Here is a 115,343-nt window from a genome sequence, read left to right on the forward strand (position 1 = left end):
CCGCTAAACACGGGGGCTGCGCGGCGGACACGCCGACGTCACCGCAATGCCACGCCATTTTGCAGAACTTGACGCACACAACTGCAAAAAATCTCATCGCCTTGAACAATGCGCTGAGCGCGGAGCGGAGGAGTAAAGGTCGGGAATCCGCGACTGTGGTGGTGCCAATGTTGGCCAGAGCCGCCGAACTCGTTGGCAGCGAGCCGTTCCGCATTGGTAAGATCGACCGTAACGAGTCTTGTCGGTCTGTTTTCGAAGAGATTGTAAGAAGAGAGTGCGCCTGCCGGTCTACGATACGGTGGCGGGATGCTCCCGGATTTCGGGTTTGCTCGCTGCCGTCAGGTCATTTGCTTTCCGGACGGCGTACCAGTCGTACGCCAGGTCCGCCGCTGTTTTCTGGGATGAATTCGATACCGGCAACCTCCAACGCTTGGCGAATCGCTGCCATATTGTTTGGATGTGGAACCCTGGCGCCTCGCTCGAAATCGACCACCGTAGGCCGTGATACCTTGGCGGCGTCCGCCAGCTCGCGCTGACTTATTCCCAGCATCGCGCGAGCGCCCCGACACTGCGCGGCAGAAATTTTACTATAAGTCAAACGTTTATCTCTTGGGTTGACTTTTCACCGGTAACTTGTCAAATTGTCCCGGTTATGCGTGCGGCAAATTCGCGGCCGAACAGGATGTTTGCACCATCCCGCCCGGCCTGACCGCAACCCAAGCTGATTGGAGCTCGGATCATGGCTGATTCCGACAATACCACGACTCTGCCTTACGTCACCCGCAGGCGAGTGCTTGCGGGAACAGTCGTGGCCACCGCCGCGTGGACGCTCGAAGGCAACGCGTCCGCAAGCGGCGCCGGAAGCACGAATGTGCGTTCTGATCCTGCACTGGTGCTTTGGCGGGAATGGGAGACAGTCCACAAACAGACCGAGCGGCTTTGCCGCAGGCAGCAGCGCCTGGAGGCAATGCTTGTCGAGAGCATCGGCTTTCCCTGTGTGACCGTTCGCCTGGCCGAGGGTGAGCAAGTGACGGTCCATTCGATCGAGATGCTCGATGAAGTGCTCGGCAAAGCGCCAGATAAGGGGGCGGCTCTCCGCAATAAGGCCGAAGCTGATTTCGCGGCGCATCAGGCACGCTGGGATGCGGCTGCGGAGAAAACTGGCTACACCGCCGCCTTCAGGGCCGAGCGCGAGGCTGGCGAGAAAATGCAAGATCTGCTGCAAGCGTTCTCAGCGACTCCCGCCACCACTGTCCCCGGTGTGGCAGGCAAGCTCGATGCCGTATTGCGCGAGGGCGAGGCATGGGAGGAATGCTCCGAATTTCCTTGGCCGCAAATCCGTTCAGCGCTCAGCGACCTGGTGCGCATCGCCGAAAGCTTTGGTGCTGACCGGGTGCGGCGCCAAAGGATCGGTCATGACCAAGCTGAAACTCTCCGCCATTCCCGATGACCGTTCCGGTCAAGATCACGGTCGAGCTGCGCGACGCCGTTCATCCGCGATCTCGTCACCTATGCTGAATTGCTCGGCCGCGAGACCGGACAGATAGTTGCCGATCCGGCAGAGCTGATACGGCCGATGCTGACCTTGTTCACTACAAGACAGAGCCTTTCCCCGAGTCCGACGAACCCTGAAGCCGGGATGACTTTTCGGGTCATTGTGGTCGGACGGCAGTCAGGCGGAATACCTGTCGCGCAGGAATGCGATGAAGACCGTCAGGGCAGGATTGGCATTGTCCGGGCGCCAACGGGCAAAGCTGGAGATCTGGATCGGCTTGCCTCCGATCCGCAGCTTACGGCAGACGGCGCCATCAGGAACGCCGCCGGCGTCTCCCTCGTGGATCAGAGCGACACCGAGCCCATTTCCGACAAGGCGCAGAAGGATGCCCGCACTGACGTGATGTTCGACAATTGCGGGAAGCTGCACGCCATTTCCAACAGCGTCGGCGAGCAGAAATGCTTCGCCCTTACGCACGAGCAGCGTCTCTTGGCCCAATTCCGACCACTCGATTACGGGACGGCTTACGAGAGGATGATTCGGAGCGAGAACAACGGCTAGAGTATCCTTCCACAATTTCAATTCGAATGCGCCGCCAATGGATCGAGAGGAGGAAGTGACGGCAACGTCGACCTCCGCCCCGCCCAACATAGCCCGTGGTTCAGGGTGAGACCCTTCGATCAAGCTGATGGTCACATTTGGATGACATTGCCCGAACTCGATGACCGCATCCAGCGCTCGCCCGGCGAGGATGAGTCCGTTGGAGCCGATGGAAAGCCTTTGTTGTTCATCCTTGATCCCCGTCCTGGCCAGCGTCAGAGTATTGTCCAGTTCGAGTAGCACGGAGCGCAGACGACCCAGGAAACGCTCGCCGGCCGGGGTTGCGCCCACGCCGCGGGCATGGCGATGAAATATCCTCGTTCCCATCGCATATTCGAGATCGCGTATGCGCCGGCTGAGCGCGGAGTGATCGATACCGGCGCGCCGCGCCGCGCGCAGGAAGCTGCCCTCCTCGGCGACCACAAGCGCATAATTAAGTGTCGAGAGTTGAATGGAGCTCCGCATCTCTGCTCAGGTAAGTAGCGACGTTCGCAAGACGTTTGAGCGTTTTTGAGGACTGCGGCTATACCCAAATCTCAGTATTGACACCAGATGAGCTGTCCAACCCGTTCCTTTTAGATCACAGTCACAGACGGCAGGTGCTTGATCCGCTTCCACTGCTCCTTGGCCGGGGTTCCTGAGCAGCCATGGCGAAGTGCACTCTCGGTACGCTTCCGCAGGCTCTTAGTCCGGGCAAGGGCGAGTCTGCGGCACCCGTCGGGTTCGCCAGGCGTCTGACATACCTAGGCTCGGCGCGGGTCGACTTCTGCTTGGTGAACTGCGCAAAACCAGGATGCGACCTATAATCGCCGGATCACGGCATGAGGGAGGATTCGTGTCAGACGGCAGTCAGCGCGGCCGGCAAGGAATTCATCGGTCGCCGTCCGGCATCCCCCGTAGTCATTGTAATCGTCCAGGATCATGACGCCTCCTGGGCTCAACACCTCGAAGGTTCGCTCGAGACAGAACTTGACCGGATCGTGCCAATCGCAATCGACATGGGCCAACGCTATTCTGGTTTTCGGATCAAAATCTACCGTGTCTTCGAACAGGCCCTTGTGAAGGACGATCCTTTCGCCATCGACCGGGACGCCAAAACCCGTGAAGCTGGCACTCACCTTATCGAATAGGTTGCCTTGATACCCGTAATAGGTGTCACCGCCAATGCCTGTGGATCGTCCCGACCGGATGGTCTCGTAACGGGCCTTGGATTTTTCGTCGTCCTGTTCTGTCGGGCTCGGGATCATGCCAAACACATCGTAGCCGTGGAAATGACGGTCTCCGTCGAGTTCGGACGCAATGTAGATTGCCGAACCACCGAGTGCGATCCCGTATTCTATGAAATCGCCGGGTACCTTTTCACGCCCCAGCTGCCTGATCGCATCGCGAAGGCTGATAAACTTTGCGTCCGAAAGATACGTCAGCCGCGCGCGTTGCACCGAGCGGGCGACGGCAGGTACTCTAAGCCTGTTTGCATTCTTCAGTACGCGTTGGGTCACTCTCGACAACATCTTGTGGTCCCTCGAAGACGCAAACGCCGTGTCGCTCCAAGTTGAGCGCGGCAAACACTTAGCACAACCACCGACTATCTCAACCTCCCTGCGAGGGCGGACAGGAACTGCCATGGACAGCACGTTCAAGGGGCGCTGCGAAGCGCATTAGCGATCTCGACATTCCGCGCATTGGCGCGACGATCGGCGTCGGCGAGGACGAAGTTCACGCTTTCATGGATATCGAGGCGGCAGGGTCCGGTTTTGATTAGCGAGGGCCGGCCGAAGCTGCTGTTCGAGCCGCATGTCTTCCATCGCAACCTGTCCGGCGCCAAGCGTGCCGCCGCGGTGAAGGCCGGGCTCGCCTATGCCAAATGGGGCGCGAAGCCTTATCCGAAGGACAGCTATCCGCGCCTGGTCGCGGCCATGGCGATCGAAGAGGCGGCGGCGCTCAAGTCGGCATCATGGGGCCTGACGCAGATCTTGGGCGAGAACTTCAAGGCCGCCGGCTTCCCGTCCATCCAGGCCATGGTGCAGGCGTTCATGGATGACGAGGCGGCGCATCTCGAGGCGACGGTGAAGCTGCTTGTCGCCTGGAAGGTGGACGACGATCTCCGCGCGCATCGCTGGCCGGTTGTCGCCGAGACCTGGAACGGCCCCGGCTAGAAGAAGAACCGCTACGATTTCGAAGCTCGCCACGGCCTATCCCAAGTGGCAGAGGCTTCACGCACCGACGTCGAGAACGAGGCGCGCGCCCGCGCCATGGCGCTAATCGAACAGAGGAACCACGACATCCGGAAATCACCGATCTGGATGCTGCTCATCTGTCCGGTGAGCTCGGCGGTCGCTGGGTGCCAAACGAAGACCGCTGCGACTGAGGGCGCCGGCTTCTCGCTGCTGACACCAGCACCCGCGACACGCGACTTTATCATCAAGAACGGCCGGCCATTCGCCAATCAGGTGGCCGGCAATAACCGGACGTGCCAGCGCGCGCCGGCCTGCACGAAGTAAGGATGGCCGGCAGCATGCGCATCTGGCTTGGCCCGGTCCTGGTCACGATCAACAACGGTCGGACGTTGCCCGTCTTCGCCGACGCTTCGAAGCGGGCCGTCGTGCTGGTCTCCAGATCCCGACATGCCTGCGCAAGGTCGTGGTGAGCGCCAGCCCGAGATGAAGTCGATATCGTTGGCGCGGCACCAGTCGATGACCTGCGGACTGCAATAATAGCTGTCGGCCCGGATCAGGATCCGGGTGTTCGGCCAATTGCTCCGGATCGCCCGCACGAGGCGTCGCAGGTGGGGGCGGATTTCTGCCCCAGTCGGCCGCTTGTCCGATCGCAGGGTCGCGCTGGCGAAACGTCCCGCGCCATCGAACACCACGATCAGCTGGAAGCCGTATTCGTCGTAATGGGCATTGAACAGCCGCAATTGCTGGCTGCCATGCACGGCGTCAAAGGTGTCGTCAATGTCGAGCACGATCCGCTTTGGAGCCTGGCGGAAGGACCAGTTGCCGCACCCCGGGGCAAGTTCTCCAGCCGGCACATCGTCGACCGGGAGGCCAGATCCCGACCCGAAGGCAGCGCATCCTAGGCGATCTTTAAGATCGGATCGGAGCGCGGCCGGTTGGCGTCGTTGCCACCCTAATAACTGGCGGCAATCATCTTGCCGTAAAAAACCAAATCCTGCGTCATTTCAACGGCCTACACCAAATTCGCCAACCCCCATGAATTTTTCAGGGTAGACAGCAGCCTCAGGATTCACAAGCGCAATCTGAAGATTGCTTGACGGCCCGCCGCACTTCTTGTCCACATCAGAAATCAGCCTCTGGTCTCCTGAGCAGGCCGATCCGCGGCTGTTTACGAGGGCGGCAAATCCAGTTTAACAGCGAGATTGGCGGGGGAAATGGCGTTTTCGAAAATGGCGGCGAGAAGATGGCCCCCTGCTTTCGAAAGGTGTGTCTTGTCCTGGTATAAAATCTCGTCGCCCGCTTTCAACCGGCAATCACTTGGCCCGCACAACGCCGGCACGATCGGGATGAATTGAACCGAGCGCGGAAGCAGATCGGACAGGAACTTGTTGTCATTCCAGTGCGGTTCGGCCGGCATGGTCGAACAGGGCGCGTCGGCCGTTCCCATGAAATAGGCGCGGATCAGGCAGACTAGCACATCGGTCGGGGGTTCTGGCGCCGGTCCAACGACAGCGGTCTTGATGCCGCGTGCCGCCAGCCTGTCGGCGGTGCTTCGTATAGACGACGAAAAGTTGGCCCTGGAAACCTCCGGCGAGGGCCAGGTGCCATCCCTCGAAAGAAGGCTTCTGTCGCTTCTAGAATAGGTGTTCCACCGCCCGGCCAGGATCACGAGGGAGACGTTCGGGTCGTCAAGGATTGCCTTCAGCGCGGCCGAGTTGAAGGCCGGACAATCGGCCCGCATTGGGCTTGAAGGGAGCATCTGTAACTCGGGCAATGGTGCGCACCCGGCCTTTGTAATCTGCCTGACGCGCACACCTATCGCTTTGCCAGCCTCATCGAGGGATGACGCCAAATGTGCGGCGTGGGAATCGCCCCATAAAATGATCGTAGGTGACAGCGGGTCTTCGCTGCCGAGTATGCATTTGCTCCCGGCGGGAATAAGGGCACCGCGCATGAGGCACGGCGAAGCCTGAAACGTGGCTCTCTCTGCCATCATAGCCGCAACCGATGGGGCCATGGCTGGCCCTCTGTTTGGGAACCCTTGGCCTTTGATGATGACTAGGGATAGGCAGCAAGCAACCGCCATGGCGCTGGCAGCCGGGATGGCCCACCTCCAAATCGCCGTTTCCTGCTTCTGACGGAATGGGCGCTCCACAAACCGCCAGGAAAGAGTGGAGATGAGCAGTGCTGCAACAACGATGCTCACCCGCTCCGAGACAAACAGGTCCCGGTTTTTGTAGATCCCTAAGAAGACCAGCAGCGGCCAATGCCAAAGGTAAAGCGAGTAGGAAATCAGCCCGACGAAAGCGGCCGGAGAAACGGATAGCGCTCTCGAAACTGCGGTCTGATGGCGGATGCCGGCGGCGATCACAAGGGCGGCTCCAATGCAAGGGCCGAGTGCAGAGAGGCCGGGGAACGGCGTATCGCTGTCGATTATGAATAGCGAAGCGACAATGAGCGCAAGACCGGCGAGAGCGGCGATTTCGGCCGGTCTCCGCTCGAGCCGAGCGGCCATCGCTTTAACCGACGGCAGCGCGATGATCCCGCCAAGGAGCAGTTCCCACGCCCGCGTCGGGAGCATGTAGAACACGAAGGGCTGATCGACTGGAAGCCAATACTGGCCGGCGGCAATCGAGGCGACGCCGAGCGCTGAGACGATTATCAAAGCCCACGGCCTCAGCCATGCCATCAGGATCATTAGCACCAGCGGCCACAGCAGATAGAACTGCTCCTCGACCGCGAGCGACCACGTATGCAGAAGCGGGAGCGATCCGGCGGCTGCGGTGAAATAGTCCGTGTTTCGATAGAAAAAGATGTTCGCGCCGGACAGCGCAGCGGCAATCGCACTCTTGCTGAAGCTAGTGAATTCTCCCGGCGGCAGCACAAACCACGCCATCACAAAGCAGGCACCGAACATCGCGAACAGGGCCGGGAAAATCCGGCGAACGCGGCGATGGTAGAATTCTACCAGCGAAAATGTGTCGTTCTTGATCCGCTCGATTATGTCGGAAGTGATTAGAAACCCGGAGATGACAAAGAAAATATCGACTCCGATAAAGCCGCCGCTGATCGCAGAAAATCCGGCGTGGTAGAGGACAACAGGAACAACGGCCACGGCCCGCAGTCCGCTGATGTCGGGTCTATAATTCATGCTGCGTCCCCCTAGGGTCGCGGCAATCTAAACGTCTTCCGGGACGTCAAAGTCAACCCACAACTCAGAGGCTACCATGGACCTTTTATTCAAAGGCGCTGCCAAGCGCCCTCGATGATCCGATTTGCCACCGCTCAGCGCTCGGATCGGCGTCGGCGAGGACGAGATCCAAATGGTTGTCCAGGCAGATTGCCCTTCAGCGGCCGGCTTGAGCGGTACGACTGCGAGTACAAACGCAACGGTACCGCCAACCTGTTCGTCTTCCTGACGCGCACCGCTCCTGGCGCAAAGTCAAGGTCACCGAGCGACGCGCGGCACAAGACTTTGCCTACTGCATGCGCGACCTCCTCGATATCCATTACCCGAAGGCCGAACGCGTCAGGGTGGTGCTCGACAATCTGTCAACCCACTCGGCCGCTATGCTCTACCAGGCCAGGCCCGCTTCAGAGGCGCGACGCATCCTTCGACGGCTGGAATTCCACTACACGCCCAAACACGCCAGCTGGCTCAACATGGTCGAGATCAAAATTCGGCGTTCTGCGCGGCTAGTGCCTCGATCGTCGGATCGACAGCTACGATCGCCTCGTCGCAGAGACCGCTGCCTGGGAGCATCTGCGAAACACGAGCCGCGCCCGCACCAACTGGATGTTCTGTACCGACAACGCACGCCTTAAGATGGCCAAAGCCTAGCCCAAGCCGACTTCCAAAGAGTCATAACCTCTGTGCAGAGATACTAGCGTTTTGATGACGTTCGCGAGGTGCGCGTGCCGAGCACAGTACGTGACCGATCTTCGTACTGAGCGGATTCGTTGGTTCATTCACACACTTGGTCCCAAGTGCGAGACTTCGACTACCGCTCGAGGCTCTCGCCGTGATTGTAGGCGCCCCGCTCGACCCAAGGCCGGGCCCCACCGATACAATAGTCAAGGAGATGGTGGGATCCAAGCGACAGAGGCTCAACCATGCCAAAGCCCTCGGCCTCCACAGCCAGAAAGGTGGGGTTACAACAACCCCTATGGCACCCACGAAAAACGGTTAGGGCTCAAACCGTGAATGGCTCGAAGCTGGGCCGGACTTCGAAGCAACGCCTGAAGCCGTCCGCGCTCGCTTGACAGGTACCAAGCCACGTATCCGCGCGCCGGCCGAAACGCGACAGGTGACGTGATGGATCCCAAAACATTGTCGGCTGACGAACGTAGCGCCTTTCTTACCAACATCGAGATGAGATGTGAAAGCGTGGTCGAACACATCGCGCACATTCGGCGAGTTCACGAACACTGGCGCGCCGTTCGCGCTGATTACCCTATAGTCAATTGCGCGGGGGTGCTGCTCACAGTCCGCATCACCCGCCCCCGCGGGGGCACACGCAAAGGGCGCGCGGATGTCTGCGCCAAGCGACGGTTCCTATAGCAGGCGTGTGGATCGGCTTCGCCTCTTCACCGGCACGCCGATGTAATCCCGGGTAAACGTCAGCCCGAACGCGGTACCCACGTCCGAACATCAGGTGCTTGAACAAAGACGGAGCGGCGGACCGGCTCGAAGGTCCGCCGTCCTGGGTCGTTCAGATCACAAGGAATGAACCTGCCGTAAGCGACAGACCTGGGGAGAGAGTGGCGAACTGTATTTGAGCTGCGCCGCCGATCCCGTCACTGTCGAAAGAGAGCGCTCCGGTTGAACTGTTGTAGATGATATGATCGGAGCTGTCATGCGCAGCCGTGCCAGCAAAGAAAGCATCGGATGAAAGGCCGCCCAACTTAAGCCCGGCAAAAACGGCGTCGTCAAGCTGGATCTTGTCCTGGAGCTTGTTGAAGTCGGTGACCTTGTCGATATTGCCGGCTCCAAGAGCGCTGTTGAACACGAAGGCATCATTGCCTCCGTTACCGGTCAAGATGTCGGCACCGCCGCCACCGTTGATGATGTTCGCGCCGGTATTGCCTTGGACAGTCTGGGCAAAGGCGTTGCCGGTCAGGTTGATTGCAGACGTACCGGACGGATTGGTGGTGGCGAGGAGCTCGATCTGCGAGCCGGCCAACAGGGCGTGGCTCACCGAGGCGAGCACTTTGTCGGTACCGCCGCCCACTGCCTCAACCACCTTGTCAGCGGCATTGTCGACATAGTACGTGTCGTTGCCGCCACGGCCGGCCATCGTGTCGGCGCCGCCGCCACCATTAATGACGTTGGCGCCGGCATTGCCCTGGATGGTCTGGGCGAACTCATTACCGGTGAGGTTGATCGCCGTGCTGACGGAGGGGCTGGTGGTGGCGAGAAGCTCGATCTGCGAGCCCGCCGAAAGGGCATAGCTCGCCGATGCGAGCACTTTGTCAGTGCCGCCTCCCACTGCCTCGTTCACCCTGTCGCCGGTATTGTCGACATAGTAGGTGTCGTTGCCGCCATAGCCGGTCATGGTGTCAGCGCCACCGCGACCATTGATGACATTGGCACCGGCATTGCCCTGGATGGTTTGGCCAGACCCATTGCCGGTGAGGTTGATTGCCGTCGTCCCGGACGGGTTGGCGGTGGCGAGGAGCTCAATGTACGAGCCGGCCGACAGGACGTGACTCACCGAGGCGAGCACTTTGTCGTTGCCCCCGCCCACCGCCTCAATCGCCCTGTCGCCGGCATTGTCGACATAGTAGGTGTCGTTGCCACCATAGCCGCTCATCATGTCGGCGCCGCCGAGGCCGTTGATGACATTAGCGCCGGCATTGCCCTGGATGGTCTGGGCGAACGCATTGCCGGTCAGGTTGATCGCCGTCGTGCCGGACGGGCTGTTGGTGGCGAGAAGCTCGATCTCCGACCCGGCCGCAAGCGCATGACTTACTGACGCGAGCACTTTGTCCGTACCGCCGCCTGCTGCCTCAATCTCCTTATCGCGGACATCTTCGACATAATAGGTATCATTGCCGCCATAGCCGATCATCGTGTGGCCACCGGCGCCGTGGAACACATCGTCGCCGCTGGTGCCGTACAAGGTGTCGCTTGTGTCGACGGGAGGCGGTTCGGTCCCGGTGGTAGCGAGATTGTGCTCCCGGAAAACGGCCTGCAGTTCCGAAGAGCTCTCCAACGCTGTGTCGCCTCGCTGCGACCCCCAGGCGTATGCGTAGTCGAAGGCGGGTGACGGAACCAGCTTGGCCCAGTGCTCCATCATAATTTCCATCTGGGCGGCGGTGGGCACCACATATTTGCCACCCATGTCGGTGTTATACTCGCCACCTCCAAACGCCTGGTAGCCCGGAACGATCTGGCTCGTCGGGATGCCCGATGCCTGAGCGGCGGCGACGAATTTATCGATCATGTTGTAGTCGACCGGGCCATCCGTGCGGACGGGATAGACATCTATGCCGTAGTAATCGATACCCGTATTGGCGGGATTGTACGTGCCCCTAAAATCCGGATTCGCCGATGTCCCCAAGCTCATCATTGTGATGTAGGTCTTGGCGCCTGGAAAATGCTCATGGATCCAGTCGGATTCTGCCTTCAGATTTGCGGCAGAGGCGTAGGTGCCCCATTGGCCGGTGGGATCCGGCTCGTCAACCAAGAAGAACCCAAATACGTTCGGATTGCCGAGGAAAGGAGTAACCTTGTCGATAAAGGATTGGGTTACTCCGTTGGCCTCGTCGAGGTAGACCAAGCCTTTCATGCCCTCTGGCAGCTCGTTGACCTGGTCAACATATTGCACGCTAGCCAGATTGAATCCGGCTTTTGCAATGTCCGTGCCGGATCCGCCCGACGTGTAATGGAGAGTCGCCATCCATAATCCCTCATTTTGATTCGATAGCGCCCCGCGGATGCCTGCCTACTAGAAGGTGTATATTAGCGCCAAATCACATACCTGCACGCCCTGATAGAATGATTGATCGGCGGCAGGATTCTCACGTTGCGGCGAAAAATATACTTACGGATAGTCGACATTGTGCGATAAAAGAAAATTTAACTTCAGAGATGCCAACGTTGTTTTCCGAGAGATGCTTATTGATATTTCTGCGACATTCTACTTGTTGCTGACAGCACAAGACAACATGATCGCCGTCGTTAAAAAGAAATTGAATTTTATTAAAATTGGTTTGATAATTGCGCGCCGATTGCTACTAGAGAGGCGTTTAGGTGCTGACTTATCTGAAGGAAAGCGACAAAAATCCGATGTTTTGGATTATAAAAGTCTCAAACTGTAAGATCGAACGCCAAGCCGTGGCAGAAAAACTGCTTTTCTCCACAAGATGCATTTGACTGCCGGTCAATTGAGCCGACATTAAACTAAGATGCCGGCCGGATCGCGCTCTCTGCCGAAGACACCAATTTGTTGTGGACAGATACCGCAGATACCAGTCCGCGACCAAGGTGTCTGCAACTGAGATTGCGACTCGGGGGATCGTCAGAATTGGAGAACTGGCTGGGGCGCCAGGATTCGAACCTGGGAATGTCGGTACCAAAAACCGATGCCTTACCACTTGGCGACGCCCCAACAGCCGGAGCCTGCCCGCTGTGCGCGCGGCCTTATAGGACGAGCCGGGAGAAAGCTCAATGCCGACTATGCGCGACCGATCCACCAGTTTTGCAGTCGCTACTTTGAACGGATCTATTCACCCCATACCGCCATTTCATTGCCGGCCGGATCGACGAAGTGGAACCGCCTGCCGCCGGGGAATGAAAAGATCGGCTTGACGATGGTGCCGCCGGCATTTTCGACGGCGCTCAATGTTTCCTCCAGCCTTTCGGAATAGAGCACGGGCAGCGGCTTGGCCGGCGCATCTTGGCCATCCGCCTGAAAACCGCCGTCCAGCCCTTCGGCAAAAGCTGAATAGGTCGGCCCGTAATCGGTGAACGACCATGAGAAGGCCGCGCTGTAGAAAGCCTTCACGCTGTCCAGCGTTCCGCCCGTCGCCGGCATTTCCAGATAATCGAGCCTTCCGGTCATTCTCATCGCTCTACCTTTTGTTCTCGTTATGTTCTACAACAAAGCTTTCCAAAAAGCAAGTCTTTTCGGCGCCGCTTTTCCTTAATCGATTGTAGAGGCCGGCCGGCTTGGTCGATGCCTTGCCTTTCGCACTGCAGCATCATATCGCTCGATTTGCCAATATTTCCAATCTCCTGCAACCGGGGAGCAAGCATGACCAAATGGGTGTACACCTTTGGCGACGGCGCCGCGGAAGGCCGTGCCGGCGACCGCAATCTGCTCGGCGGCAAGGGCGCCAACCTTGCCGAAATGTGCAGCCTGGGCCTGCCGGTGCCACCGGGATTCACTATCACCACCGAGGTCTGCAACGCCTATTACGCCAACGGCCACGCGTATCCGGCCTCGCTGGAAGCGGATGTTGCGGTCGCCCTCGACCATATCGGCCGGCTGACCGGGCGCCACTTCGGCGATCCGTCGAAACTGCTTTTGGTGTCGGTGCGCTCCGGCGCCCGCGCTTCCATGCCCGGCATGATGGACACCGTGCTCAATCTCGGCCTGAACGATGAGACGGTCGAGGCACTTGCCGCCGATTCAGGCGATCCGCGCTTTGCCTATGACAGCTATCGCCGTTTCATCCAGATGTATTCCGACGTCGTCATGGGCCTCGACCATGAGGTCTTCGAGGAGATACTCGAAGACCAGAAGGGCGGCCTCGGCCATGAACTCGACACGGAGCTGACAGCCATAGAATGGCAAGGTGTAATCGCGCTCTACAAGGCCAAGGTCGAGGAGGAGCTCGGCAAGCCGTTTCCGCAGGATCCGAACGAGCAGCTGTGGGGCGCCATCGGCGCGGTGTTTTCCAGCTGGATGAACAACCGCGCGATCACCTACCGGCGCCTGCACGATATTCCCGCAAGCTGGGGCACGGCGGTCAATGTCCAGGCCATGGTCTTCGGCAATATGGGCGACACCTCGGCCACCGGCGTCGCCTTCACCCGCAATCCGTCGACCGGCGAAAAGCAGCTCTATGGCGAGTTCCTGGTCAATGCCCAGGGCGAGGATGTCGTTGCCGGCATCCGCACGCCGCAGAACATCACCGAGGCGGCGCGCATTGCCGCCGGCTCCGACAAGCCGTCGCTGCAGAAACTGATGCCGGACGCCTTCCAGGCTTTCGTCAGTATCTCCGACCGCCTGGAAAAACATTACCGCGACATGCAGGATCTCGAATTCACCATCGAGCGCGGCAAATTATGGATGCTGCAGACCAGGTCAGGCAAACGCACCGCCAAGGCGGCACTGAAGATTGCCGTCGACATGGCCAGGGACGGGCTGATTTCGAAGGAGGAGGCCGTCGCCCGCATTGATCCGGCCTCGCTCGACCAGTTGCTGCATCCGACGATCGATCCAAAAGCGGCGCGCGATATCATCGGCGTTGGCCTGCCGGCATCGCCAGGTGCTGCCACCGGCGAAATCGTGTTTTCCTCGAACGACGCCGAGGAGGCCAAGACACAAGGCCGCAAGGCGATCCTGGTGCGCATCGAGACCAGCCCCGAAGACATCCATGGCATGCATGCGGCCGAAGGCATACTGACGACGCGCGGCGGTATGACCAGCCACGCCGCTGTTGTGGCGCGCGGCATGGGCAAGCCTTGCGTTTCGGGCGCAGGCTCGCTGCGCGTCGACTACAAGGCCGGCACGCTGATGGCGATGGGATCGACGTTCCGCAAGGGCGATATCATCACCATCGACGGCGGCAACGGCCAGGTGCTGAAAGGCGCGGTACCGATGCTGCAGCCGGAACTCTCGGGCGATTTCGCCGCCATCATGGAATGGGCCGACGGCGCGCGCCGCATGAAGGTGCGCACCAATGCCGAGACGCCGCTGGATGCGCGCATGGCGCGGTCCTTCGGCGCCGAAGGCATCGGTCTTTGCCGCACCGAACACATGTTCTTCGACGGCGACCGCATTGTTGCTATGCGCGAGATGATCCTGGCCGATACGGAAAAGGATCGGCGAACGGCGCTGGCCAAGCTGTTGCCGATGCAGCGCTCGGATTTCCTCGAACTGTTCGAGATCATGGCCGGCCTGCCGGTAACGATCCGCCTGCTCGATCCGCCGCTGCACGAATTCCTGCCCAAAACGGAGGAGGAGGTGGCCGAGGTCGCCGCCGCCATGAACGTATCGCCGGACAAGCTCCGGCGGCGCACCGAAGCGCTGCACGAGTTCAATCCGATGCTCGGCCATCGCGGCTGCCGGCTTGCGGTTTCCTATCCCGAAATTGCCGAGATGCAGGCGCGCGCCATTTTCGAGGCGGCCGTCGAGGCCGGCAGGAAGGCCGGCGCGCTGGTGGTCCCCGAAATCATGGTGCCGCTGGTCGGGCTGGTGAAGGAGCTCGACTTCGTCAAGGCACGTATCGATGCGGTCGCCAAAAGCGTGATGGAGGAGACCGGTGTCAGGATCGACTATCTGACCGGCACGATGATCGAACTGCCGCGTGCCGCGATCCGCGCTCATGTCATCGCCGAGGCGGCCGAATTCTTCTCCTTCGGCACCAACGATTTGACCCAGACCACGTTCGGTATCTCGCGCGACGACGCGGCCTCGTTCCTCGAGACCTACCGGCAAAAAGGCATCATCGAGCAGGATCCGTTCGTGTCGCTCGACGTAGAGGGTGTCGGCGAGCTGGTGCGGATGGCGGCCGAAAAGGGCAGGGCAACGCGGCCCGACATCAAGCTCGGTATTTGCGGCGAGCATGGCGGCGACCCGGCCTCGATCCATTTCTGCGAAAAGGTCGGCCTCGACTACGTCTCGTGCTCGCCATACCGGGTGCCGATCGCCAGGCTGGCCGCCGCGCAAGCGGCGGTGCAGGCTGCAAAGAACGGCCGCGGATAGGAGTTGCAGTCCATCGGCATCTGACCTTACCGATTTGTAACTGAATTCACGCGAACGTGCGTCTGTCGGCTCCAAATCCCGACATCGTTTCTGCCCAGTTTCCGGCCCCCGAACCCGCCCCGGTGCCAGAAACAGATGTTGCAGAACCCGCCCACGCACGTCCGCTCGATTCTCATCCTCCAGACGAAATTCATCGGCGATCTTGTCCTCGCTTCCGCGCTCGCCAGAAACCTGCGCCTCCAATATCGAAAGGCCAGGATAGTGTTCCTTTGCGAGGCGAACTTTGCCAGTTTCCTGTTGGCTCATGGCATCGCCTCGGACGTGGTGGCGTTCCGGCGCGTACGGATGCGTGGCACCCCTGTGCAGCGTGGTCGCGAGCTTTACGCGATGGTGCGCGCTCTGCGCCGGTTCCGGTTTGACCTGACCATCGACCTGGCCGATTCCAAAACCTCACGCATCATCGTCAGGCTCGTCAACGCCAAGACCCGCGTCGGATATGATCCTCCCGAAAAACCGTTGCGCTGGCTGGAACGCCAGCCCGCCAACGTCCTAGCCAAGCCGTTTGGCTTTGGTGGCCAGCATTATCTCTACCGCTATCTTTCGCCGCTTGAGGCGCTTGGCGTGGAGTTGCGTGCGCCGGTCCCAGCGATTGAGCCGCTGCCGCTGGAGACCGCCAGGGCATTGGCGCTTCTCGACCGGCATCACCTCCGGCGTAACGCCTTCATAGCCGTTCATGCAGGAGCGAGCTTCCGGGGGCGGCAATGGCAGCCGGAACGTTTTGCGCTGGCGATCGACGAGATCTCGCGGCAGACCGGGTTGGACTTCCTGCTTGTCGGCGGCCCCGATGAACGGGCATCTGCCGAGCGCATCGTCGCCAAGGCCGCTTCGCCGGTCGTCAACGTGGTCGGGGCGCTGTCGCTGGCAACGCTGCTGGCGGTCCTCGGCCAGGCACGCCTGTTCCTGGGAAACGAGAGTGGCCCGATGCACATGGCCGCCGCCGCCGGAACGCCGGTTGTAGGCCTGTTCGGCCTGACCGACCCGGCCGTCTGGGGGCCTGTCGGCGTGCCCAGTGTTACGCCGCGGCCCTCCATGCCTTGCGAGTGCATAGCCAGGGACCTGTGCCGCCGGCCCGATCCGAGCAAGGCTTGCTGCGTCTGGCGACTCGAGGTCAAAGCGGTGGTCGACGCGGTGCTCGCGATCCTTTCACGTAAGGTTAAGGACGTGGAGCACGCATTGTGACCTCGCGCTTGCCAAAGGTCAGGCCGGCGGTCAAATGGCCGCTGCCGACGCTTTTGCAGGGGCATCGTCCCGATTTCCGCCTTGATGGCGGTCTTGGGGTCGCCGCTTCAACTTTGATCCGGCCGACCTGGAAATAATCGATGCGCCCGTTCCAAAAGTATTTTTGCGCCATTGCGATATCGCTGTGGGCTGTTTCTCCTGGCAACGCCCAGTTGCTCGTCGCACCGACGCTGCACATCAAGGCCGAGGCGGGCGGCGGCCGCGTCGCGCTGACGCTCGATGCGTGCGGCGGAAGGACCGACACACGGATTCTCTCGGCGCTGGTGGAAAACAAGATTCCTGCCACCATTTTCGTCACCGGCATCTGGCTGAAGCACAACGCCGCCGCCGTCGAGATCATGCGGGCGCATCCCGAACTGTTTGAATTGGAAAACCATGGTGGCCGCCACGTCCCGGCCGTCGACACGCCGCAAAAGATCTACGGCATTCGCAGTGCCGGCAGCCCGGAGGCCGTGCTGGCCGAGGTCGAATCGGGTGCTGCCGCTCTTGCCGTGACCGGCGAACCGGCGCCGAAATGGTTTCGCGGCGCAACCGCCGAATACAGCCCGTCGGCAATCGCGATGATACGCAAGCTTGGTTTCAAGATCGCCGGATTCTCAATCAACGGCGATGGCGGCTCATTGCTCGGCGCAAAAGAGACCGCCCGGCGCATTGCCGCGGCAAAGGAAGGCGACGTCATCATCGCTCACATCAACCAGCCGACCCATGCGGCCGGCGAAGGCGTGGTGCAGGGACTTCTGGCGCTGAAGGCCAAGGGCCTCACCTTCGTGCGTCTCGACGATGCCGACGGCGTCGGCGATGAAGGCACCACCGACTGATCAGTCGGGCGTGGCCTCGATGGTCACCTTGTTCGGATAGAACGCGCCGTGATCGCGAATGTCTGACATCTCGTCGAACGGCCGCTCATAGGCCCACATCGCATCCTCGCCGGCATCGCCGGCGGGCAGCACGCTCCAATAGCTGGCATCGCCCTTGTAGGGGCAATGGCTCGAGCGTTCGGTTTTGCCAAGCCGGTTGAAGTCGATGTCGTCGAACGGAATGTAGAAAACCGGAGGGTAGGGCGATTCGGTCAGCACTTTGACCTTGCTGGACGAAGCGATGACGACATCGCCGACGCGCACCGTCACGGTGCCCTTGTAAGGCTCGACGGTGATGACCTTGCCCGGATTCCGCTGAAAGCCTGGTGACGGGTTTGCGATCTGGTCCATGTCGGATCTCCTTGCCTAAACCCCAAGATGTGTCTGGCAAGAGCCTTGCGCAAGACCTGCCTGCCACCAGGCGGGCGTCCACGGGGGCAAGTCTCGCGCTTTCCTCCGATACCTCGCCTAGAATTAGGCGGCGGCCTGGAATGCGTCCATCAGCCCGGCATAGGCGGCGGCAATGCCGGCCACCGGGTTGGTGCTTTTCGAGGTGGTCTCGACCTTCAGCGCACCACCGCTGGTCGGCAAGGTGAGCAGCAGGAACTGTCGATTGCCGGCATCGCCGACCGATGCGGCGGCGACGTGCTGGGCTTCGCCCTCGTTCTCAACGCACATCTTGAACAAGAGTGTGCCGCCGACCGCCTCGAGAGCGCCGCCAACGACCTCGACGAATTCATCTTCGGAAACGGTTTTGGCGCCGGGAACCAGATCGGCCGGCGCCACATCGGTCGCCACCAGATCGGCCAGGCTTTCGGCAAGCGTATTTTCGAGGGCTTCGTCGTCGAGCTGCGCGTCCATGCGAACCTCTTTCATTCGCCAATCGCGCCCCACCTATTAATCAACGTTAACGCCGAGCATGGCCGGATTGTGGCGAATTCGGCCTCATTTGGCTCCAGGCACCGCTCCAGCCCCGGTCCTGGCTGGACAATCCGCCGGTTCGTCCCACAATGGCGAAAAACTAACGGGAGGAACAAAATGCTCGGGCTGATGCAGGAATGGCCGCTGCTTTGCCACAAGCTGATCGACAATGCCGAGAGGCAGCACGGCAGACGCGAGATCGTGTCGCGCTCGATCGAGGGGCCGATCGTGCGCAGCACATATGCCGAAATTCACCATCGTGCCCTGAAGGTCGCCGAGAGGCTCGAGCGTGACGGCTTCGGGCTTGGCGACCGCATCGCAACACTGGCCTGGAACACCGCGCGCCACATCGAGGCCTGGTATGGCATTATGGGTGTCGGCGCGATCTATCACACGCTTAACCCGCGGCTCTTTCCCGAGCAGATCACCTGGATCATGAACAATGCCGAGGATAAGGCGATCTTCGTCGACCTGAGCTTCCTGCCGCTGCTCGAAAAGATCGCCGGCGCGGTCAAATCGCTGAAGCAGGTTATCGTGCTGACCGACAAGGCGCATTTGCCGGAGACTGCGCTACCCAAGGTCGTCGCCTATGAAGAATGGCTTGCTGAAGCCGACGGCAACTTCGCCTGGAAGACATTCGATGAAAACACCGCCGCCGGCATGTGCTACACCTCGGGCACGACGGGCGACCCGAAGGGCGTCCTCTACAGCCATCGTTCGAACCTGCTGCACGCCATGATCGCCGCGATGCCCGACGCCATGGGCCTGTCGTCACGCGATACCATTTTGCCGGTCGTGCCGATGTTTCATGCCAACGCCTGGGGCCTTGCCCAGAGCGCGCCGATGATTGGCGCCAAACTGGTCATGCCCGGCTGCAAGATGGACGGCGCTTCGATCTACGAGCTGCTCGACACCGAGCAGGTGACCTTCAGCGCCGCCGTGCCGACGGTGTGGATGATGCTCCTCCAGCATCTGGAAGAGACCGGCAAGAAACTGCCCTATCTGCAGAAAGTCGTCATCGGCGGCTCGTCCTGTCCACGCGCGCTCACGACGAAGTTCCAGGACAGTTACGATGTCCAAGTCGTCCACGCCTGGGGCATGACCGAGATGTCGCCGCTCGGCACGCTGTGCACCCTGAAGCCGGATTACGCCGGGCTGAAGGGCGAGGCCCGCCTCGGCGTCCAGCAGAAGCAAGGCTTTACACCGTTCGGCATCGAAATGAAGGTGACGGACGACGCCGGCAACGAACTGCCATGGGACGGCAAGACCTTCGGCCGGCTCAAGGTCCGCGGGCCGGCCGTCGCGCGCGCCTATTATGGCGGCATCGGATCCGAACAGTTCGATCAAGACGGCTGGTTCGATACCGGTGACGTCGCGCATATCGACCCCGGAGGCTATATGCAGATCACCGACCGCGCCAAGGACGTGATCAAGTCGGGCGGCGAATGGATCTCGACCATCGAGCTCGAGAACCTCGCGGTCGGCCATCCCGATGTGGCGGAGGCCGCCGCCATCGGCATTCCGCATTCGAAATGGGGCGAGCGGCCTTTGCTCGTGGTCGTGCGCAAGCCGGGCAGGGAGCCGACCAAGACGGACATTCTCGCTTTCATGGACGGCAAGGTGGCGAAGTGGTGGATGCCGGACGACGTCGCTTTTGTCGGCGAAATTCCACACACCGCTGCCGGCAAGATCCAGAAGATTGCCTTGCGCCAGCAGTTCCGGGATTATCACCTGCCGACGGATTGACCGGAGATGCGGCGTCTTTGCGCCTTCAAGCCGCCGCTGAAAGGCACTATGCCTTTGTTCGGGTTGGGGCAGCGCGGAAAACAATGACGGGAATTCCCGAGCGACAAACGTCGAGGGCTGCCGGTTGGTCGCGGCGCGCCGGCGCGTTTTCGGCGATCCTGCTGCTGACAGCTCTCATCGGCCACCGCTATGACCTCGTCGAGACGCCCGCATTCCTGTGGGTGCTTTGCATTGTCGCCCTGCTGGCCGCATTTGCGCTTTTGTTCGGCGGGTTTGCCTTTGCGCGACTGTGGAATTTCGGCGATCGCGGCGGCCACGACCTGACCGTCGGCGCCTTGCTGGCGGTTCTGGTGCTCATCCCTTACGGCGTCGCGGCCTATTGGGCGGCGACCTATCCGCCGCTACGCGACATCTCGACGGATTTGGACGACCCACCGGTGCTCGATATTTCTACCCGGACAAAGGACATGAACGAGCTTTTGCCGCCGACGCCCGGCGAGCAGCGCCTGCAAATCGAAGCTTATCCGCTCGTTACCGGACGCAGCTACACCTTGCCTTTCGATCGCGTTCTGGAGGCGGTCAAAACCGTGCTCGATCGGCGCGGCTGGCAGCTCACGGCGCCGTTTCCCGACGCAGCAGGGCAAAGCGACGTGACGGTCGATGCGCTGGCCAAGAGCTTGCTGCTTGGCCTTCCCGCCGATGTTGCCATCCGCGTGACCGACGATGGTGATGTGGTCATCGTCGATATGCGCTCCGCCTCGCGTTACGGCCGCCATGACCTTGGCGACAATGCAGCGCGCATCACCGACTTCCTTGCCGAACTCGACCAGGAAGTCGCCGGCCAGGTGGGCGTGGCGCCGGCGGAATGATATCGGGAGGGTACTACTTTGCCGGCGAATAGATGCCGTCGATAGCCGGCGCGCCATCGGTGTGGACCAGGCCCTGCGCCACCAGGTCTTCCAGATGGGCAAGCACCGACAGGCCGGCCGCGCCATGCAGGCGCGGGTCGGTGTCTCGATAGATCACCTCCACCATGTCCTTGATTGCCCGGTCGCCGCTGTTGATCCGCTCCAGAATTGCCCGTTCGCGCAGTTTGCGATGCGTTTTCAATCCGCGCATGAAGTCGCGCGGCTCGGTCACCGGCCCGCCATGGCCGGGCAGCAGCAGCCGGTCGTCGCGTTCGATCAGCCGGTCGAGCGATGTCATGTAGTCCGCCATCGCGCCGTCCGGCGGCGCGACGATCGTGGTTGCCCACGCCATGACGTGGTCGGCCGAGAAAAGGAGGCCGGTTCCCTCCAGCGCGAAGGCTGCGTGGTTGGCGGTATGGCCGGGCGTCAGCACCGTCCGGATCGCCCAGCCGTCGCCGTCGATCACCATATCGTCGGGCAGCGCGATATCAGGAACAAAGTCGGTGTCGGCGCTGGCATCGAGCGGACTGACCTCGCCGGTACGCAACGGCCGCGCCGGACGATGTCGGCCTTCCGCCAGAACCGCCGCACCGGTATGCTGCTTCAGCCGCGCCGCCAGCGGCGAATGGTCGCGATGCGTGTGGCTGACGAAGATATGGCTGACCGGCCTGGTCCCGATCGCTTCGAGCAGTGTTCTAAGATGTGCCTCGTCATCCGGTCCGGGATCGATCACCGCCAGCGTCTCGCGTCCGACGATATAACTGTTGGTTCCGTGAAAGGTGAACGGGCTTGGGTTCCTGGCGGTGACGCGTTGAATATCAGGCGCAACGGCTACGCCCTGGCCGTAGGCCGGATCGAAGCGTGTATCGAATTTCAGCGCCATGCGAACGTCGCGACCTTTTTTGGGGCGAGGGCAAAACCGATTGCCGCATAGCACGGAAGCCAATATAGGAAAACGCAAGGCCGCGTTCGGCGGCAATCCGGAACGGGGAAGACCATGGCAATTGCAACGACGATGCGTCCGCTCATTTCTCTCGCTTTGCCCGAAAAAGGCACGGCCCGGCTGGCGGGACAGCTTTTGCTGGCGATCGCCGGAACGCTGCTGCTGATCTTGTCTGCCAAAACCAAGGTCATGCTCGGACCGGTCGATATCTCGATGCAGACGCTCGCCGTCTTGCTGATCGCTGCCGCATTCGGCATGCGCCTCGGCGTCGCAACGCTGCTTCTCTACATGGCTGAGGGCGCGTTGGGCCTTCCGGTCTTCCAGAGCACGCCCGAAAAGGGCATCGGCATCGCTTACATGCTCGGTTCGACCGGCGGTTATCTTGCCGGCTTCGTCGTCATGGCGGCGATCGTCGGCTGGGCTGCCGACCGTGGCTGGGATCGCCATCCGATCAAGCTCTTCAATGCCATGCTGGTGGCCGAGATCGTCATGATGGCAATGGGCTTTGCCTGGCTGGCGCTGTTGATCGGCCCGGAAAAGTCGTGGCAGTTCGGGGTGGTGCCCTTTATCGTCGGTGATCTGATCAAGGTTGCGCTGGCCGCGAGCCTGGTGCCGGCTGTCTGGTCGCTGTTGAAGCGTTCGTGAAGCCGGTCGAGCGGAACTGAAGTCAAAAACGGACCTGCACGTTGCATGGCTGTCACCATGTTATTGCCTGAACCCCCATGACACGATGGTAACCCGTTCTGCGCGATAACCTGTCGAATGGTTTTCATCGTAGTTGGTGTGGCCGTGCAGGATCTTTCTCGTTGGCGGCAGGCTTGTAGCGCGACGCCATGCAGCGAGCCCGTCACATTAGCTTCAAGTCGACGGACTAAGTACCAGAACCAACGGGCGATTCGTCACGACCAGCGGAACCAAGCACCTACTTATGGAAATAAATTGCTCGACATAGCATCTCAGCCAGCTGAAAAAGAAAGCGGCTCGATGATTATTTAGGCACAGCTAAATTTCTGGACAATGTGTAGGAAATTCTTAACCCAACCGCCTTGACTCTAGTGGCTTGGTTGCTTGCTGATATCCACACACTGTCGTAACCGTTGACCTGAGATCATGCCGCCGACTGCCGAAGGAGACACGTGAGTAGCGCGGAAAAAACAACGAGCAAGGCAACAACCCTCTCGTCGGAGCCGACCGCCGCGCCGGCAACCCGCTGGTACGCGGCCAGCGTCTTTCCCGGAAAGGAGCATGTCGCCGAACGGCATCTCCGGATCCAGGGATTCCAGCCCTTTGTGCCCCGCTGCGAGAAAACCGTGCGTCATGCCAGGCGGCTCGAAACCCGGTCGGCGGCCTATTTCCCGGGCTATATGTTCATCGCCCTTGACCTCGGACTGCAACGTTGGCGTTCGGTCAATGGAACATTCGGTGTGCGTTCCCTCGTTACGCAAGGCGACCGGCCTTTGCCGGTCCCCTCGGGTTTGGTCGAGCGTTTCATTGCATTGACCGGCAAGGATGGGCTGCTTGATTTCAGTGGAGGCCTCGCAGCCGGTGCCTCGGTCCGAATCCTTTCGGGCCCTCTCGCGGATACAATCGGTCGCCTTGACCGGCTCGATCCAGCTGGACGAGCCCGGGTTCTGGTGGCCATCATGAATGGCGAAATCCCTGTCGACCTGGATGCCAGGGATCTCGTAGCAATCGCGTAGCCGCAAACATCAAGGCGGCGTCGTGATGTAAATTGTTGTAGGATGCGCTCTCGGGTTTCACCCGGGAGTGCGGTAGCCGTCGTTCGGTGGGGAATAGGCGCTGTCTGGCGAGATCGTCTCGTCGGCGCTGATTGAGAGTACGCGGTATGCGAATAACAATGATTGGTGCCGGCTATGTGGGGCTCGTCTCGGGCGCCTGTTTCGCCGACTTTGGCCATCAGGTCTGCTGCGTCGACCGCGATGCGGAAAAGCTTGCCATGCTCAAACTCGGCAAGATACCGATCTACGAGCCGGGGCTTGACGACCTCGTCACCACCAACGCCGCGCAAGGCCGCTTGCGTTTCGACGACAATCTGGCGGATGCCGTTTCTCAATCGGATGTCGTCTTCATTGCCGTGGGCACGCCATCACGGCGTGGCGATGGCCATGCCGACCTGTCCTTCGTCTATGACGCGGCCGCCGAAGTTGGTCGCGCACTCAAGGGGTTTACGGTCGTGGTGACGAAATCGACCGTTCCCGTCGGTACCGGCGATGAGGTGGAACGGATCATCCGCGAGCAAAATCCCACAGCCGATTTTGCGGTGGTCTCCAATCCGGAATTTCTTCGCGAAGGATCGGCGATCGAGGACTTCAAGCGGCCCGACCGCATCATTGTCGGCACCGATGCCGAACGGGCCAAAGCCGTCATGGGCGAGATCTACCGCCCGCTCTCGCTAAATGTCGCGCCGATATTCTACACGAGCCGGCGTACGGCTGAGCTTACCAAATATGCCGGCAACGCGTTTCTGGCCATGAAGATCACCTTCATCAACGAAATAGCCGATCTCTGCGAGCGGTTGGGAGCCGATGTGCAGGACGTCGCCCGCGGCATCGGCATGGACAACCGCATCGGCGCAAAGTTTCTTCATGCCGGGCCGGGCTATGGCGGTTCCTGTTTCCCGAAAGATACGCTGGCACTGGTCAAGACCGCGCAGGACGCGGCAAGCCCCGTGCGGCTTATTGAAACGACGGTCTCGATAAATGACCAGCGCAAACGGGCGATGGCTCGCAAGGTGGTCGAGGCCTGCGGCGGCTCGGTTCGCGGCAAGACCATCGGTATCCTCGGCCTTACGTTCAAGCCGAACACCGACGATATGCGCGACGCCCCCTCATTGGCCATCATTCAGGCGCTTAAGGATGCCGGCGCCTCGATCAAGGCCTATGATCCGGTCGGCATGGAGCAGGCACGCAAGATGATCGAGGGCATTGAATTCGGAGAAAGCGCGTACGCGATAGCTGACGGCTCGCATGCGATCGTCATCGTCACCGAGTGGAACGCGTTTCGGTCGTTGGATCTGAAGCGGCTCCATGCACTCATGGCAACGCCGGTGATGGTCGATCTGCGAAACGTCTACCGCGGCGAGGACGTCGTGAAGCAAGGCATAGCCTATTCGAGCGTCGGGCGAGAGCAGCATCTTGCCAGGTGAACGTCCAGGTTTTCATGGGGCCCGATTCGCGGGATTCAAATTGATCGCCACCACCATCCATTTACCCAACAAACGGCATCTCCTGCTCCGGATGCGTTTTCAGCTGCTTGGCGGATTGACATTCGCGATTCTGCTACCGGCGCTGATCCGCCTATCGTTCGATCAGGAGGTAATCCGGTCACCGAACCTGCAGGTTACGATCTTTGCGGCGTTTATCGCTCACACGACAGGTTATTTCTTCTATAAGCGCATCGGCAATTTCCCGGGCGTTGCAGCGGCTGGCTACATCCTGCCAACCTTCGCCCTGACCTACGGCCTGGTGTTCGCGACGATCTTCTTCTTCAGGTTCGACTACAGCCGGTTCCAGGCCGCGGCGAGCTTCATTCAATCGACATTGTGGTATTTTGGTTTGAGCCTAGCCACGCGGCGGCTCGATGCACACCGGCTGGCGATAATTCCTGGCGGAGAGGTTAACAGGCTGGAGAGCATACCGGGCGTTAGCTGGCACAGGATTCTTTCGCCCGACACGGTCGTCGAGTACGCGAGCGGCGTGGTGGCCGACCTTCGAGCCGACCTTTCAGATGAGTGGGAGCGGTATATTGCCGACCGCGCGCTTTCGGGAACACCGGTCTATCACGTCAAGCAAATAAGCGAGTCGCTCACAGGCAGGGTAGAGATCGAGCATCTTTCTGAAAACACTCTAGGCTCCTTGAATCCAAACCAGGCTTACCTGAAAATAAAGCAGGCGATAGACTGGGCTGCTGCGTTGTTTATGCTTGTTGTTTTCTCGCCATTGCTGTTGTTCGTGGCGATTGCCGTAAAGATCGATTCGCCTGGACCGGCGCTATTTAGACAGAAGCGAATGGGCTACAGAGGGCATCCCTATGAGGTCTACAAGTTTCGAACGATGAAGCTCAGCGACACGGCTGTCGACGAGAAGGAAGCGGCCATCACGAAGGCCGGCGATACACGCATCACCCGTTTGGGGCAGTTCTTGAGAAAATCCAGGATCGACGAGTTGCCGCAGGCCTTCAACATCCTGCGCGGCGAGATGAGCTGGATCGGACCGCGGCCGGAAGCACTTGTACTGTCGAAATGGTACGAGGCGGAGCTGCCATTCTATCGCTACCGTCACATCGTGCGGCCTGGCATTACCGGATGGGCGCAAGTCAACCAGGGCCATGTTGCAGCCGTGGACGACGTCCTGGAAAAGCTTCACTACGACTTCTACTACATCAAGAATTTCTCCCCTTGGCTCGACGTGCTGATCGTGTTTCGTACCATCCGAACCATGCTGACGGGATTTGGCGCGCGTTGACAAGGCGGCAAAGATCGCTACTCGACGTAGCCAAGCCGCCGCTCAAGAGCTTCGCAGGATGGGGAATAGCCACCAACTTTTTTGAAAATGGGTATTTTTTGCAATGTCTAAAGTTACGCTGATCAGCGTTGAAAATACCGTCGTATCGATCTCGGAGAAAGCACAATGACTAGGAAGACCGCGCTCATTACCGGCATCACCGGCCAGGACGGCGCCTATCTGGCGGAACTTCTCTTGGCAAAGGGCTATGATGTCCACGGCATCAAGCGGCGGTCGTCGTCGTTCAATACGGGTCGTATCGATAATCTCTATCAGGATCCACATGAAAAGAATGTAAGACTGTCGCTGCACTATGGCGACATGACCGATGCCACCAACCTCATCCGCATCGTCCAGGAAGTGCAGCCAGACGAGATTTATAATCTCGCCGCACAATCGCATGTCCAGGTGAGCTTCGAGACCGCGGAATATACGGCGAACGCCGACGCGATCGGCACATTGCGTCTCCTCGAAGCCATCCGGCTGCTTGGCCTGACAAAAAAGACGCGTTTTTATCAGGCATCGACTTCCGAGCTCTACGGCAAGGTGCAGGAGATCCCGCAACGGGAGACGACGCCTTTCTATCCTCGGTCACCGTATGCGGCGGCAAAGATCTATGCCTACTGGATCACCGTGAATTACCGCGAAGCTTACGACATCCATGCTTCCAACGGCATACTGTTCAACCATGAGAGCCCGATGCGCGGCGAGACATTCGTTACCCGCAAGATCACGCGCGCGGCTGCCGCCATAAGCCTCGGCCTTCAGGACAAGCTCTATCTCGGCAATCTGTCGGCTGAACGGGATTGGGGACATGCCCGCGACTATGTCGAAGGCATGTGGAGAATTCTTCAGCATGAGGTGCCCGACGATTATGTCCTTGCAACTGGGGTCAAGAACTCGGTCCGCCGCTTTGTCGAGCTTGCGTTCAACGAAGTCGGGACCGAAATCCAGTGGGTTGGTTCCGGAATCGAAGAAAAAGGCATCGACGCGAAATCCGGTGCCGTTCTGGTCGAAGTGGATCCGCGCTATTTCAGACCGACCGAAGTTGAGCTTCTGATCGGCGATGCCTCGAAAGCGGAGCGCGTTCTCGGGTGGAAGGCAACAACGTCGCTGGCGACAATGGTCCAGGAAATGGTCCAGTCCGACCTTGAGACGGTAAAGCGGGAATCCGAACACCGGCGCCTTGACGAGGATCGCGTTCGCGTTGCGGCCCAGTAAGCAGCGTCGGACCGGATTGACATGAAGGTCTCGGTTCTGACGGTCTGCCGGAACTCGGCCGCGACCATCAAGCATACGATCGACAGCTTCTTTGCCCAGAACCATGCGGAAAAGGAACTGGTGGTGGTCGATGGCGGATCGTCGGACGAGACGCTGGCAATAGTCAGGTCCTACCCACAGGACGAGATCCGGCTGATCAGCGAACCCGACAGCGGAATGTATGATGCGCTCAACAAGGGGCTGCGCCTCTATACCGGTGACGCGGTGGGCGTGCTGAATTCAGATGATTGCTTTCATGACCTCACGGCGCTCGGACGCATCTCGGGCGGGCTCGAACAGGCTGATATAGTGCATGGCGACCTGGATTTTGTCGCAGACCATGTGAGCAAGCGGGTCGTGCGCCGGTGGCGTGCTGCTCCCAGGCCGGCCAAAGGTTTTCGCACCGGTTGGATGCCGGCCCATCCGACGTTCTACGTCAGGCGGAAAGTGGCGGAAGCGGTCGGCACGTTCGACCTCAGCCTCAAGGTGGCATCGGATTACGATTGGATGCTGAGAGCGGTCGAGCTCCATGGATTCGAATCCGTTACCACCAACCACGTCTTGGTGGACATGATGGTCGGTGGGGCCAGCACGCGGGGCCTTGGCTCCTATATCGGACACAACTTTGAGGCGTTGCGGTCGCGACGCCAATGGCTGCGCTCCGGTCCAATCGACTATGCGCTTGTTGCCAAGCCGGTGCGAAAGCTGGGGCAGTTCTTGTCCAAAGCGCAGCAAAACAACGGTTCCCTTGTGTGAAGGCAAGCCTTGGTTGAAGGTCCGTTTCCTTGATGGTCAAGCGCTTGACTGGAATCGGGCGCGACGCCTAGCGGACAATCGCGGAGACGTATATGGATCGAGTCCCCGCGACGTATTGACGATCATGTATCAACAACATTCCCAAGTGGCAGAAGCCTGACGATGAATGACCCGAAGAGCATTTTGGAGCCGATCGGAGGCTATGCCCTCGACCTCATTGCGAAACTGCGCAACCGACCGTTTGTCCCGCATTCGCTGACGAAGTTGCACAATATGAAAACCTGCAGAGACATGACGGGCGCCATGACTGCGGTGGAAATTGGTTCCTATAAAGGTGTTACGACAAAACGAATGTCTCTCCTGTTTAGGAACGTGATCTCAGTCGAAATTGACGAAGCACTGTACCTTCAAGCCAGCAAGCGCTGTGCAGGACGGAAAAATGTGGAATTGCTACTCGGTGACGGCGCCAAGCTGCTGCCTGAAATAGCCGCGCGGGTGAACAAGGCCCTTATCTTTCTGGATGGACACTTCAGCGGTGGCGAAACGGGACAGGGCGACGAGCCGGAGCCGGTGCTGAAGGAGCTCGATCTCATTGCCCCCTTCCTTTCAAATTTTCTGGCGGTTGTGGTCGATGATTTCCGACTCTTCGGCGTCGAGCCGGGATGGCCAATGAAGTCGGAAGTGATCCAAAAGCTGGAAATCCTGTTGCCGGAAACACAATGGAGACTTTTCGTCCTTAATGATCAGTTTTTGGCCGTCCGAAAGCTTGGCTAGATTGGCGTCCAACGACGAACTGACCAGAGGAGGCCCGTGGCATCTGCCGGTTCTTAGCCGTTGGGATGTGGGGGTCACCCGCTCACCCGGGCCGGGGCTAGGCAATCTTCTCTTTCCGATCGCTCGCGCGTTGATCGGGCAGAAGATTCACGGCGGTGTCTTCGTTCATCCGACTCTGAGACAGCTCAAGCTAGGAACGTTCCTCCGCCGTGAGCGGGACACGCGAACTTACGGCAGCGTGATACGCGGCCGCACGGGTGCTGAGTGGCGCGATTGGGCGCAAGCTCAGTGGTATCCGAAGGTCGACGAAGATGCCTATCGCGGCGAGATCGGTGTTGCGGTGCGCTATTCGGGCCTAAAGCGTTATTTCCACGACCTCACCGGCCATAGCGAAATCGTGTCGGCTTGGCTCGAGGATACGGTCCGCAGCGTCGGAGGCATTAACGACGCCTATGACATCGGGCTCCACATCCGACTCGGTGATTTCGCGCAGTCTGATAGCGCTCACGGGGGCAATAACGTCCGGTTGCCCTTGGATTGGTACCGCGCCGCACTCGCAGAAGCACGGCGGCTCCTTGGCACTGCGACGCCGCGAATTACGCTTTTCACGGATGGGAACGTGGACTTCGTCAATCGCGAATTGGGTATACAGGATCTTATGATTGATCCGAGCGGCAATGCGCTCACCGCGATGCATAACCTGTCACGGGCACGCGTGGTGATCGCTTCCCGCTCGACGTTTTCGATGTGGGCAGTCTATCTCGGTGGCATGCCGGCGATCTGGGACGGGAAATTTGACCTTCAGCGCAGCTTCCCGGAACGGTCTGGTCTCGACCATCGACTTTAAGGCGGTCGGTTAGGGAATATCCGCTGGCTTGTTTCGATAGGACAGTGAACTGGGCTAAAAATTTGCGTCTGATGATGAACCGAGGGCCATCTAAGGCCCCTATGGACCTCGGCGGATCCAGTGGAACCCGCCACCGGGTTCGTGGGCGCCATCTTCCTGTTCGGGCACTTGACTCTGGCAATTTTCTCGGCCTTTTCGGTGCCGTCGGGACGGCCACACTTCGATTATCGCCGTTGGGGCCATAACCTTCTTCAAGGAACTCGGACAAGCCATGTTCTCCGGTGCCATTTTGGGCCACTCCGGCCTTTGGGTGACGTTCTGCACGATCATAGGACTTTATGCCGCGCAGCAGAGCGAGCTCGGCAGATTGCGACAGATGACATATGGCTGGATGCTGGACCCCGTTCCACCGATCCGGGCTGGCAGCAGATATTCAAGACCAAAGTGAGATCAAGTCTTCCAACCTCCGCGGACGAAATCGTTGCGCGTGGCTTCGTAACCGTGGGCTCGCCCGGTGGGCACCGCGAATCCTATGTTGAGACATTATCTGGTATAACGGGACTCACGCGGCTGATCGAACCCCGCGGCATTTCGACATTGAGGACGCTTCTGGCCGCAGACGCAGTGCTGTTTGCCACTCTTGAGGACGATATTGCGTTCTTTTTTGCCGTAACCATTTTGCGCGCCGTCCTCGGTCGCCACACGGTCGCGATCTTCATGAGCCCGCGACGCTGCTTCACCACGGGCTTTAATTCCGTGGTGCGGCGCCACGCCTTTCGCTTCCTCAAGCGGCTACGCAGTGTGACCTTGCTCTCGATCCTGCCCTTCTATCTCGATCGACGGTTCGCGAGCGTGGCGGACGACTGGATTTACGATCCGCAGTTTTGGGATTTGGACAGCAGGATCGAGAACGCCGATTGGCCTGACAGCGCACTTGCGCAGGACGTGAAACAGAAGGCCCAAGGTCGCCCCATCCTCTTGTTTCTTGGCGGACCGTCCGTCATGAAAGGGTTTCCGTTCTTGGCCAAAATCTTGCAAGCTAAGCCTGCCATCACCGACCGGCTGATGATTGTCGTCGCCGGCAAAGTCCCGGAAGATCAGAAGCAGTTCGCAGGGCTGGTGAGTGAGGCTGGCGGCCTGGTGATCGATCGCTATCTGACTGATGACGAGGTTTTGTCTGCAAAGCTGTGCGCAACGTGTCTATGGGCCTGCTACGACCCGTCCTATGATTCTTCTTCCGGGCTGTTCGGCCGCGCCATGCAGCTTGGCAAACAAGCCATTGTCCGGCGAGGATCATACATTGACAGCATTGCATCGCACCTCAACTATCCGGCTCATCGTTGCGCATTCGGTGATATTGATGAGGGCGTGGCGGTTCTCATGGAAATCGGCGAAGCGGATGCGCCGCCGCAGCCCGACTGTATGGCAATGACATGCCGGGACCAATCGGTGGCACGTTTGCGTGCCGCACTTGCAAATCAATGACTTTGCCGAAGCAGCTGGCGGGAATGCCGAACCGCGCCGGTAATGGCCGAAACAAGAAATCCCAAGCTTAAAAGATGGAATATCATGGGTCCGCAGACTAAACAGGCTTTACGCGACATCGGCCGACGGTTTGGCCTGGACATCCGGCTGAACGGGCTGAATTCGCGCGATGACCTTCGTTTCATTCATTTCCTGCGCATGCACAGCATCGATACGGTTCTCGATGTAGGCGCCAATCGGGGGCAATTCGCCCAGCAGCTTTTCAAGAACGGGTTTGAGGGGCGTATCATCTCGTTCGAGCCGTTGCCCGACGAGCACGCACTCTTGCTCGAAGCGGCTGCGGCGTTCGGGGACCGATGGTCCGTCGCACCGCGTTTAGCAGTAGGCGACAAAGCGGGCAGGGCGAGCTTTTATGTTACGCAGGGCTCTGCCAGCAGCTCGCTGCTCGAGCCGCTCGGAGGCTTTGTTGAGTCGGCCCCGCAGGTCAAGGTGGACAGGCAGATCGAGGTCGAAACCCAGAGGCTCGACGCACTTTGGCCCAATCTTGGTCTGACCGATCGCAAGGTCTTCTTGAAGATCGACGTGCAGGGCAGCGAGGCCCTGGTTCTTGAGGGCGCGCGCGCCGTCCTGCCGCACGTTGAGGGCATTCTCGTCGAGCTTTCGCTGGTCGATCTTTATGCCGGGCAATCTTCGGGGATTGTGGTACAGCAGCGGATGGCCGAGCAGGGTTTCGGCCTATGGGACATCTGGATCGGATTCCGCAATCCGCAAACCTGTCGGCTCAACCAGATCGATGCGCTTTTCTTCCGCGACGCCGCTAGAGGTGAGGCTGCTCAGTGAAGATCGTTCAAATCGTCGGTTGCCCTCTCCATTCGGGAGCCGGCAGGGGTATACACGCCTTACAGGAAGCCCTTCTCGGGCGCGGGATCGACACGCGCATCATTGGTCGTGTCGAATCCGACCTGCCATCAGATATCAAAGCTGAAGCCGCCTCGTTTTTCGCGCGGCTTCCCGTCAGCCTGCGAAATCGCTTTAAGCGATGGCAGGTCAAACGCCGGTTCGGACCTCTGCCGATAAACTTTCAACCCATCGCTCACGGCCTCAGCCTCCACAAATGGCCCACCTACCGGGAGGCGGACCTGATACACATCCAGTTCGCCGGAGCAACGACCCTTGGGTCGCCGCTGTGGCGTGCGCTCCGGGCAGAGACGCGCCCTGTCGTGTGGACGCTACGCGACATGTGGCCGTTCACCGGTGGCTGCCACTTCTCGGGCCAGTGCGAGCGGTTTAGAGCAGGCTGCGGCTGTTGTCCCGAATTCGGCGGCGGCGCACTAGACGAAGATATCACAGCCCACGACCTAGCGTTCAAGGCGGCACATATCGGCAAGAACATTACTTTCGTTGCTATCAGTGACAGCATCGCCGAGAGGGCGCGGTCCAGCACCGTCCTGAAAGATCGCGATATCCGTGTCATTCCGAACTCTGTGATGCTGGATCGCTTCCTGCCAATTGCCAAGGCAGAGGCTCGGGCAGCACTGGGGCTTCCGAACGACAGAATTATTCTGGCCGCTGGAGCGCTCAATCTGGCGAATCCGCGCAAGGGCAGCGCAACGCTTGCCGCTTTGTTCGCGGCCTATCGTGGAGATCCGCGCCTGCATTTTGCGATCTTTGGACAAAACCTTGAGCAGCTTGTATCCCCGGTGCCGGAGAACTTCACGCAGTTCGGGCTCTTGGACGATGATGTTAAACTCAACAGGATATATGCGGCAGCTGACATCTATCTTATGCCGTCCCTGCAAGAGTCCTTCGGCAAAGTGACAGTTGAGGCGATGGCGTCGGGCACGCCGGTGATCGCCTATGATGGCACGCCGGCGGTGGACATGGTCCGAAACGGCGAAACCGGGTGGCTGGTAGCAAATGGGGACCATGCCAAGTTCCTGGACACCGTAAGACAGGCTTGCGCGCTTCCGAAAGGCGCCCTTGCCGAAATGGGGGAGCGCGCGCGCGCCGACGTTGTCGAGAACTTTTCGCTCGCTAGTGTCGCGGAACGACACATTGAACTTTATCGGGAACGTTTGAGGCAGCAAGTCAACGCAACGGGAAGCCGGGGAAGTCCGGTAAACTGATGGCATTGTCAAAAGACTCTGTGCTGTCCAATGAGCACCTGACGCGCAATCTCGGGAGACGCACGGCATCTGGAGGGATCATAGCCCTCTGCGGTCAAGCTTTGATTCTTCTCACTCAATTCGGCTACATGGCGCTGATGGCGCGTTTGCTCCAACCCGATGACTTCGGTCTGGTGGCCATGGCCGCGTCCGCTACTGCGTTTGTTGGAGTCTTCGCCGACTTGGGTCTGTCCATGGTGACCATCCAGCGCAAGGAGGTTGATCATGACACCGTCAGCGCGTTATTTTTCGTCAACCTTGGCGTCGGTTTCGCTCTCATGCCGCTGACGTGGCTCACAGCGCCGGTCGCAACTTGGCTTTTTAATGATCCTCGCGTTTTTCACCTTATCCTGGTTCTGGCGATCTCCATTCCGATCACTGCGGCCGGTGCGCAGCACAAGGCGCTGTTGATTCGCAACATGCATTGGATGGCACTGCAAGGCGTGAACCTTGGCAGTCTCTTGTGTGGATTTGCTGTCGGTATTGCAATGGCATGGGGCTGGGACTTCAAATACTGGTCGCTCGCTGCGGCGACGCTTACCACGGCCTTTGTTGGCACGGTTGGCCTGTGGACGCTGTCACCCTGGCGTCCGACCAAGGTCGCGAATTGGAAGAATGCACGATCGGCCATAAGTTTTGGGGTCCATTACAGTGGGTCTCAATTCACAAACTACATCAATCGCCAGTCCGACAACGTGCTTGTCGGTTGGAAATCCGGTCCCGGCGAACTCGGATTCTACACCCGCGCCTACTCACTGTTTATGTTGCCAATAACGCTCGTCAGTGGACCAATTGGCTCAGTTATCATTCCAATGCTGAGCCGACTGCAAACCCAACCCGACAAGTGGGCAAGAACCTATCTTAGCGCTATGCGGCTTACACTTATGATGAATGCAATATTGTGTATCCTCATCACGATCAATGCACAAGAAATTGTGGCGCTCGTTTATGGAGAAAACTGGTCAAGCTCCGGTACTATTTTGATGGTACTTTCCTTGTCTCTCATTACGAGTATTTCTGGTCAGTTTGGTGGCTGGGCGCTGATCTCTCTGGGTCGAGCCCGCGAGCTATTTGTATTTTCTATCTTCTCGTCGGCTATTCGCTTTGTGGCCTTCTTATTTGCTGTTCAATGGGGTGCCTCTGGAGTTGCTATCGCGTGGTCGATCACGTCTTGGGTGTTCACCCCAGTGCTTTGGCTTTATGCAACAAGAGATACAGAGCTGAGATTTGCGGACCTTGTGAAGGCGGCAGCGCCCTTCTTCTTTGCTTATATTGTGGTCGTCGCCTTGTTTCGCTTTCTTGGGAGCTCGATCGGCGTCTCATCTGACGTCTTGTCTCTGCTGGCCGGAGGCAACGTTGTGTTAAACTCGACTATCACGATTGTAATCTATGGAATTTTTGTTGTTGCTCCGTATCGTTTCGCCGGTCCAATGTTAGCGGACATGAGGCTCTTCCTGGAAAAAGACGTACACTCAGAGGGCTAAATCATTGAAAATAATCGTTGAAACCACGGTTTTTTTGAACGGCGGAGACGCCGCGATCCAACTCGCGACAAAACGCATTCTTACGACCGCGTTCGGAGACGATACAGAGATCGTTTTCGCGGATATGGACGCGCAAGTCGCCGAACGGTATTATCCGGGCAATGCCTTTATTGTTTTTCCTTCTGCGCGGATTCGGAAGAATATATTTGTTCGACTACTAAATAAATTAACTAAGGGCTGGTTGCAGGTCAATTTTGTTTATTCAATCTTGATTGCTATGATATTTTTGGAACGGCATTTGACATGGTTGAAGTACCCTGGGCATCGAGGCGCGGTTGCCCACGCCCTAAGGGAATACATCGCAGCAGATCTTATTATTTCGACAGGCGGCACGTACCTTTCAAAAAAACATCCGGGGTCCATTGCCCTTCGTCTGCCGGAATATGAGAGAGACATTTATCTTGGAAAGCCGCCCATTTTTTTCACGCAATCGATGGGTCCATTCGGCGATGGCGGCATCTTTCGCCGACTGGCGAGCGTTCTGAGAAAGAGCCCTCTCATACTCGTCAGAGATCGAAAATCCATGGCTTTTGCGAAAGAGCTTATCGGAGATACGGGTAACATTGAGACAGTGGCAGACAGCGTTTTCGTTCTGACGGATCAAGACAAAATCGAGAAACGGCGCGCGGCATCGCGGGTTGCGACGCCGGGACGGCGGCCGAGGATCGCCGTTTCCGTGCGACGGTGGACGGATTTCGGGGAACGAGACTCGGAGGTTGGCCGAGCGAAATACCACCAATCGGTAGCTCGAGCCGTTGTATGGCTCGTGGAGGAGGTTGGGGCCGAAGTGACATTTGTTTCGACCTGCCAGGGGATTCCAGAGTATCCTTTCAACGACTCAGACACCGCACGAGATGTCTGGATATATCTACCAGACCACGTTCGAAACAGCGTAGTCATCGATTCGCAGTTCAGGGACACTGAAACATTACTTCGCAAGATTGATGAATTCGATGGTGCCATTTGCACACGTATGCACATGTGTATTCTGTGTTTGTGTCAAGGCGTTCCAGTCTTGCCGATTTGTTACGAGAGGAAGACAGCAGATCTTTTTCGATCGCTTGATTTGGAGGAGTACGTTACGCTTATTGATAAGATTGATCCGAATTATTTTCGCAATCTCGTTGAGCGCTGGTGGAACAATCAGGACTTGATAGCAGAAAGATCCTGGCGGGGGACGATTGCGTTGCGTGACAGTGCTTTGTCCACCGTCGATATTCTCAAAAGCAGAGTTGCACCGGTGGAGTCGCGGCCGGAGGCGGTGCCCTCATGATTGTGGTCATTTCGCAATTCTTCAACACGCCTTCTGAGACATTTATCCGAGATCATGTTCGCCACCTTGCGCCCGGCAAGACCGTGCTCATCTGCCAGAATCCTGATGGCGCCGATCAGTTCGGTTATCCGGTTCTTTCCGGGATTCCGCGGCCGTCACGGCTTAGCCGGTTGCCTAGCCGCATTGCCATCCCGGCGCGCCAATGCTGGCGTGCCTATGTCCGTGAGGGACTCTGCAGGAGCGACGAGGACAGAGTTGTTCAATTTCTCAAGGCCCACAAAGCCGAGGCCGTCCTTGTTGAGTATCTTACGATAGGTGCATTGTTTGCTCCCGCTTGCCGCCGCGCCGGCGTGCGATTGTATGCCCATGCCCATGGGGCGGATTCGACCGTGATGCCTAGGAAGTACTTGTGGCGACGTCGCTACCGGCGTCTCTTCGCCAGTGCTGACGGCATCATCACGCCATCTCGTTTCATCGCCGACCGCCTGAGTCAAATCGGCTGTCCGAATGAGAAACTCCACGTCAGTCCATGCGGAGTTTTGCCCGAGCGCTTCACACTATCGAAGCGCCAAAGCGGTCGGCTGCTCTTCGTTGGGCGGTTTGTTGAAAAGAAATCACCGCACCTCGCGATCGAGGCGTTCGCCCGGATCGCTCCAAGGTTTCCCGAGGCGCGACTTGACTTCGTTGGGGATGGGCCTCTCATGGCGCGATGTAAGGCATTGGTAAGGCAGGAAAACCTGTCGGACCGTGTCGTCTTTCATGGCTATCGAAGCACAGAGTTTGTTCAGGGGATGATGCAGGACGCTGCAATCTTCGTGCAACATTCGGTGACGGCCCGCAATGGAGATATGGAAGGCCTGCCGGTATCGATCCTGGAGGCCATGGCAAGCGCACTTCCCGTTGTAGCGACACGTCACAGCGGCATTCCAGAAGCCGTTGTCGATGGTGAGACCGGCATACTTGTAGACGAGCACGATATCGAAAGCATGGCAAAGGCGTTGGCTAGTCTCTTGGCGGAGCCTCACCGTGCTGCCGAGATGGGGGATGCCGGGCGGCAGCGTGCACTGGATCATTTCACGCAACGGCATACGCGCGATCGGCTTCGACATGCCATGATGCTGCCGGCCATGACGGAACCTTTCGACTTCGCTGAGGGCCAGGTTCAATGAAGAATGCCGACCAGTGGAAGCCCACTAAGTTCGAACGGACCGATAAGGGTGTTTGGCGCTCGAATCGCAAGGAAGTACCGGCGCGGTCGCGCTTGATCGCCGACCGATTGGCGTCCGTCTATGCCGCTGCGATCGCTACTCATGCCAACGGCCGTCTCGCCGATCTGGGCTGTGGGGCCGTCCCGCTTTACGGGATCTACCGCGACTATGTCAGTGATGTGTTCTGCGTCGATTGGCCGGGCAGCACGCATGGTGCCGCCTACGTCGACCTATTCGCGGATCTCAACGAGCACTTGGTCTTGGAGCAAGGGAGTTTTGACACGATCATCGCCAGCGATGTTATCGAACATCTGCATACGCCGCAGGCCTTGTTCGACAGTGCAGCCCGGGCCTTGAGGCCTGGCGGTAAGCTGATACTCGGCGCGCCGTTTCTTTACTGGCTGCACGAGGTCCCCTACGATTATCATCGCTACACCCGCTTTGCATTGGAGCGGATGGCGGCAAAGGCTGGCTTAAGCACAATCGAGTTGTCATCCTACGGCGGCGTCACAGATGTTCTTTCCGATCTTGCCACGAAGGCGGTGTCAACTCGGCCCTGGATTGCCGATTCGGTCTATCGGCTCACCGCGCTGATGCGTGCATTGCCTCCTGTCAGGAAATTGGGGCTCGCGACTCGCGAGAGCATGCCGATGGGTTATCTTCTGGTAGCGGGAAAAGTGTCTGCCGCATCGCCTTCGGGGGAAGTCTAAATGCAGCGCGGCCACGACATGGCGGGACCGGACGGTGGCAATATGCGCTGTTTCAAAGCCATGGGAGCCGGGCTCTGCTAGTCTCCGACTCCGGCATCTACCCCGCGGCTATGCGCGACGGTGAAACCATTGCGATCTACACCATCATGACGCTGCGGAAGGCCAGTTGAACGGTGGAAGCTGGGACGAGATCGGTCGGGCCGGTCACCGCGTGCTTCGTGAAGAATACAGCAAGCAAAGACGATTTCAGCGGTTTCTCGAACTGGCATAGCGACCATTTAGCCGTTTTGCACCGTGGCTTTTGGGTGCGACGTGCGTTGGCTGCCGGGCACCGGCCCATTGTCTCGACTGGAAGAGACATGGTATCGATGTTGCTGTTTCAGAAGGTGGCGCCGTCGTTATGCATGTCAGCAAACCCATTCCGATCCACAAGGATTTGTGGGCCTGGAGCTTTGCCCTGGCGATTGCCGGCTATCCGTTAGTCGCAATCCTTTCATCTTTGACCGGAAGCGATGATGGAGTCCTTTCGATCGTCTTTCGCATTTTGGTAATTGGTCTCTGTGGGCTGTCGTTTTTGTTTTCGGATCGGCAAAAAGCATGGCGCTTCGGAAATATATGGTTGTTTTATTTTGTTGGACTTTACATGTTGAAGCTTGGCCTTGATGCCAACTCCGAGATCGGTAAGGCGCCGCTAGGTCTTGTATTTGCCCTGACCGCTTCGGTCGTGCCTTGTGCTTTTCTGGCCCTGTCAACGAACAGATGGTCGGAGATCAACGTGGCATGGGCCGTTTTTGCTATTGGAGCATTGACGGTGGCTGGTATCGTTGGGCTCCAGTATAGCGGATCCATTGCCGTGATGACCGACAACTCGGATCGGCTTTATCTCGAACGTTTGAATCCTATTTCCATAGGCCACGCCGGTCTGACCACACTTATCGCCTCATACACTCTGATAAGAATCCCACAAAGAAAGGTTCTTAAATTTGCGATTTTTTCTGGAACCGTGGCCGCGGCATTCACCATGTATCTGGCTGCCGCTCGCGGGCCGATTGTCGCCCTAGCATGTTGTATTATCTTGTTTCCGATGCTCCGTCCCAGATTCATGACCATGATCATGGGTTGGTTGTTTATCGCCGGCGTGGTATTGGTATTTGCGACCGCGGATATGACGCCGTTGCTCGACAAGTTCCATTTGTCAGCGACTGGAACTGCAGCAAACAATTCAACGACGGCGCGCTTGGAAGCAATTACATTATCGTGGGAACTGTTTCAGCAAAACCCGTTGCTGGGCTATGGGACGCAACTGCCTCTCTTCTCATATCCCCACAATATGTTCGTGGAGATCCTTCAAGACATGGGGCTTGTCGGCATGGCGATATTCGTCCCGGTTTTGGTGAAGATAGCAACGGGGATAAAGTTCTTGGCCGGCAGGCGCTTGGTGCTGCTGCCGCTTTTGACTACGCAAGCCTTCGTCGGAGCGCAATTTTCAGGGGCACTCTGGGGCTCGGCGTTCCTTTGGATTGTCGTTACTATCTTGATCTACCGCGTCAATGCCATGAGGTCATTTGACTTGCGGGCACATCGACGCGTGATGGAGCGCTCATATCCGCAGTTCGTCGCTCTCAGAGGCGCTAGATAAACTGGACGTATTCCGCCGCAAGGCAGATGCGTCGGACATGCAACGACCGTGTATAAGGCCTGCAATCCGTTGGTCCGCAGCTGTTGGTCCGCAGCTAAGGAGTTCGGTCAAGCTCGCTCAGGAATCTCAAGGTAGCTTGCCACCAGTCCGCTTTTTCATCCCATTTGGCTGGCCAATATGGCGAATTTCGGCCGATGGTGCCCCAGATCACGATCCCGTCAGCCAGCCTCCTGCAGGTGTCCAGTTCGGCATACCAGTAGTCGCCCGGCAGAAAAGCCAGGCTCTTATGAAACTGTGGCCACAGAAAGCAGTAGACCGGTTTTCCTTGCGAGATTCTTCGTGCTTCCTCGATGTTGGCTTGCGCATAGATGACCCAGGCGTCCTTGTCGCCATAGAACGTATAAAGGGAGGGGTAGAGCGCATCGACATAAGGGATTAGGGAGGACGCGATAGTGGTGTTTTGCTGCTTCCATTCGTCCCGTGCAGCAGCACCCTGATGGCCGATTGCTCTCCAATAGTCCCTGTATGGCAACATACTATAGAGGCCGATCTTGACGCTCGGGTCTGCCTTTCTGAAGGCGCCAAGCGTCTTCTGGTATTTCGCGATAGACGATGCTTGATCCGGGCCTATCAAGCGCCAGGTTTCGATGTCGATGGCGAGAAATTCGTTGCTCCTTGGCAATGCCAACGCTTTCTGCACTTGGCCGGCGTCGGGAACATCTGGTCCCAGAACGTGAGGGGACGCGATCGTAAGATGCTCGAAACCGAACGAGTGGAAGTCGGGCGGGCCTTCAACGAACGTCAGAGCCTCGAAAAGCTTGAATGGTGCGCGCGTCTGCGCCATCGCCGGCAATATGCCGGCCAGAAGGCACATCAAACAGAATACTGTCTTGAAAAACATGATGCCCAGTGTCCAGTATTGCCTACTGACGATTTTTTGCGCGGCCGAGATTCGCATGGTTAGGTTCCTCATAAGCAGCTAAACTTGACGAGTCAGGAAACCGTAGCGTAGCTGAACACCCAGAACAACGTCCTGACGGAAGCGTGATCGACGCGCTGCCGCAAGGGCGAGAGCAGCGCTTGTCACCCGAGGCCTGAAATTATTTGGCTGGAATGGTGGACGGGCCGAACATGCGAGTCTAACGACGCCCAAAGCCCTGTCGCGCGGAGCGGTGTAAAAGACTTTTGGCGGCTTGGTGATGTTACATTCGGGACGATCGACATGAAACGGCACATCACCATCGTCCAGCCTGCTATACCGAATTACCGGCGCGCTCTATTCGAGCGTATGGCGAACAAACTTGGATCAACCTTCGTTGTTTATGCATCGAATCAGCAGGAGCTAGGCGTTCTATCTGACGTTCTATCGGAAGAGGATAGGCCGAGTTGGCAGCGCGACTTGGGTCGCATGCGGCCGCTCCTGCTAGGGCTGGATTGGCAAGAAGGCGCAAGCTCGGTAGCGGTCAGGCGTGGCGATGTCCTGGTTATATGCGGTGCGCCTCGCAACCTCTCGACCCTTGTCCTGCTCTTCAAGGGGCTGTTGTCGGGCGCGCATACAATCTGGTGGGGGCACTATTGGAGTGCCACAAGCCGGTCGTGGGGCGCCGCAATCCGTTACGCCTTGATGCGTGTGCCAGATGCCATTGTGTTCTATACAGAACAAGAAGTCGATGAATATTATGCTGGCGGTGGCAATCGGAGGAAAAAGCCAGCATTTGGACTCAACAACGGTATTGAAACTGAGGAAATTGTCCGCCTTCGAGCAGTCTATTCGATAGCGCGTCGCCCGCGTGACCTTTTATTCATTGGTCGAATCACGCCGAAGGCGGAGCTCGACATTCTACTCGATGCGCTCTCCTTCCCCAGTTGTCAGGGTGTCACGTTGGATGTGATTGGAAGCGGACATGACGAGGCGCGCCTGCGCAAGCGATGTGCTGATATCGGTATAACCGATCGTGTTGCATGGCACGGTGGTACTGTGGATGAGAAGCAAATCGCAACTGTTGCCAATCAGTGCAAGGCATTCGTCTATCCAGGCAGCGTGGGACTTAGCTTGATACACGGCCTGAGTTATGGTCTACCGGCTGTCGTGCATGATAATCGCTGGGCGCATATGCCCGAAATTGCGGCACTAAAACCTGGCAGCAACGGTGTGACGTTCCAGCGAGGCGAGGCTGATACTCTAGCAATCACCATTGCCGCCCTACTAGCTAATCAAACTCGACTGACTGAAATGTCGCGTTCAGCGGCCGAGACTACGGCCGTGACATTCAATGCCACCGACATGGCGGAGCGCTTCTGCTCAGCAATTGAGCAAGTTGTTGCAGGAAGTAAGACGAAAGTCGGAAGATATAAGCGTTAGAGATCTCGTGCCCCGCGGAGTCTTTAGGCTCAGAGACGCCATGCAAAGCGCAATGTTCGCTAGCGGTGTCGGCCCACACGCAAAAAAGTTTTCCGCGGCCAAAATTGTCATGGTTCGCATCACTTGAAACGTGTATTTGACGAGTCAGGGTGGGGTAGCTTAGCTGAACACCTACAACAACGCTTTGACCAAAACGCGATCCGCGGTGCTACATTGAGGGCAGCGAGCTCAAAGTGCGTCATATGCTGGGGGTTATGCGCAATTGCCATGGTTGAGGTAACCAGTTCCGCTATGGTGCCTGGCAGCATCGGCCCTGAGTGGCCGTTGTGAGGGTGGCGTTTGCGACAAGTTGGCTGTCGAAAGCCGGCGGTGGTGTTTCTGTTGTGGTGGAGGCGTTATCGCGCAACCTGGCCGATGCTGGACTCGAGGTGTCGGTATTTGGGCTTGAAGATCGGCTGTGGCTTGATGGCGACCGCGAAGCCTGGTCAGGCGCCCCAGTCCTCGCACTCCCGGTACTCGGACCCGCTGCCCTCGGTTATGCACCGGAGATGGCTCGCCGTATTATCGAGTGGGCACCCGATGTAGTCCACGTCCACGGACTGTGGATGCACCCGTCGCGCTCTGTCCTGCAGTGGTCCCGCTTAACGAGCCGTCCCTATATGATCTCGCCGCATGGAATGTTAGGAGCTGCGGCACTGCGCTATTCGCGCTCAAAAAAGCGGCTCACAAGCGCACTTTACCAAAATGCAGTTTTTGCTTCTGCCAGGTCCATCCATGTTACGAGCGAACAGGAACACGCGGAAGTTCGAGACTATGGGCTCTCTCATCCAGTTGCAATTGTTCCGAACGGGATCGTGCTCCCAAGCGCGGCAAATCGTGCACCCAGGAATGAAGCCGTGTACCCCTACGTTCTTTCGCTGGGCCGCGTTCATCCCAAGAAAGGGCTCGACCGCCTCATAATTGCCTGGAAGGATGTCGAACTCAGCTTTCCCAATTGGCATCTAAGAATTGTTGGGCCCGACGAGGTCGGGCACATGAAAGCACTGCGGGAACTCGCCGACAATACCGGCCTAAAGAATGTCCAGTTTGAGGCGCCCGTGTATGGTGATGCGAAGTACGCGCTGATGCGAGATGCCGAAGTTTTCGTGTTGCCGACACTCAATGACAATTTTGCGCTGACAGTTGCCGAGAGCCTGGCTTGCGGTACTCCTGTTATCTCGACGAAGGGAGCACCCTGGCATGGGCTGGAAGATAACCGCTGCGGTTGGTGGATCGACCACGGCATCGAGCCGCTATCTGCAACACTGCGCCAAGCTATGTCACTGACCTCGGAGCAACGGCACACCATGGGTGCGCGTGGGGCGGAATGGGTTGCCCGAGACTTTTGCTGGCCGGCAATTGCTCAGTCCTTAGTGGGCGTGTACCGCTGGCTGAACGATCGCGCGGCGGAACCGCCTTGCGTTTGCATCGATTGATCGCGTGGCTGAAAGCACGTCGCGCCTCCCTAGGATAACTTTTTCATGCTCAGCAGGATTGTCACGAAGTTGCGACAAGAGGGTGTTGGCTCGGTGGCGAATGCCGCGCGCAGAAAGCTTCAGATTTGGTGGTATTCGCCAAAAATTGAAATTAGTCCGACAAAACTAACCCTGAAGCGGTTCGGTACTCGTTACGGAGGCTGGACGGTTTTCGAAACCTCTTCATTGCGGGACAGCAAAATCGTCAGCTGCGGGGCTGGTGAGGATATTTCCTTTGACATCAGCATGGCCAGCGAACTTGGTTGTTCGGTTGTAGTCGTCGATCCAACGCCGCGCGCTGTCAAACACGTTACATCGGTGATACAGCGTGTTAGCCAAGGTCGGCCGGGCGACGAAGATTGCGGGTACCGCGGGAGCCGATCGGTCGGAAACTACGATCTAAGCAACATCTTTCCTGGCCAAATCGTATTCGTCGAGAGGGCGATTTGGAGCAAACGCGAGGTGGTTAGATTCTTTGCGCCCCAAGACGCGCGCCATGTTTCGCACTCCATAGTCAATATACAACATGGCCAGCGATTGGATCAGCCGGACGGCTATATTGATGTCCCTGCTGTCACCCTGCAAGATATACTTGAAGAGAACGATATTGAGCAACTCGAAATGCTGAAACTTGACATCGAAGGAGCGGAAATTTCCGTTCTTCGGGACGTCATCGAAAAGGGGATTCGCCCGAAGCAGTTGCTGGTTGAGTTCGACGGGCTGCTTTTTCCCTCTACAAAAACACGGTCTGATATCAAGTTCACTGACCGTATTCTGCGGGAAGCGGGCTATAATTGCTACCACCGAGATGGACAAGCTAACTTTCTGTACGCCCTTCGTGCGGAGATCGCCAAATGGGAACGTGCAGTCGAGGAGTCATTCTGACTTTGATTGCGAGGACGACGGTGCGAATTGTCGCATCTTATAAATGAATGATCTAGGAAACATCGAGTGAAAAAGGGCATGGCTTCTTCCGTCGGTAATGAGGCTCGAACGTCACAGCCGGCTCAGCGCGTGGCCATCCGCCTGCGGGATTTTCGTAATGCAGAATTCGCGCGTGGACGTAACCTACCGATCGAAGCGCTATGGACGCTTCTGTCTGCCCTGTTCGTGAGTTCTTGGCTGCCGGGGAGCGCACACCGGCGGTTTCTCTTGCGGCTGTTCGGTGCAAATATCGGGGATGGTGTTGTTATTAAACCGGGTGTGCGGGTGAAATTTCCTTGGCGACTCACAATCGGTGCCGATACCTGGATTGGTGAGGAGGTTTGGATCGACAATCTGGCTACAGTCTTCATAGGCGATAACTGTTGCCTGTCACAGGGCGCCTATCTGTGTACAGGGAGCCACGATTGGAATTCTCCGACGTTCGATCTGAGGACGCGCAAAATACAAATCGACACCGGTGCTTGGATAGCGGCGAAAGCTGTCGTGGGGCCGGGGGTGACAGTCGGCGAGGGTGCGGTTCTGACAGTTTGTAGTGTTGCGACTAGCAATTTAGCGGCTTGGACGGTTTATAGGGGAAACCCTGCAGTGTTCGCCGCCAGCCGGGAGCTTCGACAAATTCCTTGATCGAGTCATGTCCTCCGAACTACGGGATCGAAGTCGCGATGCGGGGACCGAGGCTTTCCCGTGCGGCGACAGGTCGAACTGACCATACGCGGACGACATCCAACATTGACGAGCCACTACGGCATCACGTCACATTTCGAAGTCGCGGCTAAACCCTTCCCACTTCGAGGGGGGCTTCGAGGGGTGGTCAACCACGGTCGAGGAGGCGAAGTCGGTTGGCACGCCGATGTTGCTGTCCGATATTCCACTGCATCGCGAGCAGGCATCGGAATCGCTCTTCTTCGCACCCGATCGTGCGTAAGCACTGACGGAGCGGCTCCTTGAAGCCGGGCAGCGCCAACGCTTCGTCCGCGACAGTGTCGCCGTGCTGCAAGGCCGGCCACAGACCCGCCGACGGGACTATGCGGCAGCACTCGCAGCCTTGTTCGAGAAGACCAAAACTGCCGCGCATTGATCATTGAAAGGGGAGTAGGGCCTTTGTCGATCGGGAAGGTAGCAGCACTTGGGTTTATAGCGTTGCTGTTTGCGGGCGGCTTTCTGTTCATCGTCATCAACAAGGGAACGAATATTCGCGCGCAGGCGCCGAGGCCGGCGGCAGCTCTCACATCCTTCGATGGCAAGCTTACTGTCCAATCGATCGACGATCTGCGCGTCGCCGGCCGCAAGATCGTGCTGTGCGGCGTCGCATTTGCCAAGCCCCCGTCAATGCAGGTCATGGTCACCGAGTCTATGCGCCGGGACTATCAAGGACTCGCATTGACATGCAAACCCGTAGGCTTGGGGACACCGTGCGACGGCAATGTCGCGCCGAAATTCCGTGACGCCGTCGTCGTGCAGTGCCTCACCTCCGACGGCACGGATCTGGCTACAAAGCTCGTCGAGGCAGGCATTCTGTGCGGGCAGCCCGCGCAGGCGGGCTCGACCTACAAGTCTTGCGCGCCAGGCTCGTAGTTCTTGCCTCGAGTGGAAGAAGGCTGGACGGACGATGTCACGACATTGTCGATTGCAAGGATTTGTGTAGTGTGTCTGAGCGACTGTAGCGGCAGATCGGTCCGCTGGTAGCCCGCTATTAGCCGGCTGTAAAGATGGCCCGTTACGATATTCTGACGGTGTGTTCTATCAACCACACCGAAACCAAAAATTATCTCGCATATGCGAAATGGGTTGGAATTGGCGCAGAAAGCTGTTACGCGCTTTTGAGTACCTTAGCGGTTGGGTGGGCCTCAGGTAACGTGGGACAGAAGGATTGATGCGGATGAACCTAGTTGTGAGAAGTGCGTTGGCCGGAGTTGTTGTGTTGGCCGGCTTCGCCCCGGTGTCGTCTTTCGCGCAGGACGGGTCGTGCACCTGTGCAACCGCCTATAACGGCGTAAATCCGATTGGATCGATCGGGAACGTCAATGGCAACGTAATGGTCTCCCAGGTGGCTGGCTATGGCCCGGCGCAAGCGGGCGGTGCGCTCGATTTCGGCAGCCGCGTCGTGGTTGGTGCCAAGGGATCGGCTTCGGTTAATGTCGGTGGCTGCAATTTGAGCGTGCCGGCCAATTCGACCCTCGATATCTCCCGTGTTGAGAACAAGATTTGCCTTAATGTTCTGGGTTCTGAGCACACCGCCCAAACGGGCAATGCCAATACCAATAACAATACGCCGCTCTTCATCTTTGGCGGCATGGCTCTTGGGGCCGGTATTCTGGCTGCGACGGCGGACAAGGACCACGGGGTCAGCGACTGAGTTTGGCCATAAACAGGGCTACGGCTGCAGAGGCGCGTGGCGGCTTCTGTTGCGTACCTTTTGTCAGAAGCAGAATTGTCTGGAGCGCATATTGCTGTATTGGTCAGGTCGCTCAAGCCGAGGCGATATGCGGATGTCTGAGGCCGGCGGATATCTCGGGGCGAAGGCTGGAGCGCTGGTCCGTCCCAGTGACCGAATCGCAATCTTTCGCTTTGCTGCGTGTCGGTGTGAATAGCGATCTCGACATTCCGACGACCATCAAAGTCGATCGCTTGGAAGGCGGCCATGGAAGGCGGTATGCGCGTAGCGCTGGACACACCGGGTCTCGCACCAATTCGGTTGGGTAGCGCCGCTGTCGGCGGTGCGGCGCTGGTCATCGGTCTGCATGATGACGATTCTGTCAGTCACTAGCCGCGACCTAGCATTCATCGTATTGCATGAAGCCGACAAACGCGTCACCCGCTACCCTGCGGGTGACGCGTTTGTGGTTTTTTGCGATGACGTCGCCATGTTGCTTCGTTGCGGTCACAAACGTCGATGATCGATCTGCATTCCCATATCTTGCCCGGCCTTGACGATGGCTCACCCAGTCTTGCCGAATCGTTGGAAATGGCTCGACTGGCGGCAGCCGACGGAACGACCCACATGGCATGCACGCCGCACGTGACGCCGGGCGTATACGATAACGGAACATCGAACATCGTCCGGGCGGTTCAAGAGTTGCATCAGGCGCTGCGCCGCGCCGCCATACCACTTGCTCTTTACGTCGGTGCCGATGTTCACATAGCGCCGGATCTTCCGGATCGATTGGCCGCCGGCAGTGTGCCAACTTTAAACAGGTCCCGCTATTTTCTGTTCGAACCGCCCCATCATGTTCTACCTCCACGAATGGAGGATCTTGTTCTGCGCCTCATAAACGCCGGTTTCATCCCGATTCTTACTCACCCCGAGCGTTTGACCTGGATCAAAACGAATTACGACGTTATCGAGAGGTTGAACGCAGTGGGCTGCCTTATCCAGCTTACCGCAGACTCGATTATTGGTGCTTTTGGACGCACGGCGCTTTATTATTCGGAAAAGCTGATTGACGAGGGCAGGGTGGATATCATCGCATCGGACACTCATAGCGCTACGCGCCGTCGGCCTGGGCTTTCGCAGGCGGTTGCGGCTGCTGCCAAACGATGCGGGGAAGAGGAGGCCCGCAATATGGTGCTGAAACGTCCCGGCGAAATCCTGGCGAACCGGCGCGTCGAGCCGGTCGGAAGAGCACGTCCGAAGAACACTGGCAACGCCAGCCGGTTTGGGGGATTTGCCCGTTTGTTCAAGGGCGGGACAGCGTGATGGGGATTTTCCGTTTCGCAAGCCATATGGGCACGGCTTTGGTCCTTCTCGCTTCACTCGCGATGTCGGCATGCACGAGCACTTCGTCGACGACACCATCTTCGTCCGTTGATGCGCTGCAATTGACATCATCGTCCACGCCACTTTCAGGTGGCGGCGCTCTGCGGGTGGTGAAGGAACTGCCTGCGCCGCAAAATACACAGAACGGCAGCGAGCAGCCTCTATCTCCGAACGATGTGCTCGAGGTGAACGTGTTTCAGGTCGACAACTTGAATAGAACGGTTCAAGTGGACTCTGCTGGCCAGATTTCGCTTCCGCTTATTGGCACCATTACCGCGGCAGGGAAAACCGTCCGTCAGTTGGAGCAGGAGATCGAGACCACTTACGGCGCCAAATACCTGCAGTCGCCTGACGTCACGATTTTCGTCAAGGAATCGATCGGACAGCGCATAACCGTCGATGGGGAAGTCAACAGGGCCGGTATTTATCCGGTGTCGAGCAATTCTTCTCTCATCGATGCGATCGCCCTTGCCGGAGGGTTCAATACCGTTGGGGATGCAAAAAAGGTCTTTGTGTATCGCAATATCGGGCCAAACACATTGGTTGCTAATTACAACGTCGAGGAGATTCGTGGTGGCAAGAGCCGCAATCCACGCATCTATGGTGGCGACAAGATTGTCGTTTTCGCCTCGAAGTCGAAAATTGCGATGAACAATCTCAAGGATGCCCTCGGTGTCGCCTCAAGTGCAGCCCGACTTGCGGTGATCCCAGGATTATAAATCGCGGTTGGATTTTTCGGAATTCAGACAAACCTAGGATTACCTCGCACCATGCTCGATCGTAACAGACAGCATCAAATTGCAGGCCCAGGACATAGCCAGGCGTTGTCCGCGGACGTCTATTACGACGGTGCGCAAAACTATAGCCCCTATGGTCGCGACCACTCGGAGCAGGATGAGGGCTTCAGCCCGCTAAAGTTGCTCTTTTACGTTGTCCAGTACCGCTGGCTGATCGTCATGATGGCGGCAGCTGGGCTTGTCGCCGGCGTCATCATTACCATGATGCAGACGCCAAAATATCAGGCAACCACGCAATTGGAGGTGCTGGTCCCTTCGGCCAAGGTCTTCCAGGACATCGAAGTGGTTTCTGAAAACGCGGACGTTCGGGCCTTCTTGACGGCTCGTGAAAAGCTCAAAAGCCGTGCATTGGCCCAGCGCGTTGCCTTCCAGCTTGGGCTTAGCGAAAAGCCAGATTTCCTCTTCCCTACGCCGGATTTTTCCCTCGGAAACATCTTCTATCGCGCGTTTGGAATTTCCAAATCGCCCACCGTTCAGGAGAAAACTCCGGAGCAACGCGAAGCCATTGCGATCGGACGCATTCTAAGAGATCTCACCGTCAACGTCGTTCCGAACACGAGTCTGCTATCGATCACGTTTGTCGATCAGAAACCGAAATATGCAAGCGACGTAGCCAACCAGGTTGCGCAAAGCTTTATTGATCAACGCCTCGATCAAACCAGTGAGACTTCGGACCTGGCACGGCAATTCATTCAGGAACAGGTTTTGCAAGTAAAACAAAAGCTCCAGAAATCCGAAGAGGAGTTGGTCGCTTATGCAAAGGATGCGGGCATAACGATAACTGGCGACGATAAATCGCTGATAGGATCGAACATTGAGGCGCTGAACACTGCTCTGGCGACCGCGATCCAGGACCGCCTCGATTCCGGGCGGGTCGTGGACCAGATTGATAAAGGCCGCGGGTCGAGCCTCGCTCCCGTGCTGGAAAGCGAAGGACTGCAGAAGCTGAGCGATAAGCTCGCGGACTTGACGAGCCAGTATCAGCAGAAGTTGGGCATTCTCAAGCCCGGCTTTCCGGAAATGCAGCAGCTCCAGTCGCAGATTAAGGAGTTGCAGCGGCTCTATACCAATGGCGTCCTGGCCATTACGGATTCTTTACGGTTGAAGTACCAGGAGGCACAGAACAAGGAAGCCGATCTTAAGAGCAAACTTGCCGAAATGGAAAAGCAGCAGGTTGTCTTCAACGATAAGAACATCAAGTACACCATCCTTAAGCGCGAAGTAGATTCAAACCGGTCGCAATACGACAGCCTCATCGCCAAGCTGAACGAGGTTGGTGTTAGCTCCGAACTCAAGACGCAAAGCGCCGCAATCGTGGACTTTGCCACCCAGCCGAATAGCCCATATTCGCCGCGCCTGAGCATCAACGTCGCGATCGCACTGGCTCTTTTCCTGGCTATGAGCGCATCCGTCATCTATGTCATCGAGCTGTTGAACAACACCTTTACCAATCCCGAGCAGGTTGAAAAAGAGCTGGGATTGGCAATGCTCGGCATCTTGCCGCTCGTCGATGACCGGGAACTCGTAAGCGCTATCGCCGATCAGAAGTCCGGCTTGTCCGAGGCCTACCGCTCGCTTCGGACATCGTTGCAATTTTCCGGGGCGGAAGGCGCGCCACGATCGCTGGTCGTCACGAGTTCGGAGCCTTCGGAAGGCAAGTCGACCACGTCGTTCAAACTCGGCCAGGATTTTGCAGCACTTGGCGCAAGAGTACTCATTGTCGACGGCGATCTCCGGAAGCCGAACCTTCATCGCCTGTTTGGTCTGGACAACACGATCGGGCTCAGCAATCTGCTGACAAACACCGTTCGCAAGGAGGATCTCGCTAGCATTTTTAGGGCGACCAAATATCCCAACGTGACCGTTCTGACTTCTGGAACGATTCCGCCGAACCCCGCGGATCTGCTCTCTTCCCCGAAGATGGCCCTGATCATAACCAATCTTGGCAAGCGCTTCGATGTTGTCATCATCGACGCTCCGCCGATCGTTGGTCTTTCGGATGCTCCCATTCTCAGCCGGCTCGCTGAGGGCACATTGATGGTCATCTCTACAAATCAGGTGACGCGTAAGTCGGCCAAGACCGCGCTGAAGCGCCTGCGAGCCGCCGGCGCGAACCTGGTCGGAGCCGCTATGTCAAAGTTTGCGGTGAACAAATTCGATTACAACTACGCCTACAAATATATGAATTATCAGTACTACAACTACGGCACGGACACGAGTACTCCGAAGATTGAGGGCAAAGTCGATGATGGAGCAAGCCAGCGCGCCTATGCAAAGTCTCCGGCATTCAGTCGTCTGGTTCGTCGCGTCCGTTCTCGTGTTGGTGGCTTCCTCGATCGGGCTAAGTCGATTTCTTGAAACGGAAACGCCAGCCGTTTCTCTCGCGCTCGATCCGCTGAACGTCGATGCGCTGATAAGCGAGATCACCAGCGATCTGAACGACACGAATAACGCTCCGGACCTTGAGGCCTTGCTTGCCAGGGCCAAGGATGCGCTTCGTTTCAATCTGGCCGACGCACGTCTCTACAGCCTGATCGGTGAGATCAAATACCGGCAAGGCGAGAAAGACGAAGCCTATAAGCTTTTCGACCAGGCCCTAGGATTGTCCAAGACGGAAATCCATGCGCTCCAGAGGTCTATCGGCCACTCGACCGAGACAGGTGATCTGTCAAGGGCTGTCGGCGAGATCGACACATTGCTGCGGCGATGGCCAGACCAATTTCCGGCGATCTCCGATGGCCTACCGAAAATCCTCTCAGATCCCGATGGATACCAAGCCGTGCTGACGGCCATCAAGGCGGAGGCGCCCTGGAGGGTCAGTCTGATCTACACCCTTAGCAAAACCTCCGAGGGGCTCGATTTCGCAAATCGGCTGCTGCTCGACTTGACCGGATCAAACGCGCCACCAAATTCAGGCGAACTCAGTGCCGTCATCAACGGCTATTTTCGCCAGAGGGAATATGGAACGGCATATCGGCTATTTCTTTTCAGCCTGTCCGATCAAGAGCGGAAGCTGGTTGGATATATTTTCAACGGCACGTTTGAGCCGGTCGCCGGCGGCAAACCGTTCGATTGGCAGACTCGCGATCAATCGGGCCTGGAAATTACATTTGCGACATCCCAGGATGCGGTGGAAGGCGAGAGTGGTGCGACGGTCCGGTTTTTGAACACACCGGTCAAGAACACAGCCCTTCAGCAGTACGTCGCGCTGCCCCCAGGCTCCTATAGGATTTCGCTGTTCGCCTCTGCACGCAACCTGAAGCTTCCAAAGGAGTTGTTCTGGTCGATCAGATGTCTGGGGCCGGCCGGTGAGATCGCACGGTTCAACATTCCGGAGGGCACATACAACCGTCAAAGGCTGAGTCTGGATTTTCCGGTTGGGCCGACTGACTGCCCCATCCAAGTATTGACGCTGCGGACTGCCGCCATTGCCGAGAGCTGGCGATTTCGATATGTCGGAACGCTAGTAATGCACAAATTGAGCATCGAGAGAAATCCGTCTTGAACCACCGGCCGTCGGAATGGGACAAATATCTCCTCGGCTTGGTCTTGGTTGTATCGCTGCTGATCGGCGGTGGTACGGCCAGCGGCCTTTACACGGACACTCTGATTGAGGTCGCGGCAATTGTCTCGGCGGCGGCCATATTCTCGCGAACCTCTGGCCAACGAAGCCCCCGTTCTGTCTTGTGGCTGCTGATCTTCGCCGTGGCGTTGTCGGTTCTCCAAATCCTCCCGCTGCCGGCGGGCACCTTCAACGGGTTTCGGCCGGAGCTGCTGTTTGGTGATCCCTGGGTTGGAGAAAGCCGTTTTCGCTTCATCAGCGTTGGGCTCGGCCGCACGGTCGAATGTCTGCTTTACCTTTTGGCCGCGACCGCGTTTTTTTTGGCCGTATTGCGTTTGCGTGCCGAGCAGGTCAGCGCGCTCCTGCCGTTTTTCTTCATGGGCGTTATCTGCAACGGTTTGGCGGGAGCAATTCAATATTCGCTCTCCGACGATGTCGCTATTGTCGGGCTGTTGCCTTTTACGATCAATGCCGGGCTTTTCGCCAACGTGAATCATTTTTCGGCGTTGCTTTTTGTGTCTATCCCCTTCGTCGTCTATTACGGTCTGTTCCGTGGACATCTCTTGGCTGGATCCTTCGGCCTGATCGCGCTTTTGCTGCTTCTTTTGGCCGCCGGTTCCCGCGCCGGTGTTCTGATTGGGTTGGCGATCACCGTGTTATCCGTGGTCTTTCTCTCAGCCCGTTCGAGGGTGAGTGGACTCAGTGTTCTCCTGATTTTTATCGGGCTTTCGGTCTACACAATGAGCGCCTGGACCAAGCTGGACGCACAGGTGCTCGATCCCGCTTTTGGGCGAGTAGAGTTTGCGCGAACCACAATCGAGGGCATCAAGGACAATTGGGCGACAGGCGTTGGATTCGGAAATTTCCAGAAAGCCTATCAGATATATGAAAGGGAGGGCATGATCTTCAAGCAATACGTGAATCATGCTCACAACGACTATCTTGAATTAGCCTTCGAAGGTGGGGTTCCTGCTATCCTGCTAATGACAGGTTATTTCGTATTGCTTTTGATTGCATTGGCCAGGATTCGCCGTGACCCACTTCAGAAGGCGGCATTCCTCTCGGTATCGTTTCTTCTCATTCATTCCCTCGTCGACTATCCGCTGCGGACCGAGGCGCTGGCCATGACCTTTGCTTATATGAACGCTATCATCTTCCACAAAGGATTTGCGGAACGCTTGAGTCGCAAGAGCGAGATGATCGAGATCGACCACAACGGTGACAAGCTACTTGTTCCCATCGGAACGTCGTCTTAGCGACCTCGTCGGCACGGCTGGTCGTCGGCTGAGTGAGGCGGACGACTGTCAGGCAAGCGCCCTGACTGCCGGCTCCTGCTCTCAGCTTCCTAAGCCCAGGCAATATTTTCCTGCCCCATCCAAGCGCAACTAGTCGCTGAGCAGAAATTTCCCGATTATGCCGGCTGTATGGAAAATTCATTCCCGAACCATTCAGCCGCAGGCTTGTCTTGCATTGTTCTGAGCAGGAACGATCTGCTAGAACGCCCGCGAGAATAGATTGTCCGGAAGTGCAGTTTGAATCGGGCGGCTGAAGGTCGCCCCCGATGCAGGCCCTTCCGTGGGTCGGTACGAAAGAACGTTCGCAGTCCATGAACATCGCACTTACGCACCTTCAGCGGCTTGAGGCCGAATCCATCCATATTTTTCGCGAGGTGGCCGCGGCTTTCGCCAAGCCGGTGATGCTCTATTCGGTCGGCAAGGATTCGTCCGTGCTCATGCACCTGGCGATGAAGGCGTTCTATCCGGCCAAGCCGCCCTTTCCCTTTCTCCATGTCGACACGACCTGGAAGTTCCGCGAGATGATCGCCTTTCGCGACCAGATGCAGCAAAAGCTCGGTTTCGACCTCCTGGTCCATGTCAACGAAGACGGCGTGCGCGACAACATCAATCCGTTCGACCACGGCTCAAACACCCACACGCATGTGATGAAGACGGTTGCGCTGCGGCAGGCGCTCGACAAATACGGGTTTGACGCTGCCTTTGGCGGCGCGCGGCGCGACGAGGAGAAGTCGCGCGCCAAGGAGCGCATCTTCTCGTTCCGCAACGCCCAGCATGTCTGGGATCCGAAGAACCAGCGGCCGGAGATGTGGAAGATTTTCAACACCCGCATCGCTGCTGGTGAATCGATCAGGGTGTTCCCGTTGTCGAACTGGACCGAGCTCGACATCTGGCAGTACATTCTCCAGGAAGACATCCCGATCGTGCCGCTGTATCTGGCCAAGGAGCGGCCGGTCGTCGAGCGCGACGGCATGCTCATCCTGAGGGATGATGAGCGCATGCAGCTGCGGCCCGGCGAAACAGTGGAGAACCGGATGGTGCGGTTCCGCACGCTCGGCTGCTATCCGCTGACCGGCGCGATCGACTCGGACGCCGACACTCTGGAGGCGATAGTCGGCGAAATGCTCACGGCGCGCACTTCCGAGCGGCAAGGTCGCCTGATCGACCGCGACGAAGCCGGCTCGATGGAAAAGAAGAAGCGCGAGGGGTATTTCTGAGCATGCACCATATCATGGCCAAGAGCCTCGCCCCGACCGACAGTGTCCGCGACTATCTGGCGGCGCAGGAACGAAAGTCGCTGCTGCGCTTCCTGACCTGCGGCTCGGTCGACGACGGCAAGTCGACGCTGATCGGGCGCCTGCTTTCCGACACCAAGCAGATTTTCGAGGACCAGCTGGCCACGCTCGAGCGCGATTCGCGCAAGCACGGCACCACCGGCGACGACGTCGACTTCGCGCTGCTGGTCGACGGCCTCGAGGCCGAGCGCGAGCAAGGCATCACCATCGACGTCGCCTATCGCTTCTTCGCCACGCCAAAGCGCAAGTTCATCGTCGCCGACACGCCCGGCCACGAACAATACACGCGTAACATGGCGACAGGTGCATCGACGGCGGATCTCGCCATCGTACTGATCGATGCCCGCCAGGGCGTGCTGCGTCAGACCAGGCGGCATTCGATCATTGCCTCGCTGCTTGGCATCCGCCACATTGTGCTCGCCGTCAACAAGATCGATCTTGTCGGCTTCGACGAGGCGGTTTTTAAAAAGATCGTCGCGGATTACGCGCAATTCTCACGTGAGCTCGGCTTCCAGACAATCGTGCCCATTCCGATGTCGGCCCGCTATGGCGACAACGTTACCGGCCGTTCCGATAGGACGGACTGGTATTCCGGCCCGACGCTGATCGAACATCTCGAAACCGTCTCGGTCGACGAGGCCGCGGTCGAACTGCCATTCCGGTTTCCGGTCCAATATGTGAATCGGCCCAATCTCGATTTTCGCGGTTTCGCCGGCACCATCGCCTCCGGCTCGGTTGCGCCGGGCGACGAGGTAGTCGTCGCCAAATCCGGCAAATCCTCGCACGTCAGGCGCATCGTTTCGCATGGCGGCGATCTTCAGCAGGCTATTGCCGGCCAGGCCATCACGCTTGTCCTCGACGACGAGGTGGAAGTCTCGCGCGGCAATATGCTGGTATCGCCGGCGGCGCGGCCGCAGGTCGCCGACCAGTTCGCCGCCAATATCGTGTGGTTCGACGAACATGCGCTGCTGCCTGGCCGCTCCTACATCCTGCGCACCGAGACCGACCAGACCAGCGCCACCGTCACCGACCTGAAATACCGTGTCAACGTCAACGACTTTGCCCATGAGGCGGCCAAGTCGCTTGAAATGAACGAAGTCGGCATCTGCAACATCTCGACGCGGTCGCCGATCGCCTTCGATCCGTTTGCCGAAAACCGCACCACCGGCGCCTTCATCCTGATCGACCGCATCACCAACGCCACGGTCGGCGCCGGCATGATCCTGCATTCGCTGCGCCGCGCCGAAAACATTCACTGGCAGTCGCTCGATGTCGGCAAACGCGCCCGCGCCGATATGAAAAACCAGCGGCCGGCGGTGTTCTGGTTCACCGGGCTTTCGGGCTCGGGCAAGTCGACGATCGCCAATCTGTTCGAAAAGAAGCTGTTCGCCACTGGGCGCCATACGTACATTCTGGATGGCGACAACGTCCGTCACGGCCTCAACCGCGATCTCGGTTTCACCGACGCCGATCGTGTCGAAAACATTCGCCGCGTCGCCGAAGTGGCGCGTCTGATGGCCGACGCCGGGCTGATCGTTATCGTGTCGTTCATTTCGCCGTTCAGCGCCGAGCGGCGCGTGGCGCGCGAATTGATGGCCGACGGCGAATTCGTCGAGGTGTTTGTCGACACCCCGTTCGAGGAATGCGCCAGGCGCGATCCGAAGGGGCTTTATGCGCGGGCATTGAACGGCGAGATCAAGAATTTCACCGGCGTCGATTCACCGTATGAGGTGCCGGAAAAGCCCGAAATCCATCTCAAGACCCTCGGCAGATCGGCCGAGGAGATGGTAGAGGCCCTGGAACACTGGCTGAACGAGCGGGACATTGCCGAAGACCAATATGATAGCGGCGGCGGTATCTGACGACGAAGCGATGCTCGCCGTCTTCGAGCACCTTGCCTTGGCGGCAGGGCGCGAGGTGATGCGTGTCTTTCGTGTCGGCTGTGCGGTCGACCAAAAGTCGGACAGTTCGCCAGTGACGGAGGCGGATCGCGAGAGCGAGAAGATCATCCTTGCCGGGCTACGCGCCGCCTTTCCAGAGATTCCATGCGTGGCTGAGGAGGAAGCCTCTGCCGGCATCATGGCGCCGGATCTCGGCGACGCCTTTTTCCTGATCGATCCGCTCGACGGCACCAAGGAGTTCGTCAACCGGCGGACCGATTTCACTGTCAACATCGCGCTGGTTCGCCATGGCGTGCCTGAGATTGGCGTCGTCTTCGCGCCTTGCACCGGCCGCTTCTTTTCCGGCCGGCCGGGCAAAGCGGAAACGATCGAGATCAATGACGACTACGAGATCGTCGATCGCCAGTCGATTTCGGCAAGGGCCGGTATGGTGCCGCTGACCGTCGTTGCCAGCCGCTCCCACAACACGCCGGAAACCGACGCCTATATCCGCGCGCTTGGCGCCGCCGAGATCGTCTCGGTCGGCTCGTCGCTGAAATTCTGCCTCGTCGCCGGCGCCGAGGCGGACGTGTATCCGCGCTTCGGCCGCACCATGGAGTGGGATACGGCCGCGGGCGATGCGGTGCTACGCGCTGCCGGCGGCATGACGCGCACGCTGGATGGCGAGCCGCTCGCTTACGGCAAGCGCAACCAGAGCGATGACGAGGATTTCGCCAATCCGCATTTTATCGCCAGCGGCAAGGCTGCTCAATCCCCACAGACCTTGGTTGGGCATACCAAAGGACCGCGTCAGACCTGACCGGCGTTCTTCGGATGCACGACCTATCCCTCCGGTAAGCGCAGTTCCAGACCGGTGTGAAAGCGCAGGTGTGACATTAACTGCTGGCCGCGATCAGAGCTTCTCGGATCGACGATCGAATAGGGAAATTGGCTGTCGGAATGTGCAGCGTGACGCGATCCGCGATGCGCTTGCCCACAGTAGCGATGATCGCCACCAAGGATGGCGTCGGGAACTTCGCGCTCTCAATCCGAATTGTGTTGCTCGGGCCGTTCGGCGATAAAGAGAGTATCGGGGAGAAGCCCAAGACGCTCGCGATCGGCGGCAGGTATACGGTCTGAATGTATTCGAGCAACCGTAAAACCCACGTCCTCGATACGCTCCTTGATGTCGGGACCGTAGGCTCGCAGGTGATCTGATCCGCCGAAGCGTTCGTCGCGCTCGCTCCGTGACATGGATGGCGTCGCTTCGAGCGTTTGACGATAGATAAGCGGTACTTGGATCCAGACCTGTCCTCGAGGCTTAAGGGATGACCAAACTTGCCGAAAAACATGCCGATCGTCAGGTACGTGCTCCATGACATGACACAAGACGACAATATCGAGATCGCTGATGCCGTTCATGTTCATTAGGTCAACCTGCACGGTATCGGGGCCGTACCGTCCGGGCTCGATATCGCCTTTAATGAGGTTGCCCGCCTGAGATAGTCTCTTTGAAAGCCCCTTCTCGCTCGGCGCAATCTGGAGAATTCTAAGCGGTCCCGCCGGAAGCCCGAGAAGCTTACGGTCTAGAGCACAAATCAAAAACCGCTCACGATCCAGGGCATGACAAAGCGGGCAAATAAGCGTGTATCGCCCGAAACGGTAAAAAGCCGCCACACCGCGATCGCAGGCATTGCAGTGATGAGCCTTCCTCGTCGGGAGGAGTGTCAGGGTGAGGGCTCTCAGCCAATCTCCGTACGAATCAAGTTTGCGTGTGACCCGCCGCGTTGTGATACGATCAGCATAGCTGCGAAAAAGAGATAGAAGTCGGTTTCCTCGAGCGTTGTTCCACGATGGTTTCAGCATGTCGGCCTTCTAAGGTTTTTGACCCGAGGACCGATAATTAGCGCCCCCTGATATAACGTCGAGTCAGCGGAGCAGCAGGAGATTCGCCCCGTCATGGCATCGACCGTGATATCGAGCAGACCGGTGATCTCAGCCAGCGGCTCGTCGAGCACCGGTCAAGTCCAGACCCAAGCCGATCTCCAATCCCAATACAGGATCGGCAACCTCACAGATCGCGGCCACTCCCGAAAGGTATCCGGAACGCCGCTTACCGATCAGATATGCTCGGGGTCTGTAAACAACAGGGTTCGGTCCCTATCCAGCCTGCGGCAAGCGAGGCGCAGCCGCCAACTCGGTCGGTTGGCGTGGCCGATTCCGTTGGTGACCCTTCCGGTCGACGCTCCCCGGACCTTCACACGGTGTGCTATATACCGATGCACTTGAACGGCTATACGAGCGAGTCATGGCGTTCCACATCAAAAATCCCGAGACCGACGCACTGGCCCGCCGGGTCGCCGCACTTAAAAGGACTGGTCTGACAGAGGCCGTCCATGCCGCGCTCAAGCATGAGCTTGAGCGCGAACAGGCTAGACCGTCCCTCGTAGAGATCGGCGTCAGGTTCTGCCGTGATCTGCGAGCCCGGGGCAAGCCTGATCACGGCAGGCCCGCCGACAAGGCGTTTCGCGACAGCCTGTACGAGAATGACTGATGTTCATCGACGCCTCGGCCCTGACGGCGCTGATGACCAACGAGGATGATGCGCGCGAACTCCTGGCCGGGACCCGGCGCGGCTGAACGGTGTTGAACCGGACTTTACTTGGCTGGCCACGGTCCAGATTGGATCACGTTCAAGAGCCTAAAATGCGGCGGGCTTGCTTCGGATGGTTAAGGCCAGGAGCGCCTCCGAAAGTCGTTTCTTCGCCCGCTCCACCCCGTTCTCGTCGATTGCCTCAACATCGAGGAACAAGTCGAGACCAGTCGCATGCTCGCTGATGACCTGAGGGCGCTGGGCGAGTTCACCCAGGAGGCCCTCGACTTCGTAGGGGACAACCTCCCGGCTGATCCCCTTCATGGCAATCGGTGCTAATGGACGCGCCCGGACAAGGTCGCGCACGAGCGCGTAAGTCTCATAGCTGAGGCAGATGCCGCCGGGCTCGGCAATCGACTGCAGCCGGGCCGCCAAGTTCGCCTCGGCTCCAATGATCGTGTAGTCCATCCGATCGTCGGAACCGAAGTTCCCAACATTGCAATAGCCCGTGTTGATGCCCATGCGAGCTCGGAAGGGCCGTTCAACTCCGCGGTCATGCCACACCCTGTTCAACTGCTCCAGCCGACGCTGCATGTCGACAGCCATGCGCAAGCAGGCTCTCGCGTCTTCCTCGACGCCTTGCGTCTCGGGGTCTCCGAAGAACACAAGAAGCGCGTCGCCGATGAACTTGTCGACGGTGCCGCCGTGTTTGAGCGCGATCGTCGACATCTCGGTGAAGTACTCGTTGAGGAGAAGCGTCAGGTCCTCAGGCTGGAGCCGTTCCACGATCGCGGTGAAATCCTTGACGTCGGAGAAAAAGATCGTGAGCTTCTTGCGCTCGGTCGCGATGGTGACGTCCTTCTGGCCGCTGAAGATGCTTTTGTAAATTTGAGGCGAAAGGTATTTGGCGATCTTCAATGAAATCGCGGCCAGGAAGTCGTTTGCCTCCGAAAGCTCCTTGTTGATGCCCTGAATCAACGCGGACTGCCGACGCTGCAGGAGAATGAACGTCAGGCCCGCCGCCGCCGCGAAACCGAAATATAGGAGCAGATACTTGAAGGTCAGCACGTTCGCAGCGATAGGCTGATTGACTGATATCTCCTGGATCCCTCGGACATCCCCTACCTTCCAGTCCGTCTTGGGGCTGTCCGGGTGTGAGTTATGGCAGGTCACGCAGACTTGTCCCATTACAACAGGGGCCGCGGCGCGGACCTGCCGGTCAAACAGTGAGCCCGAGACCTCGATGATCGGCTCCTTCGGGTTGGCGCGCAAAGCCAAGATTGCATTCCGCTCGAACGCATCGAGCTGGTGGGGCGCGCGACCTTTGAAAGGCAGATCCGAGACGAACCGATATTTGACCGAGCCGTCGTGAGCGCTGATGCGCTTGCCGAGTTCGATCGAGAGGGTTGCTGGAATAGGGATCGCGCCTGGGACGTCCCGGTAGTTGTGCGTCGCAGTCACGGCGCCGTTAGCTTGCAGCACGCGTCCCACGACGTCGCTGCCGTAGAATCCGCGCATTTCGTCGATGATGCGGCTGATTTCGCTGGCTTGCCTGCGCAGCATCCGTTCCGACAGGTCTCGGAGGTCGAGCCAGGCTGCGACGGGCAGACCGACAAGGCCGATGACCACTGCCGCCACCAGGAGCGGTCCCATGGTGCGCTGCTGACGCGCAATCTGTTCACCCAGTCCAGCCATTGTGCAAGCGCCCGGCCGTCTTAGTATGTGAACTATAGCTCATTCCCGGCAAGGTACCAGAGTCAGTCTTGGCTCGATGAAAACACGTCAGCCCTGCAATTCGGAACGACCTTGAGCGGTTGTTGCGAAGCCCCGACCCTCACAGCGGATTTCGCATTCTGGCGCTGGACGGGCAGTGAATCAGTGAAGGGATGTCGCAAAGTCGGTTGTGGCCCGGAATGCGCTCCGCGATTAACCGCTCAGGGGTCAAAAATTCACCTCTGGCAAGGTTGAGACTTCTGCGGTCGGAGAGCGGGTCGGAAAAGAAAGCGTCCCGCAAAACGTATCCGCGCTTCGGCCGCACTATGGAGGACCCTGCGGCGGGTGACGTGGTACTGCGCGCTGCCGGCGGCATGACGCGTACGCTGGACGGTCAGCCGCTCGCCTGCAGCGCAACCAGAGCGACGACGAGGATTTCGCCAATCCGCATTTCATTGCCAGCGGCAACGCTGCTACGGCCGCTTAGGCATCATGATGAACTCCAATCCCGTTCCCGGCTCGTCGCCCCCCAATGACGCCGTCGCGGATGCGACGCCTGAGTGAGGCACTTGTTTTCAGGCGAACGCTCGTGGCAGGGAGCAACCATCCGGTGTGGATCGTGCAGCGGCGCTTTCGCGTGTTAAACTGCTTGCATGGAGATCGACACCGACAAGATCGACGACGCCGTTATGGGCCTGCTTTGGCTGACGCTGCATGAAGAGAGGCGCGCCTGGAAGGGGTTGGATTGGAATGCTCTGGATCGCTTGCACGAGAAGGGGCTGATCGCGAATCCGGCAAACAAGGCGAAGTCAGTGGTTCTGACAGATGAAGGACTGCGGCGTGCTGAGGAGCTATTCCGAACCCTGTTCACTCGCCCGGCGCCCTGAGCCAGAGCGCTGGACGGGCGCCTGCGAGCTGATAGCGCACATGGCTGAATTTCGACACCGGCGGCGCGCTGACCGCAGGCGGGACGGCCAGTGCTCTCGCCGTGGCGGCCAAATTGGTATTCGTCACCTACGCCAACGGGCGCATCCAGTCTGTTAAGGCAGTGGCAGAGAACACCGCAGCCGCGAGATGCTTCTCCCGGCGAATGGGCGCTCCGGGCCGAGTTGCAGCCAGCAGCGGGTCGGCGCCGCTGCTGACACATGGGATGTTAGTGGGGCAGATTCCCACTGGCGATGCGAAATCTTACGGCTGCGGATTTCCGAAGGCAGGTTTCTCAAGCACCAGCACATGACTACCAAGAGGCGATGTGTGAGTGCTCTTGACCTGGAAACCCTCGTCAGAGAGCGTTTCAATGAATTCGGCATCCGTTCCAGGCGGAACGCGGGCAACGACGTTTGACGTGCGCCTCACAATATTGGAAAGCACCCTTCGCGCCTTGCCTGGGCCGATGTTGCGCTGCATGTGCTGATAGACGGCCAGCAGCAGGACGATGTCGTATTTGGGTAGAAGGATATTGCCGAGGCGCCGGCTGCCAAGATTCAGGCGATCGAACTTGGCATGTACCGGAGAGCCGCTCAACAACATCTTTGCAGTCTCGATATGCGGCTTGGCAATGTCGATCCCATGGATCGAACTGGGTTTCAGCTTGGATATCTCATAGGCGACAACACCCATATTGCAGCCAACATCGAGAATGGATTTTCCGGTGTAGTCGACCTTTGCGGAGAATAGCCCGTCAAGTCTGTCGTCCCACGTTCCGGCAAAACCCCTTTTGAATCTTGACCACCACAAATCATCAGCTCCTTTGAGAAGAGCCCCCTTGAGCGCCTCCTAGCACGAGAGAATTAACGGTCGATACCCGTTCAACTGGAATTGATGACATTGACGAACCAAGGCAGGGACGTGTGCGACCGCCTCACAACCCCATCACCTTGAGTGCCGCGGGAACCGCATAGCGGCTGCCGTCATAGCGCAGCCGATAGGTACGCTTCACAGGCTTGCCAGGATGGGACTGGCATTCGCCATTCTGGTCGGGGGAGGGATTATCGGTATTCGACCGCTCAACCGCGGTGATATCGTGATAGCCATGATGGCTCGCCGGACTTATCGCCAGGCTGACCTGGCTGGAATGAAACGATCCGGCGCAACTGGCATCGCTATCGCCGCCATGGCCGGCCACCACGAGACCGTCGAGCACCAAGCGAAGCGCATCGTCGGCAAGGGCGTAGAGCCGCAGGTCGGTTTCAGTGAAGGGAGTGGCCTGCGAATGGTTTGCCATTTCGATGCGCAGGCCGAAGGCGGTGACCTCAGGGGCCAGTGCATAACGGCGGGTGTCGAATTCGACCATGCGGATGGGGATGGCATCATCGGTCATCAGTCCAGGCTGGAGCAGGCGCTGGCGCACCCGCAGGCTCTTTCTATCGACGACCAGTAGCTCGATGTCGCCGACATGCAGGTGGTCGCTGTTGGCGCTGTCGATCAGCGGTACCGCGACCAAAAGCAGGTCGTCATGAGCCGGCCAGATCTTGCAGGCCAGGCCGAATGGCGCATCGCTCTCCGGGAGCGTTGAGGCGATGCTGGTGTGGGGTGCAAGCGTGAATGAGGCGCCATCGGCGCTCTTTCGGGCCTCGGGATAGGCCTGCTGCACCAGCGCGGCGGCATCGCCGCAATCGCCGGCCGCTGCCCGGGCGGGCGACAGGCTGGCGAGGGCGGCGCCGAGCAACAGGACGGGCAACACTATTCGCATGGAGTTCTCGCGTCGCAGGGCCGGGTTCGGCCAGGGCCCTTCTACGCGAGATTGGTGGCGGCGCACAGGGTGTAGGGAAGTGACGGCTAGCTCCACCCGCTGCGTCAGGACCATAGGTATCCTGGAAAGTCGTAAAGTCCGAGCTCGCTTAGGGACGGTGATCATGAGAACGCCGCCCGAGCGGCCAATTTTTGCCAATGCTGTTCGAGCTACCTGAAACAGATACTGACAATGTGATCTCGATTGTCTTGTCGCGCTCCGATTAGATAAAGAAGCGCTCCGACAAGAAACCTCTACAAAACCGGACCTCGCCGATCCGTCAAGCGCACCTTCTAGGGTGTACATTCCAAAATTAACTCGGCATGACCTCCGTTTCTGACCCCTGAGCCGGGCGCGTTCGCTGTCGGCGCGGTATCGAAGCAGAACCAATGCCGCGCCTGCTTCGGCTTTCCGAAACCCCAGCGTGTCTTCCTTGAGACTTGGCAGCACGGCGCGTTCAATCGGAACCGTGCTGCCTTCAATGTACAGCCAGTCCAATCATCCGGCGAGCTTGTAAACGCCGGCAGCCTTTTTGGCAGCTGCGAGCGCCGCCTTCATGTCGAGTTCTTCGAGGACAACCAGGTCGTTTATCCAGCCGCTTGCCCGGACCGCCAGTGCTAGGTCCATCCCATCGGCCTGGTCCGGAACCTCAGCATTGATGACAATATCATAGGCGCCGCGAGTAAACATCATACCGGATACCTTGCCATCAACGCTTTCCAAAACCGCCTTGATTGCAGCTTCTCGGTCTGAGCCTTGCATCAATCCCTTGTAGGCATGGGGCGGACAGTTTCCCAGGATTGTCACTTTCATGGGTATTCCTCCCGATCCTTGTACTAGTTTCGTTATTGGTCGTTTGACCAACACGGAGCTATGGCGGACGGTTGGGTCAGCCGTAACCCTGCATCGCAACGCTTTTGCTCACATCCAAAGCTGGCAGCGGGAAAGGTTCGACTTGCCCTGCGGTCTTGTCCAGATACTGCATCAAGGCCGTCACTAGGTGGTAGAAAATGCTCGCGGGCACCTCCGTCGCCAGTGACCTTCCGCGCTCGTCAATTCTGTCGATCCACAAGCCTAGCGGTGCGGGATCGATATGCCATTTGAAGAGGCGGGCGACACGAGCTTCGATCTCAGGTTTCAGATCAGGCCCGCCGATGCCGTCCAGGGCGACGGCCGCCTTGACGGCTTCGCATTGCGGCCAGCTGCGGGAGAGCCGGTCGAAGGGAATTCCCTGCCGCGACACGGCTGCATAAGCCAGGCCCGTGGCCCGGTTCAATCCGCTGGCGATCGCCGACGAATAGAGCTTCCTTGCATAGGCTGCCAAGTCTTTCTGCCCGCTTGCCCGCGCGAAATCGATGAGGAGCGAGGCCCATTCGAAATGGTGCCCTGGTTCGGTCCACTGTCCCTCCTCTCCCGGCAACGGTAGCCAATCGACATCGAAATGTTCCCCAAGCGTCCAGCTCTCCTGATCGAAGAAATGGCACCGGAAGAGATCGACGACACGTGCCGCCCGACGGAGATATGCACGCTCGCCGGTGACGCGATGCCAGGCAAGGAAGGATTCCAGCATGTGCATGTGTGGGTTCGAGAACCGCACCCCCTTCCAGCCGGGGATCTCGAGGAAGCCGTTCAGGCTGACGTCCTCGAGATGGGTGTCGATGAAATGGAACGTCTCTTGTGCCAGCTGCAGGGCATCCTGATGGCCGCATCGGTGAGCATGGGCAAGCGCCAGGAGCACGCAGGAATGGTCGTAGGCGTCCTCCGTCGGGTCAGCCACGCTGCCATCGGAATTAAGGGTGCGCACCCAGCCACCGCGTTCGGTGCGGCCGTGTTTGGCGATGAACTCGATGCCGTGGTCGATGAGCTTGTCGGCCGGTCCAACCCAGCCGCGTTCTTTGGCCACCGCGAACGCGTAAATCTGGCGAGCCATCGTCCGCATGCGCTTGGGTTTGCCCAACGGCCTTGCATCGAAACCGAGCGCCTCGTGGAAGCCGCCATTCGCATCGTCGACACCTGCAGTGGACCACAGCGGCAGGGTTTCGTTGAAGAGCCAGTGCTCGACCCGCTTGCGCCATGACCCGCTGATGATGACCCGGTCGTCCGACCCCGTGAACTTCGTTTCAAGGCGTCCGCTCTTCTCGAGTTGTTCGACGACTTTCTTCACCTTCTGGCTGTGGCTGACAGGAGCGACGAATACCGCGTCCGGTGTCGTCACCACCGCCACATGCTTCATTCCAATGACTGTCAGCAGTCTGCCCTGGCTTCTGAGATAGGAGTTGCCGCAATCCATGGCGACAACGTCGCCCATTACGACATTGCCGTCGCGGTCCGTCGGGCTGGCCTCGAGCAGCGATTGCCACGATCCAAGGTCGTTCCAGCGGAAGGAAGCCGTAACCATCGCAATACCGCGTGCATGCTCCATGACTGCGTAGTCGATCGACGTTGACGGGACAGCCGAATAGAAGCCCTGGGGCAGGTAGATGCCCAAGACGTCGGTCCGTGCAGCCTTATGGGCCCGTTCCGCGGTGTCCCAGATGTCTGGCCGGAACTCGAGAAATGCCTTCCGCATCGTGTCGGCACGAAACAGGAAGATGCCGGCGTTCCAGTAGAATCTTCCCGAAGCCACATATTTGCGGGCCGTCTCGGCATTGGGCTTTTCGACAAAATGTGAAATGGCGGCCCCGCCGTCACCATTTGCCGTAACCTCGATGTAGCCGTATCCGGTTTCGGGATGGGTCGGCCTGATGCCGAATACGACAATGCTTCCTGAATCGGCGGCAGGCATGCCAGCCTCGACGGTTTGCCAGAATTGCATTTCGGTCGATATCTGATGGTCGGAGGGCACCACGAGCACAAGCGCGTCACCGCCATATTCGGAGATCGTCTGCAACGTGGCTATGGCCACCGCAGCGGCGGTATTGCGGCCGACGGGCTCGAAAATCGGTCTGCCGCCGTTCAGGCCGAGCGGACCGATGTCCGAGATAACGCGGTCGGCATGCCGTTCGGAGGCTATCAGATAGATCGGCGTCTCGCCGTCCGAGCGCGTCTTGAGGCGTCGGACAGTCTTCGCAAGCATCGAGCCGTCGCCCGAAAGGTCGTGGAATTGCTTGGGATTGTCTTCGCGTGACAGCGGCCACAGCCGCGAGCCGACGCCCCCGCTCATCACAAAACTGACGATCCGCTCCGGCATGATCCAGGCCTCTCAAAATTTCTGGTTGTAGGCTCCGACCTCTGGATTGCGGCGCAGCACGGCATCGACAGCCTCGAACATCTCGCGACGAAGACGAATGTGTTCGGCCTGGCTTGTCCGACTGTGTCCTGGGTCACGCATTTTGCTCGGCTCTTGCGCAGACAGACGTAGCACGCTGCCGGGCGGGAGGCTCCTTCATGAATTGGGGTAGCCCTAACGCCCCGATTGGCACCCCTAGTCCAATAGGAGCATGCCTGTCGGCGACCGAAAGGATGTCTCGTGCGTGCTGCTCGGGCTGACGACAAGGGTGGGCTGGGCGGCAATATGCCGGTGACCGCGTTCAAGTTCCGGTTCCGCGAGAATGGCGACGAAAGGCATTTCGGAGGCTGGCTCGCCTTCTCACGGCTTTCAAGGAATCAGCGGAACGTCGTCTGTTCAGAGAAGGAATGACGGATTACGCCGCGCTCTGATTGGACCGACACAAACGGCGAGTACCCGAACGCACGTCCGCGAGATCGATACCTCACGCGCAACCTGGCGTTCAACCGCCGATGGCAGGTCTCGCCGGAATGAGAGATGTCATTCGTGGACAGGACGAGAGCGGCTGCCGCCCACTCTGCCAAGGGCGCAGGCCCATAGGTCCAGAATTGGCGGGGTCTATCTTTCGTGAAGTTGCAGGCACGCCTAGGCCGAAATACTCCCAAAGCGAGGTGAACCAAGCGCTTTTCTGGAGTCGGAGAACTTCAACTGGGGACGCTGACCGGCAACTCCCGGCGTGCCAAGTCGATTTTCCGGAACGGCCCCGAAGGCGGCAAGCGGATCGTCTGCGGCTCCGCGCGCAGCGGCGTGTTGCGTTCGGCCGAACGGAGATCGCTTTGCTGGCGATCCTCGTCGGCTTCCGTCATGGTCGGGTCGAACTCGAACAGAAGGTCGCCAGCCTTCACGCTCTGTCCATCGCGCACGTGGGTAGCGCGGACAACGCCCCTCTCTAAAGGCTGGTGCGCCCGCTTGGCACGATCTTGCCGGTCGCGTTTGCGACGATATTGATGCTGCCAAGACGCACATCACAGAGCCGGTAAGTGTTGTTCATGACCGGTGGCGCTTTCTAGACGCTACTGTCCATATGCCAGCTCTCTCGCTCCAGACGTTTCAGATCGGCGGCCACCATTTCCGCCACGAGGTCGCTGAACGTCGTCTTCGGCGACCAGCCGAGCTTTGAGCGGGCTTTCGCCGGATTTCCCATCAGGAGATCGACCTCCGTTGGACGGAAATGGCGTGGGTCGATTCGGACGAGGATCCCTCCTGTCTTGCCATCCCGGCCGATCTCGTTCACCCCCTTACCTTCCCAGACGATGACGCGGCCGACTGCCCGAAAGGCACGCTCTACGAACTCTCGAACCGAGTGGGTTTCGCCCGTGGCGAGGACGAAGTCGTCTGGCTCGGCGTGCTGAAGAATTCGCCACATGCCCTCCACATAGTCGCGAGCATGCCCCCAGTCGCGTTTCGCATCCAGATTTCCAAGATAGAGGGCGGACTGAAAGCCTCGCTCGATACCTGCAACCGCACGTGTGATCTTGCGGGTCACAAACGTCTCGCCGCGCGTGGGGCCCTCATGATTAAACAGTATGCCATTGGAAGCGAACATTCCGTACGCTTCACGGTAGTTGATCGTGATCCAATAGGCATAGAGTTTGGCCGCCGCATAGGGAGAGCGCGGGTAGAACGGCGTCTTCTCCGTCTGGGGCACCTCCTGGACTTTGCCGAACAGCTCGGAGGTTGACGCCTGATAAAAGCGCACCCGCTCTCCCATCTTCAGGATGCGGATGGCTTCAAGCAGCCTGAGTGTGCCAAGGGCATCGGCGTTGCCGGTATATTCAGGCGTCTCGAAGCTTACCTGGACATGGCTTTGGGCCGCCAGATTGTAGATTTCGGTAGGGCGCGTCTCCTGAACGATGCGAATGAGATTGGTCGCATCGGTCAGGTCGGCGTAGTGGAGAAAAAAGCGTGCGTCCGGTTCGTGCGGATCGACGTAGATGTCGTCGATGCGTTCGGTATTGAAGGAGGAGGATCTGCGTTTCAGTCCGTGGACAGTATAGCCGTTCTCCAGCAGCAGTCTGGCAAGGTAGGCACCGTCCTGACCGGTCACACCAGTTATAAGCGCAATGCGATCTGTCATCGGGTCCATCCAATCCTTGAGGGCTGTGGTGGCGCCGTCGACGGACGGTCTGCCCCCACACTCCTCTAACGAAAGGCGAAAGTGCCTTGTTCGGCCAGAGTGTCATTGTGGGAGGCACGCCAGCAAAAGGAGGTAATCCCCACCGCTCAATGCCCGTCACAGCCACTTCCCGTGCGTCTTTCTGCTTGGCTAGCCTCTTCAGCCTATGCTCCTATGGCATGGACGTAGCCGCCCTGCCGCGAGCCGTCAGTTCACAAGCGCTTGCGCCACCGCTTCTCCGGGAGCTGCATGCCGGCCATGCTACCGTCGGCAATGCCGAACATGTGGGTCGGCTGATCAGTGCGGCGCGGGCGATGCCTGCCGAGAAACGGTTCGCGTTCGGCCTGCATCTCGGGTCACCTGGCAAGCGTGGCGTCAGGTTGTTGCCGACGATCCCCGCCACCGACGGCGGCTTGTCGAAAGTTCTCGTAAGGCTTGTTATCGCGTCAGCAAAAATGACAATTCGTGGCCCGCAGGCGAAACATGGAACAGGGTGTAACCCTGGCCCTTTATCGCTTCCACTGTTCGGTAGGTTTGCTCCACCGGAGTGCGGTGCCACCAGTGGTGAAACTCGACGAGAATCTGTCTCGGTAAGACATCAGATCCAAGCACCTCTGGAAGGACGTCGTGCTCTGCCCCCTCGACGTCGAGTTTCAGCACATCGATAGTTGCCAGTCCGAGCATATCCAGGATAGTAGAGTAACGCCTCACGTTGCAGACAATGCTCTTGCCTGTAACCAACTTCGTGGAAAAATTGCTGCGTGTATCATCTTCGGACACAGCAAACGTTTGCTCCCCGTCGAAATTAGATATTCCCAAGGGGTAGATCCGCACAGTGGGGGGTAATTCCTGAGCGGCAATCCAATCAAGACTGGCCGGAGTCGGATCAAACCCAAAGACCTTTGCACCGAATACTTTGCTGACTTCCAGATCAAATGAAATATCGTCCCCTAAGCCAAAGGAAAGAACAATAGGGGAGGGGGCGCCTAGAAGAGGTTCGACCGCAACGACCCAACCTCCATATGCGGAGCCGAGTTTTTGTGTAGGAATAGAGCATTCGGGCCGGAGAAGATGATCGAATCCTAAGGCCGCTCTTACAACTCGCTTACAATACCGGAGCCGATCTGGATTGTACATCAATAGTTGCCTTTGGCTTATTCCTAGTAGCTCTTCCGCTTGACTGCGCCGTCCTCACTGTTTCCGCCGTCCTCACTATGTCCAAAATAGACACCAGCGCCAGATGGGGTCCAGTCTGGCCTAACGCGGAGCGGCTATCGCCCTGTGAATTTTACATCGATGAATTTTACATCGATTCCCTCCCGCGACCAGAGTGTCATTGTGGCAGGGGCTCCAACAAAAGGAGGTAATCCCGTCTCTCGGCGTTCGTAACAGATGCTGCGGGAGCATCGCCTTGGGCTCGGCCAACGTCTTCGCCCTACCGCGTAGGAAGTAGCCGCTCGCTGCGAGCGCCGGCTCACGAGTCCCTACGCCGATGCCCTCGTCCCCGGGGGCCTTGCCGGCTACTGCGGAGCCAAGAAGTGGCAATCCTGTTCGTTGCGGAGCTGAACGCAGGTAGGGCGGGCAGTTCGAATCGGCCTTGGCGGTTGCAACGAAATTGATCTTGGGTTCGCCGAGCGGAGAGATCGGGCTTGTTGAACAGCGCGGCGCGCGCAGTGTGTTGGGTACCTCAAAATGGCAGAGGTGGTAGGGCCAGTGGAAGCCGTAGAGGGGCCTTATTCAGCTTGCCGGATGCATAATCCGCTTCATTGAGGTAATCCGCCGCTGTTGCGAACACCTTCAGCATGATTGTTGTTGTCCGGCCAAGATGACGCTTCAGGGCGGCGATGCACGTCGTGTCGCTGGCCGGCTTCACACCAGTTCCTACTGGAGAAGCCCTTTGGCAAGTTCGCGCAACTCCTGGAACGCAACAACAAGGTATGAGGCCACAAAGCTGCACAGATAGAAGCTTGGTGGGGCGCCGCGCTCCCACCGGAGAACCAGGGCGCCGAGTTCAAGGCTCGGGTGCGTTTGTGCTAGCCATACCATGGTGGCGGCCAAGGCGAGGCTACCCAGAGCATTGGTCGGGTAATGCAGCCCCAAGTAGACTCGCGCAAGCTCTACCACCAAGGTGCAGGCCAGGGCGAGGAGTCCGAGTTCGAAGCGAACGAGAAGAATGGCGATCGCTAGACCCGCGAACAGAACCGCTCGCTCGCTGGGGAACCCGGGGGTGCCGGCGAACGGCGCTGAGCGCAGAACGGCAGCGTCGCCCAGAACGTCCGGGATGTGAAGCCCAAGTGCGGAGTCAAAAATCGGCTTTGGCGTCGTCGGCAGAGTGCTCTGCAGGAAATGCGCGACGAGCGCCGCAAGGACAGCTGCGCAGACACCGCTCACCAGCCTTGCCCTCGATTCCGGCCCGTCATGGGCGAACCAGCAATACCAAAGCAAGGACACAGCTATAGCGCCCTCGGTCGTTGGGTAGACGGCACCGAAAGCGAGCCGGCTGGCGAAGGGCTGATTGCTCGCTACGGTGTTGACGGCCTTTGCGAGGGGTCTGTCGATCCAATCCGGGTTAAGGGCCAGGAAAGTCGTACCCACAAAGAGGATGCAAAGCGCGGCGGCATGCGTCAGGCAATGGAAATCGGACATCGGTTCGGCCATCTCAACTCTAAGGTTCGGGCGGCGGAACAACTGGAGTCCCGCTAACTAGGCGGTTGCAGAAACCTCGCGGCGCAGGGAGGCTACAGAGCGGCCGAAGAAGGCAAGATCCTGCTCTCGGCGCAGTGTGTCGCAAAGCCGCCCGATCGGAAGCTCGATGTCGTCATAGCCGAGCACCTCGTCCCGCTTCACGTCGCGCAGCAGCCGGCAGCCCTCGGCGAGCCCGATCGGCACAAGCCGCTCGGCGTGCACCGTTCGCGCGTTCTCGCAGAGCCCGTAGGTCATGTAATGTCCAAGGCCATCGAGGATCTCTCCGGCACTAAGGTCCCGCTTGGCGGCGGCCACCACATCAACGGTCGGCGCGCCCAGGGGCGCAATCGCAGCATCGCGGAATATTGCGGCCCTCGCCACCGTGGAGGGCACCTCGAAATGACACAGATGATAGGGCCAATAGAAACAGTAGAGCGGTCCGGGGCCCATCTTGTAGAGTGAGAGATAGTGCTTCTCGACGGCATCCTCTGTGGTGCCAAGAACGAAGATGCCGGGGTTGGGCATGGCGCCGACACAATAATCAACTATCCCCCGCCCCTCGAGGAGCTGATTGAGCGGATACCACCCGACCGCCCCCTGGATCGGGGTTCCAGGCTCGACCACAGGCCCGTACATGCCGCGCTTCGCCACCCGCATGCCTGTGGCATTGGCGACGATGGCGTTCTCGAACGAGATCTTCGTGCCGTCCGCGAAGGAGGTGACCATTGGGGCCTTCATCCCCCACTTCTTGGCAAAACCCTCCTGAGTCGTCGGATTTCGGTAGGGATCGTGCAGGCCCTTGATGTTCCCGCAAAGCACCGGACGTATGCCCAGGCCCCTGACCCAACGGTAGAGGTTCATGATAACGCCGGGCTGATCCCCCTCCACATTGGTGAGGACCACTCCTGCCCGGTCGGCATGCACTTTCAGGATCGGTCCGATCGTGCCGTCGAGTTCGGCATTCATCAGGGCGACATGCTTGCCGTGCCGGATCGCCCGCATTGTGACGTGGGCAGCGAACTCGATCGCGCCTGTCGCCTCGACGATGACGTCGATGTCGTCGGCCTCGCAAATGTGCATCGGGTCCGCCGTGATCGAGCGGCGACCGCGCGCCACGAGATCCTCAAGCGCTTTGGTGCTGGTCGCCTCGGTCACATCGTCTTCACCTGCGGCGGCATAGGCATCTCGCGCCTTTTCCACGTGCCTGTTGGAAATCGCCACGAGCTGCATGCCTGGGACATATCGCAGCATCTGCAGCGCGACGCCTTGGGCCATGAAGCCGGCCCCCACCATACCCACGCGAATTGGCCGCCCCTGAGCCTCGAGCCTCTCCAACTCCCTGTCGACAATGAACATTTACGTCTCCCCTGTGCTGCTCCCCGAAAGGTCGGGTGGCGAAAGGTTAGCGGTCATAATCGGGCCAGCTTCGGTCCTTTTCAGAAATCAGCGCCGGCGCATCCACCGGCCACTTCACGGCGAAGGTAGGATCGTTCCAGCGAACACCGCGCTCGGCCGCCGGTGTGTAGAATTCGGAGACGAGATATGTCGCCTCGGAGTGGTCCTCCATGGTGAGAAAGGCGTTCGCGCAGCCCTTCGGTATGACCAGCATCCGTTGGTTCTCCGCTGACAGTTCCACCGTGAGGTGCTGCTTATAGGTGGGCGATTGGGGACGCAGGTCGATCAGCACGTCGTACAGGCTGCCCCGGATGCAGCGAAGCATCTTGTCCTCGCACTGGGGAGCCAGCTGGTAATGGAAGCCGCGCAGTGTATGCTTGTGCCTGTTATATGAAATATTCACCTGCACGACACGATCCGGAAGCCCCTGCTCGGCAAACTCCCGCGAACACCAGCCGCGTGCGAAAAAGCCCCGCTCGTCTTCGAATTTCTGCAGTTCCACCAGGGTGGCGCCGGGAATATCGGTCTTTGTGAAAAGCATCGTAGATCCATTGGTCAAATGAGTGTCACGTCGGGTTGCATCTCCGACGATCTCTCCTCAGGGTGGCTCGCGCCGGCGGTCCTCTTGTGCGATCGAAGGACGGCATCAGACTTGCGCCGGATGCAAGAGGCGCGAGCCGTGGACTTCATAGCCGATAGGCACATAGGCTAGGTGTGAGAGTGCGCGTCTTACACTTTCCCGGCGTTCCGGCTTGACCGCGAACATAAGGAATCCGCCGCCGCCGGCGCCGCACAGCTTGCCGCCTTCCGCACCTGCGTCCCTGGCGAGGTCGTAGTGGCCATTGATCGCCGCGTTGCTCACGCGGGACGCCAAACTGCGCTTCATCTCCCACCCTGCGTGAAGGACGGCACCGAAGCGTTCTACGTCGATGACGGGCTCCGAAAAGATCTCCTGAAGCATGAAGGCATCGTCCCGCATCCGCCTGAGCGTATCGAGATTGCTTGACGTTTTCGCCTTCTGCTCTGCCAGCACGGAACTGGCCGGCCGCTGATGCGATGTCCAGAACATCATCAGGTTGCTGAAGAGATGTTCGATGGCGCCATTGCGCACCCGCTGCGGCTCGACCGTTACCGCGCCGCCCGGCTGGAAGCGGAACAGGTTCATGCCCCCGAACGCGGCGGCATACTGGTCCTGCTTGCCAATCGGCTCCTTGAGGATCTCCATCTCGATGTGACATGCCTCTTCGGCCAGTTGGCCAGGGGTGACACGTTCTCCCCGGAATGCATGCAGGGCGTTGAGCAGTCCCACCGTGAACGAGCTCGACCCCCCCATGCCCGTCGAGGCAGGCATGTCTCCGACCGTCGAGATGTAAATCGGCGGTTCGATCTCCAGGAAACGCAGGCATTCGCGAGCGATGTTGTTCTTGATCTCCCCTATAGTGTTTACCTGCTCCGTCTGTGAATAGTTCAAGCGGATGGGTTCATTAAAGATCTCGCTGTGACGCTTGACGGTGACATAGATGTACTTGTCCACTGCCGCGCTGAAGACCGCGCCGCAATCGAGATTGTAGAAATCGGGCAGATCGGTACCGCCGCCAGCAAAACTGACGCGCAAAGGAGTGCGCGTCAGGACGAGAGACGGTAGACGCTGTGCAGCGCGATCGATGATGGCCGGAAGGTCCAGTCCTGAGCGGCGCTCCACGGCTTTGGTCCCGTCTAGCTGTTCCATATCTTGCCCCCTTGAAAATCGACGGAATGAAAATTAGGCAACACGCGGCTGTGCGGTTCGCCAGCGCAGCTGACCATCGAGCATCCCCGCCTTGAGCAAATGATCGAGCCAGCGCAGCCGCGTGAACCGCTTGTCGGTAAAGTCTTCAAATCTAAGTGCGATCGAGCGGAACGCCTCGTAAAGGTCCTGCGCTCCCTTTCGCGCTGTCCACTGAAACTCGAAATCCGGGAAAGTCCGCGAGAACTTGCTGAAGTCCGCCTTGTAGGTCCTTTGATCCGCGCCCGGCTTCGGTGTCATTGTGAGCTGCGCGCCGGCGACGGCCTCAACGGCGATCTCCGCTATCTCGCGCACCTGAAGATTGAGGCTTTCAACACCCATGTTGAACGCCTCATTGTGGATGTCCTGTAGCGGCGCCTCCAGCATCAATTTGAAATAGCGCGCGACATCCTGGACATGAACCACGGGCCGCCATGGCGTGCCATCGCTATGCACTTCGACACGTCCAGTGGTGAAGGCGCTGCCCACGAAATTGTTCAGCACGGTGTCGAAGCGCATTCGCGGCGACAGACCATAGACGGTGCCGTTGCGGCAGTAGACGGGCGAGAACCCGTCGTCCGCCAGCGCGCGCAGCGCTTCTTCGGCAATAACCTTCGATCTTGCGTATTCTGTTTGCGGCGCCAGCGGGGCGGTTTCGTCCACGACGGCGGCTTCCGACATGCCATACATGATGCAAGAGGAGGAAAATAGGAACCGCCGGATGCCCGCCGCCTTGGCCATCGTGGCCAGACGAACTGTCCCTTCCGCATTGATCTGCCTCGTCCAATCCGCGTTGAGATTTCCGATCGGGTCGTTCGAGAGTGCCGCCAGATGGATCACTGCGTCAAAGCCCTGCAGATCCGGGGGTTCGATGGCGCGTAGATCCTTTGTGATCTCGGGCACACTGGTATTGTCGGCTCCCAGGGTGCACGCACGAAAATATCCCATGTCCAGCCCGACCACCTCATAGCCCGCCGCCTGCAACACGGGCACCATGACAGAACCGAGATATCCATTGTGTCCGGTGACGAGAACGCGTGTTGGTTCATTCATGTCTGCTCCGCTCCGCTTCGAAAAGGAGTTGACGGGTGAGGTCCAGAAGCGAGCATTGCTCGCTTACTTGCGCATATAGGCAGTCCGCGGCTTCGGCCGCTTGACGGTCACGATCGTCATCGCCGACAAAGAGTGTGCGTGTGAGGTCGAGATCAAAGTCGCGCTGTGCCTGATACAGCATACCGGGTTTGGGCTTGCGGCAGTCGCAGCCGTCGTCCCAGCCGTGTGGGCAGTGGTAGATCTCCGCGATCTTGCCGCCGACGGCTTCGCACTCGGCGCACATGCGCTGGTGAAGCGCCTCGAGATCAGCGGCGGTCATCGCTCCGCGCGCTATCCCTGCCTGGTTGGAGATGATGATTATGCGGTAGCCAGCCTCGTTCAGAAGGGCCAACGCCTGCTTTGCACCCGGAACCCACTCCCACTGGTCCCATGAACACACATATTGAGCCCGTGGCGGTCTGCAGTTGAGTACGCCGTCCCTGTCTACGAGCATGGTTTTTTCGCGGCTCATAAAGCGCTCCGTCGCGGGTAGACGCTCGATCGAGCCCACGCTGTAATAGCGGTGCTCGCTCACGAAGCCGGCGAGGCGATGCTGCGTCGCGAGCGGCGTGTAGATGGCTTCCTCGAAGAGGGTGTCCTCGTCGGGCAGGAGTTCGAGGGCGAGATCGGTTAGTATGGCATAGCTGATCTCCACTCCCTGCAGCCCGGGCGTGGTGCGGAGCCGGTCGAAGACGGTCACATTGTCGTTCGCATCAAGGATCACGCTGCCGCGTGAATAGCCGTCCTTGTTGCTGTAGACCGTGATCATTCCAGGCTTGCCGGCCGCACAGAAGCGTTGCCACAGCCGCTCCATGCGCATCGGCCAGTAATTGTCGCAATACAGCAGCAGGAAGCACGGATCTATGAGGTGACGGGCATTGGATACCCGGCTGCTGGTGAGGTCGTCGGGACGGGTGACGGCATATTCGATACTGAGCCCGAACCTGCTGCCGTCGCCGAAATGGTCAATCACCACATGGGGCAAATACCCGAGTAGAAGAAGAACCCTTTCGAACCCCTCCTGCCGCAGCTGTTCGATCTGGTATTCCAAAAAAGGGCGGCCGAGCACCGGCACCATTGGTTTCGGGCGATCGAGTGTGATCGGCCGCATGCGTGTGCCACGCCCGCCGGCCAGGATGACCGCCTGGCGCGGCCGGCTGTAGGTGCGGCCTTCGACATCTGCCTTTTGCAGGCGGAGAGAGCTCGGCAGGACAATATTCATTGACCGCGCTCCGGTCGGTCGGCGATGAGGTATCGCGTAATGGCATGACAGATCGCGGCGTGGACGTCCTCGACGAGTTCGTAGGTGCCTTTTTCGGACCGCACCCATACTGGCTGATCGACGAGCTCTTTAAGCGTGCCGCCGTCAAAACCGACAATGCCGATAGTGGCTACCTTCCTTTCGCGAGCGAGTTCGACTGCCCGCACGAGATTAAGCGAGTTCCCGCTGGCTGAAATCACTATGAGCACGTCACCCGGCTTGGCGAAGTTCTCCATCTGGCCGGCAAAGATACGCTCGTAGCCTTCGTCATTGCCGAGTGCCGTCATCCAGGAGACGTTGTCGGTCAGGCCTATGACCCGGATTGGCTGCCTTCCCGAGCGTTTCGTGGCCTTACCGAGGTCATTGACCCAGTGGGAGGCGGTCGCTGCGCTGCCGCCGTTGCCGGCGACGAAGACTGTGCCGCCCGCATCGCGTACGGCGCGCAGCAACTGTATCGCCTCCTGCACGGCGTCCGTATCGATCTGCGCCAATGCGACGCAAAGCGATGCCAGATAATCCTGCGTGAATTCTTTAGGCTGCAACCAGAGGGCATCATCCCGCGAAGATTTGCGACATGCCACCACTCCCTGATCGATCGCGAGCTCTGTCATGCCACCCTCGATTGCTGCAATGGTGAGCGATCATCACAGCGTGCGAGCACTTCGAGTTCAATTGCTATTCCGAACGGGAAGCTGGCGGGCGGCGCTCATCGGAGGTACTTAAAAGGAATATCCCTTGTTCTCCGTTGCGGCCGACACGTCGGCAGGTGGCCATATCGGCGTCAAGATCGTCACGGTGTCGCCCGACAACAATGCCGTAGGCAAACCCGCGGTGATGGGGCTTTACCTCCTGCTCGACGGCGCGACGGGCCGCTCCTTCCATGCGCTCTTTCGGCAGCACGGAGAGAACAAGTTGATAGATGGGTAACGCTTTGAACCGGATACCCGACGAGACGCTCCAGTTCGCCGATCCGAGCCAATGCCTTCGAAAGCTCGTCAAGCGCTTCCGACGGCAATGCCGGCGCTGCACCGCCCGGGTCGTGCGCCTCACCCAGCCGGCGTACCGCTCGCGGCGGACCCACGCGACCGCGCAGAGCTGCTGGCCCGCCTGCACGAAACTGCTTCTGCCAGTGATAGAGACCCTTGCGAGAGATGCCGAGCTCCCGCGCCAACTTGCTCACATTGGCGCCCGCAGCCATGCATTACACCGCCGCTCTCTTGAATTCGCGACTGAACCGCCGCCCCGGGTCTTCTCTCCTCATCAGCTGACGAATGGAGAACTGTTACCCTTTTCGTGTCTCAGAATCGGGGTGCACCACACCGGTTCGGACAGGATATTCCTTTTAAGTACCTCCGATGAGCGCCGCCCGCCAGCTTCCCGTTCGGAATAGCAATTGCACTCGAAGTGCCCGCACGATGATGATCGCTCACCATTGCAGCAATCGAGGGTGGCATGACAGAGCTCGCGATCGATCAGGGAGTGGTGCGCGAGCAAGTGCTTGGGGTACCCGTGCACGCCCTGGGCTTGGCGCAGGCAGTCAACTGCGTCTTCGACTGGGCCCTGCGGCGGGAGAGCCGAACGGTTTTCCTGTGCAATGCCCACAGTGTCGTCACCGCCCGCCGCAATCGCGCCCATGCCGAAGCGATGGATAGCGCCGACCTCGTCGCGCCCGATGGAGCGCCGGTGGCCTGGATGCTGAGACGGCAGGGACACGCGGATCAGCCGCGCATCGCCGGACCGGACCTGATGTGGATTTGTTGCCGGAGGGCATCGGAACTGGGCTCGGCAATGTTCCTGTACGGCGGCAGCCCGGGCACCCTCCAGCGTCTCGAACAGTGCATTCGAACCGAGTTTGCCGGCATAAACATCGTGGGCTCTTACTCACCTCCGCCCCGCCCTCTGTCGGCCGAGGAGGATGAGGCAGTGGTCGGAATGATCAATCAGTCCGGTGCGAGGATCATGTGGGTGGGGCTCGGATGTCCCAAGCAGGAAAGCTGGATGCAGGCGCATCGCGGCCGGATCAATGCGGTCATGTTGGGGGTAGGAGCAGCTTTCGATTTCCACGCCGGAGACGTCAAACGGGCGCCGCAATGGATGCAGAAGAGCGGGCTGGAATGGCTGCACCGGCTCTTCCAGGATCCCCGCCGCCTGGCGAGCAGGTATCTCGTGACGAACAGCCTGTTCATCCTGGCTTTGTTGCAGGCATCGCTGCTTCCCAGGCGCAGACTTCGTGACGGTTAGAGGGAGGCGGAACCAGTGAACACACTTGGACCGCCGTATTGCCGATCTGCGCCAACTCCTTCACGGGCGGCTGTTCTTTGGCGCTGCTTCTGGGAGGCGGCGCTGCCCATATCTGGACTGTGTGATTTGCATTGCCTCGACAGGCACCTGACTGGAGGCCACCATGACTCTGAGCAAACAGGCCGCCAGTCTGGCTGTCCTACATGTCACCGACGTCCTGCAGCCGCTGATCATCTTGCCCTATGCCGGGCGTGTCCTCGGACCTATGAGTTTCGGGCGCTACGCGTATGCGCTCGCCATCGGACAACTCGCTGCCGTCGTCGTGGCCTATGGATTTCATTGGACTGCGCAGCGCAGGGTTGCTTCCCTTCGATACGAGCCGGCGGCGATTGCGTCCCTCGTTGCTCAGGTCATGACCACCCAGGCAGTGCTGTTCGTTGCCGTATGCCTGGTTGGCCTTGTGCTGGCCGGCGACGTCCTGGCGCTCAGTAGGCCGACATTCCTGTGCGCGATGCTCTCGGCCGCCGGCGGCATTATTTTTCCGGCCTGGCTCTTCGTCGGCCTGGAACGCGCCTGGCAGGCGGCCGTCGCGGTGGTTGTTGCTCGCGTTCTGGCGCTCGTCTGTTTCGTCGCCATGGTCGCATCACCTGACCAGGTCGCACTCGCCGTTGCCATCCAGAGCGCAGTTCCCGTCGTCAGTGGCGTCATCTGCTTACCTTTCATCCTTCCCATTGGGCTCGGCGGCTTCAGGTCCGTCACGCTTTCGACGATTGGAATGCAGCTGCGCAATGGCTGGAGGGGATGCCTTTTCATGGCCGTGGAGACTGCCCTCGTCACCCTCCCTGTTGCCCTTGTCCAGCATTTCGCAGGCTATGTCGCAGCCGGGCAATATTCTGTCGCCGAAAAGTTTCTGTTAGCCTCGAGAGTATATTTCAAGTTGCTTATGAATACATTCATACCGAGAGTTTCATACTACGCTCATGTCAACCCTGCTGACGGGATACGACTTATAAGGAGATCATTATTCACAGTAGCAGTCGGAACGGCGATAAGTATTGGAATGTTCTTTGTCGGTCCATATATAATATTGATCCTTTTTGGAGATCAATTTTCAGGAGCGACACCTATTGTGCGCGCGATGGCCATCATACCATTGATGATGAACATAAATACATTCACATCGAATATATTCATGTTTAGTTACGGATATGAAAATGAATGGGCCGCCCTTAACGCATCCGGTCTGCTAGTGTTCCTGGTGGCCGCATATTTTTTGTCTTTCGTCATGGCGGAACAAGCCATTGTTTATGCGATGGTGGCGAAGGAAGTCCTCGTGCTGGTGGTTTCAGCCGGCTTCTTCCTCATTGGCGGAGCGGCAGTCCTTCGCACGGCGGCGGCTTGCGACGCAGGCCGGGTGCGAGGATATCCGCCGGCGTCCCAATCCGCGCCGCTGGAGCACGAGGCCGATCGTTTCCAGTCGTAGGAGAGTCTGTATGTTCGCCACCGATCACTTCGTCGTTCAGCCGTCCGGGTCGCCTCACCAGCAGATACCTCCCAAGGATCGCGACGAGCTGACCGTGAAAGACATCTTGAGATTTATTCGAAGCAGTTGGCGCCTTTGCCTCCTCTGGATGGTTGTAAGCCTTGGTGTCGGCGGCGCATATACAGTCCTTTCGCCTGGATATTACAGCGCCTATGCGACGATCCTCCTTTCATCTCCGCCCGCTCCGCAACCGGGCGAAGCTCAGGCGGATGAGAGGGTCTATGTAGAGAGCCAGATACAGGTCATTCAGTCGGACGAAGTCGTCGGACGCGTTGTTGACCACACTGGCTTAGCGGAAGACGAAGAGTTTGTGACGGATGACAGCTGGCGCACCCGGATATCCAGCTATGTGCAGGGCCAATTGGCGTCTCTCTTCGGCACCGAACTGCCGACGGCGGAGCCAAATATTCGGGATGAGGCGATGGTCCTTGTGAGGCGCGCGTTTTCCGTTCTTCAGATGGGTTCCTCCAGGGCCGTCGAGATCGGGGTCACCTCTTCCGATCCTCAGTTCTCCGCCATGCTCGCGAACGCGATCGCCGACGGTTACATCGGAAATCAGCGCGAGCGCCGGCAGGCGGCTGGCGCGGAAGAAGCATCTGATCTGCACAAGCGGCTGGCGGAACTTCGGGAAAAGGCTTTTGTGACCGAATCACTGAAGGAACTCCAATCGGACCCTGAATCTGCGGAGAGGGCAAGAGTCCTTTTCCGCGAGCAGCAGAGCGCGGCCGAGGTTTATCGCTCGCTTTACAATGCCCTTCTGCAGCGGACCCTCTCCGATTTTAGCGCCTCGTCGCTGATCCCGAGCGCAAGGGTCATCACGGCGGCCGAACCGCCTCGCCAACGCAGTTGGCCGCCAACGGTCCTGATGGTAGCCCTCTCCGTTATGGCCGGTGGGGTTGCCGGCGTTGGTCACGCATTGATCAGGCAAGCAATGAACCACCGCCTGATAACGGTCGAGGATGTGCACAGGTCGACCGGCCTTGATCGGATTGTAGGGATACGCAGAATTCCCCGCCGCAGGTGGAATGTTGTGGGGCCATGCGAGCAGTCTTTGCAGCCCGTCTACTCAAAGGACGCTCCCGAGCTTCACAGCTCGCTGAGCAAAATTGCCAGCCGTATGCGCGGAGTTCAGGGCCGCCAAGGCGGATTTGTAATCGGCGTTGCTTCACCCCTCGCCAAGTCCGGAAGCTCCACGGTGGCGGTTCATCTCGCAAGGCTCATTGCGGCGACCGGGCAAAAGACACTGCTCATTGATGCCAATTGGCAAAAGCCATCGATGGACCAGCCATTGCTGAACGCGGAGCCAGGTCGCAAGCTCGCCAGGGCGTTTGCCATCATTCCCGCGCATCAGGAAGGGCTGGAAGTTTTGGTTCTCAGGCCCACGGGGTCAATCTCCGAGTTGAATGCCTCGCTCTCCATCTCCGCTGCACTCCAGCATCTGCAGCAAGAATACAGTTGTATAGTGGTTGATTTTCACAGCACCGACCGCACCGCTGATCTGGAAGCTGCCATGGGCGTCATCAACGAGGTCCTTTTGGTGCTGCAGGCACGCCGCACTTTCGCGGATCACCTCGAGGGAATCCTGCGCATCATCCCTGCAGAGAAACTCTCGGCAGTAATTTTGACCAGGATGAACCGTGCGGCTTTCAGTCCTAACCGGGAATACAGGCCATGACCTCGCCAGCGACATTGTCACGCAGGAAGGGTTCAAAGCCGGTCGACCTCGTTTGCAGCCATTCCCCTGACGTGCTCGACTACACCCTCTTTCTCTCGGGCATTTGGCTGGCCTGCGCCCTCGCAATATCCCTGCGCCTGCTTGGCCTTTTCTTCATAGTGGTCCCGGTCGGTGTCTGTCTGGCCTATGCCTTGCTGCGGCAGACGGTGCCGCCTCGTCTGCTCGCGGTCTACACCGCCTTCTGCCTCTTCATTGCCCTGCTGTCCAGATACAGGTTGATGCCGGATTCCTGGCAGGTTCACTTCCTTCAAGAAGCAGTCACAAGGCAAATCGTCCCGATTGTTGGATTCTTCGCCGTCGCATGGGCGTCCAAGGCTTATTTCCGCCGCAGGCTGATGAGCGGCAATGCCTTTTTTGGTGCACCCGTTTTCCTGTTCCTGTCTCTCGTTGTCGCGCCGGCGGTGATGTTTCAGCAGGACGTGCAATATCCGCGCGCATCTGGGCAAGCCGCGATAGTGATTCTTTATGGTGCGCTGATCAACAACATGGTCATTGCCGTGTTTTTCATTGCAGGCGGTATTTTTCTGACGAACGACTGGCGCCGATACGGCGGCATTTTGCTCCTTTTGGGAATAGCCCTCGCCAGCCCCTTGGCTCAGTTCAAGGTGCTTGCGGTCACGACGATCGTCATTCTGATTGGCGTGCCCGGCCGGTTGATGGCCGCAGCTTTGGCGACCGCACTGACTTCGGCTTATGCCGTCGGGCTCAACTTCATACCTCAAACCTTTGCTCTGGACCCGAACTCCGGGATCCGACTCGCGTTCATTTCGGACGCACTCGTATCCGTTGCGGATACATACGGGTTTGGCATCGGATTTGGGAAGGAATCTGTCCGATGGCGATACGAGTTTCCCGGATTCGAGGATATTACCTTTCTTCCCGACACCCATAATATTACGCATGCCAGAATGCTTGAGATACTCTCGACAGGAATTCACAATTCGTTCTTTCAAGCCATATTGCGGACGGGGGTCATTGGTTTCATTTTGATCGTGTCTGCCATTTTGGTGGCCTTCCCGCCAAATCGACTGCCACGCGGTGTTCGCAATCATGCGTCCACGGTCTTCATCACGATTTTCCTCGCCATGTTCGTCAATCCGGCCCTGGAGAGCCCTCTACAGATTGTGGGAATTGCTTTCTCATACGGCTATTTGATTGCGCTTCGCGCCAGCGTTCCGGCCTTGGCTGTGGAACTTCCTCCAGTTGAACCGGATCGAACGCAGCATTACGCTTGTTCATACATCGGAACGAACATGGATGCGGCCCTCCCGACATAGGGCAGGCTATCGGTCTCGGTAGAAGGGATCGCGTTGTACGATTTTGGCGCGGCAGGAGCAGGGGAGCCGTCCACTGATGTGCCCGCTCATGCGGCGGCGCCGTGCCGGTTCCATCAGGAGTGCCTCGAAAGAGCCAGCGAGCCAGCCATTTTGCCTCGGCCTCGGCTATGCCTCTTCTGGTAGCATAGGGCCATCCACTGCGCAGGTTCGCCCGCGCCGGAGAAACCCGTGCTAAGTCGCCCGTAGAGATACGGGGGCAACCTGTTGGGGGACCCATGAAGCTGTTGAGATCCTTGTTGTCGGCGCTGTCGATGACCATGGCTTCGACCCGCCTCGCTTCGTTTGCTGGCGCCATCGCTCTGATTCCGACAGCGGCACTTGCCGACTACAAGCTAAAGCCCGGAGATACGCTGGAAGTATCGGTCCCTGGTATTCCGGATTTCAGGCAGCGATTGCTGATCGGAGTGGACGGCGAGGTGAACTTGGCGCTGGTTGGAGCGGTTCAAATCAGTGGCCTTTCCATTCAACAAGCGCAGGAAATAATCGCTGGCAGTCTCGCCAGCAAGCCGTATCGGCGGGGGACCGAGGACGGCCGTGAAATAACGCAGCTGATCCAGACGGACCAGGTCTTCGTTTCGCTTGCCGAATACCGGCCCATCTATGTTTATGGTGATGTGGCCAGGCCGGGAGAGTACATCTTCCGGCCGGGTATGACCGTTCGACAGTCTGTGGCGGTTGCGGGTGGCTACAGCGCTGCCCAGGTTCGCATCGCCAATCCGCTCATGGAAGCGGCCGATTTCCGTTCCGAGTACAAAGCCCTATGGGCGCAATTCGCAACGGAACAGGTTCGCATTTGGCGCCTTCGCACCGAACTCGGCGAAGAAGTCGAACATGTGGAGAACGTACCGGTGCCTGAGGCGCTCGCCGAACGATTGAAGCAAACGGCAACAGCGCATATCGAAGCTCGTCAGTCAGACAGTGAAAAGGACAAGGAGCTTCTGCGACGTGCTGTCGAGGAGACTAACCTGGAGCTGCGGCTCCTGTCTGAAAAGAAGAAGAAGGACGAAGAGGGAAGCCAGGCCGACACCGACGATTACGAGAGCGTCAGGACACTGTTTCAGAAGGGCCTGGCGCCGACCACGCGCCTATCTGAAGCCCGTCGAGCGGTGCTTATGTCATCAACCCAACTGCTGGATACGATCGTCCAGGCATCGAACATCGAGCGCCAGCGCGGCGAATATGTCAGACAGATGAATAAGATCGACAGTGAACGACAAATCGCGGCCTTGGGAGAGCTACAGGAGGCCTATATGAATCTGGCCCAGATCTCGGCGCGTCTTGAGGGTACCGCGCAGAAGCTGGCGCTTACAGGTCAAGCGCAATCCACCTTGCTGATAGCCGCGGGTCGGCCCGAGATAACAGTCCATAGAAAGCGAGAGCAGGGCGCCGAGACGCTCCCCGCCAGCGAAGATCTCGGGCTTGCGCCCGGCGACGTTGTGGAGGTCGTTTTGCCAAAGGTCGACTTTTCCGGAGCCGTCGCGTCGTCGCCACGGGCGTCCGGGATGCCGAATTGAGATTCGGACGTGGCGGACTGCAATGCGCGTCTTAATGGTTCATAATTTCTACCAGATTAGGGCCGGAGAGGACAGCGCGGTTCGGGAGGAGCTCGCGTGCCTCAAGCAGAATGGGGTCGACGTCGAGCTGTTCTCCGCCACAAATGACGATATCGTGCGGGTCGCGCGGAGGATTTCTACCGCCCTGGGGGTCATCTACAACCCTCATTCACGGCGGGCCCTGTCCCGAAAATTGGCGGAATTTTCACCGGATGTCGTCCATATCCACAATTTCTTTCCTCTCCTGAGCCCCTCCATCCTGGATGCGTGCCGCGAGGCCGGCGTGCCATCAGTGATGACCTTGCACAATTTCAGGATTCTCTGTCCCAGCGCCTTGCTTTATCCCGATGAGAGGCTTCGGGAGCGAAGTCTCCGCCACGCCTGCTGGTGGACTGTTCCGAAGAAGGTCTACAGGAATTCCGTGGTGGGCACGCTCGCCGTCGCCGCAATGGTCGAGTTTCACAAGCGAGCCGGCACCTGGTCCCGCAAAGTCGACCGCTTCATTGCCCTTACCGACTGGGCCAGGCACAAGCTTGTGGAAGGCGGCCTGCCGGCCGAACGCATCGTCGTCAAGCCGAATGCGGTTGCCAGGCCGCCGATCTTCGGTGACCTTCGTCGCAATGGAGGGCTGTTCGTCGGACGACTGGATGAGCACCACAAGGGAGTGGCCACGCTGCTCGAGGCGTGGAAGGAGATCGACTATCCGCTGCGGATCATCGGCGACGGGCCGTTGGCTCCGCTCGTCGAGCAGTCTGCGGGCGAGCGCGTGGAATATCTCGGGCGTCAGTCGCGCGACACGGTGCTGAAGGAGATGCAGGCTGCAGCTTTCCTGCTCTTTCCGTCGAAAGGCTATGAATTGTTTCCCATGACCGTCATCGAGGCCTTCGCAAGCCGGCTGCCGGTCATCTGCTCGGATTTGCCGTGGATCAAGGGGGTCGTTGAGCCACACGTCACCGGCCTTGTCGTTCCTGTCGGCAATGCCGGCGCGTTGACCGATCAGGTGCGCTGGGCGCTTTCAAACCGATCTGCCTTGCAGGAAGTGGCAGGCCGGGCCTATGCCGCCTATCAGGAGCGGTACACGCCCGAAGCAAACTTCAATCGGCTGATGGCCATCTATGAACCCCTGGTCAGGCGCCCGATCCGGGCCTTAGCGGCAGTGTCGTGAGGTGGGCCGGAACATGGGCTGGCAGGAACCGACCAGGGCTGCCCATAGGGCAGACCAAGCTTCACGCGTCAACAAGCGCAGTGCGGGCCGGGGTACTCCCCATTTGCCCGAGGATCGATCCTGCCGCCTCGCATACTTCGGCGAGGTCCTCTTTTGCTTCCATTGCTGAAACACGGTGCCACTGGAGGCTGCGGCCGCCCGCAGGCACCTGTTGTCACGGTTCGATCGAATGCGCATTGTCTTGACCCGGCGCGAACCTTTGGATTCACCTGATGGTGTGAGCATCTTCATTGTGGCACTTGCCCAGGCGTTGCTCGAACTGGGGCACCAGGTGCAGATCGTGGTCGGCACCTTCGAAAGCGCGAAATTCCAGCGACTTCTTTCGCCTCGCTTCGAGTTGCCGATAATCGGATTGAGCCGCACGCGGTTGACCGGACCGGCCTCAGTCGCGGCATGGCTGCGGGCGATCGGTATCATCAATCGGTTCCGGCCGGACCTTGTCATCCACAGCGAGACGGTGCCGCTACCGCTGCGTGGCACGATCGTCCAGATCGTTCACGATCTCGAGAGGCGGAAAGGGGCGCTTGCGGCAGCATGGCGAGCCATTCGACGCGCGAGCATGCGGCACTGCCACTACGTCGTCGCCTCCACGACCGAGCTTCAGGAGGAACTGGTGCGAGATCTTGGGCTGCGAAGGGACCAAATCCTGAAAATTCCCAAATGCATCGATCGCCAGTCATATGCGTCTCGTGGGCTGGCAGAGCGCGAGCGGGCAATCCTCCATGCCGGCACGTCGCCCTACAAGGTGCCGGAGGCGACGATCCGGGCATTCGGCGCCCTCAACGACGCATCCGTAACGCTTTACGTGACGGGTGACATCACAAGCCCGGTGCGAGAGGCGGTCGACGCTCTTCCTGAAGCGATACGGGGGCACGTGGTCCTTCTCGGGATGGCAGAGGGAGCACGCGTTCGCGAACTACACAGCCGCGTTCGCGTCGCCGCTTTCCCCACGCGCTATACGGTCCCTGTCGCCTCGGCAACGGTGATGGAGGCGATCGCCACCGGCACGCCCATCGTCGGGTCTTCAAGGCTCAGCCGGGATCTGCTCGCGGATGGCGTGAATGGGGCAGTGGTCGAACCACAGGCCGAGGCGATGGCCGCAGCGCTGAAGGCTGTGCTGGACGATGATGACCTTTGGTCGCGTTTGTCGGCAGGTGCCGGCCAGTGGGTGGGACGGTTCGATGCACACGGAGTCGCAAAGCAATATCTCGAGCTCGCGGATCTCTCCGGACATGGGAGATGACAAAGGGACTGCCGAGCCGCGGCGGCATTCAGGCTCGCAGATCGTCAGCGGCTTCGTCGGGCACCTTGGACCCTCGCTGAAAGCTTCTTACGATTGGAGATTGCGATGATCATCGGCTACTGTCGTATCAACACCTTCGAACCCGCTGCCAGGCTGGAGGCGCAAAAGCTTTATCTTGCCCGCTTGGGAGCCGAGAAGTTCTTCTGCGAGAAGACTGGCATATTCGGTTCGACGCCGGAGCTCGAGAGGGCGATCGCATGTGTCAGGAAAGGAGACGTGATTGCGGTCACGAAGCCGTACCGTGTTGCGCGCACAACCCGCGAAGTGCTGGCGCTCATCGAAAGGCTTGGCACCAAGCATGTCGGTCTTCGCATCGTCGACACACCTATCGATACGAGCACGACGACGGGACGCATGATTCTTGCATCAGCGCCTCTCTGGACGCTTGGGATGTCCCCGTCGCGGTCAATGCTGTCAGACCTGCTTTTCTTTTGGCGTCGTCGTCGATAGGGCCTCGTCGGATCTCTGCTCACTGCCAGTTGAAGGCAAGCCGCAATGGCGGTCTGGGATCAAATACCTTGCGCTCGATGGACCAACCGGCATGCACGGCCGCCCTTTGCCAGATGATGTTGCGGGGATTGGCGAGCGCGTAGACGCAGCAGTCCCTAACACTGTGCTTTTCAGCGCCTTCCGATATCCGGGTATGGAACGACAGGCCGTTGGATGTCGGGGCGTCCCTGCCGTCCCGTGGCTGATTGTAGGTGTCCCGGGTGCGGCAGCGGTTGAACGCGCAACCGCCACTGCCGACCTTACCCTGCGGAACGGCCGAGAAGGCGCCGTTGCCCTGTTGAACGGCATCGACGTCATCGACCCGACAATTGAAGCTCCCCTCCAGCATGACGCCAACACCTGTGGGGCTGTTGTTGTAGAAGACGAGTCCACGTCGAATTGTACAGCGGTCCGAGTGAAAGGCGGAAATGTTGTCCTCGGTCCAGGAGGTGGGACCGTTCTCGGCCGAGAATTCTTCCAGGCTCGTATCCGGAGAGCGGTCGAACTGCACATTCTGTCCACGGGGGAACGGCCCGCGCGCGTCGTGGAGTTCGAGGAAGCTCATCTGGGTGCCTGGACAGTCGAAGACATAGATATTGGAGGAGCCGCGGGACGCCTTGACACGGATGATGATCGCATCGGGGCAGCTTTCCAGCTCTATGTTGTTGCGGCTCTGACTTGGTTCGGTCCCCGAGGGGGGAACGCCGACATGATCGATCTCGACATCCTGCAAGCGTATGCCGGCGGCTCCGCGGGCGTATATCCCGCTGCCCATGGCATGACGAATGCGGCAGCTGCGGACGATGACGCCCTGATGGAGTACCGTGATCCCGTTGCCATAGGGGGCGTAAATGTCAAGATTTTCAATGATCTGCCCATCCGCGTGCGTGAGCACGGGTCCGCTTGGACGCGCAAGGGAGACGGCACCCCCGAACCATTTATCGCCAGATCGCCCCTGGGCCAGAGGCACCGCTGCACCGACGGCACCCGAGGCAGGCAGCGCTAGCAGCCCGGCAAGGAGACGGCGCCGATTAAGGCGCCGGGGTTCAAGAGACTGCCGGGCGCGCAACATGAAATCTATCAGCCCGCCCAGTTCGGGTGCCAAACGTCGACTCGGCTTGTGCGGAGACGTCGAGGTGGCCAACGCGATGCAGATAAACCCTACCTCTCGGCAAGGCGGCTTCTTCGGTCAGGTTGTCGTCAGGCATCCCCATTTTCCCCTGTGCGCCAGCGGCGCAGGTTCCTGAAGAATGCACTATCGGCGGCAGGCTTATGCACGCACAGCACTCCGCACACCATCTCTCCATTCTGGCCGCCGCGAAAGCCCTCCATAAGGCTTAACTCCGATGGGCAAAGTGCCACCGGCCGGATTCCCTGCCATTCTCTGAAGCTGGTAATAAGCGGAGCGCGAGGCGATGTCGGTTGAAGCGGACGTCTTTGACTATGTGATCGTCGGAGCCGGGGCGGGAGGTTGCGTCTTGGCCAATCGTCTGGCGGCTGACGGGACCAATATGGTCTGCCTGCTCGAGGCGGGCCCGGCCGACCGCAGCATCCTTCTGCACATTCCGGCGGGACTCTACAAGACATCCTCGAATCCGAAATATGCCTGGCAGTTCGACACGGAGCCTAGTCCGGGGACGGCCAACCGTTCTATTCCGATGTCGCAGGGCAAGACACTAGGCGGTTCGACCGCAATTAACGGAATGAACTACAACCGCGGCGCGGCTGCGGACTTCGACGAGTGGGCCCACCAGGGCAATCGAGGCTGGGGCTACGCCGACGTGCTCTCCTATTTCAAGAGAACCGAGCGGAGGGTTGGGGCATGCGATCCCTTCTACCGCGGGACGGACGGACTGCTTCCAGTTACAGATTGCGATTGGCGACATCCACTATGTGATGCATTCATCGAGGCCGCGCTCAATGCCGGCATCCCGCGTAATCCCGACTACAATGCAGCAAGCCAGGCCGGTGTGGGCTACTATCAGCGCTATATCGATAACGGATGGCGCGTGAGCGCAGCGCGGGCTTTCCTACGGCCGATCGCCAGAAAGAAGAACTTGGACGTCCGCACGAACGCGCAGGCCACGGCCGTCCTGTTCGAGGGAAAGCGTGCCATCGGCGTTCGATATGGACGAGGAGGGCCGGGTCATCCCACGAGCTGTGTGAAGGCCCGTCGAGAGGTGATCCTCTCCGCTGGCGCGGCGAACTCACCAAAGCTGCTGCAGCTGTCAGGCGTGGGTGCTGCGAGTATGCTCTCCGGCCTTGGAATTCCGGTTGTGCACGAATCCCCCGGTGTCGGTGCAAATGTTCAGGACCACTACATAGTCCACCTGATCGCCCGGGTGGAGGGCATCGAAACGGTCAGCGGACACGGCTTCGCCCTCCTGCGCGAGGCAGCGAAATGGATGCTGGGCCGCCCGAACTTTCTCGCCGTCAGCCCGTCGCTCGTCTACGGGTTCGCCAACTCGCGGGATCTTCACTCCACCCCCGATATCCAGCTTGACCTTGCCCTGGGCAATTATACCGATCACGGCGGCGCGCGGCGGTTGCCGGTCATCAAGCTTGGCTATTATCAGTTGCGGCCGAAGAGCATCGGACATGTTCGGGCGGTCTCGGCAGATCCGTCTCAAGCGCCGCTGATCCAGCCCAACTATCTCGCCGATGATCAGGACCGACAGGTCGTCATCAACGGCATGAAGACTGTGCAGCAGCTGTTTCGGGCCCCCGAGCTCAGGCGCTACAACTGCACGGAAGAGCTTCCCGGCCCGAAAACAACGGACGACGCCGACCGGCTGCAGTTTGCCCGCGAAACCGGGCTGACAGCCTATCATTTGTGCGGATCGTGCCGGATGGGCCCATCCGCTAGTGTTGAATCTGTCGTGGACGACCAGTTGCGGGTCCACGGCCTCGAGCGCCTGCGGGTCGTTGATGCTTCCATCATGCCCTCCGTTCCCTCGGCCAACACTTCGGCCGCTGTCTTTATGATCGCGGAAAAGGCGGCAGACATGATCCTGGGTCGGCAACCCCTCCCGGCACTGGAGCACTATGCGCCGGGCCAACCTGCGGCGGCCGAATAGTTGAAAATCGAATGACAAGTGCCGGGAGAATTCCTTGAAGAGACGTACACTGGTTGCCTCTGAATTCAATGCGAAGGACCGGGCTCACTTTGCGTCGGCGTATGAGTTTTGCCGCATCGTTGCCGAATGCGAGGATGCCGATCTGATCGCCCCTGGCATCGACAACTACCTAACGAGACGCTTTCACGCCGTTTTGCCAAAGCACGACCCTCACAACGTCCAGCGTGACTTCAACAGACTGACAAACGCGTTTCGCAAAGGGCTGGGGTTAATGAATGCGCCAAGCATTGAGCATGTTCGGCTCACGCAAGATTATGACCTTTTCTTCTTCGTCGCCTGGAGTCCGCAAAGCCTTGTAGAATTGTCTCGGATCCACGACTGGCGCCGCCGATGCAAGGTTGCTGTCGCGTATCTGTTCGAGCTCTGGTCGAGCACTCTCGAAGAGGACCGCCGCTATCTGAAGCTCCTGGACCAGTTCGACCACGTGTTCCTGTTGCACAGCGCGTGCATACCTCGCCTGCCTCAATACACCCGCACGCCCTGTTCCTTTCTTGCCACGGCTGTCGACGGCCTCATTGCAACGCCGTACCTATCGCCGGTCAAACGCGTGATCGACGTATACTCGATCGGCAACCGAGCCGCGAAGATACACGGACAGCTTCTGAAGCTGGCCGAAGAGCGGGACCTCTTCTATCTCTACGACACGCTCGCAAGCACAGATTCCCGGGTGAAGGCGTGGCATGAGCATCGTTTGCTGCTCGCCAATATCATCAGGCGCACGCGCTATTTCATGGCTTTCAGTCCAGCGACGCTTGCAAACTCGAAGGCCGTCACGGTTGCCGGCGAGCAGGTGCTGCCTGCCCGTCTTTTCGAAGGGGCCGCGGGGGGCGCCGTCATGCTTGGGACCGCGCCGCAATGCGCCGAATTCGGCGCGCACTTCGACTGGCCAGACGCAGTGATCGAGGTATCACCAGACTCGAGCCATATCGCAGACGTAATTGGCGAACTCGACGCAAACCCCTGCCGTACGGAATTGTTGCGCCGGACAAGTACGGTCCGTTGCCTGGAGATGCACGATTGGGTCTACCGTTGGGATCACATCCTAGCCACGATCGGCATGCAGCCGCTCCCACGCCTCCACGTTCGCAAGCTCCAGCTGCGACGGATCGCCGCCGATGCTATGGCGCTCGCCTAGACGATCAGGCCCTAAAATGAGACCCGGTTTCGGGTTCGGCGCTCAGCGGTGCCCAAACAAAGAGAAAGGGCGGCAGTTTCGAACCGGTCGCTTCCGTCGGAGCGTCCGCCGCTCCAGGCCTGCGCGCGAGAGCATATCATTTCGAGGTACTCGAAAGGCTAACAGGCGCCGGAAGCGGGCAAGAAAGGTCGGTGCGTCCGCCGGCTCTACCCTTTGGGGTTAGAGCTTATGCCGAATTGGATTCGCGCAGTGTCGCTGCCATTCTCTGGCCATTCCCCGTGCTACCGCAGCCACCGCAATCGAACTTCGCGTGAAGGGGCAATGATCGCAGGCGACGGGTGCCACGTCACGCTGGGCACTCCGGTGGTTTTCAGCAGAGGAGGAGGGTCGTCGCGATGTTGGTCGATGAATGCGGCTTCGAACGCAGGTGAACGTCATGGCACTTCTTCATGAAGCCCCCCGTGCGGGCGCCACGTCAAACGCACCGCGGTGGAACGTGCCCCTCAAGGTCAATGTTCTTCTGCAGTCGTCTCCGCTTCTCGAGGCAATGTCCGTCGTGCTGCTCAGCATCGCCTCGGGAATGGTATATAATCTTGTGAGCTTCGGACATTTCGGCGAGTACGGCCGGAACTTCGGGCTGGGTGTTGTTGTAGCCGCCCTTTTTTCGACTTCCGCATATGCGCGCGGCCTGTATCTGAGTTCCGAGCTGCGGTCGCTGGCCTCTCAGATCAAGGAGGTCGCGCTGATCTGGACGGCGGTCTTTCTTTGCCTGTCGGTTGTGGCGCTTGCACTCAATGTGGGAGACATGTTTTCGCGCGAAGCCGTCATGCTGTTTTTCGTGACGGGACTTGGCGGCATCATCTTCGTGCGCCTGGGCGCCGGACGACTGTTTGCCTCGCTGACCAGATCGGACATGCTTGCCAAACCGCAAGTAGTGATCGTAACCCAATCGGACGTGCGCGTGCCAAGTGGCGTTGTCCAGGCAATCGAGGCTTCCGGATGCCAGGTCTGCCAAACGATTACATTGCCTGCTGCATCCAGCGAGAGCTCGCTCCTTGAGTGTATGGATAAGCTCATTGAACATGTGCGTCGGCGTTCGGTCGACGAGATAGTCCTTGCTGTCAGTTGGGCTGACATATCCCTGATTGAGAAAATCACGGCCCACCTTTGCGTGGTCGCGGTACCCGTAAGGCTCCTTCCGGACCACGTCGTTAGCGCGCTCTTGAAGCGACCTGTCGTCAACCTGGGGGGGACGAGGGCGATAGAATTGCAAAGCGCGCCCCTGACGGCGCCTCAGCTCCTGATGAAGCGGCTCTTCGATCTTGTGCTGACCACTGTCGCCCTCCCATTTCTTCTGCCCCCTTTGGCCGTTGTAGCGGCGCTGATTGCGCTCGAATCCAGGGCGCCGGTGCTCTTCTGTCAGCGTCGGGCCGGGTTCAATGGCCGCACGTTCAAGATCTATAAGTTCCGAACGATGACGATCCTGGAGGACGGGCCCGTTGTCCCTCAAGCCTGCAGGGGCGATCCCCGCGTCACCCGCGTTGGGCGCATATTGAGAAGGTTCAGTATCGACGAGATTCCACAGCTATGGAACGTGCTGAAGGGCGACATGTCGTTGGTAGGCCCACGGCCGCACGCGCTCGCGCATGACAGCGAATACAGCCAGATCATCTCTCTTTATCCGGCTCGGCACAAGGTGAAGCCGGGGGTCACCGGCTGGGCACAAATAAATGGCTGGCGCGGCGCGACGCCTGATGTCTACATGATGATCAAGCGTGTCGAACACGATATGTGGTACGTCAACAACTGGTCGGTCTGGCTCGACGTAAAGATCCTGCTTCTGACCATCCCCCGCATCTGGACGGGGCGAAACGCCGTCTAGCCCAACTTTGCCGATTCGTGTGGCAAGTGATTGATTTGCAAGGAGTGGCGGCTGGCCGACGACCCATCGATTAACTGCCAAGCGACACCCCAATCGGAAAAAGCGAACCTCTTCTTTGACGTTATCAATTGAATACGACTTTGGGTGAGGCTCGACACCATGAGAGGTGCGGCTCTACTACAAAAGGCGCTGTTACAGAACAACTGAATGCAAGCGATGATCAGTGCGAAAAACAGCGACCGCTCAATGCATAACCTGCGACTTCAAGCAAAAGTGCCGGCACGGCAACGGCGTTGGCAAGTTACCGCTTTGGGAGCGGAGGGGAATGCTATGACTCGAACGATTGACGAAGATCGTGTCTCTCTGGTCGTGAGTTCCACTCGAATCGAACGATCTCCACGCCCAGACAAACGAGGATGACGGCTTCTGTGAGCCCGCAACAAACCCGAACCACTGACCGAACTGCGGGGCCTCCCCTTGTAGAGTATGCTACGGCGAGGTTAGTTCCCCAAGGTCGGCTTGCATGCATCAAAGGGCAAAACATCCTGCTCAGTTCAACGCAGGGGGTAGTCTTTGCGCTCAATGACACTGCGGCGGATATCTGGCGCTCGCTTGAAGAAGGCGTGCCGGTCCAGGCTATCTTGGGCGAGATGGCAGCCCGTGGCGTTGATAGGCAAGAGGCCTATGGCTATGTCGAGGCTGCCCTTCAAGACTGGGAACGGCTCGGCCTAATCCAGCCTGCTCCACCGCCGTGCCCAACCGCAGCTCATCAACATATCTGCCAGGTCGTTGCTGTTCCAGGCGTGTGTGTGCGCATACTGTATCCGGCTGCCGTCGCCTTTCCGGCCGCGACCGTATTTCAGCATCTCGAAGTTCGAAACAGGGCCGTCGACGTCCTATTCCATCTGGTTGAGCGTGGGCAGCGGATCCACCTGTTCCGGGATGGCCACTGGACTGATTCCTGTGGTCGAGACGGGATACCCATTATGGTCAAAGGGCAACTGCTGGCCGAAGTGCTTGGGCACAGTGAATATGAACTCGCCCTGCATGCGGCGGCGCTGTTCAAGAACGGCCGCACGCTCCTCCTTTGTGGTAACCCTGGCTCGGGCAAGACGACCCTGACATTGGCGCTGGTTCACGCGGGGTTTGGCTTCGCGGCAGACGATGTGACACTTCTCGACTCGGCCGGACAGGGTATCGGCCTTGCTTTTGCGCCTTCAGTCAAATCGGGATCATGGTCCATTCTCGGACAATATTTCCCCGAACTCGGCAGGTCTCGGGTTTACCGGCGTCCCGATCGCAGGCGTGTGCGTTTTCTTGTGCCTAGGGATCATGTCCCTCCCGTTCCCCGGCCCGTGGGCTGGGTGGTCTTGCTCTGTCGGACGCAGGATGCCAAACCTTCCCTGCGCGTGATTGACCCGAGCGAGATCTTGGGTGGCTTGCTGAACGGCGCCTTTGCGCGGAATAAAGAGCTAAGTAGCACTGCGTTCGACGTTCTTTGCCAAGTCATCCGATCGGCAGAGGGCTTTTGCCTGACCTATGCCAAATTGGGTGACGGGTTGGAACTGCTGAAGGCGGCGTGCCGATGAAGCCCACCAGGGATGCGTTCGAGGCCCTGATCGCGGGACTTAACGGGCGCCTGGTGGTAACGGCCGACTGGCTGGCGGTGATTGCACTCGCCAACCACACTCTGCTTACGCCCGTCTTGTTCGCCACTCTTGCGCACACGGGCCAGCTTGACCGGCTCCCCGAAGAGGTGGGCCAGTATCTTCAGTTCATTTACGGCTGCAACCGGGAACGCAATTTGCGCTTGCGCAGGCAGCTGAATGAAGCCGTTGCTGCCCTCAATCAGGGGAGCGTCGTTCCGGTCCTGCTCAAAGGGGCCGTTCCCTTGTTCCTTTCGTCGAGCGGCAGGGTTCCCGACAGAATCATGAGCGATCTCGACTTGGCTGTGGAAACGACCAAAGAAGGGGCTGCCCGGGCTTGTCTTGCCAAGCTTGGCTACGCCGAAGTGACGGTCGCTGGTGGCATGGCGCGCCCGCAAGATGTCGGTCTCCTGGAGCTCCGGCCGTACCGGGAGATTGACCGCGAGCCCCCGAGGCTTGCCCGGCGTCACGGCCTTAGGGCGAAAATCCCCGCCCCACAGTCGAGGGCCCTCCACTGGATCATGCATGATCTCATCAAGGAGGCGGACTACTGGCGCGGAAGGACCGACTTTCGCCACCTTTATGATCTGGCACGGCTGGCGGAACAGCATAAGCTGGATTGGGCGATGCTCCGAACATCCTTGCCCGATCAGAACGCGCGGAATGCGTTCGATACCCAACTCTTGGCCTTGAGTCACTTCTTTGGCGTCAGAGCACCGGCGCAATATGTGCGGCGTCCCTTGGTTCGCTTTCAACACTGGCGGCGCGTCTTCCCCTTGTACCATCCCGTCCTCGGCGTTCCATTGCGCCTGGTCGGCAATTCGCTGTGGGGTATGTGGCGACTCCTACATGGCGATGGCTCGGGCCGACGGAGTCCGCTCGACTTTGGACGCCGCGCCACGAGCATCCTCCTTGACGGCGATCTCGGGTCAAAAGTGTAGTAATACTTAATTTCCTGAAGTGTGTCTTGATGGCGACTTGTCTTCATAACACCCATATGTCACATTATGGCGTTAGATGTCATGTTAGTTCAGGACTGTTATTCACAAGATTGGAGTACATTTCGATGAAGAGCAGGAAATATTCCAAAGTAAAGACAGGCAAACGTATCCCAGAAGAACAGGCGCGTCGTGAATTTCTAAAGAATGCCGGGCGTTTTGCTATTGTAACACCTCCATCCATTGCTCTGTTGCTTGGGACGAGCTTAAACTCGCAAGCTATTGCCGCATCGCATGGCGCACCTCCCGGACATGGGGGTCCTCCTGGGGGTCCTCCTGGCCGACCATAGATGACGCGTAGCCCGAATAGACGCGGCGCGAAAATCTGCAGAAAGCTAGTTCGAGTCACCTGTCCTGCACGCAAGAGCGCGGAAAGTGTCGGCCCCACTGCGCTTGTAGAGGCGGAGACAGGGGTCGAGCGGGCCATCCGCGCCGGAGCCGGCGAACGCGTGCTATGACTGCAGACCTTTTTCGAGGTGTCAGGCATCATCATCATTAGTCACGCGTTACGCATCGACGCGTGTCCGCCGGAGGAGAGAGTGCGCTGGATATGACGCCGGCGGTCCTGGGCGCCCCCCAACCCACGGGCCGTCGCAGTGCCGGCGCTACGTTCGGGCCCATGAGTGACGGCAGCAACTGGTCACGACTGCCCATCTGCTGCCCATCTGCGCTATTCGTCCTTCCTGCTGGATGATCATTCGATCTACCGCCGACAGGGGGTTCGGCCTGTAGGTCAGATCACAACAGTCTTTCCGTCTCTCCGCAACCCTTCGACGGCCCGGATCGGTGCTCGATTGCCATCGCTGTCCAAATTGGAATCAGGCTCATCGAGCACGACGAAGCTCGGCTTGCCAAACAGGGCGCGCGCGAGACGGACCGCTGCCGCTGTCCACCCGACGGTCCGACTCCATCCTCCCGACCTTGGTCATATACCCGTTGGGGAGGCGCTGGATCATTTCGTGCACAGAGGCGTGTGTTGCCGCCTCGGTCACCTGCGCATCGGGCCGCGTCCGCTCGGAAGCGCGCAATGTTGTCGCGCACGCAACCGGAGAACAGCTCGATATCCTGGAGCGCGGTGCCGAGTTGGTCCGGACCATAATAGCGCAGATCGTCGCCATCGAGTCGCACGCACCCTTGCGCCGGCGGCCATGCACCCACAAGCGAAGTCTTCAGCGTGAACGTCGCGCATGACGACCGGCGTGTTCGTGCCGGGGCGAGGACGAAAAGGTTCTCGACGGAAACCGTACCCCTGACGTCAGGCAGACGCACGAGTCCGGCAATGGGCGGTTCTCCTGGAATATGCGCTCCAGGCGCGCATGGGCGCTGCGCGCGGACAGCGGATACCGGTGCACCATGACCGGATAGCGGGCTCCATCCCGAGCCGCCGGCCGCTACCGTGCGGCCGTTCCCAAAGCGGCCTGACGGCGTGCTACGAACGGCTCGCGATGGCGCAAGATGTCGACGAGAGCCGAAGTACGATCGGGTAGGCTGGCGTGGAAAAAGGCGGGGCTATGGGCTCTGGATGCGCGCGCATCTGCCTTCCTGCTGGTCAGGAGACGAGACAGCCGGCCGGGTGCTCCCGCACCGCAAGCGGACGCGTTTGACTGGAGAGAAGCAAGCACCGGTCTCCTGCGACTATCTATAAAGCTTGCCGCAGCGCATATGCGGAATCGGCGGCTCCTCGCAGTGACGATAGAGCTGTTCCCGACCCGCTACGCAGATCTGGGCCTTTAGCGATCCGACCGGATCGTAATGCCCGCCTGAATAACCTCGGAATTGCACGAACTTGTCTCAGTGCCCAGGCGATCGCTGCCTCAAGGATCAGAGTATCCGTTCGACGAGAAGCCATGTCGCGCATCGCGACGCCGGCGACCCAGGCGCCGGCAATGACGCAGTCGACACGTCATAGCCCTCGGGCAGCTCCAGGATGAAATCGTGAACGCCGGCGAGCGATGCCCGCTTCATGGCATAGCCGGATCGGCGAGCGCGATGTTCTCGCGAATGGACCGGTTGAAGAGCACGTTCTCTTGCAAGAAGACGCCGATCTCACGTCGAAGCCAGGTTGGGTCGACCACCGGCACATCGACGCCATCGACCAGCATCACAGGCCAGCTCGCTTCGACACAGCATAGGCCTGCGCCGCAAGGCTTAGGAAAGACGTCGCTCGATGACCGAAAGAGCCAGTTCCTCTCGACGCCACGGCGTCAGACGGGCATTCTTGTGGATGTTCATTTAGTACCCTCCGGTGAGTGCTGAAGCTTGGTAACTCCAGTCGCCTCGGTTGGGTCCGCATCGACAACTACGGAAAGCTCACAAGTCGAGTCCGTTCCATCCCGATGACATCGGGATGGAACTCCATTGAGCGTGATCTTCTCCGAAACCGGGCTCCCCTTTTGGTACGCTGACCTTCGGTTCGGGATCATGGCTTTGAGAGACTGTGATCCAGTCCTTATTTGCCAGGGCAGCCCCTCGCGGGATGTTAGTTCCCCGCGTAGTCCTTCAGGTCACATAAAACGAGGCTGCGGTGAGCGACAGATGTGGGGAAAGGGTGGCGAACTGTGTTTGAGATGCGCCGCCGGCCCCGTCATTGTCGAAAGAGAGAGCCCCGGTTTCACTGTTGTAGATGATATGATCGGAGCTGTCATGCGCGGCTGCACCAACAAAGAAAGCTTTGAACGGAAGCCCTCCCGACTGAAGCCCGGCAAAAACGGTATCGCTGAGATGGAACGTATCCTGGGAGCGCTTGAAGTCGGTGATCTTGTCGACATTGCCGGCTCCAAGAGCCGTATTGAACGAGAAGGCATCGTGGCCCCCGTAGCCGGTCAAGACGTCGGCGCCGAGGCCGCCGTTGATGACATTGTTGCCGGCATTGCCCTGGATGGTCTGGGCGAACTCGTTGCCGGTGAGGCTCATTGCCTTCGCGTCTGACGCGGTGTTGGTGGCGAGAAGCTCGATCTCCGAGCCGGCCGAAAGCGCATAGCTCACCGAGGCGAGCACACTGTCGTTGCCGCCGCCCACCGCCTCAACCACCTTCTCGTTGGCATTATCGACATAGTAGGTATCGTTGCCGCCATAGCCGATCATGGTGTGGCCGCTGGTTCCGTGGAGTATATCGGCGCCGCTGGTGCCGTACAAGGTGCCATCGCTGGTGCTGCCGGAAGGAGCGACAGTCCCAGTCCCAGTCCCAGACCCGGTCTCGGTCGTGCTAGTGGTTGGGGGAGTGACGCTCGCGTCCGTGACAGTGTCGGTCGAGCTATCCGCTGCGTAGTCCCAGGTGAACTGGTTATCGACGTGTGCCACTGGGGTCGCCGTGGGATCCTCGTGCACGTCGGCCACGACCGCCTTTGACGCGTCCCAAATGATGTTGTTGGGATTGCCAGGGTTGGTGTAGCTCGAGTTCAGGATGCTGACCCCACCGGAGCTTACATTCCAGATCAGTCCATTCGACGAGGGAAGCCCGCGGCCTTGATCCTCATCGATACCGTCGAACGACCTCGTGTGATCGAAGGTCACATCGCTCGCGTAGGAAGAGAACGCGCCATTGCCCTGATGGACGGCGTCAACGTGATCCACCCTGCCGCCGGTCGATCCGTTCTCGAACATAACGGCCACGCCGGTCTGAGAGTTGTTACCGTCGATCACCCCATTTGAGATCGTCGTATTCGGGCTGCCATATACCGAGACGATGTCCTCCGGATGCGAACTGCCGGCGTCGTTTACGGCATAGAAGTCGGTTAGCGAACTATTGCCCGAGTTGTTGAACTGGACGAACTGACCGCGCGGCATTGGGCCATGGAAGTCGTAGCCATCGACGTGTGAAAGACTCGCGCCGGGCGAGTTCACGAGATAGATGCCAGTCGAGCCTTCCCGCACTGTGGTGTTATGAACGGTCAAGTTCGAGGCGTTTTCTGCGTTGATGTTGTTGATGTTCGGGCTCGTCTCGGGGTCGATTCCCGCCGGCGGGTCGGCGTTGATGACTTCGGTGTTCTCGATCGTGACGCCGTTTGCGCCCGATACCACCACCCCGTCACCTTCGACGTGATGAATAAGACAATTGCGCAGAATGACATTGTCGTGCGTAATCGTGACCGCGTCCCCGTTGGTGACGTAGATGTCAAGATTTTCAATCACCTGGCCATCATACTGCGATTGGATCGGTGTGGTGGTGTAGGTAAGACCCTGCGCCGGCTGCGTCGTTGCCGTCGACGCGGAAGCGGTGGAAATGGGAGCTTCGATCGTCACTCGGCTGCCTCCGTCGTCGCGCGTAAGTTGTTCAACCCTTCCGAGTGTGTCCACAGTATTTCCTTGTCGCGACTCATCGATCTCATGTGTTTCTCCAGTTAAATAGTAATCTCCATAAGTATCTCTAAAGACACTCACGGACAATAAAACGACAATCCATCGTCTTAACGAAATTCTGACAATACAACCAGAAATTTCATGTGGGGATATAATGCTAACGTTCATGACCATAATACGGCGTGGATAAGGCTATACTGAGACTCTCCCGGGCGATTGGCGTTGCGTTCAAGCTTGCGCCTACGTCGAATTGCAAACGTCGTCTAGTATCTCGGATTACGCGTGAACTTACCCCCGAGGACAGGAGACAAGGTCATGCACGCATGAGCGTTACCGAGACGGTCCGGCACAGCTCGAAACAGGTGATCTACGAGGGCTATCCTGAATCGGCTACAACTACCGACCGACCTGCACGCTGCCATCGGCGTGAGCAACTGCAACGGCTTCCCGCACTCGTCACGCGGCGGGGGCAGCTTGCGGCGCAATTCGGTGAGCGCCTTCGCGACATCGCCGAACTGGAGACACCTACCGAGCCTTGCTGGACTCGCAGCAATTGGCAAAGCTACTGTGTGAAATTCCCCCACTGGTTCGACCGGCGGCCCGTCTGCCTCCGGAAGGGCGTGCCCTATTGCGATACCGAGGCGATGCGGGAGCACCTCGCCGAGATCAGTCGGAGCGCCGACGACGGCGCGCATGCGGTGCTGATCCTGATCAGGCCGGATCGCAAGTGACGCGGCCGGACAACATCACTCTGATGTTCGTGCCGCGCGCTCACTGGAACTGAACCCAGTCGAAAACCTGCGGCAAATTCATGACAAGGGGCTCTCCAACCGTATATTCAAGGACTACGACGAGATCCTCAATCATTGCTGCGCCGCGAGGAACAAGCTCCTTTTCCAACTCCGGAGGACCTGAGGGCCCGGTGAGCCGCTATCGCAATATGGTTTTTGGCGGCAGCAAAATGTGCGAGACCGTGCCGTCTGGGCGACAGTTTTGATATGCGCCCGGGCGGCGTGCTGCCGCCAATCTGACAGCAATTGGTACAGGCTCGATGATCGGAATTGAAAAGCGCGAGCGCAATGCGCCTGCCTGCACGGCAAGCGGTCGCCACCGATGACGATTGCCTCTGCCGCATCCTCCGAGATCGCAGCCTCACACGCGAACCGCTTCAAGGCGGACGGAATCCATTAGTCCGACAACGTCGCCTTGTGTAAGTCGCTCGCCGGTAAGAGAGCCTCGTAACCATGTTTGGCCACCCGCTCCAAGACCAGCCCCGGTGTAGTCGTCACGACCGAGAATCGGAGACCGTCGCTTGCCGCTTCGATGGTTCCTGCCTCGGCGATCCCGGCAACCGGAATGCACGACTTTAGGTACAACTGGTCCATTCCAGGATCCCCGGCGCCGTTGTTCGCCGTGGTTCTGCGCCGTCATTCTGCTATCTGGACGACCTGATGCACGGCTTGACGCGTCAGATGAATTAAGACGCGAATCGACCAAGCTCTCAATCTTGGCAATCGTATCGAGGTAACCATAGCGGAACGGGCCGTCTCATGTGTTCCTTTCATCGGCCCGCGGGAAACCAAGCCCTGTAATCCTCGCGGCCGCGCAATCCTTTGCCACGATAGGCTGAGTCGATGAAACCACGAGCTCGGGTTCTTGACCAAAAGCCCCAGGTTGAAGATTCGGGATACGCCTCGATGATGCTGCCCTACGCCTAAAGAGGGTATTTTGGTGTACGGTTTTCCTGGCGTAAGGTTAAAAAAGAAAACTGTGCGGTTGGCGCGTGGAGCACCTAATCGACGCGTGTATCCCAATCGCGTCGGGTGAGAAGCGATGATGACAAGGCAATCTTTCATAACCGTGCTTGTCGGGCCAAGCGAGTTACTTCGAGAAGGTGTTAGTCGAATCCTGAATGAAGAAGATTTTCGTGTTCTTTTCTCTACGGCTTCTGTTAACGATCTTCTGCAAAAGCCGCTACCGCATCACCGGTCGATCTTGCTAATCATAGACATCGGCGGTGCTGATGCGGAAGCTGAATTCGCGCAGATTGCTGAGTTTAAGGCGATTTACCCAGCCAGCCATGTCGTTGCGCTAGCTGATCACTGTCGCACGACCGATATAGTCTCAGCCTTTCATGCGGGGGCTGACGGGTATCTGACAAAGATCGCTGCTTACGACACCTTCATCAAAGTCCTCGAATTGGTTATGCTTGGGCAAACGGTACTACCTGCGGAAGCTTCGATGGTTATTCAAGATATAAGGCAAGGTTCGAAAGATGAATCGATAGCTGATGAGTTACCAAAGGTGGAAAGTAAAGTGGAGAGTATGGATCAAGAACTCGTAATTTTGTCGAATCGCGAGAACTGTATTCTGCGCCGTTTGATCCAAGGGGAGTCAAACAAAGCCATCGCGCGCGAAATCAACATTGCCGAAGCTACGGTGAAGGTACACGTCAAAGCCATACTTAGAAAGGTTCGAGTCCGCAACCGAACACAGGCTGCAGTTTGGGCGATGAATCATGGTATGCTTACTCCACCGTCTGGCAACGGCGCGCCGGGGGACGATACGGTGGTACCTCAGGAATCTCACCATCGGCATGATCTACTGGAAGCAAAAAATGCATACCTCGTTTTCGACAGTCGTCCTCCTATGTGACCTGCGACAGATCTTCGTGAAACTGTGTGCGTAATTGACAAAAATCACAAGAATGACGGATCTTTACTGCCATTTTGAAATTCGAGGGGATTTTTCATTAAATGGGCCAAACAAAAACTGTTTTTGGTTTGTCGCTCAGCGAAACCCGGATAGGAACGGTTGAAGGCGGAGAATGCGGCCTCCTGGTTTGGAAATGCGACCAACCGGTGGCGGTCCTTACCCAGATCGACGAGGAAGCCTACTCCACCAAGGCAATGGTTCCTCGAAACGGGATTCGGGCTGCTGAGCGGCCAGCACAAGATTTTCGATACGATCGAGGTCTGGCTAGACAGCAGTTCAGCTGCCGATTCCGCCCTTCGACCTTCAGCAGTAGAATGCGGCCGCGGGACTCACGCAAGTTGGGAAGTGTTACGCTTGGGCTCACTCCTCAGCCAGAGTTTCCTTCTGCGAGAAGATCGTTGACCTTGCAGGCGACTTCCGTGCGGTTGGTCGCCTTTAGTTTCTTCATGATATTGCGGATGTGGACCTTCACCGTGCTTTCGCGTAAATTCAGTTCGTGGGCGATCATCTTGTTCGCCTTGCCGCGCCGGAGCGCTTGCGCAACCTCGGCCTGCCTAAGCGTGAACATGCCTGCCAAAGGCTGCGTGTCGCGGCCGCCCGAATCTATCAGGTGCCGCATAGCAAGGACACTGCTCGCCGGCACGAAGATGCCTCCCGCTGCCGCAAGGTTGATAGCCTCGACGCAGACATTGATTCCAACAGAGGTCGGAATGTAACCGCGTGCACCGCATTCGAGAGCGGTCAGTATCTGGGCAAGGTCTTCGGTGTCGGCCAGGACGACCACAGGGACTGATTTGAACTCGCACGAAATATGCCTGATCTCGTCAGTGATGCCACGATCGGTGACCTTCCGACTGCCAAGGTTGAAGAGTATGGCTGCAAGGGGAGGGGCCGATCTCTTTCTGACGCGCCATTCCTCGATGGACCCCAAGGCGGCGACATCCATGCCGAGTTCGTGGTCCACGAGAGCCGATGCGAGACACTCGCGGTCCAGAGCCCTTCCGTCCAAGATGAGGAGGCATTCCCTGCCTGTCTGCCCTTGGACGATTCCCGGTCCGCCGGACGGAACTTCTGACTGATTGGCCGAATCATAATTGTGCAGTCCTGCCGTGTTACCCATGTCAATACTCCCTCTTTCCCACACAAGCCGTCTTGCGCTGGCCGACATGATTTCCGCATTCTCTCGTAATGAAAGTTTGGTACTGCGCGTTTTGAAGGGTCGAGACTCGATTAGCCCATTTGCGTCGTTTTCAGTTCCCCAACCCCCAGCGATACCCAGCGTGGGTAAGTGTAGGGGTTATTTATAAGCAGTCTCTAACATAGATTGTTTTTTTGGTAATTTTCAGGGAACCGATGCCAAGCTGGACCCAAAGGGCTGGATCCTGTGCGAAAGGCGCATGCATTGGACCCAGCCATCTTCAGCCCAGCAGGCAGCCGAATGTGGATCAGCGGGTGCCTCCGACATTTCATCGGCAGACCAGAACCGCCGAAAGTGCCGTTGACATTGTGTCGGGGGACAGTGCTGGCAGCATTGGCCCCCACTTTAATTCGAGCACGCCTTGGTAAGCGGCCCTCTGCGCATAATTCGGCAGCACGCCGCACTCGCGCGATAGGCCGAGTTGCCGCGGCCATGATGATCTCCCTTGTCACACTTGGTCAGCACGAACGGGTTGCGTTCCGCTCGGCCCAACCGTCGACCGCCTCGAGCCGGATACCGCTGTCGTCGAGACGTCAGGCGTCCCGCGCACGACCAGCTCTCCGTAAATGTCTTCTCGAACTGTTCCGGCGACGGAACGACCGTTTTCATTTTGGCGTCCATGCGCTGGCGTTCAAAGAGAGATAGCCGCTACCTGAGATACTCGCTGTCGAATCCGGCTGTTTCGACCAGCTTCTTGCGGTTGATCACCTCTACATGGCCTGACTTGAAAGAGACGAGATCGGCCTTGCGGAGCTCCCTTAACGTTCGGTTGACGTGAACCGTGGTCATTCCGAGGATGTCGGCCAGTTCATGCTGGGCAAGAGGACACTCATATCTTCCATGGACCGACAGCTCAACCATGGAGAGCCTCTCTTCCAACTCGAGCAGGAAATGGGCGGTACGCCTTATCGCGTTCCGCCGCCCGGTATTTATCAGGTGTTCGGCAAGGATGGCGTTCAGGCGCGCCAGCGAGCAGGCGATCTTCTTCCCGATTCGGCCGTCCGACAGGATGGCCTCGACCAGTTCCTTACTGGAAATTTCATAAACAGCTACTTCGGTTATGGACGCCAGCGACGCAAGATGGGGTCCGTCCAAACCACGGAAACCGACAACGTCCCCCTTGAGGGGAGTGTCTATGATCTGCCGCTCTCCGTCTGGCAGTGCGTGATAAAGTATGGCCCAACCCGATTTTACAATGAATATCTCACCGTTGTCGTCTTCCTGGCGGCATATCACCGAATGGGGTTTATAGGTTTTTGCGGTAACACCGAGAAAATCGTTGTTCCCCCACTCGTCCTTCGACAACGTTCCCCCTATGGGATGCGAGCACATGAACTCCAATAGTGTTTGCATGAAGAATCGCGAGTTTGATTTTATTTCCACACGACTTACAATAGTTTCTCCGGATAAAGTCGACCGAACGACCTCTTACCCTAGGGGAGGGGTGGCCTAATGTCCTCGTCTGTTTGAATGAGGTAAACTGCGTTTAGATCAAGGTGTTGCAAGCATCAGGTGGTTAAGTCTCCCCGCTTGAGCGAGACGATCCACGCCAAGGCCTGCAGAAGTGTGGTATCGAGGGCCGTATGGCGGGCCTCCTCGACGCGCGTGTCGTCGTGCATAATGACGGATGTCGCGGAATCATTTTGCGCCTCGGTCGTGAGGAAATCCCGCGGACAGGCATTCGCCCGCAGGCGAGGCCGCCGAAGACTGCGCTTCCTCAGCAGACTATGCTGGCGCCGTATGTCGCAGTTAACTCAGGCCACGCTGCGGATAAGCGTGCCACCAAAAGCAAAGCCATCCCAGCGCCAACCGGAAGATTGCCTCGCGCACCGCCAAGGCAAGGATGCCGGAGTGAGCACGAATCCAAATAGCAGGCAACCGTTTGACAATCATTGCGGACAATCAGCCTCTGATCTACTTTAGCTCTTGATAAATGGGGAATATGCCCGCTGTCGCGACGGCTTTTCTCTCTTTCTGTCTCGGCAGATTGCATGCTCTCTAATGGACCTTGCTACCACATGCGGCTGCCAGGTAACAGCGGTTAGGGATTTGCCATGCTCCGACTTTGCGGATTCATCGCAGCCTTCATCCTCACGAGCTTCACGACCTTTGACGCTTGCGCCGACCGAAGGGTCGCTTTTGTCATCGGCAATCGGACTACCGACAATTCCCCGCTCTCAAGAACCCGGCCAGGGATGCCGAAGACGTATCCAAAACGTTTCGACTGGCCGGTTTTGAGGTCTTCGTCGCAAGCGATCTGACCAAGCTGCAGTTCGAGGAGCAGTTTCGCAACTATCTGGCCGCCGCTGACGGCGCCGACCTGGCGGTCGTCTACTATTCCGGTCACGGCTTTCAGATCGGCGGCGAAAACTTCCTGATCCCGGTCGATGCCTCCTTGAAGCAGGCGGCAGACATCGAAGTCCAGGCCATCAAGCTCAACGATGTGCTGGAACAGTTGCGTTCGAAATCGAAGATCATCCTCGATCGCCAACAGTGGATCGGTGGGATACGGCTGCCGGCGAGCCTCTCGACCTGCAAGGGGATCGTCCCCGGCCTGCTCACAAATGAATTGGCGGCAGCGCGGTGGAGATTTGCGAAGCCGAGGTCAAGGCTATCCGATGTCCCGCGCTTTCGCTATGAACTGGGGCGCGGGCTCCTTGCGGCAGGCAAGGTCGAGGAGGGCAGCACAGCCATCGAAGAAGCCGCCAAGACGGGACACGTCCGTGCCGTGTTCGAGCTAGGCTACATGTATGCTACCGGGAACCGGAATGGCCGTCGACCGCGCACAGGCCAACGCGCTTTAAACGGCGGCATCCGACAAGGGGGATCCCCTATGGCATGACGTCGTGGGGTCGCGCATTATTCAATGGCTACGGCGACGTGACCGCCGATCCGGCCCGCGCCGTTGCCTTCCTGGAGGCCCGGCGTCCAGCGGCGACATGTATTCGATGGACCTGCTCGGCCGCAATTACTTGTCTGGCAGGGCGTGGAGAAGGATCTATCCGAAAGAGGCGCTGGCGCCTTTTCAGAAGGCAATCGATCTTGGCCAGCCCTGCGCTCCGGGCAGCCTCGCACGCATGTATCGGGACGGTGTCGGTGTGGAACGGAACTTAGCCGAAGCGCAAAGATTGTTCGGATCGCGCGGGGCGATCAGTTCGCAGCTTACGATCGCGCGGCCCTCGAAATGCAAAGGGCGACAAGGCCGATCAGGCGATCAGGCCCTTACCGTGCGTTTGCATTTGCGGCTGCGCTCGACCTGCGCAAGGAACCGCCGGACGCGCAAAGGACGCTGGCAAAGTTCGGACCGAAGTCAAAAACAGCGGCGTTGAAGCAGCCGCGCAGGAACTGAAATCGAAGCTTCCCGGGTCCGGTTCACTCGACACGCAACTGGTAAACGCGGCCAGACGATTGTGGGAAGAAGCCAATCCGCGTCGGGACTTGTTTTGATCAATGAGGAGGCAATGGTGGAAAGGACATTGAAGCAAGCAATCATCGGAATAACCCTATCCGGCGTCCTGTTCGGAAAATCTGGGACGTGTTGTTTCTCGCATTCACCAAGGGCGAAGAAACGCGGAAGGCCGGCATCTGATCGACGGTCGGAAAGCGCGGTCGCGCCAGTTGTCGCACCTCATTAGACCGTTTCGAGCCGGCTGAACCGAACCGGGATCAGTTTCCGAGTCTTCAGTTGCCCTGCCGAATCCTTGTCGATCACCGTCAGCAACTGCACATCTTCAGGTCCCACAGGCAGAACCAGCCGTCCCCCCGGCTTGAGCTGCTCAAGCAAGGCCGGCGGCGCGCGCCCAGCTGCGACGGTGACCAGGATCTTGTCGAATGGGGCGTGCTCGGGCCAGCCGCGAGACCCGTCTCCGACACGAATGCCGACGTTGGATAAGCCGAGGCCCTGCAGCAGAGCCTCGGCATGGCTTGCGAATTCCTCGATGATTTCCACGCTCCAAACCTGCCCGGCGAGTTCCGCGAGGATTGCGGTTTGATAGCCCAGGCCAGTGCCGATCTCGAGCACCGCCTCGTGCGGTTGGGGAGCAAGGAGATCGGTCATGAGAGCGACGATGAACGGCTGCGAGACGGTTTTATCGAAGCCGATCGGCAGCGGCATGTCCTGGTAGGCATAAGGTGCAACCGAGGCTGGCACGAAGAGATGCCGCGGCACTCGCCGCATCGCTGTCATCACCCGCTCATCGAGCGCCGCCTTGCCGAGTTCTTCGCTTGCAAGGTCGGTATGGATTGCAATCATCTCGACCATGTGCCTGCGTAGGACCGCGAGGTGCTCTTCGTTCATTGGCTTCATGACGGTGGGGCTTTCCTCAACCAGCTTGCTGCCGGTGAGCATTATATCCTGTTCGTCACGGTAGCGCCCGCCATCGTTTCCATTACGGGTGCCCACGGCAAGCGTGGGTGACCGTCTCGGCAGGATATCGCCGGCGACGACCCTGGAGATTCTGAGCGCTATATCGCCATAGCGGTGTGTCCCCCATGCGGCTATCTCGCGCATCAGCTTCGCCAGCACCGACCGGGAGGGCGAGGCGCCGGAGCCGTGCTCCTGGTGGACGAGGCAGCAGCCAGCCGCCTTGACCTCGTCGACCTGGGCGTCGGTCGCCCGATCCTCGGTCGAGACGCGGGCATCGCCAATGGGCGGCCGATCGGGAGAACTGGACGTTGTGCGTGCATTTGGCCGGTTTCGGGGCCGTTTTTGGGTTTTGTACACACAAGGCATGTGCCAGAACACGAACGTGTGAATGCGTCTGGTGAGGCCTCAACGACTCCTCATCAGCCAACCGAAGCTTGTAATCCGTCGCTAATGCCATATCTTATGCACAAGAAATGTGTTTCTGGATATGGCAAGGGGGACAGGGATGATCCAAGCGTTGAAAGTTCCAGTTCAGAACGAACCGTTGGTGCTGTCGTATATGGATCGGGCTGGGAAGATCGCTGTCGCCCAGGTTGCGGATGGATTCGGTATGTCCAAGGGTCAGCTTGCCGAGACGGCGGGTCTTGCGCGGGAAACCCTCTATAGGGCTGAGCGTAGCCGTGCTGCAAAGACGCAAGGTCGCCTTCGTGAAATGCTTGAGATCATCAGCAGGGTGATCGACTGGGCTGGAGGCAAGGAGCAGGCGATGGCCTGGTACCGGGCCCAGCCGATACCGGCATTCGGCGGGCGGACGGCGGAAGCTCTGGTTAAGGAAGGCAAGGCCAGCGCGGTTCGCGACTACCTGGATCATGTCGCCGTTGGTGGCTTTGCTTGAGGTTTGTCGGAATTTGCCACCGCGCCCATGATCCGCGGTGGTCCTTCCAGCCCATCTCAGGCGACGGAGCGGCTATTCGGGGTGCCAGGTTCAACCCGAAAGGTGTGCGTACGCTTTATCTGGCGCTCGACATCATGACGGCCGTGAAGGAGGCCAATCAGGGTTTTGCAAATCGCATTCATCCCTGCGTGCTTTGCTCATACGAGATCGATTGCGATGACATTGTCGATCTGAGGACGGCGCAAGGCCAGGCCGACGCCGGGATCTGGTTCGAAGATATGGCTTGTGCCTGGATGGATTTTCTCGCAGATGGCAAACGGCCGTCGTCATGGAGCATCCATGACCGCTTCGTTGCTGAAGGCAAGTTCGGCATTCTCGTGCCCAGCTTCGCGCCAGGTGCCGGCACATCCGATCAGAACCTCGTGCTATGGAGTTGGGGCGAGGTGCTCCCGCACCAGGTCAAGGTGATCGATCCGGGAGGCCGGCTGCCTCGAAACCACTTGTCCTGGAGCTAACGCCGCAAGGGTCGGATCGAATTGCGACTCAGGCGATTATCCGCGCCGCCCGCCCGAGCGTGCGTTCCGAGTCATTGTAGTAGTTCGAGGCCTGCTGCGGCGTGCGGTTTCGGTGAGATAGCCGGAGCGCAGGCTGTGGGCGGAGAAGGCTTGCGGATCGGGCCCGGCCTCGGTGGTGCGCCGCTTCAGGATCAGATTGACGGCCTGCGCGTCAGGACGCGCGCTTGGAGATTGCCACAGTGTCGATGCCGCCAAACACGGCGCCGTCCCTGATCCCGGCGCGCGCTAGCCAGTCCTTCAAAACCAGCACAGGCCGGCCGACGAGCAGCACGAAAGCGTCGCTGTCGGCTTGCGTCGTCTCTGTGCGGCCGAGCCGTATCGACAGGCATGGCAATTTATCGCCGTCGGGAGCGTTGGGATCGGCCGGAACCGGGTCTTCGTCGACCAGCTGTTCGACGCGAAGAAATTTCGCTGCGACGCCGGCCGCCGGAGGCGAAGGCGGTGATGAGAATCGCGCGATCCCTGACGTCGACGAGACGGTCGCCGGCGCATGTTTTCAGGAGGGCGGCCAGAATATCGGCGGTCACAGCCTTCCTGCTCTTGCGGGCGCGCGGACGGGCGCTGGCGCGCACCGCCAGTTCAATAGCGCTGCGCAGGCCCGGAGCTGCAAAATTTCCGCGCAAACCGCGCCATTGAGTCAGCGTCGACCAGCTCGACAGCCGCCAGCGCACGGTGCACGGGGCATGCGGACCGCTTTTACCCGCAACAGTCCCTCCGCCCTCGGCGCAGCCATGACGGCAACGGACATGCCATGCCCGGATCGGTTGAGCGCCGGGAACAGTCCCAAAGGTGGTGGGCGACCAACTTGATCAACAAGGCTGCCGGAGCCGGCCAGGGCAGCGGCTGTCCGGTCGCGGCGAGCGACCAGGCCTCGAGATAGCCGAGGTCGGAGGCCAGTGGCCGGAGAGAATTTGCGCCGATGCCGTCCTTGGCCAGGTGGCGCAGGGTCTCGACATCGCCATCGGTCAGGATCTCGGCCAAAAGATCGCGGCGGTCGAAGGGCAGCACCGAATCCAATGCGTCGAGCGCCTCGGCGCGTCGAACACCATTGCCCGGTGGCCGAGCGACGCGGTCAGTTGACATTCGCCGTTCGAGAATTCGGACTCCCTGGCCGCGCGCGGCAGCTGGGAGCTTGCGGTCGAGGGTGGCCAGCGGCAACGCGGTTTCAATTGCCAGCAAGGTAGGCGGCGTCATAGGCGCTGAAACCGTGCCCGGTGGCAAGCTTGATGATGATCCCGTCACGCCCGGCGCCCGCATCCTCAAGCGACAGCCGGCGAAGTCGTGCCATGGCGGCGATCGATTCGCCGGCAACGATCCGCCCGCGCCGTTCGGCCGTCAGGACAATGCTGCGCGCCTCATGCCAGAACAGGGAAGGGACTGGAGATTGACCTCTCAGTCCCGCGACCAGTGTTCGGCCGCCTCACTGTGCTCCTCCGGCAAGAGCCAGGCCGCGGAAAAAGAGGCGTCGAGGACCAGGATCGTCAGTAGCGATGCCCTTCGTGACGCCAGGCCAGGATCTCTTCAGTGGTCACGGACTTCGCCTTGGCGCGCGCGGCGCGAACCTCGTCGATCAAGGCGTCCAGCCGGTTATCCTTGTGGATTCGGGAGAGTTTTGCGATCGGATCGTTGCCGCGCGAAATAATCACTTCCTCGCCGGCCTCGATTTTTGCCAGCAGTTCGGAGAGATGGGTCTTGGCCTCGCCGACCTTGACAGTCATTTTTCCGTCCTCGCGTGGCGTTGTACGCTGTCGCGACGGCCACTCTCGTCGCGCTGAGCGCAGCCTTGCACGACAAACGCGATTTTGCGCGACCATAGCGTCGATTCCGCCGGTTGGTCAACGCTTGGTCAAGTCACTATCGATAAGCGGTCATTGTCGATAGTGTTCTTTGGCCTCAGCGGAAAGGTGTTCACCCAGTATGGCAAATCGGGCTGATCGCGCACTGGGGTGCTGCCGGATTTCTTCATCGGCGCCCACGCGGCGGTCGGTGAGCTGCCACTGCTCACCCGCGACGTCGGCCGTTATCGCACCTATTTTCCACCGCTGATGTTGATCACACCAGCCTCCTGAGCGCGCCTGGCGAGGCCTTGAACCCCGCCGGCAGGGGAGGGTGCTTTTTAGCCCGGACGCTTTGGCCAGGTTGACTCGGTAACGATCGCGGCGGCGTTGGTATTTGCGGGTGTCGATTTTATTTCCCGATTTCAATTGAAGTCGTAAGCTGAAATGCGGAACCGCCGTTTACACCTTACGGCGTCAAGCGCGAGGAGCGGACCGTCAGAGCCTTTGGTGAGGTCGACGCGGAACCGATCGCGCGCGGCAGCTCGTAAGGGCGGGACGTGCCGGGGTCATGCTCCGAAGTCAGTTCGCAGCCGGCCGAATGCTGCTCGATCCCGCGCGCTTCTGTAGCTCGTCCGTCTACGCCCTGACCGCTCAGGCGTCACTATGGTCGACGGAAGGACGATTGTGAGCCTCGCGAGCCAGGCCGGAACCAGCATTCGCGCGGGCTTCTCCAAGCCGCCGATCAGCGGCATGGAAGCGGCATGGCCCTAGCCTGCTTGGGCGTGGCGAACGTCCACACGGGGCGGTGCTGACGTCGCGACTTTGCGAAGCTGAAAGACTTCCGTCGCTTCGCCGCGGCCGCGCAACCTGTGCTTGCCCGCCGGGATCGTTTCGAACTTTTCGTCGAGCCGCGAAACAGTCTCGCCGGAAATCGCGATGGCGGTCGCGGCATCTGGTGCGAGCAACTTGCCGAGTTCCTGAAGCCGCTGGCTGATGTTCACGGTGTCGCCGACGATTGTGTAGTTCACGCGATCGGATGCGCCGATATTGCCGACGATGACGGAGCCCGTGTGGATGCCGATGCGGACATGAAGCGGAGGCCGGCCTTCGCCAGCCGCTTCCAGATTGTCCTTGTCCAGCTCCTCGCGGATCGCCGCGGCGGCGCGGACGGCCGCGGCG

94 protein-coding genes, 1 tRNA gene and 9 pseudogenes (1 of these 104 running past the window's edge) are annotated in these 115,343 nt (G+C 58.9%); 61 read left to right on the forward strand and 43 right to left on the reverse strand.

Annotation, left to right across the window (positions count from 1 at the left end; translation table 11 throughout):
* Window positions 1-343 precede the first annotated feature (343 nt).
* A complete protein-coding gene (locus NKJ23_RS21725; protein ID WP_352682216.1) occupies window positions 344-598 on the reverse strand; it encodes a helix-turn-helix domain-containing protein in 255 nt (84 codons plus the stop codon).
* A 141-nt stretch (window positions 599-739) separates the two neighbouring features.
* Here NKJ23_RS21725 and NKJ23_RS21730 point away from each other — a divergent pair, with 141 nt between their 5' ends.
* Window positions 740-1,450: a hypothetical protein gene (locus NKJ23_RS21730; RefSeq protein WP_352682218.1), complete on the forward strand. Its 711-nt coding sequence runs from the start codon at window positions 740-742 to the stop codon at window positions 1,448-1,450.
* 222 nt (window positions 1,451-1,672) lie between these two features.
* Here NKJ23_RS21730 and NKJ23_RS21735 read toward each other — a convergent pair whose 3' ends face one another.
* On the reverse strand, window positions 1,673-2,560 hold the full coding sequence (locus tag NKJ23_RS21735) for a LysR family transcriptional regulator (RefSeq protein WP_352682220.1): 888 nt from the start codon (window positions 2,558-2,560) through the stop codon (window positions 1,673-1,675).
* A gap of 335 nt (window positions 2,561-2,895) precedes the next feature.
* A complete protein-coding gene (locus NKJ23_RS21740) occupies window positions 2,896-3,720 on the reverse strand; it encodes a TylF/MycF/NovP-related O-methyltransferase (protein ID WP_502902562.1) in 825 nt (274 codons plus the stop codon).
* Between the two features lie 129 nt (window positions 3,721-3,849).
* On the opposite strand from NKJ23_RS21740, the gene NKJ23_RS21745 reads away from it, so the two are divergent.
* Entirely contained in the window at window positions 3,850-4,251 is a 402-nt protein-coding gene (locus tag NKJ23_RS21745) for an N-acetylmuramidase domain-containing protein (protein WP_352682224.1), read from the forward strand.
* 403 nt (window positions 4,252-4,654) lie between these two features.
* Here the strand turns inward: NKJ23_RS21745 and NKJ23_RS21750 are convergent.
* Both NKJ23_RS21750 and NKJ23_RS21755 read right to left on the reverse strand, forming a co-directional pair.
* Window positions 4,655-5,221 (reverse strand): annotated as a pseudogene (locus NKJ23_RS21750) (transposase); the annotation flags it as partial.
* A gap of 219 nt (window positions 5,222-5,440) precedes the next feature.
* Window positions 5,441-7,423 carry an acyltransferase family protein gene (locus tag NKJ23_RS21755; protein WP_352682225.1) on the reverse strand — a complete coding sequence of 661 codons (1,983 nt, stop codon included), beginning with the start codon at window positions 7,421-7,423 and terminating at the stop codon, window positions 5,441-5,443.
* Window positions 7,424-7,624: 201 nt separating this feature from the next.
* Between NKJ23_RS21755 and NKJ23_RS21760 the strand changes: the two are divergent.
* Window positions 7,625-8,113, forward strand: a pseudogene (locus NKJ23_RS21760) (transposase); the annotation flags it as partial.
* Window positions 8,114-8,984: 871 nt separating this feature from the next.
* Here the strand turns inward: NKJ23_RS21760 and NKJ23_RS21765 are convergent.
* The 3 genes from NKJ23_RS21765 to NKJ23_RS21775 form a co-directional block, all read right to left on the reverse strand.
* A complete protein-coding gene (locus tag NKJ23_RS21765) occupies window positions 8,985-11,174 on the reverse strand; it encodes a calcium-binding protein (protein ID WP_352682227.1) in 2,190 nt (729 codons plus the stop codon).
* 636 nt (window positions 11,175-11,810) lie between these two features.
* Window positions 11,811-11,885, reverse strand: a tRNA-Gln gene (locus tag NKJ23_RS21770).
* A gap of 114 nt (window positions 11,886-11,999) precedes the next feature.
* On the reverse strand, window positions 12,000-12,344 hold the full coding sequence (locus NKJ23_RS21775) for a VOC family protein (RefSeq protein WP_352682229.1): 345 nt from the start codon (window positions 12,342-12,344) through the stop codon (window positions 12,000-12,002).
* 186 nt (window positions 12,345-12,530) lie between these two features.
* Here NKJ23_RS21775 and ppdK point away from each other — a divergent pair, with 186 nt between their 5' ends.
* The 3 genes from ppdK (at window position 12,531) to NKJ23_RS21790 (ending at window position 17,326) form a co-directional block, all read left to right on the forward strand.
* Entirely contained in the window at window positions 12,531-15,209 is a 2,679-nt protein-coding gene (gene ppdK, locus NKJ23_RS21780; protein WP_352682231.1) for a pyruvate, phosphate dikinase, read from the forward strand.
* A 135-nt stretch (window positions 15,210-15,344) separates the two neighbouring features.
* Window positions 15,345-16,448: a glycosyltransferase family 9 protein gene (locus tag NKJ23_RS21785; protein WP_352682233.1), complete on the forward strand. Its 1,104-nt coding sequence runs from the start codon at window positions 15,345-15,347 to the stop codon at window positions 16,446-16,448.
* A 140-nt stretch (window positions 16,449-16,588) separates the two neighbouring features.
* Entirely contained in the window at window positions 16,589-17,326 is a 738-nt protein-coding gene (locus tag NKJ23_RS21790; protein ID WP_352682235.1) for a polysaccharide deacetylase family protein, read from the forward strand.
* Here the strand turns inward: NKJ23_RS21790 and NKJ23_RS21795 are convergent, their stop codons facing one another.
* Together NKJ23_RS21795 and NKJ23_RS21800 are read right to left on the reverse strand one after the other, a co-directional pair.
* A complete protein-coding gene (locus tag NKJ23_RS21795) occupies window positions 17,327-17,716 on the reverse strand; it encodes a DUF427 domain-containing protein (RefSeq protein ID WP_352682237.1) in 390 nt (129 codons plus the stop codon).
* A 123-nt stretch (window positions 17,717-17,839) separates the two neighbouring features.
* A complete protein-coding gene (locus NKJ23_RS21800) occupies window positions 17,840-18,226 on the reverse strand; it encodes a hypothetical protein (RefSeq protein ID WP_352682239.1) in 387 nt (128 codons plus the stop codon).
* 177 nt (window positions 18,227-18,403) lie between these two features.
* On the opposite strand from NKJ23_RS21800, the gene NKJ23_RS21805 reads away from it, so the two are divergent.
* Both NKJ23_RS21805 and NKJ23_RS21810 read left to right on the forward strand, forming a co-directional pair.
* Window positions 18,404-20,032: a fatty-acid--CoA ligase gene (locus NKJ23_RS21805; RefSeq protein ID WP_352682241.1), complete on the forward strand. Its 1,629-nt coding sequence runs from the start codon at window positions 18,404-18,406 to the stop codon at window positions 20,030-20,032.
* Between the two features lie 83 nt (window positions 20,033-20,115).
* Entirely contained in the window at window positions 20,116-20,901 is a 786-nt protein-coding gene (locus tag NKJ23_RS21810; protein ID WP_352682243.1) for a DUF1499 domain-containing protein, read from the forward strand.
* 13 nt (window positions 20,902-20,914) lie between these two features.
* Here the strand turns inward: NKJ23_RS21810 and NKJ23_RS21815 are convergent, their stop codons facing one another.
* Entirely contained in the window at window positions 20,915-21,823 is a 909-nt protein-coding gene (locus NKJ23_RS21815) for an MBL fold metallo-hydrolase (protein ID WP_352682245.1), read from the reverse strand.
* A gap of 114 nt (window positions 21,824-21,937) precedes the next feature.
* On the opposite strand from NKJ23_RS21815, the gene NKJ23_RS21820 reads away from it, so the two are divergent.
* The 16 genes from NKJ23_RS21820 to NKJ23_RS21895 all read left to right on the forward strand — a co-directional run bounded on the left by NKJ23_RS21820 (window position 21,938) and on the right by NKJ23_RS21895 (window position 40,067).
* A complete protein-coding gene (locus NKJ23_RS21820; RefSeq protein ID WP_352682247.1) occupies window positions 21,938-22,528 on the forward strand; it encodes a biotin transporter BioY in 591 nt (196 codons plus the stop codon).
* Window positions 22,529-23,019: 491 nt separating this feature from the next.
* Window positions 23,020-23,583 (forward strand): transcription termination/antitermination protein NusG, encoded by a 564-nt coding sequence (nusG, locus tag NKJ23_RS21825; protein ID WP_352682249.1) that lies wholly within the window; start codon window positions 23,020-23,022, stop codon window positions 23,581-23,583.
* Between the two features lie 146 nt (window positions 23,584-23,729).
* Window positions 23,730-25,049: a UDP-glucose dehydrogenase family protein gene (locus tag NKJ23_RS21830; protein ID WP_352682252.1), complete on the forward strand. Its 1,320-nt coding sequence runs from the start codon at window positions 23,730-23,732 to the stop codon at window positions 25,047-25,049.
* A gap of 40 nt (window positions 25,050-25,089) precedes the next feature.
* The gene (locus tag NKJ23_RS21835; protein WP_352682255.1) at window positions 25,090-26,367 is read left to right on the forward strand and encodes a sugar transferase; all 1,278 of its coding nucleotides are present in this window, start codon (window positions 25,090-25,092) and stop codon (window positions 26,365-26,367) included.
* 165 nt (window positions 26,368-26,532) lie between these two features.
* Window positions 26,533-27,627 (forward strand): GDP-mannose 4,6-dehydratase, encoded by a 1,095-nt coding sequence (gene gmd / locus NKJ23_RS21840; protein WP_352682257.1) that lies wholly within the window; start codon window positions 26,533-26,535, stop codon window positions 27,625-27,627.
* A 21-nt stretch (window positions 27,628-27,648) separates the two neighbouring features.
* A complete protein-coding gene (locus tag NKJ23_RS21845; RefSeq protein WP_352682259.1) occupies window positions 27,649-28,422 on the forward strand; it encodes a glycosyltransferase family 2 protein in 774 nt (257 codons plus the stop codon).
* 162 nt (window positions 28,423-28,584) lie between these two features.
* Window positions 28,585-29,196 carry a hypothetical protein gene (locus tag NKJ23_RS21850; RefSeq protein WP_352682261.1) on the forward strand — a complete coding sequence of 204 codons (612 nt, stop codon included), beginning with the start codon at window positions 28,585-28,587 and terminating at the stop codon, window positions 29,194-29,196.
* A 1-nt stretch (window position 29,197) separates the two neighbouring features.
* Window positions 29,198-30,043: an O-fucosyltransferase family protein gene (locus NKJ23_RS21855; protein WP_352682264.1), complete on the forward strand. Its 846-nt coding sequence runs from the start codon at window positions 29,198-29,200 to the stop codon at window positions 30,041-30,043.
* Between the two features lie 306 nt (window positions 30,044-30,349).
* Complete coding sequence (locus NKJ23_RS21860; RefSeq protein WP_352682265.1) at window positions 30,350-31,528, forward strand: hypothetical protein; 1,179 nt, start codon at window positions 30,350-30,352, stop codon at window positions 31,526-31,528.
* 84 nt (window positions 31,529-31,612) lie between these two features.
* Window positions 31,613-32,368: an FkbM family methyltransferase gene (locus NKJ23_RS21865; protein ID WP_352682267.1), complete on the forward strand. Its 756-nt coding sequence runs from the start codon at window positions 31,613-31,615 to the stop codon at window positions 32,366-32,368.
* A complete protein-coding gene (locus NKJ23_RS21870) occupies window positions 32,365-33,654 on the forward strand; it encodes a glycosyltransferase (protein ID WP_352682269.1) in 1,290 nt (429 codons plus the stop codon). The genes NKJ23_RS21865 and NKJ23_RS21870 overlap by 4 nt, the downstream gene beginning before the upstream one ends.
* Entirely contained in the window at window positions 33,654-35,177 is a 1,524-nt protein-coding gene (locus NKJ23_RS21875) for a lipopolysaccharide biosynthesis protein (RefSeq protein ID WP_352682271.1), read from the forward strand. The genes NKJ23_RS21870 and NKJ23_RS21875 overlap by 1 nt, the downstream gene beginning before the upstream one ends.
* 4 nt (window positions 35,178-35,181) lie before the next feature.
* Window positions 35,182-36,510, forward strand: a complete 1,329-nt coding sequence (locus NKJ23_RS21880) for a polysaccharide pyruvyl transferase family protein (protein WP_352682272.1) — start codon at window positions 35,182-35,184, stop codon at window positions 36,508-36,510.
* Complete coding sequence (locus NKJ23_RS21885; RefSeq protein WP_352682274.1) at window positions 36,507-37,679, forward strand: glycosyltransferase; 1,173 nt, start codon at window positions 36,507-36,509, stop codon at window positions 37,677-37,679. Before NKJ23_RS21880 ends, NKJ23_RS21885 begins: the two co-directional genes overlap by 4 nt.
* A complete protein-coding gene (locus NKJ23_RS21890; RefSeq protein WP_352682276.1) occupies window positions 37,676-38,428 on the forward strand; it encodes a class I SAM-dependent methyltransferase in 753 nt (250 codons plus the stop codon). The genes NKJ23_RS21885 and NKJ23_RS21890 overlap by 4 nt, the downstream gene beginning before the upstream one ends.
* Before the next feature lie 400 nt (window positions 38,429-38,828).
* Window positions 38,829-40,067 carry an O-antigen ligase family protein gene (locus tag NKJ23_RS21895; RefSeq protein ID WP_352682278.1) on the forward strand — a complete coding sequence of 413 codons (1,239 nt, stop codon included), beginning with the start codon at window positions 38,829-38,831 and terminating at the stop codon, window positions 40,065-40,067.
* A gap of 94 nt (window positions 40,068-40,161) precedes the next feature.
* Here the strand turns inward: NKJ23_RS21895 and NKJ23_RS21900 are convergent, their stop codons facing one another.
* On the reverse strand, window positions 40,162-41,025 hold the full coding sequence (locus NKJ23_RS21900) for a hypothetical protein (RefSeq protein WP_352682280.1): 864 nt from the start codon (window positions 41,023-41,025) through the stop codon (window positions 40,162-40,164).
* 264 nt (window positions 41,026-41,289) lie between these two features.
* Between NKJ23_RS21900 and NKJ23_RS21905 the strand changes: the two genes are divergently transcribed.
* From NKJ23_RS21905 to cysQ, 14 genes are all read left to right on the forward strand, one after another.
* Window positions 41,290-42,429 carry a glycosyltransferase family 4 protein gene (locus tag NKJ23_RS21905; RefSeq protein ID WP_352682282.1) on the forward strand — a complete coding sequence of 380 codons (1,140 nt, stop codon included), beginning with the start codon at window positions 41,290-41,292 and terminating at the stop codon, window positions 42,427-42,429.
* 332 nt (window positions 42,430-42,761) lie between these two features.
* Window positions 42,762-43,904 carry a glycosyltransferase gene (locus tag NKJ23_RS21910; protein ID WP_352682284.1) on the forward strand — a complete coding sequence of 381 codons (1,143 nt, stop codon included), beginning with the start codon at window positions 42,762-42,764 and terminating at the stop codon, window positions 43,902-43,904.
* A 45-nt stretch (window positions 43,905-43,949) separates the two neighbouring features.
* Window positions 43,950-44,828 carry an FkbM family methyltransferase gene (locus NKJ23_RS21915; RefSeq protein WP_352682285.1) on the forward strand — a complete coding sequence of 293 codons (879 nt, stop codon included), beginning with the start codon at window positions 43,950-43,952 and terminating at the stop codon, window positions 44,826-44,828.
* Window positions 44,829-44,894: 66 nt separating this feature from the next.
* Complete coding sequence (locus NKJ23_RS21920; protein ID WP_352682287.1) at window positions 44,895-45,512, forward strand: WcaF family extracellular polysaccharide biosynthesis acetyltransferase; 618 nt, start codon at window positions 44,895-44,897, stop codon at window positions 45,510-45,512.
* Between the two features lie 516 nt (window positions 45,513-46,028).
* Window positions 46,029-46,463, forward strand: a complete 435-nt coding sequence (locus NKJ23_RS21925) for a hypothetical protein (protein WP_352682289.1) — start codon at window positions 46,029-46,031, stop codon at window positions 46,461-46,463.
* Between the two features lie 304 nt (window positions 46,464-46,767).
* A complete protein-coding gene (locus tag NKJ23_RS21930; protein ID WP_352682290.1) occupies window positions 46,768-47,244 on the forward strand; it encodes a hypothetical protein in 477 nt (158 codons plus the stop codon).
* 537 nt (window positions 47,245-47,781) lie between these two features.
* Window positions 47,782-48,585, forward strand: coding sequence for a tyrosine-protein phosphatase (locus tag NKJ23_RS21935; RefSeq protein ID WP_352682291.1), 804 nt, complete (start codon window positions 47,782-47,784; stop codon window positions 48,583-48,585).
* On the forward strand, window positions 48,585-49,364 hold the full coding sequence (locus tag NKJ23_RS21940; protein WP_352682293.1) for a polysaccharide biosynthesis/export family protein: 780 nt from the start codon (window positions 48,585-48,587) through the stop codon (window positions 49,362-49,364). Before NKJ23_RS21935 ends, NKJ23_RS21940 begins: the two co-directional genes overlap by 1 nt.
* Before the next feature lie 51 nt (window positions 49,365-49,415).
* Window positions 49,416-51,800 carry a GumC family protein gene (locus NKJ23_RS21945; RefSeq protein ID WP_352682295.1) on the forward strand — a complete coding sequence of 795 codons (2,385 nt, stop codon included), beginning with the start codon at window positions 49,416-49,418 and terminating at the stop codon, window positions 51,798-51,800.
* Window positions 51,688-52,947, forward strand: a complete 1,260-nt coding sequence (locus tag NKJ23_RS21950) for a tetratricopeptide repeat protein (RefSeq protein ID WP_352682296.1) — start codon at window positions 51,688-51,690, stop codon at window positions 52,945-52,947. Before NKJ23_RS21945 ends, NKJ23_RS21950 begins: the two co-directional genes overlap by 113 nt.
* Window positions 52,944-54,260, forward strand: a complete 1,317-nt coding sequence (locus tag NKJ23_RS21955) for an O-antigen ligase family protein (RefSeq protein ID WP_352682298.1) — start codon at window positions 52,944-52,946, stop codon at window positions 54,258-54,260. Before NKJ23_RS21950 ends, NKJ23_RS21955 begins: the two co-directional genes overlap by 4 nt.
* Before the next feature lie 350 nt (window positions 54,261-54,610).
* A complete protein-coding gene (gene cysD / locus NKJ23_RS21960) occupies window positions 54,611-55,516 on the forward strand; it encodes a sulfate adenylyltransferase subunit CysD (protein ID WP_352478514.1) in 906 nt (301 codons plus the stop codon).
* Between the two features lie 2 nt (window positions 55,517-55,518).
* On the forward strand, window positions 55,519-57,456 hold the full coding sequence (cysN, locus tag NKJ23_RS21965; RefSeq protein ID WP_352682300.1) for a sulfate adenylyltransferase subunit CysN: 1,938 nt from the start codon (window positions 55,519-55,521) through the stop codon (window positions 57,454-57,456).
* Window positions 57,457-57,466: 10 nt separating this feature from the next.
* Window positions 57,467-58,294 carry a 3'(2'),5'-bisphosphate nucleotidase CysQ gene (cysQ, locus tag NKJ23_RS21970; protein WP_352682394.1) on the forward strand — a complete coding sequence of 276 codons (828 nt, stop codon included), beginning with the start codon at window positions 57,467-57,469 and terminating at the stop codon, window positions 58,292-58,294.
* 224 nt (window positions 58,295-58,518) lie between these two features.
* Here cysQ and NKJ23_RS21975 read toward each other — a convergent pair whose 3' ends face one another.
* Window positions 58,519-59,340, reverse strand: a complete 822-nt coding sequence (locus tag NKJ23_RS21975; protein WP_352682302.1) for a class I SAM-dependent methyltransferase — start codon at window positions 59,338-59,340, stop codon at window positions 58,519-58,521.
* Between the two features lie 442 nt (window positions 59,341-59,782).
* Between NKJ23_RS21975 and NKJ23_RS21980 the strand changes: the two genes are divergently transcribed.
* Window positions 59,783-60,028, forward strand: coding sequence for a type II toxin-antitoxin system VapB family antitoxin (locus NKJ23_RS21980; protein WP_254820584.1), 246 nt, complete (start codon window positions 59,783-59,785; stop codon window positions 60,026-60,028).
* Window positions 60,029-60,175: 147 nt separating this feature from the next.
* Here the strand turns inward: NKJ23_RS21980 and NKJ23_RS21985 are convergent, their stop codons facing one another.
* Window positions 60,176-61,762, reverse strand: coding sequence for an adenylate/guanylate cyclase domain-containing protein (locus tag NKJ23_RS21985; protein ID WP_352682305.1), 1,587 nt, complete (start codon window positions 61,760-61,762; stop codon window positions 60,176-60,178).
* 323 nt (window positions 61,763-62,085) lie between these two features.
* Here NKJ23_RS21985 and NKJ23_RS21990 point away from each other — a divergent pair.
* Window positions 62,086-62,267 (forward strand): annotated as a pseudogene (locus NKJ23_RS21990) (3'(2'),5'-bisphosphate nucleotidase CysQ); the annotation flags it as partial.
* Between the two features lie 166 nt (window positions 62,268-62,433).
* Complete coding sequence (locus tag NKJ23_RS21995; RefSeq protein WP_352508779.1) at window positions 62,434-62,667, forward strand: DUF6429 family protein; 234 nt, start codon at window positions 62,434-62,436, stop codon at window positions 62,665-62,667.
* Between the two features lie 301 nt (window positions 62,668-62,968).
* On the opposite strand, the gene NKJ23_RS22000 is transcribed toward NKJ23_RS21995, so the two are convergent.
* The 16 genes from NKJ23_RS22000 to NKJ23_RS22075 form a co-directional block, all read right to left on the reverse strand.
* A complete protein-coding gene (locus tag NKJ23_RS22000) occupies window positions 62,969-63,517 on the reverse strand; it encodes a class I SAM-dependent methyltransferase (RefSeq protein ID WP_352682307.1) in 549 nt (182 codons plus the stop codon).
* Window positions 63,518-63,641: 124 nt separating this feature from the next.
* On the reverse strand, window positions 63,642-64,586 hold the full coding sequence (locus NKJ23_RS22005; RefSeq protein ID WP_352682309.1) for a PA3715 family protein: 945 nt from the start codon (window positions 64,584-64,586) through the stop codon (window positions 63,642-63,644).
* Between the two features lie 423 nt (window positions 64,587-65,009).
* Window positions 65,010-65,324 carry a GYD domain-containing protein gene (locus NKJ23_RS22010; protein ID WP_352682311.1) on the reverse strand — a complete coding sequence of 105 codons (315 nt, stop codon included), beginning with the start codon at window positions 65,322-65,324 and terminating at the stop codon, window positions 65,010-65,012.
* 76 nt (window positions 65,325-65,400) lie between these two features.
* Entirely contained in the window at window positions 65,401-67,701 is a 2,301-nt protein-coding gene (locus NKJ23_RS22015) for an AGE family epimerase/isomerase (RefSeq protein ID WP_352682314.1), read from the reverse strand.
* Between the two features lie 743 nt (window positions 67,702-68,444).
* Window positions 68,445-68,645 (reverse strand): hypothetical protein, encoded by a 201-nt coding sequence (locus NKJ23_RS34720; RefSeq protein WP_502902561.1) that lies wholly within the window; start codon window positions 68,643-68,645, stop codon window positions 68,445-68,447.
* 161 nt (window positions 68,646-68,806) lie between these two features.
* Window positions 68,807-69,877: a GDP-mannose 4,6-dehydratase gene (gene gmd, locus NKJ23_RS22025; RefSeq protein WP_352682316.1), complete on the reverse strand. Its 1,071-nt coding sequence runs from the start codon at window positions 69,875-69,877 to the stop codon at window positions 68,807-68,809.
* 251 nt (window positions 69,878-70,128) lie between these two features.
* A complete protein-coding gene (locus NKJ23_RS22030; RefSeq protein WP_352682318.1) occupies window positions 70,129-70,266 on the reverse strand; it encodes a hypothetical protein in 138 nt (45 codons plus the stop codon).
* Between the two features lie 88 nt (window positions 70,267-70,354).
* Window positions 70,355-71,053, reverse strand: coding sequence for an FkbM family methyltransferase (locus NKJ23_RS22035; protein WP_352682320.1), 699 nt, complete (start codon window positions 71,051-71,053; stop codon window positions 70,355-70,357).
* Window positions 71,054-71,603: 550 nt separating this feature from the next.
* The gene (locus NKJ23_RS22040) at window positions 71,604-71,789 is read right to left on the reverse strand and encodes a hypothetical protein (RefSeq protein WP_352682322.1); all 186 of its coding nucleotides are present in this window, start codon (window positions 71,787-71,789) and stop codon (window positions 71,604-71,606) included.
* Between the two features lie 8 nt (window positions 71,790-71,797).
* Window positions 71,798-72,574 (reverse strand): phosphatase PAP2 family protein, encoded by a 777-nt coding sequence (locus NKJ23_RS22045; protein WP_352682324.1) that lies wholly within the window; start codon window positions 72,572-72,574, stop codon window positions 71,798-71,800.
* Window positions 72,575-72,619: 45 nt separating this feature from the next.
* Entirely contained in the window at window positions 72,620-73,957 is a 1,338-nt protein-coding gene (locus tag NKJ23_RS22050; protein ID WP_352682326.1) for an NAD(P)H-dependent oxidoreductase, read from the reverse strand.
* A 46-nt stretch (window positions 73,958-74,003) separates the two neighbouring features.
* On the reverse strand, window positions 74,004-74,537 hold the full coding sequence (gene rfbC / locus NKJ23_RS22055) for a dTDP-4-dehydrorhamnose 3,5-epimerase (RefSeq protein ID WP_352682327.1): 534 nt from the start codon (window positions 74,535-74,537) through the stop codon (window positions 74,004-74,006).
* A 105-nt stretch (window positions 74,538-74,642) separates the two neighbouring features.
* Window positions 74,643-75,725, reverse strand: a complete 1,083-nt coding sequence (locus tag NKJ23_RS22060; protein ID WP_352682329.1) for a GHMP family kinase ATP-binding protein — start codon at window positions 75,723-75,725, stop codon at window positions 74,643-74,645.
* A 33-nt stretch (window positions 75,726-75,758) separates the two neighbouring features.
* On the reverse strand, window positions 75,759-76,814 hold the full coding sequence (locus NKJ23_RS22065) for an NAD-dependent epimerase/dehydratase family protein (protein WP_352682331.1): 1,056 nt from the start codon (window positions 76,812-76,814) through the stop codon (window positions 75,759-75,761).
* The gene (locus NKJ23_RS22070) at window positions 76,807-78,075 is read right to left on the reverse strand and encodes an HAD-IIIA family hydrolase (protein ID WP_352682333.1); all 1,269 of its coding nucleotides are present in this window, start codon (window positions 78,073-78,075) and stop codon (window positions 76,807-76,809) included. The genes NKJ23_RS22065 and NKJ23_RS22070 overlap by 8 nt, the downstream gene beginning before the upstream one ends.
* On the reverse strand, window positions 78,072-78,725 hold the full coding sequence (locus tag NKJ23_RS22075) for an SIS domain-containing protein (RefSeq protein WP_352682335.1): 654 nt from the start codon (window positions 78,723-78,725) through the stop codon (window positions 78,072-78,074). The genes NKJ23_RS22070 and NKJ23_RS22075 overlap by 4 nt, the downstream gene beginning before the upstream one ends.
* 136 nt (window positions 78,726-78,861) lie before the next feature.
* On the opposite strand from NKJ23_RS22075, the pseudogene NKJ23_RS22080 reads away from it, so the two are divergent.
* A pseudogene (locus NKJ23_RS22080) lies at window positions 78,862-78,984 on the forward strand (bifunctional Delta(1)-pyrroline-2-carboxylate/Delta(1)-piperideine-2-carboxylate reductase); the annotation flags it as partial.
* Between the two features lie 202 nt (window positions 78,985-79,186).
* On the opposite strand, the pseudogene NKJ23_RS22085 reads toward NKJ23_RS22080, so the two are convergent.
* Window positions 79,187-79,312, reverse strand: a pseudogene (locus NKJ23_RS22085) (helix-turn-helix domain-containing protein); the annotation flags it as partial.
* A 254-nt stretch (window positions 79,313-79,566) separates the two neighbouring features.
* Here NKJ23_RS22085 and NKJ23_RS22090 point away from each other — a divergent pair.
* The 8 genes from NKJ23_RS22090 to NKJ23_RS22125 all read left to right on the forward strand — a co-directional run bounded on the left by NKJ23_RS22090 (window position 79,567) and on the right by NKJ23_RS22125 (window position 89,501).
* The gene (locus tag NKJ23_RS22090; protein WP_352682337.1) at window positions 79,567-80,355 is read left to right on the forward strand and encodes a WecB/TagA/CpsF family glycosyltransferase; all 789 of its coding nucleotides are present in this window, start codon (window positions 79,567-79,569) and stop codon (window positions 80,353-80,355) included.
* Window positions 80,356-80,518: 163 nt separating this feature from the next.
* Window positions 80,519-81,838, forward strand: a complete 1,320-nt coding sequence (locus tag NKJ23_RS22095; RefSeq protein WP_352682340.1) for an oligosaccharide flippase family protein — start codon at window positions 80,519-80,521, stop codon at window positions 81,836-81,838.
* 10 nt (window positions 81,839-81,848) lie between these two features.
* A complete protein-coding gene (locus NKJ23_RS22100) occupies window positions 81,849-83,573 on the forward strand; it encodes a GumC family protein (RefSeq protein WP_352682342.1) in 1,725 nt (574 codons plus the stop codon).
* Window positions 83,570-84,910 (forward strand): hypothetical protein, encoded by a 1,341-nt coding sequence (locus tag NKJ23_RS22105; RefSeq protein ID WP_352682344.1) that lies wholly within the window; start codon window positions 83,570-83,572, stop codon window positions 84,908-84,910. Before NKJ23_RS22100 ends, NKJ23_RS22105 begins: the two co-directional genes overlap by 4 nt.
* Before the next feature lie 275 nt (window positions 84,911-85,185).
* Window positions 85,186-86,484, forward strand: a complete 1,299-nt coding sequence (locus NKJ23_RS22110; RefSeq protein ID WP_352682346.1) for a polysaccharide biosynthesis/export family protein — start codon at window positions 85,186-85,188, stop codon at window positions 86,482-86,484.
* Window positions 86,390-87,688 carry a glycosyltransferase family 4 protein gene (locus tag NKJ23_RS22115; RefSeq protein ID WP_352682348.1) on the forward strand — a complete coding sequence of 433 codons (1,299 nt, stop codon included), beginning with the start codon at window positions 86,390-86,392 and terminating at the stop codon, window positions 87,686-87,688. The genes NKJ23_RS22110 and NKJ23_RS22115 overlap by 95 nt, the downstream gene beginning before the upstream one ends.
* Before the next feature lie 277 nt (window positions 87,689-87,965).
* Window positions 87,966-88,991 carry a glycosyltransferase family 4 protein gene (locus NKJ23_RS22120; RefSeq protein ID WP_352682350.1) on the forward strand — a complete coding sequence of 342 codons (1,026 nt, stop codon included), beginning with the start codon at window positions 87,966-87,968 and terminating at the stop codon, window positions 88,989-88,991.
* A gap of 105 nt (window positions 88,992-89,096) precedes the next feature.
* The gene (locus NKJ23_RS22125; RefSeq protein ID WP_352682352.1) at window positions 89,097-89,501 is read left to right on the forward strand and encodes a recombinase family protein; all 405 of its coding nucleotides are present in this window, start codon (window positions 89,097-89,099) and stop codon (window positions 89,499-89,501) included.
* Between the two features lie 19 nt (window positions 89,502-89,520).
* Here the strand turns inward: NKJ23_RS22125 and NKJ23_RS22130 are convergent, their stop codons facing one another.
* Window positions 89,521-90,645, reverse strand: coding sequence for a right-handed parallel beta-helix repeat-containing protein (locus NKJ23_RS22130; protein ID WP_352682354.1), 1,125 nt, complete (start codon window positions 90,643-90,645; stop codon window positions 89,521-89,523).
* A gap of 310 nt (window positions 90,646-90,955) precedes the next feature.
* On the opposite strand from NKJ23_RS22130, the gene NKJ23_RS22135 reads away from it, so the two are divergent.
* The 5 genes from NKJ23_RS22135 (at window position 90,956) to NKJ23_RS22155 (ending at window position 98,281) form a co-directional block, all read left to right on the forward strand.
* Entirely contained in the window at window positions 90,956-92,617 is a 1,662-nt protein-coding gene (locus NKJ23_RS22135) for a GMC family oxidoreductase (protein WP_352682357.1), read from the forward strand.
* Between the two features lie 34 nt (window positions 92,618-92,651).
* A complete protein-coding gene (locus NKJ23_RS22140; RefSeq protein ID WP_352682359.1) occupies window positions 92,652-93,812 on the forward strand; it encodes a glycosyltransferase in 1,161 nt (386 codons plus the stop codon).
* Between the two features lie 436 nt (window positions 93,813-94,248).
* The gene (locus NKJ23_RS22145) at window positions 94,249-95,694 is read left to right on the forward strand and encodes an undecaprenyl-phosphate glucose phosphotransferase (RefSeq protein WP_352682362.1); all 1,446 of its coding nucleotides are present in this window, start codon (window positions 94,249-94,251) and stop codon (window positions 95,692-95,694) included.
* A gap of 428 nt (window positions 95,695-96,122) precedes the next feature.
* On the forward strand, window positions 96,123-97,283 hold the full coding sequence (locus NKJ23_RS22150; RefSeq protein ID WP_352682365.1) for a PqqD family peptide modification chaperone: 1,161 nt from the start codon (window positions 96,123-96,125) through the stop codon (window positions 97,281-97,283).
* Window positions 97,280-98,281 carry a nucleotidyltransferase family protein gene (locus NKJ23_RS22155; protein WP_352682367.1) on the forward strand — a complete coding sequence of 334 codons (1,002 nt, stop codon included), beginning with the start codon at window positions 97,280-97,282 and terminating at the stop codon, window positions 98,279-98,281. The genes NKJ23_RS22150 and NKJ23_RS22155 overlap by 4 nt, the downstream gene beginning before the upstream one ends.
* 1,959 nt (window positions 98,282-100,240) lie before the next feature.
* Here NKJ23_RS22155 and NKJ23_RS22160 read toward each other — a convergent pair.
* Both NKJ23_RS22160 and NKJ23_RS22165 read right to left on the reverse strand, forming a co-directional pair.
* Window positions 100,241-100,440, reverse strand: a pseudogene (locus NKJ23_RS22160) (metal ABC transporter permease); the annotation flags it as partial.
* 397 nt (window positions 100,441-100,837) lie between these two features.
* Window positions 100,838-102,580 carry a right-handed parallel beta-helix repeat-containing protein gene (locus tag NKJ23_RS22165; protein ID WP_352682369.1) on the reverse strand — a complete coding sequence of 581 codons (1,743 nt, stop codon included), beginning with the start codon at window positions 102,578-102,580 and terminating at the stop codon, window positions 100,838-100,840.
* A 380-nt stretch (window positions 102,581-102,960) separates the two neighbouring features.
* On the opposite strand from NKJ23_RS22165, the gene NKJ23_RS22170 reads away from it, so the two are divergent.
* Window positions 102,961-103,368, forward strand: coding sequence for a hypothetical protein (locus NKJ23_RS22170; RefSeq protein WP_352682371.1), 408 nt, complete (start codon window positions 102,961-102,963; stop codon window positions 103,366-103,368).
* A 456-nt stretch (window positions 103,369-103,824) separates the two neighbouring features.
* On the opposite strand, the gene NKJ23_RS22175 is transcribed toward NKJ23_RS22170, so the two are convergent.
* Window positions 103,825-104,022, reverse strand: coding sequence for a hypothetical protein (locus NKJ23_RS22175; protein ID WP_352682373.1), 198 nt, complete (start codon window positions 104,020-104,022; stop codon window positions 103,825-103,827).
* A 448-nt stretch (window positions 104,023-104,470) separates the two neighbouring features.
* Between NKJ23_RS22175 and NKJ23_RS22180 the strand changes: the two genes are divergently transcribed.
* Complete coding sequence (locus NKJ23_RS22180) at window positions 104,471-105,292, forward strand: LuxR C-terminal-related transcriptional regulator (protein WP_352682375.1); 822 nt, start codon at window positions 104,471-104,473, stop codon at window positions 105,290-105,292.
* A 427-nt stretch (window positions 105,293-105,719) separates the two neighbouring features.
* Here NKJ23_RS22180 and NKJ23_RS22185 read toward each other — a convergent pair whose 3' ends face one another.
* Both NKJ23_RS22185 and NKJ23_RS22190 read right to left on the reverse strand, forming a co-directional pair.
* Window positions 105,720-106,472, reverse strand: a complete 753-nt coding sequence (locus NKJ23_RS22185) for a LuxR C-terminal-related transcriptional regulator (RefSeq protein ID WP_352682377.1) — start codon at window positions 106,470-106,472, stop codon at window positions 105,720-105,722.
* Window positions 106,473-107,198: 726 nt separating this feature from the next.
* Complete coding sequence (locus tag NKJ23_RS22190) at window positions 107,199-107,855, reverse strand: Crp/Fnr family transcriptional regulator (protein ID WP_352682379.1); 657 nt, start codon at window positions 107,853-107,855, stop codon at window positions 107,199-107,201.
* A gap of 811 nt (window positions 107,856-108,666) precedes the next feature.
* On the opposite strand from NKJ23_RS22190, the gene NKJ23_RS22195 reads away from it, so the two are divergent.
* Window positions 108,667-109,392 carry a caspase family protein gene (locus NKJ23_RS22195; protein WP_352682381.1) on the forward strand — a complete coding sequence of 242 codons (726 nt, stop codon included), beginning with the start codon at window positions 108,667-108,669 and terminating at the stop codon, window positions 109,390-109,392.
* 789 nt (window positions 109,393-110,181) lie between these two features.
* Here the strand turns inward: NKJ23_RS22195 and NKJ23_RS22200 are convergent.
* Both NKJ23_RS22200 and NKJ23_RS22205 read right to left on the reverse strand, forming a co-directional pair.
* On the reverse strand, window positions 110,182-110,856 hold the full coding sequence (locus NKJ23_RS22200; protein WP_352682396.1) for a protein-L-isoaspartate(D-aspartate) O-methyltransferase: 675 nt from the start codon (window positions 110,854-110,856) through the stop codon (window positions 110,182-110,184).
* A gap of 198 nt (window positions 110,857-111,054) precedes the next feature.
* Window positions 111,055-111,282 (reverse strand): annotated as a pseudogene (locus NKJ23_RS22205) (recombinase family protein); the annotation flags it as partial.
* A 139-nt stretch (window positions 111,283-111,421) separates the two neighbouring features.
* Between NKJ23_RS22205 and NKJ23_RS22210 the strand changes: the two are divergent.
* Window positions 111,422-111,811, forward strand: coding sequence for an antitoxin Xre/MbcA/ParS toxin-binding domain-containing protein (locus tag NKJ23_RS22210; protein ID WP_352682384.1), 390 nt, complete (start codon window positions 111,422-111,424; stop codon window positions 111,809-111,811).
* The gene (locus NKJ23_RS22215) at window positions 111,808-112,326 is read left to right on the forward strand and encodes an RES family NAD+ phosphorylase (protein WP_352682386.1); all 519 of its coding nucleotides are present in this window, start codon (window positions 111,808-111,810) and stop codon (window positions 112,324-112,326) included. Before NKJ23_RS22210 ends, NKJ23_RS22215 begins: the two co-directional genes overlap by 4 nt.
* Before the next feature lie 28 nt (window positions 112,327-112,354).
* Here the strand turns inward: NKJ23_RS22215 and NKJ23_RS22220 are convergent.
* From NKJ23_RS22220 to NKJ23_RS22230, 3 genes and pseudogenes are all read right to left on the reverse strand, one after another.
* A pseudogene (locus NKJ23_RS22220) lies at window positions 112,355-113,469 on the reverse strand (site-specific integrase).
* 82 nt (window positions 113,470-113,551) lie between these two features.
* Entirely contained in the window at window positions 113,552-113,674 is a 123-nt protein-coding gene (locus NKJ23_RS22225) for a hypothetical protein (RefSeq protein ID WP_352682387.1), read from the reverse strand.
* Between the two features lie 193 nt (window positions 113,675-113,867).
* Window positions 113,868-114,104 (reverse strand): type II toxin-antitoxin system Phd/YefM family antitoxin, encoded by a 237-nt coding sequence (locus NKJ23_RS22230; protein ID WP_352682389.1) that lies wholly within the window; start codon window positions 114,102-114,104, stop codon window positions 113,868-113,870.
* Window positions 114,105-114,278: 174 nt separating this feature from the next.
* Between NKJ23_RS22230 and NKJ23_RS22235 the strand changes: the two are divergent.
* A pseudogene (locus tag NKJ23_RS22235) lies at window positions 114,279-114,455 on the forward strand (type II toxin-antitoxin system VapC family toxin); the annotation flags it as partial.
* A 476-nt stretch (window positions 114,456-114,931) separates the two neighbouring features.
* On the opposite strand, the gene NKJ23_RS22240 reads toward NKJ23_RS22235, so the two are convergent.
* Window positions 114,932-115,343: the 3' portion of an adenylate/guanylate cyclase domain-containing protein gene (locus tag NKJ23_RS22240; RefSeq protein WP_352682391.1), read on the reverse strand. The gene runs 1,517 nt beyond the window's last position; 412 of the gene's 1,929 nt are visible here — the last part of the coding sequence; its start codon lies off the right edge, out of view; the stop codon is at window positions 114,932-114,934.

Origin of the sequence: Mesorhizobium sp. M0184 (assembly GCF_040322215.1) — a bacterium.
GTDB lineage: Bacteria > Pseudomonadota > Alphaproteobacteria > Rhizobiales > Rhizobiaceae > Mesorhizobium.

What these genes read in the sequence shown, in the direction of transcription:
- NKJ23_RS22095 (WP_352682340.1), top strand. Translation starts at nt 80,519, where the DNA reads ATGACTCTGAGCAAACAGGCCGCCAGTCTGGCTGTCCTACATGTCACC.
- NKJ23_RS21940 (WP_352682293.1), top strand. Translation starts at nt 48,585, where the DNA reads ATGGGGATTTTCCGTTTCGCAAGCCATATGGGCACGGCTTTGGTCCTT.
- NKJ23_RS21850 (WP_352682261.1), top strand. Translation starts at nt 28,585, where the DNA reads ATGAATGACCCGAAGAGCATTTTGGAGCCGATCGGAGGCTATGCCCTC.
- NKJ23_RS21820 (WP_352682247.1), top strand. Translation starts at nt 21,938, where the DNA reads ATGGCAATTGCAACGACGATGCGTCCGCTCATTTCTCTCGCTTTGCCC.
- NKJ23_RS21915 (WP_352682285.1), top strand. Translation starts at nt 43,950, where the DNA reads ATGCTCAGCAGGATTGTCACGAAGTTGCGACAAGAGGGTGTTGGCTCG.
- NKJ23_RS22145 (WP_352682362.1), top strand. Translation starts at nt 94,249, where the DNA reads ATGGCACTTCTTCATGAAGCCCCCCGTGCGGGCGCCACGTCAAACGCA.
- NKJ23_RS22125 (WP_352682352.1), top strand. Translation starts at nt 89,097, where the DNA reads ATGATCATCGGCTACTGTCGTATCAACACCTTCGAACCCGCTGCCAGG.
- NKJ23_RS21950 (WP_352682296.1), top strand. Translation starts at nt 51,688, where the DNA reads ATGATGGAGCAAGCCAGCGCGCCTATGCAAAGTCTCCGGCATTCAGTC.
- NKJ23_RS22210 (WP_352682384.1), top strand. Translation starts at nt 111,422, where the DNA reads ATGATCCAAGCGTTGAAAGTTCCAGTTCAGAACGAACCGTTGGTGCTG.
- NKJ23_RS21905 (WP_352682282.1), top strand. Translation starts at nt 41,290, where the DNA reads ATGAAACGGCACATCACCATCGTCCAGCCTGCTATACCGAATTACCGG.
- NKJ23_RS21975 (WP_352682302.1), bottom strand. Translation starts at nt 59,340, where the DNA reads ATGCTGAAACCATCGTGGAACAACGCTCGAGGAAACCGACTTCTATCT.
- NKJ23_RS22010 (WP_352682311.1), bottom strand. Translation starts at nt 65,324, where the DNA reads ATGAAAGTGACAATCCTGGGAAACTGTCCGCCCCATGCCTACAAGGGA.
- NKJ23_RS22185 (WP_352682377.1), bottom strand. Translation starts at nt 106,472, where the DNA reads ATGGGTAACACGGCAGGACTGCACAATTATGATTCGGCCAATCAGTCA.
- NKJ23_RS22075 (WP_352682335.1), bottom strand. Translation starts at nt 78,725, where the DNA reads ATGACAGAGCTCGCGATCGATCAGGGAGTGGTGGCATGTCGCAAATCT.
- NKJ23_RS21945 (WP_352682295.1), top strand. Translation starts at nt 49,416, where the DNA reads ATGCTCGATCGTAACAGACAGCATCAAATTGCAGGCCCAGGACATAGC.
- NKJ23_RS21875 (WP_352682271.1), top strand. Translation starts at nt 33,654, where the DNA reads ATGGCATTGTCAAAAGACTCTGTGCTGTCCAATGAGCACCTGACGCGC.
- NKJ23_RS22180 (WP_352682375.1), top strand. Translation starts at nt 104,471, where the DNA reads ATGATGACAAGGCAATCTTTCATAACCGTGCTTGTCGGGCCAAGCGAG.
- NKJ23_RS22090 (WP_352682337.1), top strand. Translation starts at nt 79,567, where the DNA reads ATGACAGAGCTCGCGATCGATCAGGGAGTGGTGCGCGAGCAAGTGCTT.
- NKJ23_RS22015 (WP_352682314.1), bottom strand. Translation starts at nt 67,701, where the DNA reads ATGCCGGAGCGGATCGTCAGTTTTGTGATGAGCGGGGGCGTCGGCTCG.
- NKJ23_RS22105 (WP_352682344.1), top strand. Translation starts at nt 83,570, where the DNA reads ATGACCTCGCCAGCGACATTGTCACGCAGGAAGGGTTCAAAGCCGGTC.
- NKJ23_RS21765 (WP_352682227.1), bottom strand. Translation starts at nt 11,174, where the DNA reads ATGGCGACTCTCCATTACACGTCGGGCGGATCCGGCACGGACATTGCA.
- NKJ23_RS21995 (WP_352508779.1), top strand. Translation starts at nt 62,434, where the DNA reads ATGGAGATCGACACCGACAAGATCGACGACGCCGTTATGGGCCTGCTT.
- NKJ23_RS21790 (WP_352682235.1), top strand. Translation starts at nt 16,589, where the DNA reads ATGCGCCCGTTCCAAAAGTATTTTTGCGCCATTGCGATATCGCTGTGG.
- NKJ23_RS21895 (WP_352682278.1), top strand. Translation starts at nt 38,829, where the DNA reads ATGCATGTCAGCAAACCCATTCCGATCCACAAGGATTTGTGGGCCTGG.
- NKJ23_RS21740 (WP_502902562.1), bottom strand. Translation starts at nt 3,720, where the DNA reads ATGGCAGTTCCTGTCCGCCCTCGCAGGGAGGTTGAGATAGTCGGTGGT.
- NKJ23_RS22005 (WP_352682309.1), bottom strand. Translation starts at nt 64,586, where the DNA reads ATGGTCCTGACGCAGCGGGTGGAGCTAGCCGTCACTTCCCTACACCCT.
- NKJ23_RS21810 (WP_352682243.1), top strand. Translation starts at nt 20,116, where the DNA reads ATGACGGGAATTCCCGAGCGACAAACGTCGAGGGCTGCCGGTTGGTCG.
- NKJ23_RS22045 (WP_352682324.1), bottom strand. Translation starts at nt 72,574, where the DNA reads ATGGCCGAACCGATGTCCGATTTCCATTGCCTGACGCATGCCGCCGCG.
- NKJ23_RS21900 (WP_352682280.1), bottom strand. Translation starts at nt 41,025, where the DNA reads ATGCGAATCTCGGCCGCGCAAAAAATCGTCAGTAGGCAATACTGGACA.
- NKJ23_RS21775 (WP_352682229.1), bottom strand. Translation starts at nt 12,344, where the DNA reads ATGAGAATGACCGGAAGGCTCGATTATCTGGAAATGCCGGCGACGGGC.
- NKJ23_RS21935 (WP_352682291.1), top strand. Translation starts at nt 47,782, where the DNA reads ATGATCGATCTGCATTCCCATATCTTGCCCGGCCTTGACGATGGCTCA.
- NKJ23_RS21735 (WP_352682220.1), bottom strand. Translation starts at nt 2,560, where the DNA reads ATGCGGAGCTCCATTCAACTCTCGACACTTAATTATGCGCTTGTGGTC.
- cysD (WP_352478514.1), top strand. Translation starts at nt 54,611, where the DNA reads ATGAACATCGCACTTACGCACCTTCAGCGGCTTGAGGCCGAATCCATC.
- NKJ23_RS21800 (WP_352682239.1), bottom strand. Translation starts at nt 18,226, where the DNA reads ATGGACGCGCAGCTCGACGACGAAGCCCTCGAAAATACGCTTGCCGAA.
- NKJ23_RS21890 (WP_352682276.1), top strand. Translation starts at nt 37,676, where the DNA reads ATGAAGAATGCCGACCAGTGGAAGCCCACTAAGTTCGAACGGACCGAT.
- NKJ23_RS21795 (WP_352682237.1), bottom strand. Translation starts at nt 17,716, where the DNA reads ATGGACCAGATCGCAAACCCGTCACCAGGCTTTCAGCGGAATCCGGGC.
- NKJ23_RS22155 (WP_352682367.1), top strand. Translation starts at nt 97,280, where the DNA reads ATGAAGCCCACCAGGGATGCGTTCGAGGCCCTGATCGCGGGACTTAAC.
- NKJ23_RS22030 (WP_352682318.1), bottom strand. Translation starts at nt 70,266, where the DNA reads ATGCAGGCCGAACGCGAACCGTTTCTCGGCAGGCATCGCCCGCGCCGC.
- gmd (WP_352682257.1), top strand. Translation starts at nt 26,533, where the DNA reads ATGACTAGGAAGACCGCGCTCATTACCGGCATCACCGGCCAGGACGGC.
- NKJ23_RS21980 (WP_254820584.1), top strand. Translation starts at nt 59,783, where the DNA reads ATGGCGTTCCACATCAAAAATCCCGAGACCGACGCACTGGCCCGCCGG.
- NKJ23_RS22100 (WP_352682342.1), top strand. Translation starts at nt 81,849, where the DNA reads ATGTTCGCCACCGATCACTTCGTCGTTCAGCCGTCCGGGTCGCCTCAC.
- gmd (WP_352682316.1), bottom strand. Translation starts at nt 69,877, where the DNA reads ATGACAGATCGCATTGCGCTTATAACTGGTGTGACCGGTCAGGACGGT.
- NKJ23_RS22170 (WP_352682371.1), top strand. Translation starts at nt 102,961, where the DNA reads ATGAGCGTTACCGAGACGGTCCGGCACAGCTCGAAACAGGTGATCTAC.
- NKJ23_RS22135 (WP_352682357.1), top strand. Translation starts at nt 90,956, where the DNA reads ATGTCGGTTGAAGCGGACGTCTTTGACTATGTGATCGTCGGAGCCGGG.
- NKJ23_RS22035 (WP_352682320.1), bottom strand. Translation starts at nt 71,053, where the DNA reads ATGTACAATCCAGATCGGCTCCGGTATTGTAAGCGAGTTGTAAGAGCG.
- NKJ23_RS22070 (WP_352682333.1), bottom strand. Translation starts at nt 78,075, where the DNA reads ATGAATATTGTCCTGCCGAGCTCTCTCCGCCTGCAAAAGGCAGATGTC.
- NKJ23_RS22065 (WP_352682331.1), bottom strand. Translation starts at nt 76,814, where the DNA reads ATGAATGAACCAACACGCGTTCTCGTCACCGGACACAATGGATATCTC.
- NKJ23_RS21985 (WP_352682305.1), bottom strand. Translation starts at nt 61,762, where the DNA reads ATGGCTGGACTGGGTGAACAGATTGCGCGTCAGCAGCGCACCATGGGA.
- ppdK (WP_352682231.1), top strand. Translation starts at nt 12,531, where the DNA reads ATGACCAAATGGGTGTACACCTTTGGCGACGGCGCCGCGGAAGGCCGT.
- NKJ23_RS22230 (WP_352682389.1), bottom strand. Translation starts at nt 114,104, where the DNA reads ATGACTGTCAAGGTCGGCGAGGCCAAGACCCATCTCTCCGAACTGCTG.
- NKJ23_RS21885 (WP_352682274.1), top strand. Translation starts at nt 36,507, where the DNA reads ATGATTGTGGTCATTTCGCAATTCTTCAACACGCCTTCTGAGACATTT.
- NKJ23_RS21865 (WP_352682267.1), top strand. Translation starts at nt 31,613, where the DNA reads ATGGGTCCGCAGACTAAACAGGCTTTACGCGACATCGGCCGACGGTTT.
- NKJ23_RS22200 (WP_352682396.1), bottom strand. Translation starts at nt 110,856, where the DNA reads ATGAAGCCAATGAACGAAGAGCACCTCGCGGTCCTACGCAGGCACATG.
- NKJ23_RS21845 (WP_352682259.1), top strand. Translation starts at nt 27,649, where the DNA reads ATGAAGGTCTCGGTTCTGACGGTCTGCCGGAACTCGGCCGCGACCATC.
- cysQ (WP_352682394.1), top strand. Translation starts at nt 57,467, where the DNA reads ATGCTCGCCGTCTTCGAGCACCTTGCCTTGGCGGCAGGGCGCGAGGTG.
- NKJ23_RS22050 (WP_352682326.1), bottom strand. Translation starts at nt 73,957, where the DNA reads ATGTTCATTGTCGACAGGGAGTTGGAGAGGCTCGAGGCTCAGGGGCGG.
- NKJ23_RS21930 (WP_352682290.1), top strand. Translation starts at nt 46,768, where the DNA reads ATGAACCTAGTTGTGAGAAGTGCGTTGGCCGGAGTTGTTGTGTTGGCC.
- NKJ23_RS21815 (WP_352682245.1), bottom strand. Translation starts at nt 21,823, where the DNA reads ATGGCGCTGAAATTCGATACACGCTTCGATCCGGCCTACGGCCAGGGC.
- rfbC (WP_352682327.1), bottom strand. Translation starts at nt 74,537, where the DNA reads ATGCTTTTCACAAAGACCGATATTCCCGGCGCCACCCTGGTGGAACTG.
- NKJ23_RS22225 (WP_352682387.1), bottom strand. Translation starts at nt 113,674, where the DNA reads ATGGCACGACTTCGCCGGCTGTCGCTTGAGGATGCGGGCGCCGGGCGT.
- NKJ23_RS21785 (WP_352682233.1), top strand. Translation starts at nt 15,345, where the DNA reads ATGTTGCAGAACCCGCCCACGCACGTCCGCTCGATTCTCATCCTCCAG.
- NKJ23_RS21730 (WP_352682218.1), top strand. Translation starts at nt 740, where the DNA reads ATGGCTGATTCCGACAATACCACGACTCTGCCTTACGTCACCCGCAGG.
- NKJ23_RS22060 (WP_352682329.1), bottom strand. Translation starts at nt 75,725, where the DNA reads ATGGAACAGCTAGACGGGACCAAAGCCGTGGAGCGCCGCTCAGGACTG.
- NKJ23_RS21805 (WP_352682241.1), top strand. Translation starts at nt 18,404, where the DNA reads ATGCTCGGGCTGATGCAGGAATGGCCGCTGCTTTGCCACAAGCTGATC.
- NKJ23_RS21755 (WP_352682225.1), bottom strand. Translation starts at nt 7,423, where the DNA reads ATGAATTATAGACCCGACATCAGCGGACTGCGGGCCGTGGCCGTTGTT.
- NKJ23_RS21830 (WP_352682252.1), top strand. Translation starts at nt 23,730, where the DNA reads ATGCGAATAACAATGATTGGTGCCGGCTATGTGGGGCTCGTCTCGGGC.
- NKJ23_RS22110 (WP_352682346.1), top strand. Translation starts at nt 85,186, where the DNA reads ATGAAGCTGTTGAGATCCTTGTTGTCGGCGCTGTCGATGACCATGGCT.
- cysN (WP_352682300.1), top strand. Translation starts at nt 55,519, where the DNA reads ATGCACCATATCATGGCCAAGAGCCTCGCCCCGACCGACAGTGTCCGC.
- NKJ23_RS22175 (WP_352682373.1), bottom strand. Translation starts at nt 104,022, where the DNA reads ATGGACCAGTTGTACCTAAAGTCGTGCATTCCGGTTGCCGGGATCGCC.